The 83,135-nt window shown below is 62.2% G+C and carries 86 protein-coding genes and 2 pseudogenes (1 of these 88 only partly in view); 44 read left to right on the top strand and 44 right to left on the bottom strand.

Features of this window, described 5'->3' with window-relative positions; translation table 11 throughout:
* Nucleotides 1-434 precede the first annotated feature (434 nt).
* Nucleotides 435-866 carry a VOC family protein gene (locus tag AC1RWI_RS01340; protein ID WP_492864051.1) on the top strand — a complete coding sequence of 144 codons (432 nt, stop codon included), beginning with the start codon at nt 435-437 and terminating at the stop codon, nt 864-866.
* Nucleotides 867-1,006: 140 nt separating this feature from the next.
* Here the strand turns inward: AC1RWI_RS01340 and AC1RWI_RS01335 are convergent, their stop codons facing one another.
* Together AC1RWI_RS01335 and AC1RWI_RS01330 are read right to left on the bottom strand one after the other, a co-directional pair.
* Complete coding sequence (locus AC1RWI_RS01335; protein WP_043356417.1) at nt 1,007-1,207, bottom strand: hypothetical protein; 201 nt, start codon at nt 1,205-1,207, stop codon at nt 1,007-1,009.
* A 120-nt stretch (nt 1,208-1,327) separates the two neighbouring features.
* Nucleotides 1,328-1,678 (bottom strand): hypothetical protein, encoded by a 351-nt coding sequence (locus tag AC1RWI_RS01330; RefSeq protein WP_043356419.1) that lies wholly within the window; start codon nt 1,676-1,678, stop codon nt 1,328-1,330.
* A 424-nt stretch (nt 1,679-2,102) separates the two neighbouring features.
* Here AC1RWI_RS01330 and AC1RWI_RS01325 point away from each other — a divergent pair, with 424 nt between their 5' ends.
* Entirely contained in the window at nt 2,103-3,413 is a 1,311-nt protein-coding gene (locus AC1RWI_RS01325; protein WP_492864048.1) for an MFS family transporter, read from the top strand.
* Nucleotides 3,414-3,441: 28 nt separating this feature from the next.
* Here the strand turns inward: AC1RWI_RS01325 and AC1RWI_RS01320 are convergent, their stop codons facing one another.
* Nucleotides 3,442-4,386, bottom strand: a complete 945-nt coding sequence (locus AC1RWI_RS01320; RefSeq protein ID WP_492864046.1) for a pyridoxal-phosphate dependent enzyme — start codon at nt 4,384-4,386, stop codon at nt 3,442-3,444.
* Between the two features lie 130 nt (nt 4,387-4,516).
* Here AC1RWI_RS01320 and AC1RWI_RS01315 point away from each other — a divergent pair, with 130 nt between their 5' ends.
* The gene (locus AC1RWI_RS01315; protein WP_492864044.1) at nt 4,517-5,443 is read left to right on the top strand and encodes a LysR family transcriptional regulator; all 927 of its coding nucleotides are present in this window, start codon (nt 4,517-4,519) and stop codon (nt 5,441-5,443) included.
* Between the two features lie 48 nt (nt 5,444-5,491).
* Here AC1RWI_RS01315 and AC1RWI_RS01310 read toward each other — a convergent pair whose 3' ends face one another.
* Genes AC1RWI_RS01310 through AC1RWI_RS01295 form a run of 4 tightly spaced genes read right to left on the bottom strand, consistent with a single transcriptional unit; the run spans nt 5,492 to nt 10,138 of the window.
* Nucleotides 5,492-6,949, bottom strand: a complete 1,458-nt coding sequence (locus AC1RWI_RS01310) for an efflux transporter outer membrane subunit (RefSeq protein WP_043356426.1) — start codon at nt 6,947-6,949, stop codon at nt 5,492-5,494.
* Nucleotides 6,946-7,863 (bottom strand): efflux RND transporter periplasmic adaptor subunit, encoded by a 918-nt coding sequence (locus tag AC1RWI_RS01305; RefSeq protein ID WP_043356428.1) that lies wholly within the window; start codon nt 7,861-7,863, stop codon nt 6,946-6,948. The genes AC1RWI_RS01310 and AC1RWI_RS01305 overlap by 4 nt, the downstream gene beginning before the upstream one ends.
* Nucleotides 7,860-8,072: a DUF1656 domain-containing protein gene (locus tag AC1RWI_RS01300; RefSeq protein ID WP_150985049.1), complete on the bottom strand. Its 213-nt coding sequence runs from the start codon at nt 8,070-8,072 to the stop codon at nt 7,860-7,862. Before AC1RWI_RS01300 ends, AC1RWI_RS01305 begins: the two co-directional genes overlap by 4 nt.
* Nucleotides 8,066-10,138, bottom strand: coding sequence for an FUSC family protein (locus AC1RWI_RS01295; protein ID WP_492864041.1), 2,073 nt, complete (start codon nt 10,136-10,138; stop codon nt 8,066-8,068). Before AC1RWI_RS01295 ends, AC1RWI_RS01300 begins: the two co-directional genes overlap by 7 nt.
* 118 nt (nt 10,139-10,256) lie before the next feature.
* Here AC1RWI_RS01295 and AC1RWI_RS01290 point away from each other — a divergent pair, with 118 nt between their 5' ends.
* Nucleotides 10,257-11,150 carry a LysR family transcriptional regulator gene (locus AC1RWI_RS01290; RefSeq protein ID WP_492864039.1) on the top strand — a complete coding sequence of 298 codons (894 nt, stop codon included), beginning with the start codon at nt 10,257-10,259 and terminating at the stop codon, nt 11,148-11,150.
* A 41-nt stretch (nt 11,151-11,191) separates the two neighbouring features.
* On the opposite strand, the gene AC1RWI_RS01285 is transcribed toward AC1RWI_RS01290, so the two are convergent.
* Together AC1RWI_RS01285 and AC1RWI_RS01280 are read right to left on the bottom strand one after the other, a co-directional pair.
* Nucleotides 11,192-11,518, bottom strand: coding sequence for a helix-turn-helix domain-containing protein (locus AC1RWI_RS01285; RefSeq protein ID WP_043356434.1), 327 nt, complete (start codon nt 11,516-11,518; stop codon nt 11,192-11,194).
* A 49-nt stretch (nt 11,519-11,567) separates the two neighbouring features.
* Entirely contained in the window at nt 11,568-12,470 is a 903-nt protein-coding gene (locus AC1RWI_RS01280) for a LysR family transcriptional regulator (RefSeq protein ID WP_043356435.1), read from the bottom strand.
* Between the two features lie 129 nt (nt 12,471-12,599).
* Here AC1RWI_RS01280 and AC1RWI_RS01275 point away from each other — a divergent pair, with 129 nt between their 5' ends.
* From AC1RWI_RS01275 to AC1RWI_RS01260, 4 genes are read left to right on the top strand one after another with little or no spacing between them, the layout of a single operon-like run.
* Entirely contained in the window at nt 12,600-13,586 is a 987-nt protein-coding gene (locus tag AC1RWI_RS01275; RefSeq protein ID WP_492864037.1) for a 2Fe-2S iron-sulfur cluster-binding protein, read from the top strand.
* A gap of 58 nt (nt 13,587-13,644) precedes the next feature.
* Nucleotides 13,645-14,901, top strand: a complete 1,257-nt coding sequence (locus AC1RWI_RS01270; protein ID WP_492864035.1) for an aromatic ring-hydroxylating dioxygenase subunit alpha — start codon at nt 13,645-13,647, stop codon at nt 14,899-14,901.
* A gap of 3 nt (nt 14,902-14,904) precedes the next feature.
* Entirely contained in the window at nt 14,905-15,378 is a 474-nt protein-coding gene (locus tag AC1RWI_RS01265; protein ID WP_492864033.1) for an aromatic-ring-hydroxylating dioxygenase subunit beta, read from the top strand.
* Nucleotides 15,379-15,407: 29 nt separating this feature from the next.
* The gene (locus AC1RWI_RS01260; protein ID WP_043356441.1) at nt 15,408-15,719 is read left to right on the top strand and encodes a non-heme iron oxygenase ferredoxin subunit; all 312 of its coding nucleotides are present in this window, start codon (nt 15,408-15,410) and stop codon (nt 15,717-15,719) included.
* Nucleotides 15,720-15,806: 87 nt separating this feature from the next.
* On the opposite strand, the gene AC1RWI_RS01255 is transcribed toward AC1RWI_RS01260, so the two are convergent.
* Both AC1RWI_RS01255 and AC1RWI_RS01250 read right to left on the bottom strand, forming a co-directional pair.
* Complete coding sequence (locus AC1RWI_RS01255) at nt 15,807-17,171, bottom strand: MFS transporter (RefSeq protein WP_082055204.1); 1,365 nt, start codon at nt 17,169-17,171, stop codon at nt 15,807-15,809.
* 70 nt (nt 17,172-17,241) lie between these two features.
* Nucleotides 17,242-18,975 (bottom strand): IlvD/Edd family dehydratase, encoded by a 1,734-nt coding sequence (locus AC1RWI_RS01250; protein ID WP_492864030.1) that lies wholly within the window; start codon nt 18,973-18,975, stop codon nt 17,242-17,244.
* A 247-nt stretch (nt 18,976-19,222) separates the two neighbouring features.
* Between AC1RWI_RS01250 and AC1RWI_RS01245 the strand changes: the two genes are divergently transcribed.
* On the top strand, nt 19,223-20,197 hold the full coding sequence (locus AC1RWI_RS01245) for a LysR family transcriptional regulator (protein ID WP_492864028.1): 975 nt from the start codon (nt 19,223-19,225) through the stop codon (nt 20,195-20,197).
* A gap of 91 nt (nt 20,198-20,288) precedes the next feature.
* On the opposite strand, the gene AC1RWI_RS01240 is transcribed toward AC1RWI_RS01245, so the two are convergent.
* From AC1RWI_RS01240 to AC1RWI_RS01230, 3 genes are all read right to left on the bottom strand, one after another.
* Nucleotides 20,289-21,299 (bottom strand): Bug family tripartite tricarboxylate transporter substrate binding protein, encoded by a 1,011-nt coding sequence (locus AC1RWI_RS01240; protein ID WP_492864026.1) that lies wholly within the window; start codon nt 21,297-21,299, stop codon nt 20,289-20,291.
* Between the two features lie 87 nt (nt 21,300-21,386).
* Nucleotides 21,387-23,357 (bottom strand): aconitase family protein, encoded by a 1,971-nt coding sequence (locus AC1RWI_RS01235; protein ID WP_492864024.1) that lies wholly within the window; start codon nt 23,355-23,357, stop codon nt 21,387-21,389.
* A 146-nt stretch (nt 23,358-23,503) separates the two neighbouring features.
* Nucleotides 23,504-24,403, bottom strand: a complete 900-nt coding sequence (locus AC1RWI_RS01230) for a LysR family transcriptional regulator (RefSeq protein WP_492864022.1) — start codon at nt 24,401-24,403, stop codon at nt 23,504-23,506.
* A 241-nt stretch (nt 24,404-24,644) separates the two neighbouring features.
* On the opposite strand from AC1RWI_RS01230, the gene AC1RWI_RS01225 reads away from it, so the two are divergent.
* Nucleotides 24,645-25,010, top strand: a complete 366-nt coding sequence (locus tag AC1RWI_RS01225) for a hypothetical protein (RefSeq protein ID WP_043356450.1) — start codon at nt 24,645-24,647, stop codon at nt 25,008-25,010.
* Between the two features lie 282 nt (nt 25,011-25,292).
* On the opposite strand, the gene AC1RWI_RS01220 is transcribed toward AC1RWI_RS01225, so the two are convergent.
* Nucleotides 25,293-25,667, bottom strand: coding sequence for a DUF1484 family protein (locus AC1RWI_RS01220; protein WP_492864020.1), 375 nt, complete (start codon nt 25,665-25,667; stop codon nt 25,293-25,295).
* A 915-nt stretch (nt 25,668-26,582) separates the two neighbouring features.
* Here AC1RWI_RS01220 and AC1RWI_RS01215 point away from each other — a divergent pair.
* Nucleotides 26,583-26,972 carry a hypothetical protein gene (locus AC1RWI_RS01215; RefSeq protein ID WP_492864018.1) on the top strand — a complete coding sequence of 130 codons (390 nt, stop codon included), beginning with the start codon at nt 26,583-26,585 and terminating at the stop codon, nt 26,970-26,972.
* 160 nt (nt 26,973-27,132) lie between these two features.
* Here AC1RWI_RS01215 and AC1RWI_RS01210 read toward each other — a convergent pair whose 3' ends face one another.
* The 3 genes from AC1RWI_RS01210 to AC1RWI_RS01200 are packed head-to-tail and all read right to left on the bottom strand — an operon-like array spanning nt 27,133 to nt 27,964.
* A complete protein-coding gene (locus AC1RWI_RS01210) occupies nt 27,133-27,372 on the bottom strand; it encodes a hypothetical protein (protein WP_492864016.1) in 240 nt (79 codons plus the stop codon).
* Entirely contained in the window at nt 27,369-27,689 is a 321-nt protein-coding gene (locus tag AC1RWI_RS01205; protein ID WP_492864014.1) for a type II toxin-antitoxin system RelE/ParE family toxin, read from the bottom strand. The genes AC1RWI_RS01210 and AC1RWI_RS01205 overlap by 4 nt, the downstream gene beginning before the upstream one ends.
* Nucleotides 27,686-27,964 carry a type II toxin-antitoxin system ParD family antitoxin gene (locus AC1RWI_RS01200; protein ID WP_492864012.1) on the bottom strand — a complete coding sequence of 93 codons (279 nt, stop codon included), beginning with the start codon at nt 27,962-27,964 and terminating at the stop codon, nt 27,686-27,688. Before AC1RWI_RS01200 ends, AC1RWI_RS01205 begins: the two co-directional genes overlap by 4 nt.
* A gap of 657 nt (nt 27,965-28,621) precedes the next feature.
* On the opposite strand from AC1RWI_RS01200, the gene AC1RWI_RS01195 reads away from it, so the two are divergent.
* Nucleotides 28,622-30,130, top strand: coding sequence for an aminotransferase class V-fold PLP-dependent enzyme (locus AC1RWI_RS01195; RefSeq protein ID WP_492864010.1), 1,509 nt, complete (start codon nt 28,622-28,624; stop codon nt 30,128-30,130).
* A 580-nt stretch (nt 30,131-30,710) separates the two neighbouring features.
* Here AC1RWI_RS01195 and AC1RWI_RS01190 read toward each other — a convergent pair.
* Nucleotides 30,711-31,895 (bottom strand): FAD-dependent oxidoreductase, encoded by a 1,185-nt coding sequence (locus tag AC1RWI_RS01190; RefSeq protein ID WP_492864008.1) that lies wholly within the window; start codon nt 31,893-31,895, stop codon nt 30,711-30,713.
* A 150-nt stretch (nt 31,896-32,045) separates the two neighbouring features.
* Entirely contained in the window at nt 32,046-33,023 is a 978-nt protein-coding gene (locus AC1RWI_RS01185) for an AraC family transcriptional regulator (RefSeq protein WP_492864006.1), read from the bottom strand.
* Between the two features lie 514 nt (nt 33,024-33,537).
* On the opposite strand from AC1RWI_RS01185, the gene AC1RWI_RS01180 reads away from it, so the two are divergent.
* Nucleotides 33,538-34,338, top strand: a complete 801-nt coding sequence (locus tag AC1RWI_RS01180) for a helix-turn-helix transcriptional regulator (RefSeq protein ID WP_043356454.1) — start codon at nt 33,538-33,540, stop codon at nt 34,336-34,338.
* A 125-nt stretch (nt 34,339-34,463) separates the two neighbouring features.
* Here the strand turns inward: AC1RWI_RS01180 and AC1RWI_RS01175 are convergent, their stop codons facing one another.
* The 3 genes from AC1RWI_RS01175 to AC1RWI_RS01165 all read right to left on the bottom strand — a co-directional run bounded on the left by AC1RWI_RS01175 (nt 34,464) and on the right by AC1RWI_RS01165 (nt 36,476).
* Complete coding sequence (locus AC1RWI_RS01175) at nt 34,464-34,595, bottom strand: hypothetical protein (protein ID WP_269083416.1); 132 nt, start codon at nt 34,593-34,595, stop codon at nt 34,464-34,466.
* Nucleotides 34,596-34,700: 105 nt separating this feature from the next.
* The gene (locus AC1RWI_RS01170) at nt 34,701-35,603 is read right to left on the bottom strand and encodes a DMT family transporter (RefSeq protein WP_492864003.1); all 903 of its coding nucleotides are present in this window, start codon (nt 35,601-35,603) and stop codon (nt 34,701-34,703) included.
* Between the two features lie 444 nt (nt 35,604-36,047).
* Complete coding sequence (locus AC1RWI_RS01165) at nt 36,048-36,476, bottom strand: hypothetical protein (RefSeq protein WP_492864001.1); 429 nt, start codon at nt 36,474-36,476, stop codon at nt 36,048-36,050.
* A gap of 654 nt (nt 36,477-37,130) precedes the next feature.
* Here AC1RWI_RS01165 and AC1RWI_RS01160 point away from each other — a divergent pair.
* The 3 genes from AC1RWI_RS01160 to AC1RWI_RS01150 all read left to right on the top strand — a co-directional run bounded on the left by AC1RWI_RS01160 (nt 37,131) and on the right by AC1RWI_RS01150 (nt 40,079).
* Nucleotides 37,131-38,285 carry a DUF4034 domain-containing protein gene (locus tag AC1RWI_RS01160; protein WP_492863999.1) on the top strand — a complete coding sequence of 385 codons (1,155 nt, stop codon included), beginning with the start codon at nt 37,131-37,133 and terminating at the stop codon, nt 38,283-38,285.
* A gap of 156 nt (nt 38,286-38,441) precedes the next feature.
* Nucleotides 38,442-38,903 carry a hypothetical protein gene (locus AC1RWI_RS01155; protein ID WP_492863997.1) on the top strand — a complete coding sequence of 154 codons (462 nt, stop codon included), beginning with the start codon at nt 38,442-38,444 and terminating at the stop codon, nt 38,901-38,903.
* Nucleotides 38,904-39,509: 606 nt separating this feature from the next.
* Nucleotides 39,510-40,079: a YdeI/OmpD-associated family protein gene (locus AC1RWI_RS01150; RefSeq protein ID WP_043356466.1), complete on the top strand. Its 570-nt coding sequence runs from the start codon at nt 39,510-39,512 to the stop codon at nt 40,077-40,079.
* A gap of 721 nt (nt 40,080-40,800) precedes the next feature.
* Here the strand turns inward: AC1RWI_RS01150 and AC1RWI_RS01145 are convergent.
* Entirely contained in the window at nt 40,801-41,430 is a 630-nt protein-coding gene (locus AC1RWI_RS01145; protein WP_043356468.1) for a TetR/AcrR family transcriptional regulator, read from the bottom strand.
* A gap of 132 nt (nt 41,431-41,562) precedes the next feature.
* Here AC1RWI_RS01145 and AC1RWI_RS01140 point away from each other — a divergent pair, with 132 nt between their 5' ends.
* From AC1RWI_RS01140 to AC1RWI_RS01105, 8 genes are all read left to right on the top strand, one after another.
* Nucleotides 41,563-42,645, top strand: a complete 1,083-nt coding sequence (locus tag AC1RWI_RS01140) for an alkene reductase (RefSeq protein ID WP_492863994.1) — start codon at nt 41,563-41,565, stop codon at nt 42,643-42,645.
* A 53-nt stretch (nt 42,646-42,698) separates the two neighbouring features.
* Nucleotides 42,699-43,487 (top strand): SDR family NAD(P)-dependent oxidoreductase, encoded by a 789-nt coding sequence (locus tag AC1RWI_RS01135; RefSeq protein WP_492863992.1) that lies wholly within the window; start codon nt 42,699-42,701, stop codon nt 43,485-43,487.
* Between the two features lie 81 nt (nt 43,488-43,568).
* Nucleotides 43,569-44,414 carry an alpha/beta fold hydrolase gene (locus AC1RWI_RS01130; RefSeq protein WP_492863990.1) on the top strand — a complete coding sequence of 282 codons (846 nt, stop codon included), beginning with the start codon at nt 43,569-43,571 and terminating at the stop codon, nt 44,412-44,414.
* Between the two features lie 10 nt (nt 44,415-44,424).
* Entirely contained in the window at nt 44,425-44,823 is a 399-nt protein-coding gene (locus AC1RWI_RS01125; protein WP_492863988.1) for a helicase, read from the top strand.
* An 8-nt stretch (nt 44,824-44,831) separates the two neighbouring features.
* Nucleotides 44,832-46,082 carry an NADH:flavin oxidoreductase/NADH oxidase family protein gene (locus tag AC1RWI_RS01120; protein ID WP_492863986.1) on the top strand — a complete coding sequence of 417 codons (1,251 nt, stop codon included), beginning with the start codon at nt 44,832-44,834 and terminating at the stop codon, nt 46,080-46,082.
* 99 nt (nt 46,083-46,181) lie between these two features.
* Entirely contained in the window at nt 46,182-47,045 is an 864-nt protein-coding gene (locus tag AC1RWI_RS01115) for an alpha/beta fold hydrolase (RefSeq protein ID WP_492864064.1), read from the top strand.
* 115 nt (nt 47,046-47,160) lie between these two features.
* Nucleotides 47,161-48,144, top strand: a complete 984-nt coding sequence (locus AC1RWI_RS01110) for a quinone oxidoreductase family protein (RefSeq protein WP_492863984.1) — start codon at nt 47,161-47,163, stop codon at nt 48,142-48,144.
* 56 nt (nt 48,145-48,200) lie between these two features.
* Nucleotides 48,201-49,202 (top strand): NADP-dependent oxidoreductase, encoded by a 1,002-nt coding sequence (locus tag AC1RWI_RS01105; protein ID WP_492863982.1) that lies wholly within the window; start codon nt 48,201-48,203, stop codon nt 49,200-49,202.
* A 293-nt stretch (nt 49,203-49,495) separates the two neighbouring features.
* Here the strand turns inward: AC1RWI_RS01105 and AC1RWI_RS01100 are convergent, their stop codons facing one another.
* A complete protein-coding gene (locus AC1RWI_RS01100) occupies nt 49,496-49,876 on the bottom strand; it encodes a tautomerase family protein (protein WP_492863980.1) in 381 nt (126 codons plus the stop codon).
* A gap of 83 nt (nt 49,877-49,959) precedes the next feature.
* On the opposite strand from AC1RWI_RS01100, the gene AC1RWI_RS01095 reads away from it, so the two are divergent.
* Nucleotides 49,960-50,817, top strand: a complete 858-nt coding sequence (locus tag AC1RWI_RS01095; protein WP_492863978.1) for a LysR family transcriptional regulator — start codon at nt 49,960-49,962, stop codon at nt 50,815-50,817.
* Between the two features lie 192 nt (nt 50,818-51,009).
* On the opposite strand, the gene yfcF is transcribed toward AC1RWI_RS01095, so the two are convergent.
* Nucleotides 51,010-51,642, bottom strand: a complete 633-nt coding sequence (gene yfcF / locus AC1RWI_RS01090) for a glutathione transferase (protein WP_492864062.1) — start codon at nt 51,640-51,642, stop codon at nt 51,010-51,012.
* 337 nt (nt 51,643-51,979) lie between these two features.
* The gene (locus AC1RWI_RS01085) at nt 51,980-52,489 is read right to left on the bottom strand and encodes a lipocalin-like domain-containing protein (RefSeq protein WP_492863976.1); all 510 of its coding nucleotides are present in this window, start codon (nt 52,487-52,489) and stop codon (nt 51,980-51,982) included.
* A gap of 319 nt (nt 52,490-52,808) precedes the next feature.
* Here AC1RWI_RS01085 and AC1RWI_RS01080 point away from each other — a divergent pair, with 319 nt between their 5' ends.
* From AC1RWI_RS01080 to AC1RWI_RS01060, 5 genes are all read left to right on the top strand, one after another.
* Nucleotides 52,809-52,979 carry a hypothetical protein gene (locus AC1RWI_RS01080; protein WP_492863974.1) on the top strand — a complete coding sequence of 57 codons (171 nt, stop codon included), beginning with the start codon at nt 52,809-52,811 and terminating at the stop codon, nt 52,977-52,979.
* A 403-nt stretch (nt 52,980-53,382) separates the two neighbouring features.
* On the top strand, nt 53,383-54,087 hold the full coding sequence (locus AC1RWI_RS01075) for a glycoside hydrolase family 25 protein (RefSeq protein ID WP_043356490.1): 705 nt from the start codon (nt 53,383-53,385) through the stop codon (nt 54,085-54,087).
* 33 nt (nt 54,088-54,120) lie between these two features.
* Nucleotides 54,121-55,674 carry a hypothetical protein gene (locus AC1RWI_RS01070; RefSeq protein ID WP_492863971.1) on the top strand — a complete coding sequence of 518 codons (1,554 nt, stop codon included), beginning with the start codon at nt 54,121-54,123 and terminating at the stop codon, nt 55,672-55,674.
* A 220-nt stretch (nt 55,675-55,894) separates the two neighbouring features.
* On the top strand, nt 55,895-56,878 hold the full coding sequence (locus AC1RWI_RS01065) for an MBL fold metallo-hydrolase (protein WP_492863969.1): 984 nt from the start codon (nt 55,895-55,897) through the stop codon (nt 56,876-56,878).
* A 207-nt stretch (nt 56,879-57,085) separates the two neighbouring features.
* The gene (locus tag AC1RWI_RS01060) at nt 57,086-58,444 is read left to right on the top strand and encodes a serine hydrolase domain-containing protein (protein WP_492863967.1); all 1,359 of its coding nucleotides are present in this window, start codon (nt 57,086-57,088) and stop codon (nt 58,442-58,444) included.
* A 156-nt stretch (nt 58,445-58,600) separates the two neighbouring features.
* Here AC1RWI_RS01060 and AC1RWI_RS01055 read toward each other — a convergent pair whose 3' ends face one another.
* The 7 genes from AC1RWI_RS01055 to AC1RWI_RS01025 are packed head-to-tail and all read right to left on the bottom strand — an operon-like array spanning nt 58,601 to nt 64,268.
* Nucleotides 58,601-59,428 (bottom strand): SDR family oxidoreductase, encoded by an 828-nt coding sequence (locus AC1RWI_RS01055; protein WP_492863965.1) that lies wholly within the window; start codon nt 59,426-59,428, stop codon nt 58,601-58,603.
* Between the two features lie 23 nt (nt 59,429-59,451).
* Nucleotides 59,452-60,036, bottom strand: coding sequence for an NAD(P)H-binding protein (locus AC1RWI_RS01050; RefSeq protein WP_492863963.1), 585 nt, complete (start codon nt 60,034-60,036; stop codon nt 59,452-59,454).
* A gap of 21 nt (nt 60,037-60,057) precedes the next feature.
* Entirely contained in the window at nt 60,058-60,798 is a 741-nt protein-coding gene (locus tag AC1RWI_RS01045) for an SDR family oxidoreductase (protein ID WP_492863961.1), read from the bottom strand.
* Between the two features lie 41 nt (nt 60,799-60,839).
* Entirely contained in the window at nt 60,840-61,823 is a 984-nt protein-coding gene (locus AC1RWI_RS01040; protein ID WP_492863959.1) for an aldo/keto reductase, read from the bottom strand.
* A gap of 34 nt (nt 61,824-61,857) precedes the next feature.
* Nucleotides 61,858-62,841 carry an aldo/keto reductase gene (locus AC1RWI_RS01035; RefSeq protein WP_492863957.1) on the bottom strand — a complete coding sequence of 328 codons (984 nt, stop codon included), beginning with the start codon at nt 62,839-62,841 and terminating at the stop codon, nt 61,858-61,860.
* A gap of 9 nt (nt 62,842-62,850) precedes the next feature.
* Nucleotides 62,851-63,843, bottom strand: coding sequence for an aldo/keto reductase (locus AC1RWI_RS01030; protein WP_492863955.1), 993 nt, complete (start codon nt 63,841-63,843; stop codon nt 62,851-62,853).
* A complete protein-coding gene (locus tag AC1RWI_RS01025) occupies nt 63,840-64,268 on the bottom strand; it encodes a (R)-mandelonitrile lyase (protein ID WP_492863953.1) in 429 nt (142 codons plus the stop codon). The genes AC1RWI_RS01030 and AC1RWI_RS01025 overlap by 4 nt, the downstream gene beginning before the upstream one ends.
* 99 nt (nt 64,269-64,367) lie before the next feature.
* On the opposite strand from AC1RWI_RS01025, the gene AC1RWI_RS01020 reads away from it, so the two are divergent.
* The 5 genes from AC1RWI_RS01020 to AC1RWI_RS01000 all read left to right on the top strand — a co-directional run bounded on the left by AC1RWI_RS01020 (nt 64,368) and on the right by AC1RWI_RS01000 (nt 68,980).
* Nucleotides 64,368-65,261 (top strand): LysR family transcriptional regulator, encoded by an 894-nt coding sequence (locus AC1RWI_RS01020; RefSeq protein WP_492863951.1) that lies wholly within the window; start codon nt 64,368-64,370, stop codon nt 65,259-65,261.
* A gap of 1,084 nt (nt 65,262-66,345) precedes the next feature.
* Complete coding sequence (locus AC1RWI_RS01015) at nt 66,346-66,786, top strand: hypothetical protein (RefSeq protein ID WP_492863949.1); 441 nt, start codon at nt 66,346-66,348, stop codon at nt 66,784-66,786.
* 160 nt (nt 66,787-66,946) lie between these two features.
* Nucleotides 66,947-67,936 (top strand): patatin-like phospholipase family protein, encoded by a 990-nt coding sequence (locus AC1RWI_RS01010; protein WP_492863947.1) that lies wholly within the window; start codon nt 66,947-66,949, stop codon nt 67,934-67,936.
* Nucleotides 67,937-67,990: 54 nt separating this feature from the next.
* Nucleotides 67,991-68,272, top strand: a complete 282-nt coding sequence (locus AC1RWI_RS01005) for an SUMF1/EgtB/PvdO family nonheme iron enzyme (protein WP_492863945.1) — start codon at nt 67,991-67,993, stop codon at nt 68,270-68,272.
* Between the two features lie 330 nt (nt 68,273-68,602).
* The gene (locus AC1RWI_RS01000) at nt 68,603-68,980 is read left to right on the top strand and encodes a RidA family protein (RefSeq protein WP_492863943.1); all 378 of its coding nucleotides are present in this window, start codon (nt 68,603-68,605) and stop codon (nt 68,978-68,980) included.
* 342 nt (nt 68,981-69,322) lie between these two features.
* On the opposite strand, the gene AC1RWI_RS00995 is transcribed toward AC1RWI_RS01000, so the two are convergent.
* Nucleotides 69,323-69,538, bottom strand: a complete 216-nt coding sequence (locus AC1RWI_RS00995) for a hypothetical protein (protein WP_043356505.1) — start codon at nt 69,536-69,538, stop codon at nt 69,323-69,325.
* A 315-nt stretch (nt 69,539-69,853) separates the two neighbouring features.
* Between AC1RWI_RS00995 and AC1RWI_RS00990 the strand changes: the two are divergent.
* Together AC1RWI_RS00990 and AC1RWI_RS00985 are read left to right on the top strand one after the other, a co-directional pair.
* Nucleotides 69,854-69,997, top strand: a pseudogene (locus AC1RWI_RS00990) (IS256 family transposase); the annotation flags it as partial.
* Nucleotides 69,998-70,194: 197 nt separating this feature from the next.
* Complete coding sequence (locus tag AC1RWI_RS00985; RefSeq protein WP_043356507.1) at nt 70,195-70,704, top strand: DUF1993 domain-containing protein; 510 nt, start codon at nt 70,195-70,197, stop codon at nt 70,702-70,704.
* Between the two features lie 232 nt (nt 70,705-70,936).
* Here the strand turns inward: AC1RWI_RS00985 and AC1RWI_RS00980 are convergent, their stop codons facing one another.
* Nucleotides 70,937-71,404, bottom strand: a complete 468-nt coding sequence (locus AC1RWI_RS00980) for a cupin domain-containing protein (protein ID WP_043356510.1) — start codon at nt 71,402-71,404, stop codon at nt 70,937-70,939.
* Nucleotides 71,405-71,958: 554 nt separating this feature from the next.
* Here AC1RWI_RS00980 and AC1RWI_RS00975 point away from each other — a divergent pair.
* The 5 genes from AC1RWI_RS00975 to AC1RWI_RS00955 all read left to right on the top strand — a co-directional run bounded on the left by AC1RWI_RS00975 (nt 71,959) and on the right by AC1RWI_RS00955 (nt 76,927).
* Nucleotides 71,959-72,924, top strand: coding sequence for a LysR family transcriptional regulator (locus AC1RWI_RS00975; RefSeq protein ID WP_492863940.1), 966 nt, complete (start codon nt 71,959-71,961; stop codon nt 72,922-72,924).
* Between the two features lie 134 nt (nt 72,925-73,058).
* Nucleotides 73,059-74,027 (top strand): Bug family tripartite tricarboxylate transporter substrate binding protein, encoded by a 969-nt coding sequence (locus tag AC1RWI_RS00970; protein ID WP_492863938.1) that lies wholly within the window; start codon nt 73,059-73,061, stop codon nt 74,025-74,027.
* 10 nt (nt 74,028-74,037) lie between these two features.
* Nucleotides 74,038-75,261, top strand: coding sequence for a CaiB/BaiF CoA transferase family protein (locus AC1RWI_RS00965; RefSeq protein WP_492863936.1), 1,224 nt, complete (start codon nt 74,038-74,040; stop codon nt 75,259-75,261).
* A 38-nt stretch (nt 75,262-75,299) separates the two neighbouring features.
* The gene (locus AC1RWI_RS00960) at nt 75,300-76,082 is read left to right on the top strand and encodes an enoyl-CoA hydratase-related protein (RefSeq protein ID WP_492863934.1); all 783 of its coding nucleotides are present in this window, start codon (nt 75,300-75,302) and stop codon (nt 76,080-76,082) included.
* Complete coding sequence (locus tag AC1RWI_RS00955; protein ID WP_492863932.1) at nt 76,079-76,927, top strand: enoyl-CoA hydratase-related protein; 849 nt, start codon at nt 76,079-76,081, stop codon at nt 76,925-76,927. Before AC1RWI_RS00960 ends, AC1RWI_RS00955 begins: the two co-directional genes overlap by 4 nt.
* A 306-nt stretch (nt 76,928-77,233) precedes the next feature.
* Here AC1RWI_RS00955 and AC1RWI_RS00950 read toward each other — a convergent pair whose 3' ends face one another.
* The gene (locus tag AC1RWI_RS00950; protein ID WP_492863930.1) at nt 77,234-77,533 is read right to left on the bottom strand and encodes a YHYH domain-containing protein; all 300 of its coding nucleotides are present in this window, start codon (nt 77,531-77,533) and stop codon (nt 77,234-77,236) included.
* Nucleotides 77,534-77,536: 3 nt separating this feature from the next.
* On the opposite strand from AC1RWI_RS00950, the gene AC1RWI_RS00945 reads away from it, so the two are divergent.
* A complete protein-coding gene (locus AC1RWI_RS00945) occupies nt 77,537-78,280 on the top strand; it encodes a hypothetical protein (RefSeq protein WP_492863928.1) in 744 nt (247 codons plus the stop codon).
* A 64-nt stretch (nt 78,281-78,344) separates the two neighbouring features.
* Here the strand turns inward: AC1RWI_RS00945 and AC1RWI_RS00940 are convergent.
* From AC1RWI_RS00940 to AC1RWI_RS00925, 4 genes and pseudogenes are all read right to left on the bottom strand, one after another.
* Nucleotides 78,345-78,431: pseudogene (locus AC1RWI_RS00940) on the bottom strand (HU family DNA-binding protein); the annotation flags it as partial.
* Between the two features lie 1,009 nt (nt 78,432-79,440).
* On the bottom strand, nt 79,441-79,872 hold the full coding sequence (locus AC1RWI_RS00935) for a hypothetical protein (protein WP_492863926.1): 432 nt from the start codon (nt 79,870-79,872) through the stop codon (nt 79,441-79,443).
* The gene (locus AC1RWI_RS00930) at nt 79,869-80,282 is read right to left on the bottom strand and encodes a hypothetical protein (RefSeq protein ID WP_492863924.1); all 414 of its coding nucleotides are present in this window, start codon (nt 80,280-80,282) and stop codon (nt 79,869-79,871) included. Before AC1RWI_RS00930 ends, AC1RWI_RS00935 begins: the two co-directional genes overlap by 4 nt.
* A 53-nt stretch (nt 80,283-80,335) precedes the next feature.
* Complete coding sequence (locus AC1RWI_RS00925; protein WP_492863922.1) at nt 80,336-80,674, bottom strand: hypothetical protein; 339 nt, start codon at nt 80,672-80,674, stop codon at nt 80,336-80,338.
* A gap of 552 nt (nt 80,675-81,226) precedes the next feature.
* Between AC1RWI_RS00925 and AC1RWI_RS00920 the strand changes: the two genes are divergently transcribed.
* Nucleotides 81,227-81,577, top strand: coding sequence for a c-type cytochrome (locus tag AC1RWI_RS00920; protein WP_492863920.1), 351 nt, complete (start codon nt 81,227-81,229; stop codon nt 81,575-81,577).
* Between the two features lie 220 nt (nt 81,578-81,797).
* Here the strand turns inward: AC1RWI_RS00920 and AC1RWI_RS00915 are convergent, their stop codons facing one another.
* The 3 genes from AC1RWI_RS00915 to mdeB form a co-directional block, all read right to left on the bottom strand.
* A complete protein-coding gene (locus tag AC1RWI_RS00915; RefSeq protein WP_492863918.1) occupies nt 81,798-82,187 on the bottom strand; it encodes a hypothetical protein in 390 nt (129 codons plus the stop codon).
* Nucleotides 82,188-82,444: 257 nt separating this feature from the next.
* A complete protein-coding gene (locus AC1RWI_RS00910) occupies nt 82,445-82,765 on the bottom strand; it encodes a DUF3470 domain-containing protein (RefSeq protein WP_043356530.1) in 321 nt (106 codons plus the stop codon).
* A 278-nt stretch (nt 82,766-83,043) separates the two neighbouring features.
* Nucleotides 83,044-83,135, bottom strand: partial view of an alpha-ketoglutarate dehydrogenase gene (gene mdeB, locus AC1RWI_RS00905; RefSeq protein WP_492863916.1) — the final stretch only. Its footprint extends 2,584 nt past the window's final position; the window shows 92 of its 2,676 coding nt (coding positions 2,585-2,676); the start codon falls outside the window, past its right edge; it ends in the stop codon at nt 83,044-83,046.

The raw sequence follows: 83,135 nt of genomic DNA, 5'->3' as shown, positions 1-83,135 counted from the left end.
GCGTTGGGGTGGCGGGGGTGGTGGCTATCTCCGGATCCGCGGGAACGGCAGTGCCGCCGGCGTCGGCCGGATCCGTTGAACTCGCGATGCGCGCGGTGCGCGGGATGCGTGAAGAGCGCTTTGCGCCGGTCATTTCCTCACCATGTGGACAGCATCCATTTTCTTTACTACTGTAGTGGACAGTGTACACATGATTGAGCGAACCGGCGCCACGACACCGCGCCCCCCTTGGCTCAACGCGCAAGGATGGTGAACACCTCCCTGCCCTCCCAGACCGCGTCGCACCCTGGCAGCGAAGCCCAGGTGCGTGCCCTGGCCGACAGTTTGTTTTCGCAAGATCGCCGGCCGATGGCTGGTGGTGCATCAGCACGCATCGATGCCGGTGCGTTTCAACCCCCGACGCGTTTCAACCCTGGAAGTGGAAAGGAGACAAGATGCTAGTCCAACCCTATCTGTTCTTTGAAGGCCGTTGCGAGGAAGCGGCTGAGTTCTACAAGCGCGCCGTAGGCGCCGAGGTGGTCATGATGATGCGCTTCAAGGAAGCGCCCCCGCCGGAGTCTCCCCCGCCCGAAGGCGCTTGCGCGCCTGCGGCCGGCACCGAAGAAAAGATCATGCACATGTCCATGCGCATCGGCGAGACCGTGGTGATGATGTCCGATGGCCGGTGCACGGGCAAGCCCGATTTCCAGGGCTTCTCGCTGTCCGTGACCGTGCCCGATGTGGCCAGCGCCGACCGCGTGTTCAACGCCCTGGCCGAGGGCGGCCAGGTGCTGATGCCGCTAGGCAAGACGTTCTACTCGCCACGCTTTGGCATGACGGCCGATCGCTTCGGCTTGATGTGGATGGTCATCGTCCTGGCGTCCTGAGCCGCGCGGCATCAGACCGAGCCAAGCCAAGCCACGCCAGTCATGCCGGCGTGGCTTTTTCGATGAACGCCACGCCGAGCCGGGCCACGGGGGAGCGACAACCAGCGATAACGAGCGATAAGCAGAGATAGCGGTGAGGCTCAGCCTTGCTTGCCGTCGGCGCCGGACGCGGCCGTTGCCTGGTTGGACTTCAGTGCGCAAGGCGTCTGCGCCTGCTGCTTTGCCTGCACCTGCTTCTGGGCGCGCGCGCGTTCGATAACGGTCCAGTCGGGACCGGCAAGCGCGGGCAGCGAGGCAGCGAGGGTCGTGACGCTCAGCAGCGCCAGCACGATGGTTTTCATGATTTGTCTTGAGACGAAATTGGCAATGGCAATGACATTGCGTGGAGGATCTTGATACTTCCATACTGGCCGGTCCGGCCATGGGTGGAGGGGTCCCAGGGCCGGACCGGCAGCGCTGTATCAGGCGCTGGCCTGGCGGTTGTCCGCCGCACCATGCGCCGGCGCGGCCGACACACCGGTCAGGTCGCGCCCGGCGAGGTCCAGTGCCGCGGCTGCGCTGCCGTGCGCGCCGTCCGTGAACGAATCGCGACGGTCGCCAACGCGAGCACCGTCGGTGAAGGGGCTGCGGCGGTCGCCAACGCGGGCACCGTCGGTGAAGGGGTCGCGCTTGCCGTTGTGGAGTGCGTAGCCGTACTTGTCGCCGGCGTTGGTGCTATCTTTCGGACCCGTTGCCCCGGCTTGCGTTGCGGCCAGGAGGCAGACGCCGAAGGCGGCTGCGGAAACAAGGGTCGTGATGCGCTTCTTAATCATGATTGCTGCTTAATTCCAGATTGGGCGGCACTTTCCACTGGGTGTGGAGCGGGATAGGCGGATTCTTGCGTCCCGCATGTCGTCTGTTTCGCCTTTTGATCTGCACCGCGTATTCGACGCATTCGATGCATTCGATGCGTTGAGCAGCGCGGTACAAGCACATAGTGTAGCCACGGCGAATCATTCCTGGGATGAATTAAACGTCTCACTTCCAGTCGAATTTTTCACAACAAAAAAAACTGCGCGGGTCGCGCATGAACGGTGGATGGCCCGCACCACCACCATCGGCGCATGCGAAACCCGACTGGTCCGCGCGACTTTAAATCATGCTGTCCGCGCGTATGGCATGGGTACACTCTGCACGCCCTTCCCCAGGCCCCAGACTGCCATCACAAAAAACAGAACGCTCCCGGCCGCACCCTGAATGACAGACTCTCCTCGCCCCGCACCGCTCCAGCCTCCCTCCCCCGAAGACATCCGCAAGCGCATCTACGCCATCGTTGCCGCATCCTCCGGCAACCTGGTCGAGTGGTTCGACTTCTACGTCTACGCGTTCTGCGCCATCTACTTCGCACCTTCGTTCTTCCCCAAGGCCGACCCCACGGCGCAACTGCTGAACACCGCCGGCGTCTTCGCCGCGGGCTTCCTGATGCGACCGATCGGCGGCTGGCTGTTCGGGCGGATAGCGGACCGGCACGGGCGCAAGACCTCGATGCTGATCTCGGTGCTGATGATGTGCTTCGGCTCGCTGCTGATCGCCTGCCTGCCTACCTATGGCGCCATCGGCAACTGGGCGCCCGCGCTGCTGTTGCTGGCGCGGCTGCTGCAAGGCTTGTCGGTCGGCGGCGAATATGGCACCACGGCCACGTACATGAGCGAGATTGCGCTCAAGGGGCGACGCGGGTTCTTCTCGTCGTTCCAGTACGTCACGCTGATCGGTGGCCAGTTGCTGGCGGTGCTGGTAGTGGTGGTGCTTCAGCAACTGCTGGATGAGGGGCAACTGCGGAGCTGGGGCTGGCGCGTTCCGTTTGTGATCGGCGCGCTCACCGCCGTGGTGGCACTGGCATTGCGCCGCACGCTGCGCGAAACGACATCCGCGGCCACGCGCCGCAACAAGGAGGCAGGCAGCCTCACCGCGCTGTTCCGGCATCACAAGGCGGCGTTCCTTACCGTACTGGGCTATACCGCCGGCGGCTCGCTGATCTTCTACACGTTCACCACGTATATGCAAAAGTACCTGGTGAACTCCGCCGGCATGTCCATCAAGACGGCAAGCACGGTGATGACCGGCTGCCTCTTTGTCTATATGTGCATGCAGCCGCTGTTTGGCGCATTGTCTGACCGCATTGGCCGGCGCAGCAATATGCTTGCCTTTGGCGCGCTGGGGACAGCCGCCACCGTGCCGCTCCTGAGCGCCCTGCAGATCGTCTCCAGCCCGCTCGCGGCCTTCGCGCTGATCTCTATCGCACTGGCAATCGTCAGTCTCTATACATCGATCAGCGGCATCGTGAAGGCGGAGATGTTTCCCCCCGAAGTGCGGGCATTGGGCGTGGGGCTTGCGTACGCGATCTCCAATGCGATCTTTGGCGGCTCGGCCGAGTACGTGGCGCTGGCGCTGAAATCAGCCGGCCATCAGTCGGCGTTCTACTGGTATGTGACGGCGATGATGGCGCTGGCGTTCGGGGTCAGCCTGCGCCTGCCGCGCCAGGCCAGGCACCTGCGCCACGAGTATTGAGGCGCCAGGGCCGGACCACGGGCGTCGGTCAGGCGCCGCGATCCCAGGCCTGCAGCTGTTCGGCCGTGGCACCGGCGCCGCCGCAGACGATGACCAGCACGTCGCTCGCCGCCGTCACCGCGGCAGGCTTGCGCTCCAGCGCGGCCAGCGCCGCGCCGCATGCCGGCTCCACCACGATCCGGTGCTCGGCCAAAAAGCGCAGGCACGCGCCCACCGCCTCCTTGTCCGTGACCACCTCGCTGACAATCGAATGCACCTTTGACCACTCGAGCGCTTTGGCGCAAGGGCTCTTGGCACCCAGCGAGGTCGCGATGCTGGTGATGGCGGGCAGCTCGACCTGCGCGCCGGCCGCCAGCGAGGCGGCGTAGGAATCCGCGCCAACGGTCTCGGCCGCGATGACGGGCACATCGTGCCAGCCATTGCGCTCCAGCCCGGCCAGCACGCCGCACAGCAAGCCGCCCCCGCCTACCGATAGCACCACCGCGCCCGGCTTGACGCCGGCGGCCGCCACCTCGTCGATCATCGTCGCGTGGCCTTCCCACAGCAGGGGATCGTCAAAAGGGTGGATAAATGCATACTCCGGGCGCATCAGCGAGAGCGCGTGATCGTTGGCCTCGCTCCACGCACGTCCGTACACCACCAGTTCGGCGCCTTCCGCCGCGATACGCTCGCGCGCCGCGGCCGAGGTGGTCTCGGGCACGACGACGGTCACCGGCACGCCAAGCAGCCGCCCGCTGTAAGCGACGGCAATGCCGGCATTACCGCCCGAGGAGCACACTAGGCGTTTTGCGCCCCACTCCTTGTAGGTCTGGCATGCATGGCCGATGCCGCGCGCCTTGAACGAGCCCGGGGGCTGCAGCGCCTCCATCTTGAACCACACCGAGCGCCCCAGCCGTGCCGAGAAAGACGTGGATCGCAGCAGCGGGGTGACGATGTGCAGGCTCGCGGGCAGGGCGTTGTCAGCATGGGGCATGGTGGCGCTTCTTGGTTCTGGCATGAAGAACCTTGAATGGTAGAAGCCTGCCGCCTATGCGGTCAAATGCCTGTCAATCCTGAAAGCTATACTTGCAAGGCATAGCAACATTCAGAGGCAACCGCAGAGCATGCGAAACATCGAAACGCGGCACTTGCGCTACTTCATCGCCGTCGCGGAAGAAGGCAGCATCATTGCGGCATCCCGGGCGCTGAACATCACGCAGCCGGCCTTGTCGCGGCAGGTCCAGGATCTGGAGCGGGCGATCGGCGCCCCATTGTTCGAGCGGCATGCCAAGGGCGTGCAACTCACCGATGCCGGCGCCAGCTTGCTGCACGACGCGAAGCAGTCGCTGCTGCAGCTGGAACAGGCACGCGACCGGGCCTATCGCATTGCACAGGGCCAGACCGGCTCGTTTTCGCTCGGCATCATGCCCAGCTACCTGGCCTCGCCGGTGACGCTGGCCATCCTTGCGCACTTCCGTGAGCACACCCCGGAGATCCTGCTCTGCATCGAGCCGCTGTTGTCATTGCAGCAGGCACAGGCGATCCGCAGCGAAGAGCTGGACGGCGGCATCATGGCCTGGCGCACGCCGGACGATGCCAGCCTGAGCGGGATCGCCCTGTACCGGGAGCGCTTTGTGCTGGCCGTGCCGGCGCAGCATGTCGCGCCGGCGAAGCGCCCGCGGCGGCTGGCCGACATCGCCGGCGAACGCTTTGTGTGGTTCAACCGCGAGAAGTCGAGTGCGCAGCACAGCTTGCTGATCGCGGCGTGCGCCAAGGCCGGGTTCACGCCGCATATCGTCCAGATCGGCACCGACACCCCAACCATCCTGGGGCTGGTCGCCGCCGGCATGGGCTGCGCGCTGGTGCCCGCCAGCTCACAGCTGCACGCGCCGCCCACTATCGCCTTCATCGCGCTGGCCGACCTGACCGATGAGGTCGATATCGAGTTTGTCTACTCGGCGGCGCGCCGCTCGCCGCGCGTGCAACGCTTTATCGAATCGGTCCGGCATGTCACCGGCACCAAGGCAAAGCACGCGCGCGGCAAGGCATAGGGATAGGCATAGGGATAGGCATAGGCATAGGCATAGGGCCGCAGCCACTCAGTGCGCCTCGCTCATCCTGTGCTCTGCCACCTTCGGGCTGTTCTGCCAGCCGCCGCCCAGCGCCAGGAACAGGTTGATCTGGTTGAGGGCCACCTGGCTGTCCGACGCCGCCAGTGCCGCTTCGGCACCGGCCAGCGTGCGGTCGGCATCCAGGCTGGACAAATACGGCACGCGGCCGGACTGGTACAGCAGCCGGTGCTGGCGGGCGACCTCACCTGCGTCCTCGCGCGCCACGCGCAAGGACTGATTGCGCTCCAGCTCGCGCGTGTAGGCGCTGAGCGCACTCTGGGTCTCCTCCAGCGCCTTGAGCACCACGCCGTCGAAGCGGGCGAGTGCCGCGTCCGCGCCAGCCTCCATGCCGTGGATGCGCGGGCGCACGCCATTGGTGGGCAGGTTCCAGGTGATCAGCGGGCCCATGCCCCAACGCGCGGTCGGGCCAGTGCCGAGATCGCTCAGGATGCCGCTCAGGCCAGCCGACGCACCGATGCGGACCGAGGGGTAGAGATCGGCGGTGGCCACGCCGATCTTCGCCGTGGCCGCTGCCAGCTCGCGCTCCGCCTGGCGGATATCGGGGCGGCGCTTGAGCAGCGCGGCACCGTCGCCGACAGGCATCGCCTGGCGCAGCGTGGGCTCCTCATGACATTCGGCTGCGGCTTGCGGCAACGCTGCCGGCGGCTGGCCCAGCATGACGGCGAGCCGGTAGGCCGCGCCCTCCTTCTGCGCCTTGAAGCGCGGCAATGCTGCGCGCAAGGTCTCGGCCTGCACGCGTGCGCGCAACATGTCGGCAGGCTGGCCACGGCCGGCGGCCACCATCTTGGCGGCGATCTCCACGCCGCGCGTCTGCAGCGCGAGCTGCTCCTGCGCCACCGCCAGCTCGTGCGTGGCGGCGCAACCCTGCACATAGGCCTGCACGGTTTGCGCGACCACGCTCACGCGCGCCATGTCCAGCGCGGCCTGGCTTGCCTGGGCGCTAGCCAGCGCGGCCTCGTCGGCGCGGGCCAGCTTGCCGAAGAAGTCCACCAGGTATGACACCGAGAAGCCGACGTCGCCCAGGTTGAAGACCGGCACCTTCTCCTTGAGCAGGAAGCTCTCGCCCGCGATCTGCGCGCGTTCGGCCTTGGCGGAGAAGGCCGCCTGCGGCAGGTTTTCCGCCTCCACCTCGTGATAGATCGCCACCGCCCGGCGCAGGTTGGCGGCTGCCACGCGCAGGCTGGTATTGGCGCTGAGCGCCTGCTGCACCAGCGCGTCGAGCTTGGGGTCGTCGTACAGGCGCCACCAGTCGTCCGGGACCGGCGCCACCGAGACGGCCGGGCCATCGGTGCCGAGCAAGGGGCCGTTGGCCTCGGGCGCACGCACGGCCGCGTGCTCCGGCACGTGGTAGTCGGGGCCCACGGTGGTGCAGGCGAACAGCAGCGGGACCAAGGCAGGCAGCAGGACAAGGCTGAGCTTGCTCATTGCGCGCTCTCCTGCGTGGTCTCGTCGCGCAGCACGGCGATGGTGTTGCGCGGCTGGGCCACGGAGACCGTTGCCGTGCGGCCCGACACCAGCCGCACATCCGCCGGCACGTCGTCCAGCACGATGCGCACCGGCACACGCTGCGCCAGCCGCACCCAGTTGAACGTGGGGTTCACATTGGGCAACAGGCTGGTGCCATTGCTGCGGTCGCGGTCCTCGATGCCGGCGGCGATGCTTTGCACGTGGCCGTGCAGGATCGTGCGCTCGCCCATGATGCGCACGGAGACCGGGTTGCCGATGCGGATGCCCCCCAGCTTGGTTTCCTCGAAATAGCCTTCGACGTAGAAGGAGTTCAGGTCAACCATCGACAGCACCGGCCGGCCCAGGACCACATAGTCGCCCAGGCGCGGCAGGCGGTCGTTGAGAAAGCCATCGACGGGGCTGGCCACCCGGGTGCGGGCGAGGTTGAGCCTGGCCAGCGCCACCGCCGCCTCCGCCTGCGCCAGCGCCGCCTCGCCCTGCTGCACCCGCGCCTGCCCCTCTTCCACCACCTCGGTGGCAACCACCTCGGACAAGGCGTGGCTGCGGGCCGCCTCCCGGCGCGCCTGCGCCAGCGTGGCGCGCTGCGCGGCGGCGCTCGCCATGGCTTGGCGCAACGCCAGCTGGTAGCGGTCCTGGTCGATCACGAACAGCACCTGCCCGCGCCGCACGCGCTGGTTGTCCTTGACGAGGATCTGCGTCACCAGCCCCGAGACATCCGGCGCAACCTGCACAACGTCGGCCCGCACGTGGCCGTCGCGCGTCCATGGCGCCACGGTGTAGTAATCCCAAAGATGCTTGCCGACGACGAGCGCGGCCACGGTGGCCAGCAGGGTCAACATCACGGGGACCAGCAAACGGAACTTGAATTTCATGATTGCAGCCAGCGGGCCATGGCGGCCACGCCACCCAGCACGATGACGTAAAGGGCTAGATTGAAAAGCGACCGGTGCCAGACCAGCCGGTAAAAGCCTGCGCGCGCAAGGGCCGCACGCATGCAGGCGGTGATAACGAAGGTGAGGAGCATCAACGCCAGCAAGCCGGGCACGAAGACGCCGTAGAGATCGATTTCTGCGCTTAGCATCGTGGCTGCGCCTGCAACGGGATTGGCACGGCCTGCAAAGGCTGCGGCTGCGTTGGATACAACGTGACCCGCAACGCAATCAGCGCGCCCAGCGCACTGCGCGCAGGCTCGCCGGGACTTTGCGATGCGCCGCTTTGCATGGCCACCTCGCGCAGCGCCTTGTCGATCCGCTCGGATAGCGCATCCGGCGGCGCCATCGCGTGGCCGGCCTTCAGGCGCGCACGGAAATGCAAGGCAACCGCGTTGAGCACCCTGGCCACGGCGCGGCGCGCGGCCGGGTGCTGCCCAGGCAGGCTGCGCTGCAGCGCCAGCGCGCCGAACCCGACCTGCAGCTCGGCAAAGCCATCCGAAGCCATCTTGTCGTCGCTGGCCGCAAGCCTTGGCACCAGCTGGCTGAGCCGGTCCAGCATGCGGCCGCCGAGCCGGGCGTGCTCGCCGGGCTCGCGCCGCGTGGCGGCTTGCGCCAGGTCCTTCCAGCTCGCGCGGATCAGCCGGTGCGCCGCCACGCGCGCGCCGAACGGCCGCGTCGCCATGGCCCACAAAGGCGCGAACAGCATGCCGCCGATGCTGGCCAGGCTGGCGTTGAAGGTGGTCAGGAAATTCGTGTCGTAGACGCTCTGCACATTGGCGAACGACGCCGTGTTGACCGACAGCAGCATGGCGATCAGGTTGAAGCCGGGCCGCGATATCAGCATGCCGATGCCCATGTAGGGCAACGCCAGCATGCCCACCAGGGTTTCGAAGTTGTGCGCGTTCGGCACCACCAGGAACAGGTAGAACGACGATACGGCGAAGCAGAATCCGCTCCAGCGCAAGAACGAATGCGCGACCGGCCGGGGCTCCTCGATGGTGGCAAAGAAGCAGCAGGCGATGGACGCCACGGCGACCGATCCCGCGCCGTCCTCCCATCCCGAGGCGATCCACAGCATGCCCGCGCAAAACACCGCCAGGCTGGTGGAGCAGGCATAGAACAGCAGCATGGCGTGATCGTGGTGATGCGCCCGGTCGGCGCGCTCGGCGCCGCGCCCAAGCGCACGCATCGATGGCGCGGCGGCACTGGCCGCCTGGTCGCCAATGCCATGCTGCAGGGCGTGGCAGTCCTCGCACAGCGCGGCCAGCGTGCGCAGCTGATCGTTGGCGGTGGCGACCAGCCCGCCATGCCAGCCCGGCGCGCGCGCATAGTCCGCCCACGGGCCCGCCTCCGGCTCCAGCGCGGGCGCGGGGCCGTCGAAGCCCGCGCGAATCCACGCAGACATGGCGGCCATATGGCGCGCCAGGCTATCGGGTATGCCCTCGGCATGGCGCCGCAATGCCTGCAGCACGCCGGCCAGCGCGGACAGCACGGGCAGCAGCATCGTCATGCGCTCGCGCAAGGCGCGGGCGTGGCGCAGCGTGTGCGCGCTTTCCGTGTCGTAGGAGAGCTGGGTGATGAGCTGGTCCAGCGCGAGGATGTCGGCGGCCAGCCGGTGGCGGCTGCCGTGGCGCGTGGCATTGGCATCAGGGTCGGCGGACAACATGTCGGTGGCCCACAATGCCGCATCGGCCAGCCAGGTGGCGCAGCGGGCGCGCAGCGCGGGCGCCACCTTGGCCGGGAAGACGATGGCGCCCACCATGCCGGCGCACAGGATGCCGATGACGATCTCCTCGATGCGCGCCACGGCAATATCAAAGACTTGCGCCGGCTCGCTGACTGCCGGCAGCGCCACGATCGGCAGCGTATAGGCGGCCAGCAGGAAGACATAGCTGCGCGGCGTGCGCTGCAGCAACGAGAAATAGAGCAAGCCTCCCGTCCACAGGGCGATCGCGGCCATCAGCAACACCGGCGCGTTGACCAGCAAAGGCACCGTGACCACCGCGGCCGTCGCACCCAGCACCGTACCCGCCACGCGATAAGCGGCCTTGGAGCGGGTGGCGCCGGTCAGCGGGTGGGAAACAAAATAGACGGTTGCCATCGCCCAGTAAGGGCGGGGCAAACCCAGCGCGAGCGCGATGTAGAGCGCCAGCATCGAGGCGGCAAACGCCTTCAGTGAAAAGAGCCACTGTCGTGCGCTGGGCCAGCTAGCCATGACGCGAATATCCATTGAAAAGAGCGTAGGCCAGCAGTGTAGCCAACTGGCGGACATTCCTCACATGATTTAAAATTGCAAATCACATTCGCTTTTTTCATGGGAAAGGAAGCACCCGATGCCCATCGACATCCGCGCCCTGCGCTACTTTGTTGAAACCGTTCGCCTGAAAAGCTTCACCCAGGCGGCGACGTCCCTGTTCGTCACGCAATCCACCATCAGCAAAATGGTGCGGCAACTGGAAGACGAGATCGGCCAGCCACTGCTGATCCGCGAAGGCAAGCAGGTGCGGCTGACCGATGTGGGGCGCGTGGTCTACGAGCGCGGGCAGGAAGCGCTTGGCGTGGTGCACCGGCTGACGCTGGAAGTGGCCGATCTCTCCTCGCTAGGCCGTGGCCAGCTGACCGTGGGAATCCCGCCCATGGCCAACCTGTTCTTCTCGCCGGCCGTCAGCGCCTTCCGCCAGCGCTATCCCAACCTGGAGCTGCGCCTGGCAGAACATGGCGGCCACATGGTGGAGCAGCAAGTGGCGAGTGGTGAACTCGAAGTCGGCGCCACCGTACTCCCCCGGGACAGCGGCCTGGAACTGGCCACGCGCGAGTTCGCCAAATACCCGATCTGGGCCGCGGGCCCGCGCAAGGCCAGTTGGGCCAAGGGCAAGACCGTCACCCTGGCCGCGCTGCGCGACGAGCCCCTGCTGATGCTGACCGAAGACTTCTCCCTGACCCGCAAGCTGCGGCAGGCTTTTCTCGACGCCCGGCTCGAGCCCCGCATCGTGGCGCAAAGCGGGCACTGGGACTTCCTCGCCTCGATGGCCGCGGCCGGGCTGGGCACCACCTTCCTGCCCCAACCGCTGCTGGACAAGCTCGACATCCGCGACAAGCTCGCCGTGGCGCGGCTGACGGAGCCGGCCATGGACTGGGCGCTCGCCCATATCTGGTCGCCGGGCCGCTACCTATCGCATGCGGCGCGGGCATGGTTTTCGGTTTGCGAGGAAGTGCTGGGGGCGTAAGCGCGGACCGGCGCGTTTGCCGCCAGTGCGGATGCACAGCGTCAGAAATCCAGCTGGCCGGCAGCAATGCCAAGGGCGGCAGCGATCTTCCCGCGCGACGCCTTGCGCAGTTTGTCACTGTGCTCCTGCTGCGCGTATGCCGGTTGCGAGATGCCAAGACGCTCGGCAACCTCAGCCTGGGTCAAGCCCAGGTGTTCCCGCCAGGCCCGGGCGGGGCTCGCACCGCCGACGGTGCGCGTAACCACATCATGCGGCACAAGATTGCGCTCGCTCGTGTGGCCGGCCACATACTCTGCATAGGGGATCACCACAAAGGCGGGATTCCCATCCGGCCCATTGATCACTTGGACGTTAGTAGGTGCGTTCATCGCGTTTCCTCACTTCCTGAATTTCGACGATCTTGCTTTGAGCGCACCACTACCTCGAAAATTCCTCAAACACCACCTGCCGCAACCATTGGTTGGCCGGTTCCCGATTGTTCCTGGCGTGCCAGAGCACGTTGATCACGATATCGGGGATCTTCACCGGGCACGGCGCCGTCTCCAGCCCGAAGGGCTTTAACGTGCGCTCGGCATAGGCCTGGGGCACCACCGCGATCAGGTCGGTCGTCTGCAGGATATGGCCCACCGCCACGAAGTGCGGGACGTGCAGGCGGACCTGGCGCGGCACGCCGGCGCGCTGGATCACTTCGTCCACCATGCTGTGCCCGGTGCCTGCGGCGACGATGGCTACGTGCTCGGCACTGCCAAATGACTTGAGGGTCATGCCCTCGCGGGCCAGCGGATGGCCCTGGCGGAACAGGCAGACGTAGCGCTGGCGGAACAGCCGCCGCTGGAAGAAGCCGGCCTTGAGGTCGGGCATGAAGCCGATCGCCAGGTCCACGCGTCCGCTTTCCATTTCCTCGCGCAAGTTCACCGTATGGTTGCGCACCGTGCTGATGGTCACGCCGGGCGCCACCTCGGACAGCCGCTTCATCAGGTCGGGCAGGAAATAGATCTCGCCGATATCCGTCATGGCGATGGTGAAGGCGCGCGCGCTGGTGGCCGGCTCGAACACGGACTGCGCATTGAGCGTGTTGTGGATGGCGCCGAGCGCGTAGCCGATCGGCTCCGCCAGGTTCTCCGCGAACGGCGTGGGCACCATGCCCTTGGAGGTCCGCAGGAACAGCTCGTCGCCCAGCAGCTTGCGCAGGCGATTGAGCGCGTTGCTGATGGCCGGCTGCGAAGTGCCCAGCGTTTCGGCCACGGCGGACACCCGCCTCAGGCGCAGCAGTTCATTGAACACGACCAGTAGGTTCAGGTCGATCTCCCGCAACTCCATGTCAGCCCCCCTTTATCACTCACAGTGATATGACGTATCACCTTCCTTCTATTTATTAATTCTACCCGCGGCGCCAACATACGCCCATCGGCAAACGGATGCCACGAAGAACTAGCTGGAGACGCCCCCATGGAAGTATCCATCCACCCGCTGGACAGGACGCTGCACGCGCAAGCCGGCGACAACCTGCTGGACGTGCTGCGGGCCAACCAGGTGCCCATCTCGTATAGCTGCATGGCCGGGCGCTGCGGCACCTGCCGCTGCAAGGTCCTGGCCGGCCGCACCCAGGCGAGCGGCCCCGAGGATTCGCGCGCGCCCATGGCCGCCGGCCAGTCGGTGCTGGCGTGCCAGACCACGCTGGTGGAGAGCTGCGCGATCGAGATCCCGGAACTCGACGAGGTCGTCGTCCATCCCGCCAGGATCCTCAAGGGCACCGTGACCGCCCTGGACGACCTGACCCATGACATCAAGCGGGTCCGCGTGGCAATTCCCAAGCCGCTCGACTTCTCGCCAGGACAGTACGCCACGCTGCAGTTCACGCCGCGCCATATCCGGCCTTACTCGATGGCGGTGGCGCACGGCGCCACCGAGCTCGAATTCCATATCCGGCTGGTGCCCGACGGGCGCGTGACGTCCTATGTGGCGTCGGAACTCAAGGTTGGCGACGCCATCCGCGTTGCCGGCCCGCTAGGCACGGCGTACCTGCGGCGCAAGTTCGACGGGCCGGTGATCTGCATCGCGGGTGGCACCGGGCTGGCCCCGATCCTGTCGATCCTGCGCGGCATGCTCGACGGCGGCATGCGCAACGAGGTGCACGTGTATTTTGGTGTTCGCACGCATGCCGACCTCTATGGCCTGGAGTGGCTGCGCGAGCTGCAGGCGCGCCATGCGGCAATGCATGTGCACGTGGTGGTGGCATCGGCCGGCGACGGCAACGGCTACCGGGGTGGCGTGGTGACCAAGGCGGTGGCCGACGACTGGGCGCACATGCAGGGCTGGCGTGCCTACCTGGCGGGCGCCCCGGTCATGGTCGATGCCGCCTCCATCCTGCTGCGCCAAAGAGGCATGGACCCCGAGCACATCCATGCCGACGCCTTCCACGCCAGCGGCGTCTGACCCGTTACGCCCCACATCACGAACATCACAAACATCACAAACATCGCGGAGACAAACCATGCGCGAGCAAGCTGTTGTATTCAAGAAAAAAGAATGGCAGGACGAAGGCTCCAGCCGGATCCCCTTCTGGGCCTATACCGATGACGACGTCTACCGGCAGGAGCTGGAGCGCTTCTTCTACGCCGGCCACTGGTGCTATATCGGGCTGGAAGCGGAAATCCCGAACGCTGGCGACTTCAAGCGCACCGCCATCGGCGAGCGCTCGGTCATTGCCAGCCGCGCGGCGGATGGCGAGATCTACGTGGTGGAGAACGTCTGCGCGCATCGCGGCGTGCGGTTCTGCCGCGAGCGCTCCGGCAACCGCAAGGACTTCACCTGTCCCTATCACCAGTGGAACTACGACCTCAAGGGCAACCTGGTCGGCGTGCCGTTCCGGCGAGGCGTCAAGCTTGACGGCAAGGTCAATGGCGGCATGCCCGCCGACTTCGACCCGAAGGCGCACGGCCTGACCAAGCTCAAGGTGGCGCGCCGCAACGGCGTGATCTTCGCCTCGTTCGACCATGAGGTGCCGGCGCTGGAGGACTATCTCGGCCCGACCATCCTGGCCTACTTCGACCGTGTCTTCGACGGCCGCAAGCTGACCATCCTCGGCTATAACCGCCAGCAGATTCCCGGCAACTGGAAGCTGATGCAGGAGAACATCAAGGACCCGTATCACCCGGGGTTGCTGCACACGTGGTTCGTGACCTTCGGGCTCTGGCGCGCCGACAACAAGTCGGCGCTCAAGATGGACGAGCACTTCCGCCACGCCGCGATGATCTCCACGCGCGGCCAGGGCGGCAAGGGCGACGTCACCAGCGGTGTGTCCAGCTTCAAGGAACAGATGCGCCTGCATGACGACCGCTTCCTCGATGTGGTGCAGGAACCCTGGTGGGGAGAGCCCACGGCGGTGATGATGACGCTGTTCCCCAGCGTCATCATCCAGCAGCAGGTCAACTCGGTGTCGACGCGGCACATCCAGCCCACCGGCCACGGCTCGTTCAACTTCGTGTGGACGCACTTCGGCTTCGAGGGCGACGACGCCGACATGACCCGGCGCCGCCTGCGCCAGGCCAACCTGTTCGGCCCGGCCGGCTTTGTCTCGGCCGACGACGGCGAGGTGATCGAGTTCTCCCAGCAAGGCTTCGAGCAAAAGCCATTCCACCGGACGGTGGCGGAACTCGGCGGGCGCGAGATCGGCGATACGGACCACATGGTGACCGAGACACTGATCCGCGGGATGTACAACTACTGGCGCCGCGTGATGGAGGCCTGAGACATGCTCGACTTTGAAACCTACACCCAGGTGCTGGCGCTATACACGGACTACGCTTGCGCGCTGGACAACAACGAATGGGACAAATGGCCCGGCTTTTTCACCGAGGCCTGCGTCTACAAGCTCCAGCCGCGCGAGAACCACGAAGCCGGCTTGCCGCTTGCCACGCTCTGCTTCGAGAGCCGCGGCATGCTCAAGGACCGTATCTATGGCGCGACCGAGACCATCTTCCACGATCCGTACTACCAGCGGCATGTGGTCGGCATACCGCGCATCCTGAAGACCGATGCGCAGCGGATCGACGCCGAGGCCAGCTATGCCGTCTTTCGCACCAAGCCGGACGGACAAACCACCGTGTACAACGTGGGCCGCTATATCGATGTGATCCGGCGCACGGGGGACGGGCTGAAGTTCGAGTCCCGGCTATGCGTGTTCGACAGCGAGATGATCGCCAACTCGATCATCTACCCGATTTGAAATCTGACTATTGAGATTAGAGGCAGACCATGTCAAAGCAATGGACCCAGGTGATCCCGCTGGTGGCAATCCCCAAGGACGATGTCGTGGCGGTCAACGCGCTCGGCAAGGAAATCGCGCTGTACAGCGTGGGCGACGCAATCTATGCCACAGACAACGCTTGCAGCCATGGCAACGCGCGTCTGTGCGACGGCTTCCTGGACGGGCACGAGATCGAGTGCCCGCTGCACCAGGGCAAGTTCGACGTGCGCACCGGACGGGCGATGTGCGAGCCGCTGACCAGCGATATCCAGGCATACAGCGTGAAGGTGGAAAACGGCGCGGTGTTCGTGGAACTGTAGGCACGAGGACGCCGGCGAGCCAAACCACGCACGCCGGTCACGCCGGTCGCGCCGGTGCAAAGGAACCAACAGGAACCAACGCCGGCATCAGGACCTTGCCGGCGTCTCCAGCGCCGAGCGCACGACAAAGGTCATGAGCACGGCGAACACCAGCATGGCGGCCAGGAAGTAGAGTCCCGAGGCCAGCTTGCCCGTCGCATCCTTGATCAGGCCGATCCCGTAGGGGCCAAGGTAGCCGCCCAGGTTGGCCAGCGAGTTGATGGTCGCAATGCCCACGGCGGCGCTGGCGCCGGTCAGGAACTGGCCCGGCAGCGCCCACACCACCGCCTGGATCGAATAGATCGAGAACGCAGTCAGGCAGATGAAGAGGAACTGCAGCGCGGGCGTCTGGACCCAGGCGCTGGCCGCCATCGTGATCGCGCCCATGGCCGACACCACGATGATGTGCCAGTAGCGCTCGCCCTTGCGATCCGAATGGCGTGGCACCAGGTACAGCCCGACCACCGCGAACAGGTACGGTACCGCCGACAGCAGGCCCGTGGTGGCATCCGTCACGCCGAACTGCTTGATGATGGTGGGCAGCCACAGCGACAAGCCGTAGATGCTGAGCGGGAACGGCAGGAACAGCAAGGCCAGCAGCAGCACGCGCTTGTCCTTGAGCGCGCCAAGCGGGTTACCGTGCGCCTTGAGCGCAAACGTGGACTGGTCCGCCGCCAGCTCGCGCTCGATCCAGGCGCGGTCCGCCGGCGCCAGCCAGCGTGCCTGCGATGGCGACTCGGGCAGGATGCGCAGCGTGGGCAAGCACAGGAGCACTGCGGGCAGCCCGCTGAGCACGAATAGGGTCTGCCAGTTGGTCAGGCCAAACAGCCCGCTGGTGGACAGCACCCAGCCGGCGATCGGCCCGGTGACGATCAGGGCGATGGGCTGCGCGAGCACCAGCAGGCCGATGATGCGGGCGCGATGGCGCATCGGGAACCACTTGGTCAGGAAGTAGAGGATGCCGGGATAGAGGCCCGCCTCGGCCGCGCCCAGCAAGAAGCGCAGCACGTAGAAGGTGCTGGCGCTGTTGATCAGCGCCATCGCCATGGTGATGACGCCCCAGGTGAACAAGATGCGCGCGAACCAGCGGCGCGCGCCGAAGCGCTCCAGCGCCAGGTTGCTGGGCACCTCGCACAGGAAGTAGCCAATGAAGAACAAACCCGCGCCCAGCCCGTAGGACGCGTCGCTGATACCTACCGCCGCATTCATGTGGAGTTTGGCAAAGCCAACCACCGAGCGGTCGATATAGGCCACCACGTAGATCAGCGCCAGGAAGGGAATCAGCTTGCGGGTCAGCATGCTGATAATGCGGCTCTCCTCGCTGGCGGCGCCGGCCGGCGTATCGCCAGGCAGATCCGCAGCGCCAGGAAGCGGGACTGGCCGGTCCAAGCCGGCCGTGGGGGTGGTGTTCATCTGTGTCTCCTCGAATGTTCCTGCATGTTCTTGTCAGTGGCCGCTGCCGGCATTGCCGGCAGTGGCGCAATCAGTGCGAATGGCGAGGCACCGCGGCGCCGCGGCAGCCCACCAGGAAGTCCAGGTCGCAGCCCTCGTCCGCCTGCAGCACATGGTCCACATACAGCCGCCGGTAGCCGCCCTCCCCTGCGGCGCGTGTGTCGACGCGCTCGGCCATGCGCCGTGCCAGTTCCTCGTCATCGATGTCCAGGTGCAGCGTGCCGGCCTCGCAATCCAGCTCGATCCAGTCGCCGTCTCGCACGGCGGCCAGCGGGCCGCCGGCCGCGGCCTCGGGCGCCACGTGTAGCACCACGGTGCCGTACGCCGTGCCGCTCATCCGCGCATCCGAGATGCGCACCATGTCCTTGACGCCCTGGCGCAGCAGCTTGGGCGGCAAACCCATGTTGCCGACCTCGGCCATGCCCGGATACCCCTTCGGGCCGCAGTTCTTCAGCACCATCACGGACGATGCGTCGACGTCCAGCGTTTCATCGACGATCCGCTCCTTGTAGTGCTCAAGGTTTTCGAACACCACGGCGCGGCCGCGGTGCTTGAGCAAGCCGGGCGTGGCGGCGGAGGGCTTGAGCACCGCGCCGCGCGGTGCCAGGTTGCCGCGCAGCACGCGGATACCGCCATCGGCCATCAACGGGTTGTCCAGCGCGCGGATCACCTCGTCATTGGTATTGGGCGCGTCCTTCACGTTCTGCCACAGCGTGCGGCCGTTGACGGTCAGCGCGTCCGGGTGCGGCAGCAGGTTTGCCTCGCCCAGCCGGCGCAGCACCGCGGGCAGCCCGCCGGCGTAGTAGAACTCCTCCATCAGGAAGCGGCCCGAGGGCATCAGGTCGACGATGGTGGGCGTGTCGCGGCCAATGCGTGTCCAGTCCTCGAGCTCCAGCGGCACGCCGATGCGCCCCGCGATGGCCTTCAGATGGATGACCGCGTTGGTGGAGCCACCAATCGCCGCATTGGCGCGAATCGCATTCTCGAACGCCGCACGCGTCAGGATCTTCGACAGCGTCAGCCCTTCCTTGGCCATCTCGACAATGCGGATGCCGGACATATGCGCCAGCACGTAGCGGCGCGAATCCACGGCGGGAATGGCGGCGTTATGCGGCAGCGAAGTGCCCAGCGCTTCCGCCATGCAAGCCATGGTGGACGCCGTGCCCATCGTGTTGCAGGTGCCGGCCGAGCGCGACATGCCGGCTTCAGCAGAGAGGAACTGATGCACATTGATCTCGCCGGCCTTGAGCGACTCGTGCAGTTGCCAGACGGCCGTGCCAGAGCCAATGTCCTTGCCGTCCAGCTTGCCGTTGAGCATCGGCCCGCCCGTCACCACGATGGCCGGCACGTCGCAGCTCGCCGCGCCCATCAGCAGCGCGGGCGTGGTCTTGTCGCAGCCGGTGAGCAGCACCACGGCATCGATCGGATTGCCGCGGATGGCCTCCTCGACGTCCATCGCCGCCAGGTTGCGCGTGAGCATGGCGGTGGGCCGCAGGTTGGACTCGCCATTGGAGAACACCGGGAACTCCACCGGGAAGCCGCCGGCCTCGTAGACACCGCGCTTGACATGCTCGGCCAGCTTGCGGAAATGCGCGTTGCAGGGCGTGAGCTCCGACCACGTGTTGCAGATGCCGATGATGGGACGGCCATCGAACTCATGATCGGGGATGCCCTGGTTCTTCATCCAACTTCGGTACATGAAGCCATTCTTGTCGGCGGAGCCGAACCATTGGGCGGAGCGCAGCTTGGATTTGGATTCCGGCATTGGGGGAGCTTCCTGAATACGGGGACGATGGGACTGGACTGGGACGCGATGACAGCGGCGGCCCATGAAGGGCGGCGCCTTGACTACCGTGGGACCGGCGCCAAAGCGGGACGCGTCCGGGGGAGGCTGTCTCTCATCTTGCTTGAATCTGTTTTTGAATATGGCCGGAGTGTACGGCCCGGTTTGATATCCTTCCAATGAAGATTGAGGCCGTATCCATATCACTTCAGATATCAACGTAAACCCTATGTCAACGCCCAGCCCGTGGTATATCCGCGCCCGGCTCAAGACCCGCCAGCTCCTGCTGCTGGTCGCCCTTGCCGACGAAGGCAACATCCACCGCGCCGCCGCCGTTCTCAACATGACGCAACCGGCCGCATCCAAGCTGCTGCGCGAACTGGAGGAGATGCTGGAAGTCCCGCTGTTCGAGCGGCTGCCGCGCGGCATGCGCCCGACCTGGTATGGGGAAGCGATGATCCGGCACGCGCGCGCGGTGCTGGGCAGCCTGGACCAGGCGCAGGAGGAAGTGATGGCGCTCAAGACCGGGCGGCTGGGCCATGTGGCCGTGGGCGCGATCACCTCGCCCGGCGTGAAGCTGCTGCCGCCGGCCGTTGCGCAGGTCAAGCGAGAGCAGCCCGGACTGCGCGTATCGCTGGAGATCGAGAACAGCAACGTGCTGCTGGAACGCCTGGCCCAGGACAAGCTGGACCTGGTGGTCGCACGCCTGTTTGCCGAGCACGACAAGCTGCGCCTACGCTACGAGCCGCTGGCGGGCGAGCCCGTGTGCGCGGTGGCGCGGCTGGGCCATCCACTGCTGGCGCAGTCCGCGCTGACACTGCGCGATGTGGAGGATGCGGCGTGGATCGTGCCGCCGGCCGGCAGCGTGCTGCGTCACCGCTTCGACCTGATGTTCCAGCGTGCCAGCCTGATGCCGCCGACCAACGTCGTGGAAACCGCCGCGCTGCTGTTCCTGACACGCATGCTGGAACACAGCGACATGCTGGCCGTGCTCACCGACGACGTCGCGCAGTACTACGCGCAGCATGGCCTGCTCGCCATCGTGCCGCTGCCGCTGCCCTGTCATATGGACGACTTTGGCATCATCACCCGCACGGATCGATTGCTCTCGCCCGCGGCCATGCTGATGACGCAAGCGCTACGCATCGCGAGCCACGCGGTGTATGGCGCCGCGCTGGCGCTGGATGCCGGTGCACCGGCTTAGCACGCTGGCGTGCCTGGACCCTGGCATGGCCATGACCGGCGTGCGGGAATGGAAGCTGGCGCCGTGGCGCGAGCCGTTCGGCCAGCGCGCCTCACTCCGCCACGATCGACGCGCTCTTGATCAGCGCCTGGCTCCTGCCCAGCTCGTCGCGGATGAGACGGGCCGTCTCTTCGCCATTGCCGGTCTTCACGACAAAGCCCTGCGCGGCAAACAGCTCCCGCGCCTTGGGTGCGGACAGCGCCTTGACCAGCGCCTGCTGCAGCCGCGCGGCGACGTCCCTGGGCAACCCGGCGGGACCGACCAGCGCGATCCAGGCATCGTAGGCATAGTCCTTGACGCCCGATTCCGCCAGGGTCGGCACCGCCGGCAGGCTGTCGAGCCGCGCTGGCGTGCTGACCGCCAGCGCCCGCAGCTTGCCGGCCTTGATCTGCGGCAGGGCGGAAGGCGTGGCCAGGAAGGCCGCGTTGATCTGTCCGCCGAGCACATCGGTCATCAACGTGTTCACGCCCTTGTAGGGTACGTGCAGCATATCGATGCCGGCCTTCGATTTCAGCAGCTCGCCGGCCAGATGCAGCACGCTGCCTTTGCCTGAAGAGCCGTAGCTCAGGCTGCCCGGATGCGCCCGCGCCGCCGCGACCAGTTCCTGCACGGTCTTGTACGGCGAGCCCGCACCCACCACCAGCACCAGCGGGGTGGTGCCGATCAGCCCCACGGCAGTGATGTCCTTCACGCTGTCATAGGGAATATGGCGGTACAGGCCCGGGTTGATGGCATGGTTGGACGACACCACCGCGAGCGTGTAGCCGTCCGCCGCCGCGGATACAAGTTGCCGCGTGCCGGGGATGCCCGCCGCACCGGGGAGGTTCTCCACGTAGAACGGTTGCCCGAGGTCCTGGCCCATGCCCTCGGCCACCACGCGCGCCACCACGTCGGCGGTGGAACCCGGCGAGTTCGGCACGATCAGACGCACGGTCTTGGCGGGATACTTGTCCGCGGCGTGCGCCGCGTGCGCGGGGTGCGCGCCGATGACCGGGAATGCGATGGCGGCGACGGCAAGCAGCCGCCCCGCCGCGCGCAGCACGCGCGAGGTATTGGGGAACATCGTTGTCTCCTGTGGATGGCTGCCGGGATCTGTCGCCCGGCTATGGATGCCGCCGCGTCCCCGCTTGCGCGCGGACGCCGGGCTGCGCTAGGGTGCGGCGCGGCTTGCCTGCAATTGCCCGAATGTGCTGATCTGCCCCGCCAGCGCGCTCGCAGCCACCGTGTAAGGACTGGCCAGCCAGACCTGGCCCGGCCCCGAGCGGCCGGGGAAATTGCGGTTGATGGCGCTGATGGTGACCTGCTCGCTGGTGGTGGAAGCGCCCGGCCCGCAGTTGGCGCACGAGCCGCAGCCCGGCATGACCAGCGTGGCGCCGGCGGCGGCGAAGGTGTCCATATAGCCGCGCGCTTCGCAGTAAGCCTTCACGCCGAGGGTGCCGAACTGCAGGAACAGCCGGGTGCGGGGCGACACCTTGAGGCCATGCGCCAGGCCCCAGCGCAGCACCTCGTGGTAGTAGTCGAAATCCTCCCGCTTGCCTGCGGTGCAGGACCCGCCGTAGGCAATGTCCACCGGCACCGGCTGCGCCAGCGTGTTGGCCGCAATGCCGTTGCCGGGGTCTCCGGGACGCGCCACCATGGGTGCGATGGCGGCGGCGTCGATGCGGATCACGTCGCGATAGGTTGCGCCGGCATCGCTGCGCATCCATTCCTCGATCACAAAATCGACGCCTCGCCGCGCCTTCAGGAAGGCCACGGTCTTGTCGTCTGGCTCGACGATGCCGGTGAAGCCGCCCAGCTCGGCGACCATATTGGTCAGCGTGGCGCGCTCGTCGATCGACAAGGCGCGCACCGTGCTGCCGGCGTACTCGAACACCACGCCGATGGCGCCGCCCGAGCGGATTGCGTCCATCTGCAGCAGGTAGAGCACGATGTCCTTGGCGCTCACGCCCGGCGCCAGCTCACCCTCCACCTCCACACGCAGGGTTTCCGGCACCTTGCAGCGCACGTAGCCCGTGACCCAGCTATTGGCAACATCGGTAGCGCCGGCGCCAAACGCCAGGCAACCCAGCGCGCCGGAATGCGGCGTGTGCGAATCGGTGCCCACCACCACCTGCCCCGGCAGCGCGTACTGCTCGGCCATCAGCGCATGGCAGATGCCTTCCGAGCCGGGGACGTCACCGGGAAGCGCGTTATGCGAGCGCACCGGGTAGTCGTGCGCAAAGCTGCTATGCCCCTGCATCAGGTTGGCCACCCCTGGCAACAAGCCGTCGCGCACATGCGGGAAGCTCTGGGCCGCCAGCACCAGGTGATCCTGGAACGCGATGATGTGATCCGGCTCGCGCAGCGTTGCCGGCTTGCCGAAAGCACGGTGCATCAGGTGCGCGCACATGCCGGTGAAGTAGTCGTGCGAGAAGCGCCAGTCCGCCGCCACGAACACGCCCTGGCCGCGCTCGGCGCTCGGCGTGCCAGGAAGCAGATGGCGGGCGATGATTTTTTCCACCAAGGTGCGCGGTGCGGCGTTGCCGGTTGCCTCAATTGCCTGCGCTCCCTGCGCGCCCTCGCCCGCTGCCGGCCAGCTTGCCGCGCGGCTATAGGCCAGCAGGCCGCCGGCACGGATCACCTGCTGGGTCAGCGCATCGCGCCCGGCGAGGAACGCCTCGATGGGAATCGCCTCACCCGCCAGCACGCGGTCGAGCACCGTGAAATCCGTGGTGGTCAGGATGCCGATGTTGTCGCAGTTCTGCTGGTAGATGCGCTCGAAGCTCTCGGCAACGATCAGGCGGATGCCGGCCGACAGCTCCGCCAGCGGGCTGGACTCGCGCGAAGAACCCTTGCCATAGCGCTTGCCGGCCACCGTGACGGCAAAGCCGCCATTGCGGATGGCATCGCGGCCGATCGGCTGCTCGCCCCCCGCCTGGAACCCCACGTAAGGGAATTGCCCCAGACGCTCATCGTAGGTAAGCATAATCGTGACGGGCGTGATCTCATCGGTGGAGATATTGTCGCGCAGCGGGCCGGCCTCGGCCCGGGTCATCGGCTTGCCGTCGAGCTGGGCGCGCACGCAGGCTGGGTCTTGCGACAGGTACAGCACGCGGCCGTCGAAGCGGATGGTGGCTTCCATTGCGGGGATTCTCGTTGTGATGACCCCACTATATGGTTTGGCGCCGCCGGGGCAAAGTGCGCAGTCGGCATGGCAGGCATCTCGGTTTGCGACGGCTGGCTGGCTGGCTGGTTGCCCACTCCCGCTTCGCTTTGCCCGCCTTGTTCCTATTCCCGGCAAAGAAAGCCTACCAAAGCCAAGGCGCTCGCCGAAAGATGCTCCCGGGAGTGAAACACCACCACCAGTTGCCGTGTCGCCCAGGGGTCCGATAGCGGCCGCGCCACCACGTCCAGGGTGTTGAGGTAAAGCTCGCCCACCTGCCTCGGCACGACAGCAATCCCCAGCCCGACATGCACCATGCGGCACAAGGCATCCAGGCTCGCCACCCGGATCTTGATCTTGAGCGCCTCGTTCAAGCGCGCCGCCTGCTCCGCCAGCAGGCGGCTCAACGCACTCTCATCGCGCAGCGCGACGAAGGTCTCGCCCAACAAGTCAGCAAAGCGCACCTGCTGCGCCGACGCCAGCGCATGCCCGCGCGGCACCAGCACGCAGAGCTGGTCCTCCCGGTAAGGCAGCGAGACAAACTGCTCCACGCCCTGGATCGCATTGCAGATGCCAAAGTCCGCGCTGCGCTCGCCCACCATGCGCAGCACCTCGGGGCTGTGCTGCTCCTCCAGTTCGATGCCGATATCGGGATACACGCGTCCAAAGGCCGCCAGGTCCTCCGGCAGGAACTGCACGATGGCGCCAAGGTTGCACACCAGGCGCACGTTGCCGCGCGCGCCGGAGGTAAAACGCGACAGTTCCGCGCTGAGCGCCTCGACACTGCCAATGATGGCCAGCGCATGCCGCAGCACCGCCTCGCCCACCGCCGTCACCGTGATGCCGCGCGCATGGCGCTCGATCACGGGCAGGCCGATCAGCGCTTCGATCTCGGCAATGCGGCGGCTCACCGCCGACGGCGCAATGAATTCGCGCTCGGCGGCGCGGGCAATACTCTGTTCCTGGCAAACGGCAACGAACAGTCGCAGCGAGGTCAGGTCGAGTTTTCTGAGCAGGTTGTCCATGGCAGCGATGCTACAACGATCGCGGGCGCGGCATGGATTTTTGCTCCGCACAATGCACTACCTCAATGCCGCCCTGCCGGTCAGCGCCGAAAAGATTCAGGAGCTCCTGGCATGCGCCTCGCCACCCAGCCGCTTTCCGAGCGCACCGGGGGCCAGGCTCATGTTGGCGGGGTCCATGGCCGAGCCGGGCCGATGCCGCCTGCGGTATAGTCCTCGCGTTCAAATCTGGCGGAGAGATCGCATGGCTGACAAAAAGGTTCGGGTGTCGCATATCGGCGTTCCCGGCGACCTGAGTATCTTGAAACTCAAATCGTACCTGCGCACCGCCGTCGCCGATGCGGCGCAAACGGGAAGCGAGGCGGAGATCCTGCTGGTCAAGGTGCTGGTGCCCCGCCCGCTCGGCCTGCGTGCCGGGGAAAAGCTGTTCGACAAGGTGCTGCAAGGCATCGTCGACAAGGATCCCCGCGTGGCCCGTGTCTCGGTCGAGTTCGTCGATGGTGAGATTACGCAGCAGGCCATCGACGCCAGCATGGCGAGGATCCAGAAAGAGCTGGATGAATTCGGGCATGTGTTGCACGAACGTCCGGAGGATGTGCACGGGGATTGATCCACGCGGGCGCGGGTGCCGCATCCGCGATGCGGATTAGCCGCACATACAGGCCAAAGTCTTGACGCAATGACGGTAGTGCCTTAAGGCGTGGAGCGCAAGCCGTATGCGGCGAGGAGGCCAAGGTGCCGCTGATCGAGCCGCCTGGCGTCTTGAATACGGCGGAGGTGCAAGAGGAGCGCACGGCGGAGAATGATGTCTGGATTTGATTGGCCGGGCCCTCTCGCTGTGAAGCGATGATCCCGTGAGAGCCGCCTGCTGGCGGCCCTCACACCTTGCAGATCAGAGCATTTCCTGTACCCGGCTGACCGCCTGGTCGAGTTGCTCCTTCAGCGGGGCCAGCAGGCACTGAATGCCGACCGTGTCCATGTCGGCTTCCTCGTCGGCCTCCAGCAGGCGCAGCACAGCCGCGAGCCCGGCGCTTACGCGCCATAGCTCTGCGCAGCCTTGCTGGGTAACGTCGAGGATGGTGGTACTGAGTGTGCCGAGCTGGTAGGCGGCATTTTGCGCCCGGATACGGTCCCTGTCGTCGGCGTTGGCCGGATAGGTCAACTCGATCAGATCGGCGATCAGGGGGGATTGGCGGGAGATGGCGAATTGGTGCGCCGGGGCTTCAGGAAGAGTGGATTGCTCAGTGCAGGGAGTACGAGCGGGCATGGCGCCTCCGTGGAACTCGGTTGGTCGGGTCCCGGATCCTTCGAGTTTCCACGCTCGGTCGCCGTTGTTTGCGGTGACTTGGGGAGTTTGGGGGAGGGGCTGATTGCTGTCAATCAGACAAGTCTGACGCGTGGTGCACTGCGGTTCGCGGTCACCCGACTGTTCGACAGCTTGATCGCCATCGGATGCTGCTTTGGTTGCCCGCTTCCGACCCCTAGGAGTGGGTCGCATTACTCCAAGGCGGTCGTTCAGAGTTTGAATTAGGCCGGCCATTTCTTATGGAGGTAGAGACCCCATGCAAATGCGCCTACCCCTGACCAGAAAAGGCCACAGTAGAATAATATTGGAAAGTCGTCGACCTCGACACCGTTGACTCGGTACGTGAGTTGCCACCGGTGTTTTTCAATGGTGGTTTCTACAGGAAGGTAGCGTCGTAATGAATGGTCGGTAGGGCCAGCGCTGTATGCTGTGGTCGAACCATCTACCGCCCTGAGGACATAGCTGGTCACGCAACGGTTATGCTGCGGTTCCTGGCACCTCGTTTCATCAGTCGCTACTTGGCCTACTACGTTAATTGAGGCTCTGCCATAGATTTCTGACGCAGCTCCCACAGCGAGTAGGACGCCAAGAAGTGTCAGTGCAAGATAAGGTCTTGCGTTGGTCGATAGCGACATGATTCGACTTATAGAAAAATCGTTCACTATGTCCGCATCGTGCCATTACTCGAGGGGAATGACAACCTTGACCGGCCGCTGACGGCCGGTCAAGGTCCTCGGTGGGGACGCGGACGGCGGTCGTCTCCTGCCGACCCTGAGCAGCTCATCGAATTTGCTGATAACGGCCGTTCAACATTTTGCGGCCAACGCGCTGGTAGGATGCCAACCGTGGCCCACTTGTATGGAAGTAAATCGGCGAATGAAATTCGAGATTGAGGGTAAAGTCGGCATCCTCGCGCCCGCGCCGGCTCAGATCGGCCGTGCGATAAAGTCGTTGCGAAGCTATGGACTGTCTTCCTATGCGTCTTTGACAGATGATGCAGGCAACTATGTTCAGGTTGCAGGTGGCGGAGTCTCCTGCATGATTGAGCATTTCGAAGTTGACGGGGAAAGGCGGTGGAGGGCATTCCATGACAAGCCCAGTCCAGTTCGTCCGGACGGCACAATTCTAGTTTTCGGTGCGGGCAACATTTCCATGCGGTCGGATGAATGGTTCATGTCCGACCAAGTAGCGGAAATATTTCTAGCCTTCCTGAACGGTGGTCCATTTCCGCCATCTATTCATTGGAGGCCAGCTCCCGGGTTTTAGCCTCGATCTTTCGCTTATTGTGCACCCGGCGACCCACTCGCGGTCGCCGTCAAACCTGTCCTACCGCCTGGTGCCGGACCTGATTGTCAACGATTTGGGCGGCGATGTCCGAAGGCCGTTCCTGGCCGGGAAGAGCCATCGGTCGAAGAGGAGGCAAAGTTCACCCACGAAGCCCGCCCCATGCGGTCACAAAATAACTCATGGTCGCCATCTCGCCCCCAATTTTCCGCGTCATGGGATCAGTCAAGATCCGCAGAACGAGCACGTTCAGGATGCCGAGGGATTTCGAGTTCAATCTCGTCGGCGCCAGGCACGGCCAGCAGGTCAGCGATCCTTTGCGCCAGGTAACGGTAAAAAAAATCCCGCCGAAGCGGGCTTCAGTGAGTGGGCGAAGGCTCATGCATCGTCTCGCAGGGCACTCTCATAGTCCTGTCCCCCGAAGAACACACCGATGAAGGCAACTTCGGCTGCGTCATCGTCGACGCCAAAAGCGATCACGGCGCTACCTCTGTAATGAGTAATGCGAAGGCCAACTCGGATATCGTCACGCTTCGTGCCGCGATGCGGGAAATTGCACAAGCTCTCGCAGTAAGCGGTAATGGCATCGGCATACTGTTGTGCCACGACCGTTGATGACGCTTCCAATGCAATGTGAAGGGCCTGGTCCGCGAGTTGTTCTTCAAACTCCGTGCTAAAAATGCCTTTATAGACCTTCATGCCTTTGTCGCTTGGGCCAATGCCGCAGCTACGCGTGCACGAACTTGGTCAGCCGACCTGGCCCTGGACGGGTCGGCTTTGAGCGCGTCATAGGCCGGCCCCACTTGGTTGTGTAGCCATGCTTCAACGGCTCGGTCGCGCGCATTGAGTGCGCGAAGCCCCTCACGGATGACTTCGCTTTCGCTGGCATATTCGCCGCTGCGCACCTTTTCCTTCACGGTTTGGGCCATTTCAGTAGGCAATGTGACGCTCATCTGTTGAGTAGTTCGGGCCATAGCGCGCTCCATCGAGTAGGATTTAATCCTACTCCCAGCCCTTCCGCGCGTCTAGTGATTGCTTGCCGTCTCCAAGGTTGGCCAGTATGAGTGTCGTTTTAGGCGCATACATGGCACAAACAGACGTTGCCAACGAATTCGTCGGCAGCCTTCGGGCAGTGACCCTAGCCCGGACAAGGCAGGCGCGATCGGAAGCGGGGCCGCAGGCACAGGTGCCGTGGGCGGGCAGCTTGGTGGAACTGTGGTCCCAATCCGCGACAGAATTGGAGTGCGCCCGGGACCGGGCGGTCATTGCCCAGTAGTAGCCCAACGCGCGTTAAAAAAGTGCGAGCGAGTCGGCGAAGCGTTGAGCTTTGCACTGGTTCACGCGCAGCGAGGCCACCGTGCGGAAGTGCTGGCCACGGCGCTGACACCGGCGCCGGACGGCGAAGGGCGGTGACCGATCCTTCCGAGTCAGTCGGCGGCCTCACTGCGAATGGCCGGTCTTGCCCGCTACGGTTATTAAGTCAGCCCGTGCGGCCAGACCGCGTACGCGAAAATATTCTACATAGTGCGCATTCAGTAGCATTGAATGCTACACATTCCCCTCTCGGTGATGGATTTTGGAAGCAACTTTCAGTGCGTTCGTCGTAGCATTTCTACCCTTCTGAAGGATGAATGATGAGCACGGACACTCTGCGGTACTTCGATTACGCTGCAACCACACCGGCGGACCCTCGTGTCATGGAGGCGATGTTCGGCTGCTTGGGGGCCGCCGGCGTCTTCGGAAACCCTGCGTCGAACTCCCACGCTGCAGGGCTGAAGGCAAGGGATGTAGTCGAGGAGGCTCGCGCTCAGGTAGCCGCTCTCATTGGTGCAGAGCCATCCGAGATTGTCTGGACGTCCGGTGCGACAGAGTCGAACAACCTAGCGCTCAAGGGTTTTTTCGACCACGAGCCGACGCGCCGCCATTTGGTTACCAGCAAGCTTGAGCACAAGGCAATTCTGGACACCGCGTCGCACCTTGAGCGACTTGACGTTTCCGTTTCCTACCTCTTGCCGAATCCGGCTGGCGAGATTTCGCCGGCCGCTGTTAAAGCGGCCTGCAGCAATCACACGGGCCTCGTTTCGTTGATGATGGTGAACAACGAGATCGGCACCCTCACCAATATTGCTGAGATCTCGCAGATTGTTCACGCCGCTGGCGCTCTGCTTCACGTGGACGCGGCGCAGGCTGCTGGCAAGACCGCGATTGACGTAAAGGCGATGGGTATAGACCTGCTGTCGATGTCGGCACACAAGTTCTATGGCCCGAAAGGCATCGGCGCGCTCTATGTGAGTCGCGAAGTGGCACCGCGTATTGCCTGCCAGATGCACGGCGGCGGACATGAGCAGGGCCTGCGATCTGGCACCCTTGCCACGCACCAGATTGTCGGCATGGGAACGGCTTGCGAACTGGCGCGTACTGAAATGGCGTCGGACAACGAGCGCATCGCGCAACTGAGCGAGCGCTTGCTGAGTGGTGTGCGCGCGTCAGGCGCCGTCACGCAGAACGCCAGTTCCGCGGCCCGCATTCCGCACACACTCAGTCTGACCGTGGAACTGCCCAATTTCCTCCCGTCCATGTTGACCGACGATCTGGCCATCTCCTCAACGTCTGCCTGCAATTCGGCGGCTGGCAAACCGTCTCACGTGCTGACTTGCGTCGGCCTGGGTGAAGATTCCGCGGAGCGCACAGTCCGCCTGAGCCTTGGACGCTTTACAACGTTGGCAGACGTGGATTTTGCAGTCGACTGCTTCCGCAAAGCCATAGAGCGCTGTATGGAAGTGGGCAAGGGCCGACAGGACATGCTGATCAAGCAGCTCTCGAACGACGTGAGCGTGGCGCCACAGTTAAGCGGAGCCGACGTACGGGCGGCGCATGCGGTCGGGTTCCTTTCCATCGTCTGCAACCGGCACGATGGAGAGGCTGCCGGCCAGGTCCAGTTCGCGAAAATCGCGGAGGTGGCCAGTTCGCTTGGCATGGCCGCGCACTACCTGCCCGTAAAATCGGGGGGTGTCACCGTCGAAGCTGCAGCAGCCTTCGGTGTACTCATGGCGGAGCTGCCGAAGCCCATACTTGCGTACTGCCGTACGGGAACCCGTTCGGAGACGCTGTGGAATATGGCATGCACCCGGCAAGGGTGACGGGGCGGTCGGCACTGAAGGACTACGCGACGGGGCGTGCGCGGGCTGACGTCCAATCCTCGGCGTTGGGCCTACGATCCTGCGCAGGGTAAGCAAAACCCATAGGCCTTCTCACCCGCCGAATCTGGGTAGGACATCAACTCGGCGCTGGCGCGACACAAGCGCCCGCAGCATGTTGGTATTCAGTCGGTGACGAAGTACCGCCTGGACCGCAAGTCGTCGGTGGCTGTCCGGAGGGCATTCGAGGGTCTCCGCTCGACCCACTGCCGCCGTTCGGCCCGAGCAGTCCCAATGGCGGCTTCCGAGGTGCAACGGACATCTGTTCGGAGATATTGGCCGGCAAGTGTTCGGCCCCAGCGGCCACGCGCAGCATCACCCCGCAGCCATGAATGCCGCCGTTCGCCCTGCCCTTGCTTTCACACGGAAGGTACTTTCCTGCCGTGCCTCCGCTAGCGACTGGCGGGTAAATATTCGGAGATATGCGCCACCTCGACGAACTGAGCGAGTTCGTCGACCACTATCGCGAGGACGGCGAGCAGCTCTAGTCTGCTCGTGGGGAGGGGCGCCTGTACCCCGCCTTTCAGCCGCGCTGCGCCGCAGGCGATTGATGACGTAGCGCGTCCATCCGCGCGTAGAAGTCATCCACATGCCGCTGTGCGGTGCGCAGCATCGTCTCGTTGCGCGCCGTCAGGAGGGTGGCGTCCTCCCGGGCGCCGGCCTCGCCAACCTTGCGCGAGGTGTCCTGCACGAATTTGCACAAGGGATAGCGTGCTTCGCCGAAGGCCTGCAGCGTGGCCTCCACGTCGGCCCCGCGCGACAGCATCTGCGCCAGGAGCACCGCGTCTTCGAGTGCCATCGCGCCGCCTTGTCCCATGAAGGGGGTGGAAGCGTGTGCGGCGTCACCGATCATGATCACACGGCCGCGGTGCCACGGTAGCGGTGCGGCTACTTCCTCGACGGCAGTGTAGAGCACCTCGGCGCCGGGCGAGAGCGCATCGAGGAACCGGCGCGCTGGGCCGCCGAACTCCGCAAAGCGGGCTTGCATCAGTGCCGGCCAGTCGGCACGGTCGTACCACGTGCCGGCCGGCTCGGGCAGCGTGCCGAACAGGTATAGCTGGTCGTCGCTGATCGGCATGATGCCGAGCCGCTTGCCGGTGCCCATCATCATGACCTTGGCGGTGAGGTCTTTCGGGCGCGCATGCACGCTGCGCCAGACGCCGAGCCCGGTGTAGGCCGGCTCCAGCGAGCCGGCGACCAGGCGGCGGATGTCTGACCGAATGCCGTCCGCCCCCACCACGAGGTCGTATTGACCCGTGGTGTCATCGGATAGCGCGACGTTGACGTGGTCGGCTGCGTCCTGGTCGATCCGAACGGCCTTGGTGCCCAGGCGGATATCGACGCCCAGCGCATCGAGCCGGCCGGCAAGGACGCGATGCAACTCGGCCCGGCGAATGCCGACGATCGGCGGGATGTCCGGATGCCGGGACGGATAGAACGTATCGACGATCGGGTTGCCGCGCTGGTCCAGATAGATGTTGCGCCCATCGGCAATGGAAAAGCCGCTTGAAAGAATCTGCGGCAGCACCCCGAGGCTGCCGAGCGCTGCAAGTCCGTTGTGATAGATGAAGATGCCAGAACTCTGGAATCTCCATTCCTGCTGTTTCTCCAGCATCGTTACCCGCACGCCGGCCTGTGCCAGCGCAATGGCTGCCGAACAGCCGGCGATGCCGCCGCCCACGACCAGCGCGTGTTCCACTTGCTTCATGCCCCACTCTCCTTGTCCGCTGGCGCGAGCCAGTGAACGGAATTATTGGGGAGCTTGCATGCCGGCCTCAACCTCCGGAACGCCGGATTCGGGCACCGAACGTCCGGATCTGCAGCGTCTGGCGTGCTGCCTGCTGCGGCGCGGCCAGCGTCAGGGCGCCGAGGCGTCGCACTGGTATTGTGTGGGCGACACGCCAATCCAGCGTTGGAACGCGCGTGAGAAGGCCTTCTCTGAAGCATAGCCAACTGCTTCAGCGACATCGCCGATCCGTGCACGCGGTTGGCGCAGCCGTTCGGTGGCGAGGTTCATGCGATAGGCGCACAGGTATTGCATGGGAGGCACCCCGACCAGCGTGCGAAAGCGCTCAGTAAACACTGTGCGCGACAGGTACGCAACGGCGGCGAGCTGGGGGACGCTCCAGTCGCGCTGCGGCGCCTCCTGCATGGCGGCGATTGCGCGTGCGATGCCGGGGTCGTCGAGGACGTTCGGTGTGTCCTTCCGCGCGGTCGCCGGGGTACGCAGGTACTCGCCCAGGATATGCACGAGCAGCAGGTCGCCCATGCGTGCCGCGGACAAACGCCAGCCCGGACGCTGGGCAAGCGAGTCATGCGCCAGCAGTTCCATCGTGGTTGCCAGCGTGTGCGCTAGCGCAAACGTGTCGCTACGCAGGACGATCAGCGGTGGCAGTTCCGCCGGGATGGTGCCTACGTCAGGCGCAGGCATCCACAGGTGCAGCGAATACAGTTGCGTGGGCGGGTCGTCCGCGCTGCCTGCGCTGTCAGTGCCGTACGTCAGTTCAATCGGGTGATCACCGTGGCGGCCGACCATGTGCGCCTGCAGCAGTTCGCCGATGGGCACTACGCTGTTACCGGGGCAGCGCATCGATGACAACGTATGCGAGGTGCCGCGCGGCAGCATTACGATATCGCGAGGACGAATCTCAACAGGCATGCCGCCATCGGTTTGGATCCAGTACCCGCGTCCAGTACACACGCGGATCAGTGCGCCTTCGGTCCCGCCCGAGTGCAACGCCCACGGTGCGTGGAGCCGGAAGCTCGCCGTCAAGGCGCGCTCGGCCTTGCATGCGGAAAGGATGCGGCTCAGAACGTCAGGCGGTCCAGGATTCATCAGTGGGAAAACGGGGTGCGAAGAGTATGAGATTTTAGCTCAGCATATTCGGCGGCTGGGACAATGTGCACAGGAAAGCATGCGGCACTCGAAGGGATAATCGTTGTTGGGGAACATCCTGTGCCCCCTGCGCGGTTGACGCGCGAATGACCATTGTCCGAGCGTAGGCGACGCTCGGATGTCAGATCGATGTGCCGGCCACTGGCCGTAGATGGCCGGACGCTGACGACCACAGTAGGTGGCCGAAACCCGGAACCGGCCGGGCCACACCAGATGTGAAATATAAGGCACCCCACGTCCGATCGAGAAGCACTGCATCCTGCACCGGCACGCCCCGGTTTGCGCTGGAGCCAAGCGCAAACCGGGGCGATTCCTGCCGGATCGTCAGACGGGAACTCTGCATTCGGCAACTGAACGCCACGCCCGGGGAGCAGGGCTTCCGCACCAAGGCTATTGCCAGGCGAGCCCAAGATCACCGAAGATTGGTGATTCGCCCGTTCTTCCTGGGGACGACATGCATCCACTCTCGGATTTCGCCAACCAATCGCACCGCGATGACGTCTTTGCACTCTGGGACCGGCTCGCCGAGTTCTCCGCAGGCGAAGCCGATGCCGCGCTGACCCATTTACTAACCACGCTCTGTGCGATGGTCACGGCACAGAATGCACTTTGGGCTGTAGTTGTGCGATTACCTTCGCTCGCGCGAAAGGATCCCCTGTTCGGCTGGCGTCCACGCCTGGTTCGGCTCCTGCATCCTGTACCCGCGATGGTCGCTTCCGTGCAGGAGCAGTTCGACACGCTATGGTCCGGCAACGTCGATTCGTCACATGTCGTGGCCGCGTCGGGGAACGAGCCGTTCCGCGCCAACCTGCTCTTCGAGGCGATGCCCGCCGAATGGTTTGAAGGTGCCCACTATCGCCGCCACTACCTTGAAGTCGGTCACGCCGACAGCATCCAGGTGCGTTGTTCGCTCAACGATGATGTGCGAATTCATCTTTTCGTGTTTCGCGATCTGCAAGCCCCCCGCTTCTCTGCGCCGGATCTCGAGCTTCTGGGCTTCGTGATGCATGGGCTGAGATGGTACTATCGGCAGCAACTGCTCAGCCACGGCCTGCTCATCGCCGATGCTTCGCTGACGTCGGCCGAGCGAAGGGTGCTGCTGGGGCTACTCGACGGACTGACGGAAAAGCAGATCGCGCAGAAACTCGAGCAGAGTCCGAACACGACTCATGTCCATATCAAGTCGATCTACACAAAATTCAACGTCCGGAATCGCTCGACGCTCACCGCGCTGTGGCTCGGCAAGTTGCGATAGCGAATTGCAGACGCGGCGGCGTTGCGGGCAATTGAGCGTAGTAGCCTGGCATTGAGTTCGCCCTGTCACAAGCGGTCTGCGCAAGAGTCTCAGCGCGGATCGTACGGAGGATTGGAGCGGCTCGGCTAAGGTGCGAACAGATCCAACCCCGCCAGGGCCAGCGCGCCGCTCAGCGCAATTGCGGCCGTAGAATCCACGAGAATCAGGATTGCACCCGACAGCCAGCACGCGAAGGCGAAACCAATTGCTGCTTTCATCGTGACACCTGACTCGTAGATGGGCTGCGGCGAGCCAAGCCGGCCCGCAAACTGAATGACTGCCTCAACGAAAGCGCAGAATGCATCTTCTCCAAGGAGGCATCACTAACATCGAGCCTTGACCCTGTGCCTGGCACCAACCGACGCTGCCAGCCAGATGCCGAGCAGGACGGCAACGAAACTGACAACAAGGCGCGTACTCACCGGTTCCTGCAGGAACAGAACGCCGCCGAGCGCCGCAACGGGCGGCACCAGTAGTTGGATGGCGGCCGCGGACATTGCTGGCAGTTTTCGGATTACCGACCCCCACACGACAAAGCCGATAGCAGATGTCACGGCGCCTGACGCCACAGCGAGGGCAACTCCGGCTACGCTCGCATGGGCATCGCCGTTAAGCATCCAACCGAGGACGATGCAGATCGGGGTCGCGCGCAGGAAGTTTCCTGCCGTTGCCGAGAGTGGACTTGCGGATCGCCTACCTCGCAAGGTATAGATCCCCCATGCCACGCCTGCCCCAACCATCATAAGCAAGCCGGAGACTCGCGGAACGCCGACGCCGGGCGTGGTCAGGCATAACAGTCCGGCAATAGCCAGGAGATAGCCAATCAGCGCCACGCGGTGGAAGCGTTCTCCTTTGAGGAGACAGGCAACAAATATCGTCAGTTGTACCGTCCCGAACAACACGAGCGCACCGGAACTGACGCCGAGGGATAGATACGACAATGAGAACAGGATCACGAAAATCCCCAGCGCCGTAGCCGAGATCCAGTCAGGGTCAGGACTGGGCTGCGGAGCATACTCCGGTCTCAGCTTCGTCACGACCAGTAACGTCGCGCCTCCGGCCAGCAGTCGGATATCGGAGAAAGTCGCTGCGTCGATGCAGTAGTTGAACAGTGCGACGCGGCACAGTAGTGCGTTCGAGGCAAATGCAGCGATCGCAATCGCGCCCTGCAGGGCACAAGATGGCGTGATTGCACTCGCGTCTGCGGGAGCCGGATAGGCATTCATCGCCCTTCCTTTCTTTAGCGTCGCAAGCCTTTGGCGGGCGCATTGTGCGACGCCCCTTGCGTCTGCTGGAGAGTAGGTGGTTCGATGACGCCCGAAAATAACCTGAATAGGTGACCGCGTGCTGGCGCCTGCGAAAGGATCAGGACGGCATCCCGCCATCCGGCACTTCACGCTGGACTGACGCAATGTCCGATCGTCGCTGTAGAGGTTGATACGCGTTGAACCGGTGACCTACCAGTTGCTTGTCTTCGGCTCGGTGTCATCTGAAATTAACCCGTGCATGTCCGCTCATGGCTGGTCTCGGCTTTCGATCTACCTGGGAAGGCACTTGCCGGCACCAGCGGCGACCGCGTGCAGATTTCCCTTGTTGGAAAAGCCATCACGCACGCGACCGTGCGCGAAGCTTCGTGATGCCGGTCCTTATCTCGGATTGCCCGCCTGCTGTCAGGCCATTTCACTGGCAGCTTCGCGAGCCAGCGCGACTTCCGTCTCGTCGGACACCGTGCTTTCCGCTATCGCGTTGTCGTCTTCGGAAACCATGTCGCCCAGACCGATGACGACCGTGATATTCGGCGTCCAGTTCTTGCGGTCGGTGCTGACCTCGGCAAACGTGGTCACCGTTGCGGTGTAGCCCTGCCCTCTGAGGTCGTCGGCTAGCCGTTGCGCGCGCGGTTCCAGCGCTGCTTGCGGATTGTCTTCGTTGATGTCGAGTACTAGTCTGGTCTCGAATTCTTCCTTGCCCCTCTGGATTGCCGTTTGCATTGTCTTGAGTTGCTTGTTCGCGAGCGCGACGAGCTTGCTGTATCTGGACTCTTCCTGGCTGGCGCGCAATGCCTTGGCGGCGTTGATGATTTCGGTGCGGTCCACAAACATAATTGCCTTTCGAGGTGAAGGAAAGAAAGCGCAGGCGCCACACGGGCATGACTTCAGGAGCCAGCTTTTCTGGGATGTGACGACAACTGTATAAATATACAGTGTTTGCCGGCTAACCGGCAAGGAGTAGAGGGTGAAAGTCCCTGACCGCGGAAGATCTACCTCTCGTGGCTCCGGCTGAGGCTGGGTAGCCTGTAGGTGCCGGTTCGGGCCGTTGTGCAAGGTCAGCCGTAGGGGAGCAACCGGCTGCTCAAGTCCAAACGTCATGACGACCAAGTTGAGAGGAGCCGACCGGCGCCTTACGACCCATTGCGGCCGTTCGCACCTGGCGCGCCCAACTACCGATCAACGGCGGCCAAAGCCGTCGTACATAGGCTTGACTTCCTAGCCTATCCGGAGGGTCCGCTTTGAAGAGCCCCGAAATGCCCTTTTCGGCCAGGGGCGCACGTTATGACAGGAACAGAATTGATTGGAAGGGTTCGCGCTTGGAATGTCTGCTTCCGCACCGATGCTGATCTGAATACCGCGCATGTTGCCCCTTAGTCGGTTGATGATCTTGCAGATGCAATTTGTATAAGGTGCGAGGCTCGGTTAAAAGTAGAGCGATGGCGTGTATATGTAGCGCTCGGCCACTAATGTGAAAAAATAAGCCATTTGATCGAAGGGATTAAAATGATTAAGCGGATTATTATCTTGCTTGGAATCCTTGCCATATTAGCCACGGAGAACGGTGCGTGGGCAGAGGCCATTGAAAGCGATAAATCGAGACTTCTCGGAATGCTATTGGCTAGCCAATATACTCAATTGGATCGTGAGATGAGCGAAACTCAGCGAGCGTACGAACGCGGCACGATTGGTGATGAGCAATTGTTGGCGGCTTTTCGTTCATTCTATATCACGGACCGCACCGTGGAGCCGAAACTCATTGAGTGGATTGAAAAATACCCAAAGTCATATGCGGCTCGCTTAGCAAGAGGAATTTATTATAAATACGTTGGATTTGAGGCTCGTGGCGATAATTTTACGGACAAAACGAGCGACGAGCAATTTACAGGGATGGATGCCAATTTTAAAAAATCCATACAAGATTTACTGGACTCCGCGAATCTAACCGATAAGCCGATTCTCAGTTACCTGCACGCAATGGATATCGGAAAGAACTATGGCCTAATAAGAATGAATCGAAGACTACTTGATTTGGCCAATGAGAAAGCTCCTAGGAATTTCATTGTTAGGAGGAAGTACTTGTTCACGCTCCAGGCGAGATGGGGTGGCAGTGCCGAGGAGATGTCGAGCTTTGTCAGGGAATGTAAAGGCGCGGGCTTGCCCGTCGAGAAAGTACGGGAACTTGAGGCGGCAGTTACTGCTGACGTCGCGTGGAAACTAGAATGGGAACACGACTACGTGGGCGCGCAGCGGAAATACGAGGAAGCGCTGGCAGTATTGCCGGATGATCCTGACATTATCAGTCGGATTAGCTGGGTACTGATCCGGCAAGGTAAATACAGCGTGGCGGTGCCACATTTATCGAGGCTGCTGGAAATCAAGCCAAATAATACATACGCTCTCGCAAACAGGGGCGTTTGTTATGCGCAATTGAAGCGGCTTGATAGTGCGTTGGTGGATTACATGAAGGCGGCAAACCTTGGCGATGCATTCTCACAGAACGAGATCGGGACGTTCTATTGGCACGGGATTACCGTGCCACGGGATAAGGCGTTGGCAATTCAATGGTTCCGCAAATCTGCGCAGCAGGGCAATGATGCGGCGAAGCGAAATCTCAAGGAGGCACTGGCGTCTGGCCTCTAATTGCGCCGAACCGGCCTGTAATGGCGATTTTGGAGGGCGTGAGAGAGTGTCCTGCGACTCCGGCGACGAGTGCCACGAGAAGAAGGCCGATCCTAGCATCGGCTGCGTAACTCGACCCAAAGGCTGATACCCCCCCGGGTACGTAGGAGGCGTCTCATGAAGAAGGTGCTGATGGTTCTCGGAGGTACGCTCCTCGCTATTGCAGTCGCAGCCGCGGTGGGGATTTCGATTCTTGCAGTCAAAGGCAGCGCACTGGATAAAGAAAGTCAGGAGTTCGCGAATGAGTCCATACTTGCAGTTGTCTCCGGCTGGGATGCCGACAAGTTGATAAGTCGTGCAAGCCCCGAGTTCATGTCTGCCACAAATGGTAGAGACCTGGGGAAACTTTTTGGCTGGTTCCGAATGCTTGGCAAGCTCAAGGAGTACAAGGGATGCAAAGGGCATGCGACTATTTCCGTCACCTCCCAGCAAGGGAAGGTCATCACGGCTACCTACACTGGGCGTGGAGACTTCGAGAGAGGCCCCGCGGAGATTAACATCACGCTAATCAAGCGTGGGGACCGGTGGCAGATTCTTGGGTTTCGAATCAATTCAAAATTATTGTTCGAACAAACATAATGGAGTATTTTGCTACACCGACGGATTATTACTCCGGCACATCAACTGAGCAGGTAGTGAAAAGTACAGGAGAAACTGCGCGATAGAACCGCGTCCTGAACAGGAACGTTGAATATTTGCCTTAGAAAGGCTCGACGACCACTTTGAGTCGAGAGTACTCATTCGTGTAGCTGGGAAGCGGACATTCCGCCACTCACCTTTCGAAAAAGGGGAGCGGCCGGTTCGACCGATGAGCGGCGTCCGGCCTCTGCCCGCCGAAGGTCCGGTTCGGCCCAACTTCGGGGGTTAAAGCGAGCCTGCGCGAACGGCCGAAAATGGCCGTGAACGGCCGCCCGCAGCCGATTATCGAACAGGGTGACCTACCCCGTGTCGGGCGGCCGGTACTCGACCCCTACCGGCGTCGCCGGGCCCCGATGGCAATAGCCGATGTTGGCGGGAAGCCGGTCAACTGGATGGTCCGCCAGGAAAGACCTCCATCTTTCCTCCGATGGATACACGCTGAGTTGTCGATGAATCGGGTATTCCAAAATCCGCGCAAATCGGTAATCTGCGAGGTTTCAGTGAACGAAAGGCTTCGCTGCCTGAATGCAACCATACGGATCCTCGATGACTGAGCCTCGTCTGACATTCCTTGACCAGAATGAATGGGAAAACTGGTTGGCGCAAAACGGCGGTACCTCGACCGGGATATGGCTGCGCCTTGCCAAAAAGGGCGCCGGGCAGTCAACCTTGACTTATGAACGGGCGCTGGAAAGTGCCCTTTGTCATGGCTGGATCGATGGTCAAAAACAGACTGAAAGTGAAGAATACTGGTTGCAACGCTTCACTCGACGCGCCGCAAAAAGTATCTGGTCCAAGCTCAACAAAGACCGGGCCGAAGCGCTGATCGCCGCAGGCAGAATGCTGCCTTCGGGCATGCGAGAAATCGAGAAGGCCAAAGAGGATGGCCGCTGGGAGGCTGCCTATACGTCGGCCAGCAACTCGGCCGTGCCGGACGACCTGCAAGCCGCACTGGATGCCAATCCCAAGGCCAGCGCCTTCTTTGCGACGCTGAACGGCCGAAACCGCTACGCCATCCTGTTTCGGATACAGAATGCCAAAAAGCCCGCGACACGGGGACGCAAGATCGAGGAGTTCATCGGCATGCTCAATCGCGGCGAAACCATTTATCCCTAGACCAGGGGGTTCGACAGCCGACGAAAGTCGCCGGACGATGCGGCGTTCAAGGCGAGCAACCCGCAGCGCTCTCCACGCCTCGGCGCTGGCGAGCGTCGATCAATGCTGGCTTACCCCTTTGGCCGCTATTCGCGCGTGACCGGCCGCGACGAAAATCCGGCTGAGCGTCGGATTCTGGCCGTTCACGGCTGCGGATTCAACCGGTCGACTATCGAACAGGGTGACCTACCCCGTGTCGGGCGGCCGGTTACGGTCCTCGGCGGGGACGCGGACGGCGGCCGCCTCCTTCCGACCCTTAGCGATCGGTCGAGCTAGCGGAGACTACAAAGGCAGATGTTCGAGTGGATCAGTCATTGTTGCCTACCGTCATTCGCGGGCAAGTTAGCGGCGCGTGTTGCCCCGCACACGGAGCCTGGTGAAAGCGCGCGCACGGTCAAATGGTCAAATGGTCAAATGGTCAAATGGTCAAATGGTCCAATTGCCCAATTGCCCAATTGCCACCCATGCGAACAACTACTGTATCGCCCGTATGCGCGACGAAAACTATCGGGGATCCTGAGACGTTGACCGTCCGTGCAGCTTGAATGATTTGCACGCCCAGTTCGGCTTATCGTTTTGGGAAACGCGCAAGATCGCCGCCGCTCGCGATGTTGTGCTCCCGCCTGCTTTGCGTAGTTTCGCAGCCGACTCTCGGAAATTCGGTTTGCCACCGGTAACTGAGTCACTCCGGCCTTGCCGACGCTCCGCTACCGTGATTGCGCGTAGGTTCGCCCGCGGTCGCCGACGGGCTCATTGACGCCAGAATTTCGTCGCGGCAAACCGCAAGGATTTCGTCGGCCAGCGGCGAATCGTCCGGGCAGGCGCGCGACATGACAATGGCACCGACCGCGTGCGCCAGTATGTCGAGGGACCTGGCTCGCGCCTGGGCTGTGTCCACACCGTCCAACGCACTGCCCTCGGCGCTCAGCACAGCCAGCAGGCTCTCGATGCCGGCCGCAAACGCGGCACGAACTGCTTCCGGCTGACGCACGGCATCCCCGCACAGTGCGGCCATCGTGCAACCGGTCGCGCGGGTGTCGCGGTGCTCGCGAGAAAGGTAGTACCGCACAAACGCAGGGGCTTCCACACCCGCGCTCAGCACCACGGTCTGCGCGATACCGCAGGCCGCCGATTCCGCCATCAGATCGGCCTTGGAGCGGAACTGCTTGTAGAAGCCGCCGTGGGTAAAGCCGGCGGCAGCCATCAGATCGGCAACGCCAACCCCATCGTAGCCGCGCTCCCGAAACAACTCCGACGCCGTCTCGACGACGTGTTCCCGGTTGGCCTGCGCCTGTGCCTTGGTGATCTTCATTTCTTGACCACTGTGAACGCATGTTTGCGAAGGCCTCATTATACATTGATGTCGACCATCATCAAAACCTTGACACATTAGATTACGGTCGTCATCATTGATCCCGTTCCCAACCCCGGAAGCTGACGCAACATGATCGACAAGACACTTTTCGAGCCCTACGCCCTTGGCCGCCTGAGGCTTGCCAATCGCTTTGTCATGGCGCCGCTGACCCGCAATCGCGCAGGCGCGGGGCTAGTGCCCAGCGAACTGGCTGCGACCTACTACGCCCAGCGCGCTTCAGCTGGCCTCATCATCACGGAGGCCACTCAGGTGTCGGCCCAGGCTCAGGGCTATCAGGACACGCCGGGCCTATACACGCCCGAGCAAATTGCTGGCTGGCGCAAGGTCACTGAGGCCGTGCACGCCAAGGGCGGGCACATCTTCGCGCAACTCTGGCACGTCGGACGCGTTTCGCACGTCGATGTCCAGCCTGGCGGCGCTGCGCCGGTCGCGCCTTCGGCGATCCGCGCGGAGACAAAAACCTTCGTCAACAACGGATTTGTCGATGTATCCCAGCCACGTGCGCTGGCGCTCGCCGAATTGCCGGGCATCGTGAACGATTTCCGCCAGGCTGCGGCCAACGCTATTGCGGCCGGCTTCGACGGCGTCGAAATCCACGGGGCCAACGGCTATCTGCTGGAGCAGTTCATCAAGGACGGGGCCAACCAGCGCACTGACGCCTACGGCGGCTCGATCGAGAACCGCGCGCGCCTGTTGCTGGAAGTCGTCTCGGCAGTGGTGGAAGAAATTGGTGCCGATCGCACCGGCGTGCGCATTTCTCCTGTGTCACCGGCAAACGGCATCTCGAGCAGCGACCCTCAGCCGCAATACGACTACATCGCCGGGCAGCTCAGCGCGCAGGGCATCGTCTACCTGCACGTGGTCGAGGGCGCGACCGGCGGCCCGCGCGACGTCGCACCGTTTGACTACGACGCGCTGCGGCAGCGGTTCACGCAAACCTACCTGGCCAACAACGGCTACGACCTGGAACTCGCCACCGCCAGGCTCAACGAGGGCAACGCAGACCTGTTCGCCTTCGGTCGTGCCTTCATCAGCAATCCCGATCTGGTCGAACGCCTAAAGACCGGCGCCCCGCTGGCCCAGCCCGATTTCGCCACGCTCTATGGTGGCGGTGCCGCGGGCTACACCGATTACCCAACCATCACCGCTTGAGGCGCGCGCTGCTTGCTCCGGCGTCCAAACCACCTTTGCAAAGGAAATTACTCATGACTACGCTTCCGACTGTTCTCGTCACCGGAGCCTCCTCCGGCATCGGCGCCATCTACGCCGAACGTTTCGCCCGCCGCGGCCACGACCTCGTGCTCGTTGCACGCGACAAGGCCCGCCTCGATACGCTGGCCGCGCGCCTGCGTGAAGAAAGCGGAGTTGCCGTCGAAGTGCTGCAGGCTGACCTGACCCAGCCTGGGGACCTCGCCGCGGTCGAGACTCGCCTGCGCGACGACGCTCGCATAGGCATCCTGATCAATAACGCCGGGATGGCTCAGTCGGGCGGCTTCCTGCAGCAGACCGCTGAGGGCATCGAACGACTGATCACGCTCAACACCACGGCGCTGACGCGGCTCGCAGCCGCGGTCGCTCCGCGCTTTGTCCAGTCGGGTACTGGCGCGATCGTCAACATCGGCTCGGTGGTGGGTTTCGCGCCCGAGTTCGGCATGTCGATCTACGGCGCCACCAAGGCCTTCGTGCTGTTCCTGTCGCAGGGACTGAACCTGGAGTTGTCGCCTAAGGGCGTCTACGTACAGGCGGTGCTTCCGGCGGCGACCCGCACGGAGATCTGGGGACGCGCCGGCATCGACGTCAATACGCTTAGCGAGGTGATGGAAGTCGGCGAACTGGTTGATGCGGCGCTGGTCGGCTTTGATCGCCGCGAACTCGTCACCATTCCGCCGCTGCACGTGGCCGGGCGCTGGGACGCACTGGATGGCGCGCGCCAGGGGCTCCTGTCGGACATTCGACAAGCGCACGCGGCCGATCGCTATCGGCCGGAAGCCTGACCACTGCGGCTTCGGTCTTACCCGAAAGCCAGCAATGCCTTATCGACCGACACCCAGGCTCAGCCCTCAACAGGTAACCCGATGACTCACACGCATATCACCACGCCTACGCGCTTCGCGGATGTTGATGGTACGCGATTCGCCTACCGCCGCTGGGGTAACACCGAATCCTCGCAGCCGCCTTTACTGCTTCTGCAGCACTTTCGTGGCGGCATGGACCATTGGGACCCGTTGATGACGGACGGCCTTGCCGAAGGCCGCGAAGTCATCCTCTACAACGGTCGCGGCATTGCTTCGTCCGGCGGCCGGCCGCGCACCCGCATTGAGGACATGGCTGATGACGCGGCGGCCTTCGTTCGCACGTTGGGCTTGAAGCAGATCGATGTTCTGGGCTTTTCGCTGGGCGGTTTTCAGGCGCTGGATCTCACCTGGCGCCATCCCGAACTGGTTCGCAAACTGATGCTGCTGGGCACTGGCCCACGCGGTGGCGACCCCGACATGGAGCCGCGGGTGCTGAGCACGGCAGTCAATCCCGTCCCCGTATTCGAAGACTTTCTCTACCTGTTCTTCGGCCGGTCGCCACATGCCGAGCAGGCCGCGAGGGAGTTCTGGGAACGGCGCCATCAACGCGCCGACCAGGACCCCCCGTCATCCCCCGAGGTCGCCCAAGCACAGATCGAGGCCAACATGCTGTATCTGCCAAGGCTCTCGGAAGATGATCCGTTCGCCTATCTGCGTGGCATCCAGCAGCCCACTTTCATCCTCAACGGCGTTAACGACGTGATGATCCCGACGGTCAACTCGTTCTACATGGCCCGCAACCTGCCGAACGCCCAGTTGTTCATCTACGAGGACTCGGGCCACGCAGCGCAGTTCCAGCGTCCGCAGCGATTTCTTTACCACGTGGAGCGGTTCCTGAGCGAGTGACGACCTCGCCATGCTCCGGTTCAAGTTCCTGCTGTGGATGTTCAACCAGCTCCTGAAACGACAGATCAGGAACAACCCCGACTGTGCGAAGTACGTCGGGGGCAAGGCGCTGGTGTTTCAGATCCGGACGGTATCCGGCGGCGGTCGCTACTTCGTCATTCGCGATGGCGCCATCCGATCCTTTGCGGGAGTGACGAACACCCCCCAGTTCACGCTCACTTTCAGAGATGCGGTCAAAGGCTTCGCGATTCTCTCGGCCAGGGAAAGCCAGGCGGCGTTCCTCAGGGGCTTGGGCAACAAGGATCTGGTCATTAGCGGCGACTTTCGCGAAGTGATGTGGTTTCAGGGCCTGACGGCATTCCTGCAGCCCCCGAAAGTCGTTTCGCCTTACAACCGCACCGCGTTCTGAGCTGCCCCATGAAACCAGATCTGCTGAATCAGCCGTTGCGCCTGCCCAATGGCTGTGTGCTGCGCAACCGGCTCGCCAAGGCGGCCATGAGCGAGACGCTGGGCACCTACGACAATCGTCCGACTTTGGACCTGGTGCAGTTGTACCGGCGCTGGGCCGCATCGGGGCTTGGACTGATCGTGACGGGCAACGTAATGATCGACCGCCGCGCCCTGGGCGAGCCCGGCAATGTGGTGATCGAGGACGAGACAGATTTGACTGCCCTTCGAGAGTGGGCGCGAGCGGTGACCGGGCAAGGGGCGGCCATCTGGGCGCAGCTTAATCATCCGGGCAAGCAATCGACAAAGGGTTTGAACGCGTTCAACCTCGCGCCGTCGGCCGTTCCCTTCCGCGAAGACATGGCAGCCTTCTTCGAGACGCCGCGCGAAGCCACCACGTCGGAAATCCGCGACATCGTCGAGCGCTTTGGCCGCAGCGCGGCGATCTGCAGAAAGGCCGGATTCAGCGGCGTGCAGATTCACGGGGCGCACGGCTATCTGGTCAGTCAGTTCCTGTCTCCGCATCACAACCGTCGCGAGGACGAATGGGGCGGAACCCCCGAAAAGCGTCGGCGCTTCGTGCTGGCCGTGTATGCGGAAATCCGCCGGCAGGTCGGCCCGGACTTCCCTGTGGGAATCAAGCTCAATTCCGCCGACTTCCAGCGCGGTGGTTTGACTGAAGAAGAATCGATCGAGACGATCCGTGCGTTGACCACTGCGGGCATCGACCTAATCGAGATTTCTGGCGGTACCTACGAGGCGCCTGCCATGAGCGGGGCAATGCGAGAACCGAAGAAGGAATCCACTGTGGCCCGCGAAGCCTACTTTCTTGAATTTGCCGAGAAGGTGCGGGCCGCCGTAAAGGTGCCGCTGATGGTGACCGGAGGGTTCCGCACGGCGGCGGGCATTAACGCTGCCCTGTGCTCCGGCGCGTTGGATGTAGTGGGCCTGGCGCGGCTGCTGGCGATCGATCCTGACGCGCCTGCCGCCCTGTTGCACGGACGCGATAGCCTGCGGCAGGTGCGCCCGATCAGTACCGGCCTCAAGGCTGTTGATCGCATGGGAATCATGGAGGTGCTGTGGTACACGCGCCAGCTGAAGCGCATCGCAATGGGTAGAGAGCCGCGCCCCGACGAGAGCGGACTGGCAGCGTTCGTGAAGTCTGCTCTGCGCAGCGGCTGGGGCACCTTTCGCACGCGGCGTCTGCGGGCGCGAAGTTGAGCGCCATATGAAACGATCCACAACGGGATCCAGCGAAGTCACTCACGGCAGCACCCTCCTGGACGTCAACGCATGAAGGCCGAACCCAAGGAAGCGATGATGAACAGTTTCAGCCCAACTAGCCAGTCGGCCACGTCCTATGTCGACGCACAGAACAATCAGGTCAGGGCGGACGGAACCACCTTCGCTTATCGCGAGCTGGGCCCGCTCGGCGGCATCCCGCTGGTCCTGCTGAACCACTGGGGCGCCGTGCTGGACAACTTCGACCCGCGTATCGTCGATGGCCTCGCCCGGACGCATCGGGTTATTGCGATCGACTACCGGGGAATCGGTTCGTCCGGCGGCATCGCGCCCGTGACCGTGGGCGAGATGGCGCGCGACACTATCGCGCTGATCCGCGCGATGGGCTTCGATCAGGTCGATCTGCTCGGCTTTTCGCTCGGCGGCTTCGTGGCGCAGGACGTGGCGCTAAAGGCGCCGGACCTGGTGCGCAGGCTTATCCTCACAGGTACGGGGCCCGCAGGCGGCCAGGGCATCGATCGCGTGGGGGCCAAGTCCTGGCCACTGATGCTCAAGGGCCTGGTGACGATGCGCGATCCCAAGACCTATCTGTTCTTCACCCCCACCGCCAACGGCCGGCAGGCAGCAAAGGCATTCCTGAAGAGGCTCAAGGAACGCAAGGCGGGGCGCGACAAGGGGCCGACACCCCGCGCGTTGCTTCGCCAACTCAAGGCGATCAAGGCCTGGGGCCAGCAGGCGCCGCAGGACCTCACCCGCCTGCACATGCCAGTCCTGATCGCTAATGGGGACAATGACATCATGGTACCCACCGCATTGAGCCATGACATGGCCCGCTGCATTCCCAACGCGCAGCTCGTCATTTACCAGGACGCCGGGCACGGAGGCATCTTTCAGTATCACACCGATTTCGTGATCAAAGCACTGGAATTTCTGGCGCAATGAATCCTTCGCGGTCAGCGACCGGTGAAGTCCCCATGAAGCTCAGCAGAACATGAATCTTGAACAGGTCTTGTCGAAGACAGGCCTGGACATACTTCACCCAAATCTGGAGAGACAGATGAAAGCAGTCCGGTTTCACAAGACAGGCGGACCCGAAATGTTGGTCTATGAGGACGTGCTCGATCCGAAAATCGCCGACGACGAGGTTCTCATCCGCGTGGAAGCAGCTGGGGTGAACTTTGCCGACGTCATGCGTCGGCGCGGCGACGACTATCCTGAGCCGTCCCCGACGCCCTTCACGCTGGGTGCCGAAGTGGCCGGCACGGTCGTCGCCGTCGGGAAGGCCGTGACTTCGCTCCCTGTCGGCACGCCGGTGCTGGCGGCGCCAGGAGCAGGCGGCTATGCACAGTACGTCCGCGTGCCCGCCGCCATCGTGATGCCGCTGCCGCCCGGGCTCGACTCGGTACGCGCTTCGGCGCTGGTTGCCCATGGCCTCACCGCCGCTCTGGTCCTGCGCAAGGCCGCTCGACTGGCGCCGGGCGAAACGGTGCTGGTGGAGGCTGCGGCAGGTGGAGTGGGCTCGTTCGCAGTGCAACTTGCCAGGCTGTACGGCGCCGGCAAGGTCATCGCTGCCGCCAGCAGCCCTGCAAAGCGGGCTCTGGCCGAGCGCCTGGGGGCGGATTCGTCGGTGGACTACACCGCGCCCGACTGGGCCGAGCAAGTGCGCGCGCTAACCGACGGCAAGGGTGTAGACGTGATCCTGGAGACGGCCGGTGGCGACAACCTCGCCGAAGCGTTCAAGGCATTGGCTCCATTTGGACGCCTGATTTTCATCGGCCAGTCCAGCGGCAAGAGCAGCCTGATCGACCCGTGGAAGCTGACCGTCCCCAACCACACCGTCACCAGTTTTTACGTCGGCGCCTACCTGGCTTTCCCCGATCTGATCCAGGCGACGTTGACCGAACTCATCGGACTGGTTTTGTCGGGCAAAGTAACTCTGCAAACGGAGACGGTGTTGCCGCTCTCGCAGGCCGCCGAAGCACATCGCCTCCTCGAAGGGCGCAGCACGACCGGCAAGGTCGTGCTGCAGCCATGGGCGTGAGTTGGATTTCGTCCGAACTCTGCCCATAACTTACCCAACAATGAATTTGAAACATCATGAAAGCGCTCACCTTCAAACGCTATGGCAAGTCACCCGAGATCGGGTTCGCCGAAGTGCCTCGCCCCACGCTAAAGCCTGATGAACTGTTAGTCCAGGTCCACGCGGCGGGATTGAACCCGATCGATAACATGATTCCGGCGGGAACGTTCAAGCCCGTGCTCAAGTTCGAATTGCCGGCCACGCTGGGCAGCGATATTGCTGGTGTGGTGACTGAGGTCGGCAGCCGCGTGACGCGTTTCAAGCCGGGCGATGCAGTCTTTGCCAGCCTCTTCGATCTTGGTAGAGGCTCAATCGCCGAATTCGCGGCGGTGCCGGAGAGCGCCGCCGCGTCAAAGCCGAGCAATCTCGACTTTGTGCAAGCCGCGGCCGTTCCGATGGTCGGGCTCACCTCCTGGCAGGCGTTGAAGGAGCGCGCCAACCTTCGCGCTGGCCAGAAGGTGTTCATCCCTGCCGGGTCAGGCGGCATTGGCACGTTTGCGATCCAGCTGGCGAAGTACTTCGGCGCCAGGGTGGGAACGACTACCAGTACGGGCAACGTCCAACTGGCAACCAGTCTGGGCGCAGACGAGGTTGTCGACTATAAGAAGCAGGAATTTGAGGAAGTGCTGAGCGACTACGACGTTGTGCTTGGCACCATCAGGGGCGATGCGATTGAGAAATCCATCGGCATCCTCAAACCGGGGAGCAAGATTGTGTCTCTCATCGGGCCGCTGGACGCGGCGTTCGCCCGTTCGCGCAGGCTGAACGTTATTCTGAGGGGGGTATTCGGGCTGATGAGCCGCAAGATCATGCGGCTTGCGAAAAAGCGGGATGTAACCTATTCATTTCTTTTCGTGCGCCCCGATGGAGCCCAACTCGCCGAAATTGGCGAACTGCTTAAGTCAGAGCGCATCCGTCCGGTGATTGACCAGGTGTTTCCGTTTGAGCAAGCAAAGGAAGCGCTTCAATACCTGGCGCGGGGACGCGCCAAGGGCAAGGTCGTCGTGAGGATCAAGTGAGCTGCCAAACGGTCGACTATCGTGCAGGATTTTGCCTTAGCGTTTGAAGAGAGGGGACGATTGGCTCAAGGCTCGCAGAGAAGCGGATGGCGGCTTAGGAGGGCCGAGCCGACGCCCGAGTGTCTGAACAAAAACGAGAGCGAATGACGCTTGTTGCCCGGGATCGGTCGAATACCCGCCGCCAAAGCGTGGTCGTCTCTGACCGACCCACGAGGGTCACTCGCGCCTCCGAATAGGGGCCGCTCATTCGACGCCGGTGGCCACTGGAATGTCAACCTCCCGAGTCCAGATGCTCAAGCATATTGCGCGAGGCCGTTGCCGAGGGACCAGTTCTCTTTCTCAACCTCCACAAGGCTCACGAACACATCCTCTGGTCGGATACCGGGGCTTTCGCCGAGCAGTTCCGCAGTCCGCCCAAACAGCATCTTCTTCTGTTCTACAGTGCGGGTGTTATTCGCAGTGATCTGGATAAACACGAGCTCATCGCTACGAGCGACGCCAAGGTAAGACGCCCCATAGCGGAAGTCCGCGCCTTCATGCTGAGTAATAGTCATGAACTGATCGTCCTCGGGAACGTTGAATGTTTCACGCATCGCGCGGTAGACGCTGTCGAAGATTGCCTGTCTATGGGCTTGGGTCTTTCCGGTGCGCAGTGAGATGTGAACGAGTGGCATTGTGGGTTCTCCCCTTGTTGTGTCGCTTCATACTAATCATTCTGTTACGCTATGCATGTTTATTTCAATGATAACCATCTGAAATGACTGCTCACTCTCTCGACTTGGACTGCGTGAAAGCTTTCATCCGCATCGCAGAGCTTGGAAGCTTTACGCGGGCTGCCGAAGCAATGCAGACGACGCAGGCCGCAATCAGCCTGAAGTTGAAGCGGCTTGAAGATAGGCTTGATTCTCGACTCATCGAGCGGACGCCCCGGTACGTTGAGCTCTCGGCGAGGGGGGCAACGTTCCTCGAGCATGCGCGCGAACTTCTGGCGGCCCATGACCGCGCTCTGGCCGCTTTTTCCAGCTCCCGGCAGCGTATTACCGTTGGCATCAGTGATCATGTCGCGGGACCAGAACTGCCCGCATTGATTGCACGCATGAACGCGCAAGACCCCGAGTTGTTAGTTGAAATCCGGATCGGATCGTCCGGTGATCTTCTTCAAAGCTTCGACCGGCGGGAACTCGACACGGTAATCGTTCGCCTGAATGTAGGTCGGAGCGACGGAGAACTTATTGCCGAAGAAAGACTTGGCTGGTTCGCGGCGCCTGGCTGGCAGCATCGAGCAGACGAACCTCTGCCGCTTGCCACACTTGCGGAGCCATGTGGTGTGCGTGCGCTGGCCGGAAGCCTTCTCGACGCAGCGCAAGTCCCCTGGAGAGAGGTCTTTGTCGGAGGCGGCGTGGCAGCCGTCGCAGCGGCTGTAATGGCGGGATTAGGAGTCGCCGCACTGGCTCCGAGGATGCTGCCATTTGGTGCCATTGATATAGGATCGAAACTCGGCCTTCCGGAGTTGCCGCGTCTGCCCGTCCTGCTTCATACAAGGAGCAAGGATGGCCGAACGCATGACGCGCTTGCTGCGCTTGCAGCAGCCTTCCGGAGCGCAGTACGCGCGTAGCCGACGCCATTCCCGCCTGCCGAGATCGTCATTCCGTGCCAAATTGCCGACAAGGTGGGCGGACAAGCCGGCCGACCGAACTTGGCCGACTGCGGCCCGACGTGGGCGCCAGCACCCGCCCAACCGTGTGTCCTAAGTCAAAACGCCAGCATGCACAGGAGCAAAGAAGCACCTGCGGCAAGTTCGCGGGTTTCACAGCGGGGGGCGATTCAGGGCGACCCAACGCTGAACTGACGGCCTTTGCCACTGACGCGCAGCGTAGTCAGCCAACCTTCCCGGCACCGCATCACCATTGAGGACGAGCCGGTTCAGCATTAGAGCAAGGTCAACGTCTGCGATGCACCACTCGCCAAAGAGGTCCGGTGAGTGGTCGGTAAGCAGCACCTCGCAAGCGGAAAACAGTTTTCCTGCAGCCGCACGTGCCGCAGCAGATAGGGGCTCCGCGTGTGCGCCGTAAAATACCACCTCAGTGGAGCGCTCCTGCCGGATGGGCATGAGATCGCTTCGCAGCCACGCTTGGACTTGACGTGCCCGAGCGCGGCTGATCGCATCTTTTGGGTATAACGAGGTACCCGGAAAAACCTCGTCGAGATATTCAGTTATCGCTGACGACTCGGACAAAGCGAAACTGCCGTGAATCAGCGTAGGTACACGCTGCGTGAGTGAGCTCTGCGCATACCCGGGTTCGCGGTTCGCGTTGTTGGCCAGGTCGATGGTTACAAGCTCAAACGACAATCCCTTTTCGTGAAGGGCCACGAAGGCCGACATCGCATATGGACTTGCGAATTGAGCGTCGGCGTAGAGACGCAGATTCGTTGAAGGCAACGTGGGCTCCTGTTTGCTTACGCAACGAAAACGATTGTCAACGATCCAGGCGTCGATGTCGACCGACCGCACTTGGCGGTAGGCGACGGCTCGGGTCGCATCGACCCGTTGAATCCACGACCCCTTGCCGTCATTGAGCTCCACGAAGGCCGGACGTTGGAAGTAACAGTTAGCCGGGCGCCGGGTCGAACGCCGGGTTAGCGTCAACTTAGTACCTATGTTCCCGACCGGCCACTTGGCTTGCAGGTACCGATGCAACTCGCGAAGCGGGTCCGCTCAAATGGAGTCGGTTATCCCGAGGAGGCGGCGGCAAGTACTCGGCTTGTGCGCGCCAAAGTCAATTGGCCCGCTTTAGCACAACCTCTCCCGTGCCGCCTCCGGACGCTGCAGGAGTGGTCCACCTGAGCTCATCTCCCGAGAGGACAAACGGCCTGCGCTGCTCGACCCCATTCCAGTTCGGGAACGTGCTCGTATCTATGCGAAAGGTGATCGTTTTGTCTGCGTTTATGACGTACGTGCCAAAGTGCGCGATCGAACCTTGCACTACGGCGCGATATTCCTCCGCACTGCCCTTCATTCGATCGTTGGATACATACTTTGGCAAGTCGCCGCGCGAATTCACCAGCGCGTAGTGACCATGACCGTCAAAGATCACAAGACCGTGTGGATTGGGCCCGTACATTGGTGTGCGGCTGCCATCCGGGCGAACAGTGTCGACCGAGACATACGTCCATGCGCCGGCCAATTGCTGGTCCAATGCCTGTTGGCCGAACGCAACGCCCGATTGCAGCGTGAGTCCCAGAAGCACCCATCGCGGAACGATGGTGAGGATGTGGATATGATTCATGGACCTCCTCCTATTACGAGCTAGCAAAGCCGCCTGTACGCAAATATAGAATGTAAACAAGGCAGAAAGGGCCAATCGCTCCTGCTCGAATGCCCGGCACGCGTTCTCCTCGCGCGCGCAAGCGTGCCCGTGTGACAACCGCAGCCACTCAATAAGTACCGGTCAATGGCAGCTATTGGGCGTGGATTCAACCGGTCGATGCAACACTAGACGCCGCGTGAGCAGTGGAGGTGTTGCAAATGAAACAGAGGCGCAGGATCTACTACACCGAGACTCAAAAGGCACTAATGTGGGAGCGGTGGCGCAAAGGTGACACGCTGTGCGCGGCGGCAACGTCTTTCTGAACGCCGGCGTCAATGCTCTCCAGAATGGCAGTGGCCTGTTGTTTGCCAGCCCGAACATCATCACTGCACCGGTGACGCAGATCGACCTCTCTACCCACACCATGCTCAGCATGGTCGGCGGCATCGCGGGTGCGGCGCAAGTCTGACGGTCACCATCGCCGTAGCGAGGCCTGGCCGTGCGCCCGACCCGCCGGAAATACCGCCAGCCATGCCGCATTTTGTGGCGTGCGCCGTTGGCGGGGTATCTCCGACACTAGCGGACCCTTCAAAGGTAGCCCGTGTCAACGCCCGTTTTTACCCATCCCTTAACTCAGGATTCAATTTTTTGCAGCACGAGATCATCCACTTGGCTGAGATGCTCCGCCCGAGCGTTGCCTATTCTTCAGATTAGTCCGCAAGGTTTCCGGCACGGCCCGGAAACCGATGGCGGCGGTCGCCGATGTGTGTTCTGGTCCGACGGAGACCTCGCAGCACTTTCACGGTCCAGCCGCGCGCCGTCCGCCGATTGCTGCGCCGTGACCCAATGGCCTTTGGAAATGGGAGGGTGCGATGCCAGACGTCCTAGCCGGAACCATCGATGTCATCATCGACATCAACCATGACAACCACTTCGATGCCGTCAAGGCAAAGAACGCTGGGGTCAGGGCAGTTATCCACAAGGCCAGCGAGGGGGCGACCTTCCAGGATCCTACATACAGAAAGCGGCGGGATGAGGCACTGTCTGCGGGACTGCTGTGGGGCGCATACCACTTCTCCAGCTCCCGGGACGCTATCGCGCAGGCGGACAATTTCCTGGCCGCCACGCTGTGGGGCGACCCGGCGGTAGATAATTCCATGACGCTCTTCTGCCTCGATTTCGAACCCAGTTCAAGCGGACCGGATATGACGCTAGATCAGGCCCACGAGTTCGTCGCCAGGGTGAAGGAAAAGACCGGACGCTGGCCCATGGTCTATGGCGGCAACATGCTCCGCGACGCCGTGCAGGCACATGGTGCGGACCCCATCCTCAAGAATTGCCCGCTCTGGTATGCCCGGTACCGAAGCCAGCCTGTTGGCATCCCGACGGACACCTGGCCGCACTTTATCCTCTGGCAATACACCGACGGCAAGTCAGGGCCGTTACCCCATGCGTTTGTGGGGATGGATCCCAGCGATCGGGATTGCTATGCTGGAACCGAAGCGCAACTGAAGGCGGCATGGCCGTTTGCTGACTATTTCAAGACAGCGCCAAGGTCGACCGACCAGAATGCCTAGGTGCCAGGAGCCTCCACACCTAGCCCAGGACAGATGAAAACCGACGCCGCCAGTGCGGCACAACCCTTCGCGATGCATATCCTGCAATGGCTTTCCATAGCCTTGCTGCTAGGGGGGCTTTGTGCATGCGCGCCGAACAGCGCGTATCGCACCCATCGTGTTGACCTCAACAAGGATGCAAGCTGTCAGCGTGCAAGCGCCGATATGCACGACGACCCGCGGCAAGGGTGCGGCAGCGTGACACCGGAAAGTGTGCGAGGGCTCTATGAATTGCATTTCGTCGAGTTCGACGACCAGGGCTGGCTGTTTCCGAATACGCCCGCTTCCGCAGACGCACTGGCGACCAACCCCTCGGATCAGATCGATAGCCTGATGGATCGGCTGACGTCCCTCCTTGCCAAAGGCGAGGACCTGAGCATCGTTGTTTTTGTTCACGGTTGGAAGCACAACGCACTGGCCGACGACGCTAATGTGCGGGAATTCCGTGCTTTGCTCGAAGCCGCAGGCGCCGAGGAACGTGACCGGGCCGGACCGGGTGGCACACCGAGAAAGGTCGTGGGCGTTTATGTGGCCTGGCGAGGGAAGTCGTGGACGGTGCCCGATCCGCTGCTGAGTCTTACTTTCTGGGCGCGCAAGGAGGCCGCGCGGCGCGTCTCGATCGGATCGTCGCGCGAGCTGTTTGCACGACTGCGATCCCTCCGAACTCACTACAACGAAGCGCAGTCGGCCGGCGCGCTCCAGACGGGCGCAGCTTCCGAGAAAGCGGGCGCGCGTCCGCGCATCCGCACGCTGATGATAGGTCATAGCTTTGGTGGTCTGATCCTTTATGCCGCCATGTCCGGATCGCTGATCGAGTCGCTGGCCGCGCAGCGAGATCTGGCCGGAACGGGCAAGGGAACGGAACTGGCGGAAAGACCGGCGGACATGATCTTGCTGATCAATCCGGCCTTCGAGGCATCGCGCTACGAGGCGCTCTATCGCGTGTCGCTCAGGTATCGGCCGACACGGTTCCAGCCGCCGCTGCTGGTGTCCGTCACGTCGATCAAGGACTGGGCAACTGGAATCGCATTTCCGATTGGCCGGTCGGTCAATACGCTCTTCGAGCGCGAGACCACCGGTGAACAGGGTACGGCCATGAAGAAGACCCCGGGCCACATCGATCATTATCTGACGCACCGGCTCTACGCTCACGCACCCGGCGAGGCGCCGGGCAGGGACAACGCCAAGCCTGGCGACGGCGCCCGTTGTGCAGGATGGAGGTCAGAGGCGGAGCTCAAAGATTTGCACGGCGAGGAACTGGGCGAGGCAGTGCGTCAGAACAAGAAACTCGAGGCAGAAGACGCTGCTGAGTTCTTTCGCCAGAATCTCACCCCAGGCTATCTGCTAAAGCCAAACTGGGCACGTACCTTCTGCGGCGGCAGCTTTCTGACGACGGTGGGTGGCACTGATGGGGTCGCAGCGGCGAACGCAGTGATCTGGAACGTAGAGGTGGACGGCGATGTCATCAAGAACCACGACGACGTAATGAATCCTGTGTTTCTCGCGTTCATGCGGCAGCTATATGGGGATGTCTCCACGCATCCCTGATCGCCGCTGGACCGCCGCCGAACATCAAGGTGCAACGGTCATCTAGCCAGCCTTGCCAACCGGCGCGTGATCGGCGCGTGATCGGCCAACCGAGACATGCGATCCTGTGCGGCGAAGCCCAGCCGCGCCCGTCAGCCTCAACGATCCACGCCGCTAGATGTTGCGTTCTTTTCGTCGGTCGATTTTGACGCTGACGAATGGCCTTTGGGAGAGATGAAAAATGCGAATCTATCGGTTGTTGCTCGCTAGCATCGTTGCCTTGGGTGCTCTCCCTCCAGGGCAGGCGAACGGTGAGGTAACGGAAACGCGAACCGGCACGCACCTCATCACGCTCGGTACGCGCGGCGGGCCAATTCCCGCCAAAGACCGGGCGCAATCATCGAATCTGCTGATCGTCGACGGGACGTATTATCTTGTAGACGCTGGCGATGGCGTGCTGCGCCGGTTGACGCAGGCAGGGGTCAATTTCCGCCAGATTGGAAAGGTATTCATCACGCACGGCCACGATGACCACACTGCGGGGTTGGGCACACTCATGTCAGTGGCGTGGGATTTTCAGCGCCACGATCCAATCGCCGTCTACGGTCCGCCCGGGACCGCGACGCTGGTAAAAGGCGCCATTCAATATTTTACGGTGAATGCGGAAATCCGCTGGGCCGAAGGCAGGCGCACACCGCTTGCCGATGTCTTCGTCGGCCATGATGTTGTGCCAGGGCTGATTTACCAGGATAAGAACATCCAGGTAACTGCTGTCGAGAACACGCACTTCCATATCCCGGAGGGCAGCCCATACTATGGCAAGTACAAATCCTATTCCTATCGCTTCCAGACACCCGACCGCGTAGTTGTCTTCACTGGCGACACGGGTCCCAGCGACGCGGTGACTGAGCTAGCAAGGAATGCCGATATCCTCGTGTCGGAGGTTGGCTCCAGCGAAGACGTGAAGCAGGTGTTGGTCAAGAACGGTACTTGGCAAGGAATGACAGCGGAACAACAAACCGCATTCATGCGGCATGAAGTTGAGGAGCATCTGACGCCGGATGAGGTCGGGAGAATGGCGGCACGCGCTCATGTCAGGACGGTGGTATTAAGTCACCTATTGCCGACGGTCAACGAGCATGACGATTACCTGCGCTATGTGACCGAGGTTAAGAAATTCTTCTCCGGACAAGTGGTCGTTGCCAAGGACCTGATGGAGTTTTGACCCTCATCCGGCCAACACTAGGCTTCGATACACCGGCTGAACGATTCCACCAAACCGTTGCATCGACCGGTTGAATCCGCAGGCCTGAGCGGATGCCTGTGCAGCGGGGGGGATTCCTACCAGTTATGACTTGATGCCCCTCAGCGTCTTGTGAGGTTGGATCCTGGCTTTCATACTCCTGAGCACACTTTGCACAGGGGAGAAAGAATGGACACCGCACCTCGCCACCGCGCTCGTTGGCTGCCCAAATACTGGGCAGCGGCCACGATGGCGCTCCTCACCATGACGGGCGGAGTCGCGGCACAGTCGCTGGGGCGCGACCAAGCTAACGATCCGAAGGGGGATGGCGTCATGCAAGGCTTCCCACCGCCTCAAGCCATGCGCGTGAACAAGACCAACGCATTTGAGCGTCCGTATATGCGCTGGGCCTTCCGTCATGCCCGGGAGACCTCGCCGACGGCGGGAATTCGGCACGCTCCGACTCCAATGAATCTCCCAGAACAGCCTGTGGGGAATCTCGACGACGTGCAATTTAGCGTGGAAGGTCGGCCAGTCAAATTGGCCGACTACCTTCGGGACACCCACACCGACGGCTTCATCGTGCTGCACAAAGGCCGGATCGTTCTTGAGCGCTACCTGGATGGCTTCGGACCTGCGCAGCCGCACATCTGGGCTTCAATGACCAAATCGGTCACGGGCCTGATAGCGGCCATGCTGATCGTCGAAGGCAGACTCGACCCCGAAGCAAGGCTGGCCACCTACGTGCCCGAGTTGACCGGCAATCCGTTCGGCGATGCCACGCTAGAGAAAAACCTCGACATGGAAGTGGCTGTCGCTTACGCGCCGGCGCTTCCACCCGACCTTGGGTTGTTCGGTGCGGTTGGAATTATCCCGCGCCGCGCCGGCACGCCAGACAACATCTACGATTTTCTCAAGACAGTCTCGGCCGACACGAGGGCTGTCACGGCGGACTACTGGTTCTATCAGAACGGATCACCGGAAGCGGTCGCCTGGGCAATGCGCCGGATCTCTGGCAAATCCTGGGCGGAACTGGCTCAGGAACGGATCTGGTCAAAGCTGGCCCAGGACGACGCTTACATCCAGGTCGATTCGCTCGGAACAGAGATGGCAAGCGGCGGTCTGAGCACGACGCTGCGCGATGCGGCCCGTTTTGCTGATGCAGTCCGGCGCGCTCATGCCGGCGACGCCAGCGCAGGCATATCTGTTCAAGCTGTCCGTGTTGCACTGCGGCCGCGCGAGAACCAGGCGGGGTTCGCCACGGGCCGGCTCGCGGCTGGCAAGCCTGGCTACGCCTACGGTGACTACTGGTACCAGGTCAACGATGGCGACGGCTCGGTCGAGGCCGGCGGCCGTTTCGGGCAGAAGATCTACATCAATCCGAGAAAGGAATTGACTGTGGTGAAATTTTCTTCGAGCCCTGATGCGGCACCTCGCAACCCTACCGCGGATACAGGAGGGAATATAGCGGCACACAGTCGACCGCTGGAATCATCAACGGCCTTCATCGCAGCAATCCAGGCGGTCTACGCGGCTATACCGCGCTAAACCCGACCGAGCCTCGGCCATTGGGGTCATGAGGGACGAAAGGCCGAAACCGGCCGACTGCCGCCCGACGTGGGCGGCAGCACCCGACCCAAATCGGCCGTAGAGCGTAGCGAGCCGGCAATGGCCGCTTTCGAGGCATAAAACGCCAGGCAATCACTACTGCGGAGCCAAGGGGCCAAACCAATAGGAAGCGGTAACGCCGCCATCCATCAAGAAATCGCTGCCGGTAAGGAAACCGCCGTCAGGCCCCATGAGCAGCGCCGCGACATTCGCGACCTCATCGGGCGTGCCAGCTCGCTTCGCCGGGCAGCCGGCGATCATGCGGCGGTACCCTTCGCCACGCGGACCGGACAATTCGTCCTTCGCGAGCGGCGTGATGATGATGCCCGGGCTGATCGTGTTGACCCGCGCACCGCGCTTGCCCCAACGAGTGGCCTCGAACATCACACGCAGCGCATTGCCACGCTTTGAGAGCTGATAGGCGTGCAGGGAATCCTTCACCTGGTTGGGCTGAAGCAAGGGCAGCTTCAGCAAATCCTCGACAGGTGTTGACGCGAGCGCCTTGTTTTCGTCGATTGTTAGCGGCGGCAGCCGGTGTCCTGACTGCGACGCGATGACAATTCCGGAACCGCCTTCCGCGATCACCCTGCCGAACTCTTCAAGAATGACCGCCGTGCCGTAGAGATCGACTTTCAGGATCGTCTCCGGCGAGGCTTGCGACGGCGAGACGCCCGCCGCCTGGATGAGACCGTGAACCTCTCCCAGCGACGTAGCTTTTGCGACCAAGGCCTCGATGGACGCGTGCGATGAAATATCGACGGCTGTCGTCGTCACGTCGAACCCGGCTTCGCTCAGCGTCTTCGCGGCCACATCGGCATTTTCTTGCCGCAGGTCAGCGAGCAGGAGACGCTTGCCGGCGCCGACCCGGCGCGCGATGGCCTGCCCGATTGATCCAGGCCCGATTACAACGATGACTTTCTGCATGGTGTTGTGTCCTTCTATCTGATTCAGCGATCGCTGACGCCGATGCTGCTGCCAACGTAGAGCCCGGGCGTGGTCGCAATCTTGGCGATCAGCCCTGACAGGCTGTCGAGAGAGATATCGTGACCCTGAAACGGTTCGCCCTTCTGCGTGATGGTGTATCGCCCTCCAGGATCACGCGTGAACCAACCCGACCGCAGGATCGTATAGTCGAGATCGGACGCCTCGATCAGCGCGGCCGAGTCCCGGTAAGGGTCAAGAATGCTGCGATATTTTTTGCCCGGCACTTCGCTGTAAATCCCCATCGAGCTGATGAAGATCAGCCGCTTCAAACCGACCGCGTGCATCGCGTCGATGATGCTTCGCGCCTGCCGGGCCATGCCCCCCGACAGGTTCGCATAGACGACATCCTGGTCCTGCAATGCGGAGCCCAATGCGGCCGTGTCGAGAACATCCCCTTCGATGATGGTCACGCGGACCGGGTCAGGGTTTTCAAGCCGCCTGGCTGCGCGTAAAAAAAGCGTCAGCGAGACGTCCGCGCGTTCAAGCAGAACGCGCGTCGTATTCCGCGCCAGGCCGCCATTGGCTCCAAGGATCAGTATTCTCGTCATTCAGGCAATTCCCAGTCGACTTCACAGTTCCTGAGCCGTGGGGCGGAACAGGATTTCGTTCACGTCCACGTCTTCGGGCTGTTGTATCGCGAAAGCGACCATCCTTGCAAAGCTGTCTGCCGGAATGGCGAACTTCTCGTAAAAGTCTGCGATCCCCGCCGCTACGTCGGCTTCGGTGACGCTCTGGGGCAGTTCCGACTGCACCGCGCCCGGCGAAATGATCGTCGTGCGGATGTTGTGGGGCTTCACCTCCTGACGCAGTCCCTCGGAGAGCACCCGAACCGCTGTCTTCGTGGCGCAGTAAACGGCGTTGTTCTTGCCGACCTTATGGCCCGCGACCGACGACACGTTGATGATGTGACCGCTTTTCTGGCGCGTCATATGGGGGAGCGCGGCGGCGATGCCATACAGCACGCCCTTGATATTGACGTCGATCATCCTGTCCCAATCCTCGATCTTTCCGCGTTCCAGAGGCGAGTGCGGCATCAGACCGGCATTGTTGATGATGACGTCAATGCGGCCGTGGGTCTTCACCGCCCAATCGACGAGCGCCTTGACCTGTTGGGCATCAGTGACATCCGTCTCGACTGCCGCGTCTTCGGGGAGATCGAGTTCGGCGGCCAACGCCTTCAGGCGATCGACGCGACGAGCGCCGAGCACCAGCTTTGCGCCGTCTGCCGCCAGGCGGCGAACGGCTGCTTCACCAAGGCCGCTGCTTGCGCCGGTGATGACAATAACCTTGCCTGCAATGTTCTCTGACATGGTCGTCCTTTCTGCGCGAATCGCGCGATTAATGGAGAGGGCTACTTTGCGACGCGCGCTTGCAGATGCGCCGGGTAACGGTCGCCCTGGACAGCAATGGTCGAGAGCACCGAATCAATGTCGCGCAGGTTGTCGGCGGATAACTCGACGGCGGCCGCGCCGATGTTTTCTTCCAGTCGATGCAGCTTCGTCGTGCCGGGGATCGGCACGATCCAGGGCTTTTGCGCCAGAAGCCACGCAAGCGCGATTTGCGCGGGCGTCGCATTCAGTCCGGTCGCGATCTGCTTCAACACGTCAACCAGGCCCTGGTTGGCCTTGCGGTTTTCTTCCGAAAAACGCGGCACCACATTGCGGAAGTCGGACTTGTCAAAGCTGGTGCTCTCATTGATCGCGCCCGTCAGGAAGCCCTTGCCAAGCGGGCTGAACGGCACAAAGCCAATGCCCAGCTCTTCGAGCAGCGGCAGAATCTCCTTCTCGGGCTCGCGCCACCACAGCGAATATTCGCTTTGCAGCACAGCGACCGGCTGCACGGCATGAGCGCGACGGATCGACTGCACGCCTGCTTCCGACATGCCGAAATGCTTGACCTTGCCCTGCTGGATCAACTCTTTGACAGTGCCCGCGACGTCTTCCATTGGAACGCTCGCATCGACGCGGTGCTGATAGAAGAGGTCGATGCGATCGGTCCGCAGCCGCTTCAGCGCAGCGTCCGCCACTTCGCGGATGCGCTCCGGTCGGCTATCCTGGCCCTTGCTGGCGTCGCCATCCTGGAAACCGAACTTCGTCGCGATAACGACCTGGTCCCGAAATGGCTGCAGCGCCTCGCCCAACAACTCTTCGTTGGCGCCTTGCGCATAGGCTTCGGCCGTATCGAAAAATGTCACGCCGCATTCGAACGCGGTGCGGATCAGCTTGAGCGCGTGGGTCTTGTCGGCGGCGGGACCGTAGCCATAGCTGAGTCCCATGCAGCCAAGACCGAGGGCAGAGACTTCGAGGCCGCTTTTACCGAGAATTCGCTTTTGCATATTTATTTCCTTGCATGTGATGTTGAGGCACAGGTCAGGCGTGCTGTTCGTGGCCGGTTCCCCGGGCGCCTTGCACCTCGATTTTTGCCGCCGCCGTTTCAATCTCCCGCATGTCGTCCGCTGTCAGCATGACGCTCGCCGAAGCCAGGTTCTCGTCAAGCCGATGCAGCTTTCGGGTTCCGGGGATCGGCACGATCCAGGGCTTTTTGGCAAGGAGCCATGCCAGCGCGATCTGTGCGGCAGTCACCTCTTGTTTGCTCGCGATCTCGTTTAGCAGGTCGACGAACGCCTGATTGGCCTGCATCGCGTCGGGGGTGAAGCGCGGAAACCAGGACCGGACGTCGGATTTATCAAAGCCCGCCTTGGGATCGATCTTGCCGGTCAGAAAGCCCTGACCGAGAGGACTCCAGGGCACGAAGCCGATGCCCAGTTCCTCGCATGCCGGGAGCACTTCAGCTTCAACGTCGCGGGCCCATAACGAATACTCGTTTTGCACGGCGGCAACCGCGTGCACCGCATGAGCCCGGCGAATCGTTGCGGCTCCAACCTCCGAAAGCCCGAAGTGCCTGACCTTTCCTTCAGCAATCAGATCCTTCACCGTGCCAGCCACGTCCTCGGGCGGCACGTTTGGGTCGACGCGGTGCTGGTACAGAAGATCAATGCGGTCCGTGCGCAGGCGCTTCAGCGACGCCTCGCAGACCGCTCGAATATGCTCAGGCCGACTGTCGAAGCCCTTGCGCTCGCGCGCCTGCGGATCGATGTCGAAGCCGAACTTCGTCGCGATCACGACCTGGTCGCGCAGGGGCGCGAGCGCTTCACCGACCAGTTCTTCGTTGACGAACGGCCCGTACACTTCGGCGGTATCGAAGAACGTCACGCCGCGATCCACGGCCGCATGCAGCAGCCCGATCATCTCCTGCTTGTCGGGCGCAGGACCGTAATTCGCGCTCATGCCCATGCAGCCGAGGCCAAGCGCGGAGACTTCCAATCCGTCCTTACCAAGGATACGTTTGTGCATCGTTTCGTCCTAGCGGTCGATCATCGCAGCCAGGGCAGCCGACAGCGGCGCGCCCTTGATGTCGATCGTCTCGAAGGCGTTGTCGATCTCGCGCATGTCGTCCGGCGTCAGCACAAGGTCGGCGGCCGGCAAGTTGTCATCGAGGTGCTCGATCTTTGTACCGCCGGGGATCGGCACGATCCAAGGCTTCTGCGCGAGCAGCCAGGCCAGCGCAACCTGAGCCGGCATGCTGTTTTTGCGGGCGGCCAGGTCCTTCAGAAAGTCGACGACCTTGAAGTTGGCCTCCATGGCTTCAGGCGTGAAGCGCGGGAAATGCTTGCGCAGGTCGTTGGCATCGTCAAACTTCATGCCTCGCGTGATCTTGCCGGTCAGGAAACCCTGGCCGAGCGGGCCCCATGCAACGAGGCCAATGCCCAGCTCCTCGCAGAGAGAAAACTTCGTCTGCTCAGGCTCGCGCATCCAGAGTGAGTAATGGTCCTGAATGGCCGTCACCGGCTGCACCGCGTGTGCCAGGCGGATGTTTGCCGCGCTTGCCTCCGACAAGCCGAAGTGCAGGACCTTTCCTTCGGCGATGAGATCTTTGACAGCACCAGCAACGTCCTCCATCGGCACGTTCGGGTCAACGCGGTGCTGATAAAGGAGGTCGATATGATCGGTGCGCAGGCGTTTAAGGGAAGCATCGACCACCGCGCGAATATGCGAGGGCCGGCTGTCGAGTCCGGTCAATTCGCCTTTCTCATTGATCGCGAAGCCGAACTTCGTGCACACCAGTACCTGGTCCCGGACCGGCTGCAACGCCTCTCCGACCAAATCTTCGTTGATGAAGGGGCCATAGCCTTCGGCTGTGTCGAACAGCGTTACACCGCGATCTACGGCCGAGCGGATGACCTGCAGCGCTTCACTGCGCTCCGTTGCGGGCCCGAGTCCGAAGCTCAGGCCCATGCACCCGAGGCCGATAGCAGAGACTTCCAGCCCGTTCTTTCCGAGAATACGCTTCTTCATGATCCAACTCCTTGATCGCTTACTGTCACGCCGGCCAGGTACTGCTCGTCTGTGACCTTTTCCATCCAGTCGACCGGGCTGCCGTTAAGCCTTTCAGCGATAGCGATGTGCGTCATCGCCGTGATCGCAGTCGCGCCATGCCAGTGCTTTTCGCCGGGTGCGATCCAGACGATGTCGCCAGGCCCGATCTCCTGAACTGCGCCGCCCTCGCGCTGCACCAAACCGAGGCCTGCGATCACGATCAGTGTCTGACCGAGCGGATGTGTATGCCAGGCAGTCCGCGCGCCCGGTTCGAACGTCATCGACGCGCCGCCAATCGGGGCCGGCTGCTCGCCTGAGAATGGTGCATCGACTCGCACTGTTCCCGTGAAGTACTCAGCGGGCCCTTGCGCCGAAGGCTGCGAGCCCCTTCTTGTGATTTCCATGGACGCTCCTTGGATTGGTATCTCGACCTTCAATTTAGCAACGCGTCTTCCCGCGATAAAGAGCTAGAATCCGCATGATGCTAGAAGGCAGGCTTATAAATGGCGCGCTCCGACCTCTCCGATATCACCGCGTTTCTGGCCGTCGCACGTGATGGCAGCTTCACAAAAGCGGCCGCGAAGCTCGGCGTTTCGCAGTCTGCGCTCAGTCAGACTGTGCGCAATCTGGAAGACCGGCTCGGGCTGCGGCTTCTGACGAGGACTACTCGCAATATTTCGCCGACGCAAGCCGGCGAACGGCTGATCCAGTCGGTCGGCCCCCGCCTGGATGAGATCGAGGCCGAGCTGAGTGCGCTCACCGCTCTGCGTGACACGCCGGCGGGCACGGTGCGCATCTCCGCTGGAGAACACGCGGCAGAACTGCTGCTGTGGCCGGTAATTGAACGGCTTCTGCCTGGCTATCCGGACATCACGATCGAAATCGTAGTCGACAACGGACTCACGGACATCGTTGAACAACGGCTCGATGCAGGAGTGCGGCTTGGCGAGCAGGTCGCCAAGGATATGGTCGCCGTTCGCATCGGCCCCGATGTGCGCATGGCCGTGGTTGGCACGCCGGAGTATTTCGCTAGGCACTCGAAGCCGAAGACGCCGCAGGACCTGACGGCGCACAGCTGCATCAACATCCGGCTGCCAACGGCCGGTGGCATTTACGCGTGGGAGTTCAGGAAGGGAGGACGCGAACTGAACGTGCGCGTCGAAGGGCAACTCGTGTTCAATACGGCGACGATGGCCGTCAAGGCCGCACTTGCTGGCGTCGGCCTCGCCTTCGTTCCCGAACAACGGGTGCAGTCGCAACTCGCGAGCGGGGAGTTGCTGCAAGTGCTGTCCGAATGGTGTCCGTCGTTTTCCGGCTTTCACCTGTACTATCCGAGCCGCCGGCAACCGACTCCTGCGTTCGTCGTCGTTGCTCAAGCGCTGCGTCAAGGCGCGTAGGCTTCACGCATAAATATAACGCGGTCGTCCAAGAGCGCCTTGAGCGTCCGCTTTCAGAGGCCGAACTGCCTGCCGGATGTCGAATAGTTGATGCGAGCGAATGACGGTTCGTGGCCGCATGCGGCCCGACGCTGAACACAACAGAGCATTCCTCCCGGACCGGCCGCGTAGGGCAGGAGCCGACCCGTGTGCGCCATTGGAGTCTTCGCTCTCGCGACGGCCGCTCTCTGTTGTCCAACGGTCGTCCGCGCTGCGGGCGGCAGAAGCGTGTGTGCGCCAAAATACCCGGGACCCCCGTTATTTGCGAGTCGCTTCCCGAGATGGTCTCTAACATCGTTGTGGGTGTCCGGGCGAAGTACTTGCTGAAAGGTCTATTTCCCTGTCTTTCCGAACTATCAAAAAAGCGGCGATGGGTGGCAGGGGGGGGCGAAGACGCGGCGCTTGGCCCGCCATTACGGAGTCTATGGTGGGCGGGTAGTTTATTGGACCCGGTGATTGGCCTAGCCTCTTGGAAGGGCCGTGGATCTTCCACAACATCATCGCACTGGTGGCCACTATTTCTGGCAGAGGGGAACGTCATCCATATGCCACCTTGCTTCCAAAAAATGTCGAGAAATTTCAGATTGGCTATGGCGTCAATTACCAGCACCTATTTACGCAACATCGCGGGCGCCAGCTAACTTTGCACTCCGGTTCTGGAATTGAACAGCTTCATATAAAATCATCACAAGATTCGCTTCGTATAATTGGAAGTGTTTCACCTGCTTTACGTATTAGACGTCGCGATACTCTGCATTCAATATCTTCTACTTCCGGTGTGCCAGTTTTAGAATTAACCTACCTCGGACCTTGCATTATTGTGCGACATCAGCTCGCTTGGTTGCGTTTGCGTCCGGCGGTTTTCTGACTAACAGGGTGACGAAGCTCGCGTTGTCGAGCGCGTCACTGTCGGCCATCGCCCCGCAGCATCAGCGAGCCGAGGAGTTCACGATATAAGCGCTTTTGATGGGCCCTCACCGGTGTAATTCGCAAGAGCCTTTTACATGACGGCGAAGGGAAACACTTGACTTTTAAGGTGGGGATTATGACTACGAATCCGAGCGACATCAAACCGCAGGGGAATTTTTCGGACTTTGCCAACGCAGCTCCTTTTGCGGGAAACGCCGTTAACACGATTAAGCTGGCACTTTATAGTAACGGCGTCCAGTTAGGCTGGCTTGGGAAGAACGACAGCGATTGGGCAATCCTCGTCGACGATGCTGCAAAAGCAGTCACGCTGGAACAATACCCCTACAATAATGTAAATTATTACCGGATCAAAGACACCAGTAGATACCTTTCCGTCAGCAATCAAGCGTACGTCGGGTTTTATAACTGGATCGGCGCGAGAGGATGGAAACATCAGGATTCCAATTTTATTTCAGAGGAAAACAACCAAAAACTATCGCTTTACTCCAAAGATAACGGCTATTTATACGCGTGGAATGAATACACGGTGCTGGACGTCAGGTTTGAGACGCAGTAAGGCCCTGCGAGTCATTCGTGGCATGCAGGCTTTCAGTATTCTTAATAAGTCTGCTTGAATTTAGCCAACCCCCGGTATTGACGTTCTCCTCTGATGGACAGTTCGAATGTAGGGTGGAATGTCTGACTACTGATTCATCCACTAAACAATGGGAAGTGCGATGACCTTCAAGATCCTCAGTTGTGATGGCGGCGGTATTCGGGGGTTGATCACCGCCCTGCTGATTCAGGACCTCGATAAACGCAGTCGTATCATCGAGAAGGCGGACGCCTTTGCCGGCACGTCCACCGGCGGCCTCCTCGCCCTGGCGCTAGCGCGCGGCGTCGACATTTCCCATGTCGTCGACATCTACAAGACCAAGGGCTCGGAAATATTTAAGGAGAACTGGTCATGGGAGGCGCGAAAGAAAGCGCTCGAAGATGGCGTTGCCCTTGGCGGACCGGGTTATATCGAATGCCAATACGTCAACACTGGGTTCAAGCAGATCGCCAAGGATCTGCTCGGCGATAGCAAGCTGGCGGATCTGCCCCGTTTTGTGGCAATCAACTCGGCACGCTTGTGGGATCCGGCCTTACGAAGCTGGGCCCCCTGCACTTTCTCCAACGCAAAGAACAATGTATTCAGCAATGTCAGCCTGTGCGACGCCGCACTTGCCACGTCGGCTGCGCCTTCCTATTTCCCGCCTTACGAAGTTGCCGGCTTCGGCTATTTCGCCGATGGCGGCGTCTTTGCCAACAACCCCTCGGTGACCGCCATTACCGAGGCGCTGGGCAGCGGTCGCGCAGGGAGCCTGGACAATTTGCGCATGCTATCGCTTGGAACCGGTACGAGCATGGAGGGTATTGTCCAATCCGCAGTCGGCAATCCGTTGAAATGGGGCGTCACAAAATGGTTGTGGCCCGTCGAAAGCGGCGGGGTACCGGCAGCAGCCCTGCTCGGGCTAACGATGGATACAACGGCGATGGTCGCGACCCGCCAGGCCGAGCAGATACTGAATGAGAGCTATCAGCGCGGAAATTTCATACTCGATCAACCCGTCGCGCTGGACGACTGGAAGAAGGTGCCGGATCTGGAGAGAGAGACCGAGACGTATATGAAGACCCCGGAGTGGCAAAGAGTTTGCCAGTGGGCAGAGCAAAACTGGCGCTAACCGCGCATTGGAGAGCGATGTGGTAGTCGTGTCGCGAATCTCGGTCAGGCTGTAATGGATTTTACGGTATCGGCGCGCCCCGACAATCGGCCGATGCGCTATGTGAGTTGGTATGACACGCTAGCCTACTGCAAATGGCTACACGGTATACTCGCTACCTCGCCGGACCTTCGTGACAATGAGATCGCCGCCGTCGTGTGTCATGGCAATTGGCGCGTCGCCTTGCCCAGCGAACTCGAATGGGAAAACGCCGCACGAGGTGGCTTCCGTAACTCTGTCTTCTCGTTGGGATTTACACGATCCCTGGATGGCGAACTGCGAGGGCTCGATGATTGACGACGCGTTCGCCGTCGGCTGCTTTCCGGCGAATGGCTTCGGCCGTCATGGCAGGTTGGGTAATCTCGGGGAGTGGACAGGCTGGTTCAGCCCACGCCGAACCGTCGTGACCTACAGCCCTGGCTAAAAGGAATCGGAGAAGGGGCATGGTGAACACCCCGGTTCAGCAAAATTTGCTCTCGGCAATCGAAAGACCGCTTGCTGAGTGGCGCAGCCGTCCGAACGGTCGAACCACACGACATGCCAATGTCACCTCATGGCCGGCAAGAGACGGCCAACGGGCGGTACCGCGGCATATGATTGGTTGGACTCTTCACAAAGGTGCCAAACATGACGATTGATTGCTTCGCAGAGAGCAATCCGGCAACACGAACTCTACCGCGCTCGCTGGCGACGAAGGCCGGTGACTTTGTGTTTGTATCCGGTCAAGTGGCAAGGGCGGAAGACGGTACTCTTGTCGTCGGTGGGATAGAAGTACAAACACGCCAGACCTTGCACAACGTAGCCAGCGTACTTGCACTGGCAGGGTGTACGCTCGACGATGTCGTGAAGACAACGGTGTGGCTTGAAGACCCGCGCGACTTTGATGAATTCAATCGCATTTACGGCGAGTTCTTTCAGGGTGGCAAGCCGGCACGTTTGACATTACAGGGCAAGAACATGGCCGGCACCAAGATTGAAGTCGAGGCCGTCGCCTATAAGCCATGACTTCGTGTCCATGGCAATTCGCCGGATTCGTTTGATCACTGCCCTTCTTGGTGAGCATCCAGGACGACAGCCGCGACGTAACTGCCTGCGCATGTATAGGTAGCGCCAATTCCACCCCTCCGCACAAGCGAGGCATGTCGTCGCCGTCACAGAGCTCATGCGAGCAGGCCATCGCCGCTCGCATACGGATATCCCTTCTCAGTTCGCCAAGAAGCTACGCTAGCAGCATTTTTGGGTACCGCTAGCGGAATTAGCGATCTTCTACAGCGTCAGGCCGGCAGTGCAATGGCGCCCATGGGTCATGGACCACGGGCGCCGGTCGCCTTGCGACTGAGGGGCCGATCAGGCCGGGATCGGGGTGAAAGGCGAATCGTAGCCAACGTTGCTCTTGGAAGGATCCGTGGTGCGGATGTTGATACCGTCGTCATAGATGACAGTCGGCTCCTTGTAGTCGGGCACCATGAGGACCTTTCTGAAGATGCCTCCGTAGATTTTTGCCAGAGCGGCGGATTCGAGGGTATCGACCTTGGACAGATCGTGGATGAGGATGGCGGACATGTTCTTCTCCTTGTCGAGAGGTGCGGGCTCCGTGATTGGGTCGCGATACATCTCAGCAGCAAACATGCCAGGCGTAGACAGCACCTTTTGAGGCTGCGGCAATCGGTTTGGTTGGTTCTAGATAGACGTTTGCATCGATATGTGTTGGCAATGCTCCAACTTCCCAGGACAGAGGGGCGGCGCTTCAGAGGAACTGGGTTCCTTCCCGATGTCGCAGCCGAGATTGCTTCGCGGAGGCGCGCCGACGCTCGGGCCGCTTGGGGGGGTGTCAGGATTTTTGTGTTTAGGGCATAACATGTCACCAAGGAGCATGTCATGCCACGCAAAACGAAGACGAGCCTTGCCGCAGCCCGGGAGCTGCCGGCCATTCCCGAGGAACTGATCGCCCATTTTGTGAAGGGTCCGATGACCGCCGGGGCGGTGCAGGATGCCTCCATGGCGTTCAAGAAAGCGCTTATCCGCGACCTACGACGGTCGCGTGGCGTCCAGGCACGATTGCGGCGATTCGCGCCGGTCGTGCCGGGATTCCCTGGGCAAGTAGTGACAGGCGCTTCTTCATCTCATTCATTTAGTCAGTACAATCACGCGTCCAAACATTAAAACAGGCCGGTGCGGCATCTTCCGCGCGGCATTCAACGTCGACTGAAAGAGTGATCATGACCATTTCCATCTACAGCGCCTCCGTCCCCGTTTTCAAGCAAATGCTGGCGGCATTGTCCGAGGTACTCACGAAGGCCGAAGCACACGCTACCGAAAAGAGCATCGACCCGAACGCGCTGCTGCAAGCGCGCCTGTTCCCGGACATGTTCCCGCTGGTGCGCCAGGTGCAGATCGCCGCCGATTTCGCTAAGGGCATCACCTCGCGCCTGGCCGGTGTGGAAGTGCCTTCGTGGGCCGACACTGAGGTCACGTTTGCCGACCTGCAAGCGCTGATCTCTAAGACCCTAGCCTACATTGGCGCATTCGACGCCGCGCAATTCGACGGGAGCGAACACAGGGAGATCGTCCTGCGTCCCGGCACGCCGAAAGAGAAGCGGCTGGTCGGCAACGCCTATCTGCAAAACTACGGACTGCCGCAGTTTTTCTTCCATATCACGACCGCCTACGCAATCCTGCGCCACAACGGAGTTGATATCGGCAAGCGCGACTACATGGGCGTGTACTGATCGTTGGGGCACGCGCCAATCGGACCACCGGTCGGCAGCGGGTGTTGAACGACGTCCACGAAAGATCGGATGCCTTTGCGTGGCTGGGCGAAGCCGCCGTTCGAATGGCCACGTGAAAGCTCGTGCCACCGACCGTAGTTGGCCGTGAGGAGACGGCTGGAGGGAGCAGAAAGACGATAACAACCTGGCCTTTTGGGCGAGCCAGAGTATCTGCCCTCTGGCCGTTGAGGTTTCAGGGCAGCAGGTGGGTATCGCCGGCAGCCTGCGGCGGTAACTTGATTGCCAGTGCCTTGAAATCGCCGCTGGTTGCGATCGAACCCGCGTGCGCGACACCCTTCGGAATGACGATCAGGTCACCGGGGCCGACCTCGCGCTGTTCACTGCCCAGCCAGAATATTCCCTTTCCTGAAATGACATACTGGATCTCGTCGGCGCTGGTGTGGTAGTGCTTTGGAACGTTGCCCGATTGCACCGCAACGGTCCCGTGTGGCGTCGCCACCAGCCCTTTCGTACGCAGCGTGCCCATATTGGGTATCTGCGGCCCGATGTCTTCATTGGTCATGGCCGCCAGGTTGATGATCAGCGGCGCCAGCGTGGCGGGCGGGGTCTGCGCGTGGGCCAGCGGTACCCCCATGTGGGCCGCAAGGTAGCCGCAAGCAAAAGCGACCGGGACAGCGGAAAGAGCGGCAAAGCGATGCATATTTATCTCCCTTCGGTTGGCCTGCGATCATTGCGTCGCCACGACGCTTGATTCGTGCGATACGGCTGGATTGTCTCACCGCGATCCGCGCCCAGAATTGAGGGAAAACCCGAAAGCACTGAATCAATCGACTCGCGCAAAGGGGGCTGAAGCCCGAAGGAGATTCAACGGTGCCTTTGTCTTCGGGGGAACTCGTGTCCATTTTGGAAACGGGTGAGAATACTTGGCGGCTACGATCGCACAGGAAATCTGCTCTTTGATCGGCTGGTTGCTCCTGGCCGGCAAGCGTCCCACATCAGCCAGATCTGGCCGGCAGCACCCGACCCTTCTGCGGCGTTGCGAGTGCCGGAAGGCGAACGACCGCTACCGGAGTACAACCGCCATCGCCTCGCTTACCGCGACCAGCAGGTCATCGGCCGAAGCGAACGTACGTCGGACCGAAAAAAGCTCGATAGCTGCAGGCCGTCGCGACGCTGGGGATTTTTCGTTCCTTCACCAAAATCCGCGTAGCTCCTTTCCTATAGCTACTATCATGTGGCCATCTCAATGTTGGCGTGGAGCCCGAAATTAAAGCAGGAAAAAAAGCTAACCCGACATCCGGTCTGGACCGGCTGGGCAATGTTGACTTCCATACTTTGTACGCGCTTGCCGCCCTGTTGCGAGGGCGCAGCGTATCGCAGGCGGCGGCCCAGATGGAGGTGTCGCAGCCGGCTATGAGTCGAACCCTCGATCGCCTGCGCGACGTCTTCCAGGATGCCCTGCTGGTGCGTGAAGGCAACCATATGCTGCTGACCTCGCACGGCAAGGAATTGCTGCCGATCGTGGAAAAACTGCTGGAAACCACGGCTCAGTTGGCGGGCGCCAACGCGCCCTTCGATGCCGCCACCCACGTGCGACACTTCTCGCTGGCCTGCAATGAGCATATTCAGCTCCTGCTGGCCCCGACCTTGCTGAGCGCACTGCGGTCCGCCGCCCCCTCCATCACGGCGCAGTTCAGTCCATTGCATCGGAGCGGCGCCGTCGATGCGTTGGCAAGCGGCGAACTCGATCTCTGCATTGGCTCGGCCTTTCCCTCCGCACCCGGGATCCGCTCTCGGCTCCTATATTCCGAGGCGTTCGTCTGTGTGATGCGCAAGCCGCGCAATACCGGAGGGAATGTACGGATCAGCCTGAAGGACTTCTGCAACCTGCCCCACCTGGACGTCTCGCCAACCGGCCTTACCCTGCTGGGTGAACTGATCGACCGGACCATCCGCAAGCAAGGTGGCTCGCGCCAGGTCGTGTACACCATTTCCAGCTTCATGGCGGCGTCGCAGATCGTCAGCGAGACCGACATGATCTGCGCCATCCCGGCAAGGACAGCCAGGCGACTGGCCTTGCCAGACAACGTTGTGGTAGCCGAACTTGCCTTCGAGGCGCCTGCCACGGATGTCTCGATGTTTTGGCACAACCTCACCCACCGCGACGCGGCCTGCGCTTGGCTGCGCACCGAGATCAGCCACGCACTCCCCGCGCAATAAAGGTTACAAGGTCATATCAGTAGTGGTATGGCTGATATATACCCGCCCCAATTGGTGCCGTGTCTGTGGCTGCCTATTCTGCAGCCATGCGAGCCAGACAGAGCTCGCCCTCGATAAGTTAGCGTGGAGACAAGATGAACAGACGTACCTCAATGCGCCTTGCCGGAGCGGTCACATTGCTCTTGCTGGCGCTGCCCTTCAGCGCGGGCGCCTACCCGGATAAGCCAATCCGACTGGTGGTATCGTTCCCGCCCGGCAGTGGTGCTGATACCACTGCGCGCTATGTCGCGCAGAAGCTCGGCGAGCGGCTGGGCAAGCCGGTTGTCGTGGAGAACCGGCCCGGTGCCAACAGCTTCATCGCAGCCGCGGCCGTGGCCAGCGCCGACGCCGACGGCCATACGATCTTCCTGGCCAGCAATTCACCGATGGCAACCAATGTTGCCATCTTCAAGCGCTTGCCATACAACCCCGTGAAGGACTTCGCACCGGTGGCCCGATTGACGCGTGGCGTGATGGCGGTGGTGGTGCCAGGCTCTTCGGGTGTGAAAACGATTGACGATCTGGCAGCACGCAGCCGAGCCCAGCCGGGCACGCTCAACTACGGCGCCGGTGCGGCCTCCTACCAGGTCGCCACCGAACTCTTTCTTCAATTTGCGGGTGGCCGCGCTACGCCGGTACCTTACAAGGGCGTGGCGCCGGCTTTGTCGGACCTGGCCGGCGGCCAGCTCGACTTTGCCTTTGTCGACCTCGGCGCCGTCGTTCCCTTTCTCCAGTCCGACAAGGTCCGGATGCTGGCTGTGACCGGCGACCGGCGCTTCGAAGCTTTCCCCAAGGTGCCGACGCTGCAGGAGTCGGGCTTCCGGAACTACTACATGGTCAACTGGACCGGCGCTTTCGTTCCGGCTCGTACGCCGGCGTTGATCGTCGACCTGCTCGACAAGCAGTTGCAGGCGATCTACCGCTTGCCCGAAACAGCGATGAAGGTGCGGCAATCCTACGGCGAGCCGTTTGTTGGCGATGCCAACGAACTGAGGCGCTTCCAGCTTGAGGAAATCAGCCGCTGGGAGCAGGCAGCCCGGCAGGCCGGGATGCAGAAACAATGAGAGCCATATCATGACGACGAATCTGACCAAGAGCGTGACCGACCAACTTCCGGCTCGCCAGCTTCCCCTTGCCGGCCGTACCGTACTCGACCTGGGCCAGATCTATCAGGGTCCCTACTGCGGCTTCCTTCTGGCGATGGCCGGCGCCGACGTGATCAAGATCGAACCGCCACATGGCGAGCCGGTGCGCGCACGCCGCGAGTCGCTGTTGCCCCTGGCCATGCTTAATTCCAACAAGCGCGGCATCACGCTCAACTTCAAGACCGAGCAAGGCCGCAGCGTCTTTCGTGACCTGGTGGCCAAGGCGGACGTGGTGTTCGAGAACTTCATGCCGGGCGTGATGGAGCGCCTCGACCTCGGGGCCGAGGCGCTGCTGGAGATCCAGCCTCGCTTGATCTACGCGTCCGCCTCGGGCTACGGGACCAGTGGGCCGAATCGCGATCATCTTGCCATGGACCTGACCATTCAGGCCATGAGCGGGGCCATGCACGTGACCGGCTATCCCGACAGCCCCCCACTCAAGGCAGGGCCGGCCATCAGCGATTTCATGGGCGGTATCCACCTCTATGGGGCTATCGTCTCGGCCTTGTTCGAGCGCGAACGCAGCGGCCGCGGAAGGATTGTCGAGATCGCCATGCAGGACACGATGTATCCTGCTCTCGCCTCAAACCTGACGATGTATTACGAGGACCCGGAACGCAATCCGCGCACCGGAAACCGGCACGGGGCGCTCGCAATGTCGCCCTACAACACCTACTCGGCGACGGATGGCTACATCGCCATTATCTGCGTTACCGAAGGTCACTGGCCGGGGCTGTGCCAGGCGATGGGGCGCCCTGAGCTGGGCAGGCAGGAACGCTACGCGACACACGCCTCGCGTTGTGCGGTGATGAGCGAAGTGGACGAACTGGTTGCCTCCTGGACCCGCAACCTGACGCGCGCCGAGATCATGGCGGCCGGCCAGGCCCATCACTTTCCCTGCGCGCCAGTACGCACGCTCGATGAGGTTGTGCACGACCGTCATATGCACGAGCGCGGGATGCTGAACTATGTGACGCATCCCAAATTGGGCGAGGTGGTCCTGCCCAACAGTCCCTTGCGCTTTCACCAGTCCCCACCGTTGGCACTGAGGCCCAACCCGGACCTCGGCGAGCACAACGAGGCTGTACTGAGCGAGCTTCTCGGTCTGTCACGCGCGGCAATCGACACACTGCGCCAGCAAGGCGCGTTCTGAAGCAAGAACCGGCCCCCAGCCAAGAGAAAACGCCAGCCATGTCAGATTTCGTCCAGATTGTCCGTGATGACGGCATCGCCGTCATCACGCTGAACCACCCGCATACGCGCAATGCCATTGCAGACGAATCCTGCATCCAGGCCATCGTCACGGCGCTTGCGGAGATCTCCGCCGACCCGGCCCTGCGCGTGGCCGTCCTGACCGGGGCCGGGCCCGCATTCTGCGCCGGCGGCAGCCTGCAGTCGCTGGCCCAGCTCGCCGCGGGCGAGCCGATCGCCAACGAAGAGCGCTATCGCAATGGCATCCAGCGCATCCCGCGAGCCTTCCAGCAACTCGACATACCGATGATCGCGGCGGTCAACGGCCCCGCCATTGGTGCTGGACTGGACCTGGCCTGCATGTGCGACATCCGCATTGCCTCGACCCGCGCGACCTTTGCAGAGAGCTTCGTCAAGCTTGGCCTGGTGGCGGGTGACGGCGGCGCCTGGCTACTGGCACGCACCCTGCCTCTGGCGCGCGCCTATGAAATGGCGCTCACCGGCAACGCCATCGGTGCACAGCAGGCGCTGGAGTGGGGGCTCGTGTCGCGCCTGGCCGAGCCTGAGACATTGATGGACGCTGCGCTGACGCTTGCGGGCGCGATCGCCGCGAACCCGGGGCACGCGGTCAGGATGACGAAGCGCCTGGTGGACGCGTCCCAGCTCAACACGCTCGACTCCGTGCTCAACCTCTGCGCCAGCATGCAGGCGCTGGCGCACACCACCGAGGCGCACCGCCAGGCGCTGCGCTTGATGACTGAACACATGAGGAGCAAATCATGACTGCGGCCAGCCCTGGCACCAACGAGATCATCCTCTGCGAAGTGGCGAACCGGATTGCCGTCATCACCCTAAACCGGCCGGACCAGCTCAACGCCTGGAACTCTGAGATGGAAGCCGGCCTGCGCACTGCGCTAGAGCGCTGCCAGGACGATCGCGAGGTCCGTGTGATCGTATTGACCGGGGCCGGAAATGCCTTCTGCGCCGGCGCCGACCTGTCGGCGGCGCGCGCGCGGCTGGCGGCGTCCGGCCCGCGACACGTCAGTAGTACCGCGGCTCACGCGCCCAACGATGTCGCCGCCAGGGAGGACTTTGGCCAGCGCTACAGCTATCTGCTGTCGATCGGCAAGCCGATCATCTGCGCTCTGAATGGCGCGGCAGCCGGTGTGGGGCTGGTGCTCTCGCTCTATTGCGACATCCGCTACGCTAGCCGCGAAGCGCGCCTGGTACCAGCCTTCGTGCGGCGCGGGCTACCCGCCGAACACGGCATTGCCTGGATCCTGCCCAGGCTGATTGGTCTGTCTCGTGCGCTCGAATGGCTGATCAGCGGCAGGTCAATGAGCGCACAGGAGGCGGAACAGGCCGGCCTCGTTTCAGCCGTGCTCGAAACCGATGGCTTTCTGCCAGAGGTCCTCGAACGTGCCGCCACATTGGCTACCCTGTGCTCGCCCAGTGCAATCGCGGCGACCAAGCGGCAGTCTTACCTCGCGCTCGGCCAGACTCTGGGTGAAAGCGTAGCGCTGGCCGAGCGCGAGATCGCGGCTTCATTGCAAGGGAGCGACTTCCGTGAGGGTGTGGCAGCCTTCCTCGGAAAACGCCAGCCTTCGTTTGTGGGACTAGAACGCTGAGCGACCTGCAAGCACGCCGCTGGTCTGCGCCCGAACGTCCGATACGAGGAGTAGACCGGACATTGGGATGTCTGGAAGCAAGCGTTGGCCGATGTCCGTTTGCCGAACTGAAACATCACCTCAGTCCTAGCGCTACCGGCGCCAAGCCCAGCCGCGCCCGGTGACTCGTCCTGCCCGCGTCCCTGGATATCGGCGAGAACCCAGAAAAGTTCTTCGCCGAATTGCAAGGTGGGAGAGTCGAGCGGGGCTGGGTGACGGTATAGTTCAGGGATCGGCCCAACGGCGGGCACCCTCGCCCATCCCGCACTAGCAGCCACCATAGTCCTTGCGACCGCTGGACGTAATCGTGTAAGTGCCTCCGCGGGGACCGGTGTAGCAGGTCTGGCCAGATGATGTGCTGCGAGTCGTCACGAGTGAATTGGTCGACTTACCGGCTGAGGCGGTCGGGCTCTGCGTCGAGGTTGAGCCGACGCGCCCACCTCCGCGATGACAATGGTATTCCCCGGTCTTGCGGTTGGTGTGACATCCGTCTGCGTCTAGGCTCTCGAGGACGAGGTTCTCCTCAAGATGGGACGGAACCCACTTCTGAATCAACAGGTGGAACACCTATTGAAGGCCATCCTGGGACTTGCAAGGATCGAGGGGACACCGGCGGACGCCGCGACTCGACTTGAGGCGCGACATGCGGCCCTGACAACGACGTCTTTGGGTGGACTGCAGAGAAAATTTCGCAATGAACTTCTCGCGCCCCCGGAAGAACAGCCACAAAATCAGGAGCCTGCTGACGTCTCCCAACCCTGGTTTAGCACGACCTTCCGGTTCGAGCTCAAGCCGTCGGACAAGGAAGCTCTGGAAGCTGACCTCGAAGCGCTAACCGCTGAGCGCAACGAACTCGCGCATCACTTCCTGCCACGCTGGCAACCTGGCTCAGTTTCGTCGATGACCGAGGCTAGCGTCCATCTGGACCGGCAGCGAGAGAGGATTGTCGCAATGCATCATCGCCTCAAATCAATGCACGGCTCAATGGCTGAAACGCTACAGATGGCTGCGAACTCCTGGGCATCCAGCGAGGCCACGGCCGCTATTGAACTCATGCATCTTCAGGGCAGCCGGATGATTGAATTGCTGGAAGAAGTCGCAGCGGCTCCCAAACGGGCAGATGGATGGACCGACCTGGCTTATGCTGCGGGAATCGTACAACGCCAGGAACCAGACGCGCTGGTTGACCGCAAGGCGCGCTTTGGCGAGCGGAGCCTGAAGGCGCTTATCCTCAAATCCGGATTGTTCGAGGTCGCAGAAGAGGTGCTTCCACAAGGCACGCAGACACTGATTCGCTCACGCTCGGTCGTCTAGGAACAGGCGAAACGAAAATGGGAAGCCTCAGCTCCCCTTCTTTCTCCAGCCCATCCCAGCGAACTTAAGCCGCGGCGTCCTTCAGCTTCTTCATCGGGCGGACTTCAACCTTGACGGATGCCAGCGTGGCGGCGAACCACTGGTCTTCGCCGACTTATACCTTAACCATGCCTAGTTGAGCGGATGATCAGCTGGTCGCCTTGCCAGCAAAGGGACTTATGCAGATTGGCAATGTATGTATCGATACATCGCAATACCTACAAACTCAGCAGGTCGGTGGAAACACCGGCTTCTTCATTTCAGCGCGCTGATCACCGAAACGGGTAAGGGAAGGACCGCAGCCGACCCATAGGAGTCGGTCGCCTTGCTCCAAAGCGGTCGTTCAGAGTTTGAATTAGGCCGGCCATTTCTTATGGAGGTAGAGACCCCATGCAAATGCGCCTACCCCTGACCAGAAAAGGCCACCGTAGAACAATATTGGAAAGTCGTCGACCTCGACACCGTTGACTCGGTACGTGAGTTGCCACCGGTGTTTTTCAATGGTAGTTCCTACAGGAAGGTAGCGTCGTAATGATTGGTCGGTAGGGGCAGCGCTGTATGCTGTGGTCGAACCATCTACCGCCCTGAGGACATACCTGGTCACGCAACGGTTATGCTGCGGTTCCTGGCACCTCGTTTCATCAGTCGCTACTTGGCCTACTACGTTAATTGAGGCTCTGCCATAGATTTCTGACGCGGCTCCCACAGCGAGTATGACGCCAAGAAGTGTCAGTGCAAGATAAGGTCTTGCGTTGGTCGATAGCGCCATGATTCGACCTATAGAAAAACGTTCACCATGTCCGCATCGTGCCATTGCGCGAGGGGAATGACAACCCTGACCAGCTGCTGATGGCCTGGATCGGTCGGATGCCCGCCGCCAAAGCGTGGTCGTCTCTGATCGACCCTGGCCTTTCGGGCATCGAGACACCGTAGCGACCGCTTCCGAGGTACAACCGGCGCTCGCCCGGCCGAGTTGGCGGGCGAATCATTGGTCAAAGGGGGGCGCCAGCCTGGCATTCGCAGGAGGCGCCGTCGCTGGGCCTAAATGACATGCTGGAAGCTCTGCAAAGGCTGCTGCCATGTGCCATGGACACTCATGGCACTCAGTACTGATTCGACTTCTAGGCGGAAGGCACCGGGCCGACCGCCAGGATCTCGACAGATCGACAACTAAACCGAACATCAAAGCCAGCGAGAGGCCTCATATCAAAGCCGAGGCGACCATTGTTTTGCGTCGATATGACGATCTCGTCCAGCCAGCCACCGCCGGACAGTTCATTGAGATTAATATTGGTCTCAGCTATATCCCGGCATAGGAATTCAACGATCCGAAATTCGCCTGAAGCCGTCCACTCTGGGTTGTCCTGACCGCCATGCCGTACTGCTATAGTTGCATCAGCTACATACCGGCCGGCTTCCTCAGGCATCCTTATACAGAACGTGACAACCTCTGAATCGTGAAAGGCCGGCCAGTAGCCGAATGCATTTAAGACCAGCTCGCTGTTCTGTACCAAAATCTGACCCGCTTCCCTTTTGGGAATTTCCCTGCTCACCGCCCATCTCCAGAATTCGCGGATTGCTTTGCTGGTTGCTTCCCCCCAGCGTGATGCTCGGGTGCTGTCCCGACATATGCCTGACAGTGGAGGCATTTGGTTCTTGCAGGCTCGATGAGCACTTGCAGGGGGAAAAACTGGTCTCGTAACGCTTGCCAGTCTGGGTATAGGGAGGGCGATCGGAAATCGATCAGCATGCGCCTGCCGCAGTTTGCGCACTTCACCGCTAACGCCACGGCCAGAGCGAATATCCAAAGTGCAACGCCGATGACGATTCCGCCGAAGAAATAACTCTTGCTGCTAGTAAGGAAGAGTGGAATGCCAAGCAACCAGATCAGTGAAAACCAAGATGCTACTGCGCCGAGACCTGCGGCTGCGCGAATAGCGGTGAGAATATTCGTGGCGTTCATTGGAGTTCCTGTTTTGGCGCCGTATCCCAGGCGGACTGAGCCGTTAACGAAAGCTAGTCCCGTCGTTTCCGATGCAAATATTGGAAAAAGCCAACAAAAACCATGCCCATGCAAAAGGAGATTTTTGCCAGAAAAAATTGAGCATCATCGAGATGACTTGGTACACCAACCACCTGGAGAATAATACGCGCCGTGCCCGCCACTAGCACGCCCACTGCGAAGAAGCGAACCAGACGCCCTGTCAATATTCTAAAGGCGCTTGTCCTTCCGAACGGAAGCCATGGGGATTTTCCTCGCATGTTCCGGCCGATATCCGGCATGCCTACGGCCACGATGATTATCCCAGCGAGGAGATTTGCGGCGGCAATGATGTAACCGTATGCGATAGACAATTCTGTATAGCCTAAGGGTCGACAGGATGAGAGTTCCTATTTTGCCAAACGATTGCTGCATGTCGGTGCGGGACCAAACACTCCATCTATGGGGCTTTTGCACTAGCACCGCCGCCGGACCACCCGCGGAAAGACCACACCCCGCACAAAAAAAACACGCTCTGACTAGCGTTTGAACTTGGCGGAAGGGCGGCGTTGCACAACACCGTGAGTACCCTTCGTGGGTACACTGGACAACCAAACGTCTGAGCAAAGGCGCGACTGAGCGGCGCTTCATGGCCGGGAAGCGACCTCGTCCCGCCGCTACCCACTTGGCTCTTCCCGTTTAGGGTTACTCGATGCCGGCCATAGTCCGCGTGATTGTGTGTGTGCCCACACGCGCGCTGGCGGGCACCGAATAAGCCTCGATGGAGGAAACCGCGAAGTGGTCCGATGGCGCGCGGGTTTTGCGAAGCTATGGGGATGGATGGACGAGGATGGCGAGCGGTGGCGTGAAGTAACGGACGCAAGCGCTCGCTCGCGGCTCGCTTTGCTGCGGAGCCGACGGCCGGTTTGGATACCTCCTGGCAGCTGCGATCATGGATCGCCTCGCCGAATGGGTGGTGCGCGTATGGCCGCGAGGGTGACGGCAATCCACATGTGGCGGTGGCGATGCTGGGCAAATCCAGCGTGCGCAACGCGGATCCGCATAACCTGATCGTGTCCATTCTCGACAGCATCGAAGCACGAAATTGGCCCAGACTGGAGAGCATGCAGGACATGCCCGGCTTTGCCTCGCGCCTGAGCAACGCGGAACTGACCGACCTGGCTAGCTACCTGCGGGCAAGCTATGGCGGCCAACCTGGCGACGTGAGTGCGGACAATGTGAAGTCGCTGCGCGCGCAGGCGGGCAAGGGGCGTTGAGGCAGCGCGCCGTTCTGCATGTTCCTGCGCAAACCAAGGGCTTGGCCACGCAACCAGATATTTCCGATCAACCGAGCGAGCGCGCGATGGACGCGCGGCCCGCTCGACGCGGACCAGCGCGCCGCGCTGCTTGCCATCGCCAAGCGCTGCCGGGTTCACCGGGCGTTGCACACCGAAGGGATGGTCAAGACTGACAGCGCGCAAGAATGCGGATAGGCGCTCAAGCGCCGTCGAGGAAAGGATTGCGCTGGCCAAGGCGCGTTCCGAGCGCGTCGGGAGCCAGGCTCATGCTGGCGGGGTCCATTGCAGGGTTGGGGCTGCGGGCCAGTGTCGGGTCGGCTGGTGCAGGCGCCATGCCCGCCTGCGCCGGTTGTTCGGCCCCCTGCGCATAGGCATCGCGTGCGGCCGGCAGCGCCTCCTGGGCCGACGGCGCTGTCGCCGGCATGGCTTGCATTGGCTGGGCGGATGGCACCGACTGGATGGATTGCGCCGGTTGGCTGGATTGCATCGGCTGGGTCGGCTGAATGGGCTGGGCCTGCTGCGCGAATAGCGGATAGGACGCGATCATTGCGCCAGCCATCAACAAGGATTTCGCCAGTTGTTGCTTCATTCGTGTACCTCCAAAAAACGCCTTCAGGCATGGGAAGGGCCACTGTAGCGCCGAGGCACCTGACATTCTGTTCGATTTTGCAACAATCATTTACCAGCCTTGCCATCGACACCAAGGCCCGTTAGCTGCGCGCGCTCGATCGTTGTGCTGCCACCAGAGGGCAGGGACGATGGGCTGTGCCGAGAGCTTTCTGATCCTCCACACGGCTGACCGCTTGCAAGGCGGCTCTCCGTCGCGATATACCCTCAACCTGCTCCCTAAACCAGCAACGCCCTCTTGTTTTCCAGAAACGCCCAATCGTCGGCATCCGGCAGCGGCCCGTCCCCGATTTTCACCACCGGCCACTTCCTCGCCAACTTGTCATTGAGTTCAACGAAGCCGAGCTCCTTCTCCGTCAGGTCATAGTCATTCTTGATGGCATTGACCGGGCACACCAGGGTGCAGATCGTGCAATTCAGGCATACCGACGGGTCGATCACCATAAAGTTCGGCCCCTGATGGAACGCATGCACGGGGCAGACTTCCGCGCAATCTCCATAGCGGCAGTTGATGCAAGCTTCAGTGACGACGCAAGCCATGGCTACTCCAATGACAAATCCCGGAGCACCGCACCCCGGGGATAGGACGCAGGGAATTTCAGGAGGCCTTGCGGAAGCCGGCCGTGCCGAAGAAGACATTCGGCTTGCGATAGCATCCGCGACATTGTGCGGCTGCCGTCGCCAGCGAACGAGTGATGCCCGAGTGATGCGTTTGCGCGCGCCAATGCGCAAGGAGGCCGTGATGCTGATTCGCGGCTCCTCAGCGCGGGCGTTGAGGAGACGACGGACTTGCTGGCAGCTAGCGCGCAGGCGCTGGCTTAACGCGCCCAGGGCGCATCCACCTCCATCTTCACGCCATAGCGCTCCAGCCCCTTGGCATGCAGCGCCGGAGAAATCGACCGCAGCGCGG

The organism is Cupriavidus sp. MPR-AND1C (assembly GCF_058809705.1).
Note: the sequence above shows the minus strand (reverse complement) of the source record. Positions and strands in the feature narration are given on the sequence as shown.

What these genes read in the sequence shown, in the direction of transcription:
- AC1RWI_RS00985 (WP_043356507.1), top strand. Translation starts at nt 70,195, where the DNA reads ATGACCATTTCCATCTACAGCGCCTCCGTCCCCGTTTTCAAGCAAATG.
- AC1RWI_RS01110 (WP_492863984.1), top strand. Translation starts at nt 47,161, where the DNA reads ATGAAAGCAGTCCGGTTTCACAAGACAGGCGGACCCGAAATGTTGGTC.
- AC1RWI_RS01260 (WP_043356441.1), top strand. Translation starts at nt 15,408, where the DNA reads ATGTCAAAGCAATGGACCCAGGTGATCCCGCTGGTGGCAATCCCCAAG.
- AC1RWI_RS01120 (WP_492863986.1), top strand. Translation starts at nt 44,832, where the DNA reads ATGAAACCAGATCTGCTGAATCAGCCGTTGCGCCTGCCCAATGGCTGT.
- AC1RWI_RS01295 (WP_492864041.1), bottom strand. Translation starts at nt 10,138, where the DNA reads ATGGCTAGCTGGCCCAGCGCACGACAGTGGCTCTTTTCACTGAAGGCG.
- AC1RWI_RS01255 (WP_082055204.1), bottom strand. Translation starts at nt 17,171, where the DNA reads ATGAACACCACCCCCACGGCCGGCTTGGACCGGCCAGTCCCGCTTCCT.
- AC1RWI_RS01065 (WP_492863969.1), top strand. Translation starts at nt 55,895, where the DNA reads ATGCGAATCTATCGGTTGTTGCTCGCTAGCATCGTTGCCTTGGGTGCT.
- AC1RWI_RS01195 (WP_492864010.1), top strand. Translation starts at nt 28,622, where the DNA reads ATGATGAGCACGGACACTCTGCGGTACTTCGATTACGCTGCAACCACA.
- AC1RWI_RS01245 (WP_492864028.1), top strand. Translation starts at nt 19,223, where the DNA reads ATGTCAACGCCCAGCCCGTGGTATATCCGCGCCCGGCTCAAGACCCGC.
- AC1RWI_RS01095 (WP_492863978.1), top strand. Translation starts at nt 49,960, where the DNA reads ATGACTGCTCACTCTCTCGACTTGGACTGCGTGAAAGCTTTCATCCGC.
- AC1RWI_RS01125 (WP_492863988.1), top strand. Translation starts at nt 44,425, where the DNA reads ATGCTCCGGTTCAAGTTCCTGCTGTGGATGTTCAACCAGCTCCTGAAA.
- AC1RWI_RS00960 (WP_492863934.1), top strand. Translation starts at nt 75,300, where the DNA reads ATGTCAGATTTCGTCCAGATTGTCCGTGATGACGGCATCGCCGTCATC.
- AC1RWI_RS01020 (WP_492863951.1), top strand. Translation starts at nt 64,368, where the DNA reads ATGGCGCGCTCCGACCTCTCCGATATCACCGCGTTTCTGGCCGTCGCA.
- AC1RWI_RS01100 (WP_492863980.1), bottom strand. Translation starts at nt 49,876, where the DNA reads ATGCCACTCGTTCACATCTCACTGCGCACCGGAAAGACCCAAGCCCAT.
- AC1RWI_RS01115 (WP_492864064.1), top strand. Translation starts at nt 46,182, where the DNA reads ATGAACAGTTTCAGCCCAACTAGCCAGTCGGCCACGTCCTATGTCGAC.
- AC1RWI_RS01105 (WP_492863982.1), top strand. Translation starts at nt 48,201, where the DNA reads ATGAAAGCGCTCACCTTCAAACGCTATGGCAAGTCACCCGAGATCGGG.
- AC1RWI_RS01175 (WP_269083416.1), bottom strand. Translation starts at nt 34,595, where the DNA reads ATGAAAGCAGCAATTGGTTTCGCCTTCGCGTGCTGGCTGTCGGGTGCA.
- AC1RWI_RS01165 (WP_492864001.1), bottom strand. Translation starts at nt 36,476, where the DNA reads ATGTTTGTGGACCGCACCGAAATCATCAACGCCGCCAAGGCATTGCGC.
- AC1RWI_RS00910 (WP_043356530.1), bottom strand. Translation starts at nt 82,765, where the DNA reads ATGGCTTGCGTCGTCACTGAAGCTTGCATCAACTGCCGCTATGGAGAT.
- AC1RWI_RS01170 (WP_492864003.1), bottom strand. Translation starts at nt 35,603, where the DNA reads ATGAATGCCTATCCGGCTCCCGCAGACGCGAGTGCAATCACGCCATCT.
- AC1RWI_RS01325 (WP_492864048.1), top strand. Translation starts at nt 2,103, where the DNA reads ATGACAGACTCTCCTCGCCCCGCACCGCTCCAGCCTCCCTCCCCCGAA.
- AC1RWI_RS01190 (WP_492864008.1), bottom strand. Translation starts at nt 31,895, where the DNA reads ATGAAGCAAGTGGAACACGCGCTGGTCGTGGGCGGCGGCATCGCCGGC.
- AC1RWI_RS01205 (WP_492864014.1), bottom strand. Translation starts at nt 27,689, where the DNA reads ATGAAGGTCTATAAAGGCATTTTTAGCACGGAGTTTGAAGAACAACTC.
- AC1RWI_RS01280 (WP_043356435.1), bottom strand. Translation starts at nt 12,470, where the DNA reads ATGGAGTTGCGGGAGATCGACCTGAACCTACTGGTCGTGTTCAATGAA.
- AC1RWI_RS01155 (WP_492863997.1), top strand. Translation starts at nt 38,442, where the DNA reads ATGAAGAAGGTGCTGATGGTTCTCGGAGGTACGCTCCTCGCTATTGCA.
- AC1RWI_RS01240 (WP_492864026.1), bottom strand. Translation starts at nt 21,299, where the DNA reads ATGTTCCCCAATACCTCGCGCGTGCTGCGCGCGGCGGGGCGGCTGCTT.
- AC1RWI_RS01285 (WP_043356434.1), bottom strand. Translation starts at nt 11,518, where the DNA reads ATGAACGCACCTACTAACGTCCAAGTGATCAATGGGCCGGATGGGAAT.
- AC1RWI_RS01145 (WP_043356468.1), bottom strand. Translation starts at nt 41,430, where the DNA reads ATGAAGATCACCAAGGCACAGGCGCAGGCCAACCGGGAACACGTCGTC.
- AC1RWI_RS00970 (WP_492863938.1), top strand. Translation starts at nt 73,059, where the DNA reads ATGAACAGACGTACCTCAATGCGCCTTGCCGGAGCGGTCACATTGCTC.
- AC1RWI_RS01180 (WP_043356454.1), top strand. Translation starts at nt 33,538, where the DNA reads ATGCATCCACTCTCGGATTTCGCCAACCAATCGCACCGCGATGACGTC.
- AC1RWI_RS01015 (WP_492863949.1), top strand. Translation starts at nt 66,346, where the DNA reads ATGACTACGAATCCGAGCGACATCAAACCGCAGGGGAATTTTTCGGAC.
- AC1RWI_RS01045 (WP_492863961.1), bottom strand. Translation starts at nt 60,798, where the DNA reads ATGTCAGAGAACATTGCAGGCAAGGTTATTGTCATCACCGGCGCAAGC.
- AC1RWI_RS01305 (WP_043356428.1), bottom strand. Translation starts at nt 7,863, where the DNA reads ATGAAATTCAAGTTCCGTTTGCTGGTCCCCGTGATGTTGACCCTGCTG.
- AC1RWI_RS01060 (WP_492863967.1), top strand. Translation starts at nt 57,086, where the DNA reads ATGGACACCGCACCTCGCCACCGCGCTCGTTGGCTGCCCAAATACTGG.
- AC1RWI_RS01335 (WP_043356417.1), bottom strand. Translation starts at nt 1,207, where the DNA reads ATGAAAACCATCGTGCTGGCGCTGCTGAGCGTCACGACCCTCGCTGCC.
- AC1RWI_RS01300 (WP_150985049.1), bottom strand. Translation starts at nt 8,072, where the DNA reads ATGCTAAGCGCAGAAATCGATCTCTACGGCGTCTTCGTGCCCGGCTTG.
- AC1RWI_RS01230 (WP_492864022.1), bottom strand. Translation starts at nt 24,403, where the DNA reads ATGGACAACCTGCTCAGAAAACTCGACCTGACCTCGCTGCGACTGTTC.
- AC1RWI_RS00980 (WP_043356510.1), bottom strand. Translation starts at nt 71,404, where the DNA reads ATGCATCGCTTTGCCGCTCTTTCCGCTGTCCCGGTCGCTTTTGCTTGC.
- AC1RWI_RS01030 (WP_492863955.1), bottom strand. Translation starts at nt 63,843, where the DNA reads ATGAAGAAGCGTATTCTCGGAAAGAACGGGCTGGAAGTCTCTGCTATC.
- AC1RWI_RS01215 (WP_492864018.1), top strand. Translation starts at nt 26,583, where the DNA reads ATGAAATTCGAGATTGAGGGTAAAGTCGGCATCCTCGCGCCCGCGCCG.
- AC1RWI_RS01005 (WP_492863945.1), top strand. Translation starts at nt 67,991, where the DNA reads ATGGATTTTACGGTATCGGCGCGCCCCGACAATCGGCCGATGCGCTAT.
- AC1RWI_RS01140 (WP_492863994.1), top strand. Translation starts at nt 41,563, where the DNA reads ATGATCGACAAGACACTTTTCGAGCCCTACGCCCTTGGCCGCCTGAGG.
- AC1RWI_RS01235 (WP_492864024.1), bottom strand. Translation starts at nt 23,357, where the DNA reads ATGGAAGCCACCATCCGCTTCGACGGCCGCGTGCTGTACCTGTCGCAA.
- AC1RWI_RS01270 (WP_492864035.1), top strand. Translation starts at nt 13,645, where the DNA reads ATGCGCGAGCAAGCTGTTGTATTCAAGAAAAAAGAATGGCAGGACGAA.
- AC1RWI_RS01130 (WP_492863990.1), top strand. Translation starts at nt 43,569, where the DNA reads ATGACTCACACGCATATCACCACGCCTACGCGCTTCGCGGATGTTGAT.
- AC1RWI_RS01265 (WP_492864033.1), top strand. Translation starts at nt 14,905, where the DNA reads ATGCTCGACTTTGAAACCTACACCCAGGTGCTGGCGCTATACACGGAC.
- AC1RWI_RS01185 (WP_492864006.1), bottom strand. Translation starts at nt 33,023, where the DNA reads ATGAATCCTGGACCGCCTGACGTTCTGAGCCGCATCCTTTCCGCATGC.
- AC1RWI_RS01315 (WP_492864044.1), top strand. Translation starts at nt 4,517, where the DNA reads ATGCGAAACATCGAAACGCGGCACTTGCGCTACTTCATCGCCGTCGCG.
- AC1RWI_RS01320 (WP_492864046.1), bottom strand. Translation starts at nt 4,386, where the DNA reads ATGCCCCATGCTGACAACGCCCTGCCCGCGAGCCTGCACATCGTCACC.
- AC1RWI_RS01275 (WP_492864037.1), top strand. Translation starts at nt 12,600, where the DNA reads ATGGAAGTATCCATCCACCCGCTGGACAGGACGCTGCACGCGCAAGCC.
- AC1RWI_RS01290 (WP_492864039.1), top strand. Translation starts at nt 10,257, where the DNA reads ATGCCCATCGACATCCGCGCCCTGCGCTACTTTGTTGAAACCGTTCGC.
- AC1RWI_RS01200 (WP_492864012.1), bottom strand. Translation starts at nt 27,964, where the DNA reads ATGGCCCGAACTACTCAACAGATGAGCGTCACATTGCCTACTGAAATG.
- AC1RWI_RS01225 (WP_043356450.1), top strand. Translation starts at nt 24,645, where the DNA reads ATGGCTGACAAAAAGGTTCGGGTGTCGCATATCGGCGTTCCCGGCGAC.
- AC1RWI_RS01210 (WP_492864016.1), bottom strand. Translation starts at nt 27,372, where the DNA reads ATGAGCCTTCGCCCACTCACTGAAGCCCGCTTCGGCGGGATTTTTTTT.
- AC1RWI_RS01000 (WP_492863943.1), top strand. Translation starts at nt 68,603, where the DNA reads ATGACGATTGATTGCTTCGCAGAGAGCAATCCGGCAACACGAACTCTA.
- AC1RWI_RS01085 (WP_492863976.1), bottom strand. Translation starts at nt 52,489, where the DNA reads ATGAATCATATCCACATCCTCACCATCGTTCCGCGATGGGTGCTTCTG.
- AC1RWI_RS01330 (WP_043356419.1), bottom strand. Translation starts at nt 1,678, where the DNA reads ATGATTAAGAAGCGCATCACGACCCTTGTTTCCGCAGCCGCCTTCGGC.
- AC1RWI_RS00915 (WP_492863918.1), bottom strand. Translation starts at nt 82,187, where the DNA reads ATGAAGCAACAACTGGCGAAATCCTTGTTGATGGCTGGCGCAATGATC.
- AC1RWI_RS00955 (WP_492863932.1), top strand. Translation starts at nt 76,079, where the DNA reads ATGACTGCGGCCAGCCCTGGCACCAACGAGATCATCCTCTGCGAAGTG.
- AC1RWI_RS01055 (WP_492863965.1), bottom strand. Translation starts at nt 59,428, where the DNA reads ATGCAGAAAGTCATCGTTGTAATCGGGCCTGGATCAATCGGGCAGGCC.
- AC1RWI_RS01150 (WP_043356466.1), top strand. Translation starts at nt 39,510, where the DNA reads ATGACTGAGCCTCGTCTGACATTCCTTGACCAGAATGAATGGGAAAAC.
- AC1RWI_RS01040 (WP_492863959.1), bottom strand. Translation starts at nt 61,823, where the DNA reads ATGCAAAAGCGAATTCTCGGTAAAAGCGGCCTCGAAGTCTCTGCCCTC.
- AC1RWI_RS01135 (WP_492863992.1), top strand. Translation starts at nt 42,699, where the DNA reads ATGACTACGCTTCCGACTGTTCTCGTCACCGGAGCCTCCTCCGGCATC.
- AC1RWI_RS00995 (WP_043356505.1), bottom strand. Translation starts at nt 69,538, where the DNA reads ATGTCCGCCATCCTCATCCACGATCTGTCCAAGGTCGATACCCTCGAA.
- AC1RWI_RS00965 (WP_492863936.1), top strand. Translation starts at nt 74,038, where the DNA reads ATGACGACGAATCTGACCAAGAGCGTGACCGACCAACTTCCGGCTCGC.
- AC1RWI_RS01250 (WP_492864030.1), bottom strand. Translation starts at nt 18,975, where the DNA reads ATGCCGGAATCCAAATCCAAGCTGCGCTCCGCCCAATGGTTCGGCTCC.
- AC1RWI_RS01025 (WP_492863953.1), bottom strand. Translation starts at nt 64,268, where the DNA reads ATGGAAATCACAAGAAGGGGCTCGCAGCCTTCGGCGCAAGGGCCCGCT.
- AC1RWI_RS00930 (WP_492863924.1), bottom strand. Translation starts at nt 80,282, where the DNA reads ATGAACGCCACGAATATTCTCACCGCTATTCGCGCAGCCGCAGGTCTC.
- AC1RWI_RS01070 (WP_492863971.1), top strand. Translation starts at nt 54,121, where the DNA reads ATGAAAACCGACGCCGCCAGTGCGGCACAACCCTTCGCGATGCATATC.
- AC1RWI_RS01010 (WP_492863947.1), top strand. Translation starts at nt 66,947, where the DNA reads ATGACCTTCAAGATCCTCAGTTGTGATGGCGGCGGTATTCGGGGGTTG.
- AC1RWI_RS01075 (WP_043356490.1), top strand. Translation starts at nt 53,383, where the DNA reads ATGCCAGACGTCCTAGCCGGAACCATCGATGTCATCATCGACATCAAC.
- AC1RWI_RS01310 (WP_043356426.1), bottom strand. Translation starts at nt 6,949, where the DNA reads ATGAGCAAGCTCAGCCTTGTCCTGCTGCCTGCCTTGGTCCCGCTGCTG.
- AC1RWI_RS01220 (WP_492864020.1), bottom strand. Translation starts at nt 25,667, where the DNA reads ATGCCCGCTCGTACTCCCTGCACTGAGCAATCCACTCTTCCTGAAGCC.
- AC1RWI_RS01035 (WP_492863957.1), bottom strand. Translation starts at nt 62,841, where the DNA reads ATGCACAAACGTATCCTTGGTAAGGACGGATTGGAAGTCTCCGCGCTT.
- AC1RWI_RS01050 (WP_492863963.1), bottom strand. Translation starts at nt 60,036, where the DNA reads ATGACGAGAATACTGATCCTTGGAGCCAATGGCGGCCTGGCGCGGAAT.
- AC1RWI_RS01340 (WP_492864051.1), top strand. Translation starts at nt 435, where the DNA reads ATGCTAGTCCAACCCTATCTGTTCTTTGAAGGCCGTTGCGAGGAAGCG.